Source organism: Rhizobium mongolense subsp. loessense (assembly GCF_900099775.1).
Classification (GTDB): Bacteria; Pseudomonadota; Alphaproteobacteria; order Rhizobiales; family Rhizobiaceae; genus Rhizobium; species Rhizobium loessense.
In genome coordinates, this window is record NZ_FMTM01000002.1 from 572,239 (window position 1) to 686,663 (window position 114,425).

102 protein-coding genes and 6 pseudogenes (2 of these 108 only partly in view) are annotated in these 114,425 nt (G+C 60.0%); 59 read left to right on the forward strand and 49 right to left on the reverse strand.

Annotated elements, in window-relative coordinates; translation table 11 throughout:
• The 6 genes from BLP23_RS10320 to BLP23_RS10345 all read right to left on the reverse strand — a co-directional run.
• Positions 1 to 698 carry the 5' portion of a sugar phosphate isomerase/epimerase family protein gene (locus BLP23_RS10320; RefSeq protein ID WP_092584964.1) on the reverse strand. Its footprint begins 244 nt before the window's first position, so only the first 698 of its 942 coding nucleotides appear in the window; its start codon is at positions 696 to 698; the stop codon falls past the left edge of the window.
• 80 nt (positions 699 to 778) lie between these two features.
• Positions 779 to 1,951 carry a Gfo/Idh/MocA family protein gene (locus BLP23_RS10325; protein ID WP_092584775.1) on the reverse strand — a complete coding sequence of 391 codons (1,173 nt, stop codon included), beginning with the start codon at positions 1,949 to 1,951 and terminating at the stop codon, positions 779 to 781.
• Between the two features lie 132 nt (positions 1,952 to 2,083).
• A complete protein-coding gene (locus BLP23_RS10330; protein WP_092584776.1) occupies positions 2,084 to 2,986 on the reverse strand; it encodes a sugar phosphate isomerase/epimerase family protein in 903 nt (300 codons plus the stop codon).
• A 95-nt stretch (positions 2,987 to 3,081) separates the two neighbouring features.
• A complete protein-coding gene (locus tag BLP23_RS10335) occupies positions 3,082 to 3,894 on the reverse strand; it encodes an ATP-binding cassette domain-containing protein (protein WP_092584777.1) in 813 nt (270 codons plus the stop codon).
• Positions 3,895 to 3,903: 9 nt separating this feature from the next.
• Positions 3,904 to 4,899 (reverse strand): ABC transporter permease, encoded by a 996-nt coding sequence (locus BLP23_RS10340; RefSeq protein ID WP_092584778.1) that lies wholly within the window; start codon positions 4,897 to 4,899, stop codon positions 3,904 to 3,906.
• 85 nt (positions 4,900 to 4,984) lie between these two features.
• Positions 4,985 to 5,950 (reverse strand): substrate-binding domain-containing protein, encoded by a 966-nt coding sequence (locus tag BLP23_RS10345; RefSeq protein ID WP_407691784.1) that lies wholly within the window; start codon positions 5,948 to 5,950, stop codon positions 4,985 to 4,987.
• A gap of 169 nt (positions 5,951 to 6,119) precedes the next feature.
• Between BLP23_RS10345 and BLP23_RS10350 the strand changes: the two genes are divergently transcribed.
• On the forward strand, positions 6,120 to 7,160 hold the full coding sequence (locus tag BLP23_RS10350; RefSeq protein WP_092584780.1) for a LacI family DNA-binding transcriptional regulator: 1,041 nt from the start codon (positions 6,120 to 6,122) through the stop codon (positions 7,158 to 7,160).
• A gap of 372 nt (positions 7,161 to 7,532) precedes the next feature.
• Here BLP23_RS10350 and BLP23_RS10360 read toward each other — a convergent pair whose 3' ends face one another.
• The 8 genes and pseudogenes from BLP23_RS10360 to BLP23_RS10400 form a co-directional block, all read right to left on the reverse strand.
• Positions 7,533 to 8,072 carry a P-loop NTPase family protein gene (locus tag BLP23_RS10360; protein ID WP_092584782.1) on the reverse strand — a complete coding sequence of 180 codons (540 nt, stop codon included), beginning with the start codon at positions 8,070 to 8,072 and terminating at the stop codon, positions 7,533 to 7,535.
• A 288-nt stretch (positions 8,073 to 8,360) separates the two neighbouring features.
• The gene (locus BLP23_RS10370) at positions 8,361 to 10,631 is read right to left on the reverse strand and encodes a xanthine dehydrogenase family protein molybdopterin-binding subunit (RefSeq protein WP_092584783.1); all 2,271 of its coding nucleotides are present in this window, start codon (positions 10,629 to 10,631) and stop codon (positions 8,361 to 8,363) included.
• Positions 10,632 to 10,638: 7 nt separating this feature from the next.
• Positions 10,639 to 11,625 (reverse strand): FAD binding domain-containing protein, encoded by a 987-nt coding sequence (locus tag BLP23_RS10375; protein WP_092584784.1) that lies wholly within the window; start codon positions 11,623 to 11,625, stop codon positions 10,639 to 10,641.
• Positions 11,626 to 11,628: 3 nt separating this feature from the next.
• Complete coding sequence (locus BLP23_RS10380) at positions 11,629 to 12,285, reverse strand: 2Fe-2S iron-sulfur cluster-binding protein (protein ID WP_407691785.1); 657 nt, start codon at positions 12,283 to 12,285, stop codon at positions 11,629 to 11,631.
• Between the two features lie 119 nt (positions 12,286 to 12,404).
• On the reverse strand, positions 12,405 to 13,289 hold the full coding sequence (locus tag BLP23_RS10385) for a helix-turn-helix transcriptional regulator (RefSeq protein ID WP_092584786.1): 885 nt from the start codon (positions 13,287 to 13,289) through the stop codon (positions 12,405 to 12,407).
• 387 nt (positions 13,290 to 13,676) lie between these two features.
• Positions 13,677 to 14,108 (reverse strand): 4'-phosphopantetheinyl transferase superfamily protein, encoded by a 432-nt coding sequence (locus tag BLP23_RS10390; protein WP_324613731.1) that lies wholly within the window; start codon positions 14,106 to 14,108, stop codon positions 13,677 to 13,679.
• Positions 14,085 to 14,426: pseudogene (locus BLP23_RS35075) on the reverse strand (hypothetical protein); the annotation flags it as partial. The gene BLP23_RS10390 and the pseudogene BLP23_RS35075, both read right to left, overlap by 24 nt.
• 225 nt (positions 14,427 to 14,651) lie before the next feature.
• On the reverse strand, positions 14,652 to 14,993 hold the full coding sequence (locus BLP23_RS10400; protein WP_208603137.1) for a hypothetical protein: 342 nt from the start codon (positions 14,991 to 14,993) through the stop codon (positions 14,652 to 14,654).
• Between the two features lie 460 nt (positions 14,994 to 15,453).
• Between BLP23_RS10400 and BLP23_RS10410 the strand changes: the two genes are divergently transcribed.
• Positions 15,454 to 15,759 (forward strand): hypothetical protein, encoded by a 306-nt coding sequence (locus tag BLP23_RS10410; protein ID WP_092584790.1) that lies wholly within the window; start codon positions 15,454 to 15,456, stop codon positions 15,757 to 15,759.
• A 303-nt stretch (positions 15,760 to 16,062) separates the two neighbouring features.
• Here the strand turns inward: BLP23_RS10410 and BLP23_RS10415 are convergent, their stop codons facing one another.
• Positions 16,063 to 16,854 (reverse strand): IclR family transcriptional regulator, encoded by a 792-nt coding sequence (locus BLP23_RS10415; RefSeq protein WP_092584965.1) that lies wholly within the window; start codon positions 16,852 to 16,854, stop codon positions 16,063 to 16,065.
• Between the two features lie 219 nt (positions 16,855 to 17,073).
• Between BLP23_RS10415 and BLP23_RS10420 the strand changes: the two genes are divergently transcribed.
• The 8 genes from BLP23_RS10420 to BLP23_RS10455 are packed head-to-tail and all read left to right on the forward strand — an operon-like array spanning position 17,074 to position 25,260.
• The gene (locus BLP23_RS10420; RefSeq protein WP_092584967.1) at positions 17,074 to 18,144 is read left to right on the forward strand and encodes an ABC transporter substrate-binding protein; all 1,071 of its coding nucleotides are present in this window, start codon (positions 17,074 to 17,076) and stop codon (positions 18,142 to 18,144) included.
• A gap of 21 nt (positions 18,145 to 18,165) precedes the next feature.
• Entirely contained in the window at positions 18,166 to 19,680 is a 1,515-nt protein-coding gene (locus tag BLP23_RS10425; protein WP_092584791.1) for a sugar ABC transporter ATP-binding protein, read from the forward strand.
• Entirely contained in the window at positions 19,677 to 20,639 is a 963-nt protein-coding gene (locus tag BLP23_RS10430; RefSeq protein WP_092584792.1) for an ABC transporter permease, read from the forward strand. Before BLP23_RS10425 ends, BLP23_RS10430 begins: the two co-directional genes overlap by 4 nt.
• Complete coding sequence (locus tag BLP23_RS10435) at positions 20,636 to 21,577, forward strand: ABC transporter permease (RefSeq protein WP_092584966.1); 942 nt, start codon at positions 20,636 to 20,638, stop codon at positions 21,575 to 21,577. The genes BLP23_RS10430 and BLP23_RS10435 overlap by 4 nt, the downstream gene beginning before the upstream one ends.
• Positions 21,574 to 22,530, forward strand: a complete 957-nt coding sequence (locus BLP23_RS10440; RefSeq protein ID WP_092584793.1) for an amidohydrolase family protein — start codon at positions 21,574 to 21,576, stop codon at positions 22,528 to 22,530. Before BLP23_RS10435 ends, BLP23_RS10440 begins: the two co-directional genes overlap by 4 nt.
• Positions 22,523 to 23,833 (forward strand): alanine racemase, encoded by a 1,311-nt coding sequence (locus BLP23_RS10445; RefSeq protein WP_092584794.1) that lies wholly within the window; start codon positions 22,523 to 22,525, stop codon positions 23,831 to 23,833. Before BLP23_RS10440 ends, BLP23_RS10445 begins: the two co-directional genes overlap by 8 nt.
• 37 nt (positions 23,834 to 23,870) lie before the next feature.
• Positions 23,871 to 24,158 carry a Rid family hydrolase gene (locus BLP23_RS10450; RefSeq protein ID WP_267890076.1) on the forward strand — a complete coding sequence of 96 codons (288 nt, stop codon included), beginning with the start codon at positions 23,871 to 23,873 and terminating at the stop codon, positions 24,156 to 24,158.
• On the forward strand, positions 24,097 to 25,260 hold the full coding sequence (locus tag BLP23_RS10455; protein WP_267890077.1) for a succinylglutamate desuccinylase/aspartoacylase domain-containing protein: 1,164 nt from the start codon (positions 24,097 to 24,099) through the stop codon (positions 25,258 to 25,260). Before BLP23_RS10450 ends, BLP23_RS10455 begins: the two co-directional genes overlap by 62 nt.
• 26 nt (positions 25,261 to 25,286) lie before the next feature.
• Here the strand turns inward: BLP23_RS10455 and BLP23_RS10460 are convergent, their stop codons facing one another.
• The 7 genes from BLP23_RS10460 to BLP23_RS10495 all read right to left on the reverse strand — a co-directional run bounded on the left by BLP23_RS10460 (position 25,287) and on the right by BLP23_RS10495 (position 33,061).
• Entirely contained in the window at positions 25,287 to 26,471 is a 1,185-nt protein-coding gene (locus BLP23_RS10460) for a hypothetical protein (protein WP_092584795.1), read from the reverse strand.
• A 376-nt stretch (positions 26,472 to 26,847) separates the two neighbouring features.
• On the reverse strand, positions 26,848 to 27,777 hold the full coding sequence (rbsK, locus tag BLP23_RS10470; protein WP_092584796.1) for a ribokinase: 930 nt from the start codon (positions 27,775 to 27,777) through the stop codon (positions 26,848 to 26,850).
• Positions 27,774 to 28,235 carry an RbsD/FucU family protein gene (locus BLP23_RS10475; RefSeq protein ID WP_022713827.1) on the reverse strand — a complete coding sequence of 154 codons (462 nt, stop codon included), beginning with the start codon at positions 28,233 to 28,235 and terminating at the stop codon, positions 27,774 to 27,776. Before BLP23_RS10475 ends, rbsK begins: the two co-directional genes overlap by 4 nt.
• A gap of 44 nt (positions 28,236 to 28,279) precedes the next feature.
• Positions 28,280 to 29,308, reverse strand: a complete 1,029-nt coding sequence (locus BLP23_RS10480) for a LacI family DNA-binding transcriptional regulator (RefSeq protein WP_092584797.1) — start codon at positions 29,306 to 29,308, stop codon at positions 28,280 to 28,282.
• Positions 29,309 to 29,325: 17 nt separating this feature from the next.
• Complete coding sequence (locus BLP23_RS10485) at positions 29,326 to 30,237, reverse strand: carbohydrate ABC transporter permease (RefSeq protein ID WP_092584798.1); 912 nt, start codon at positions 30,235 to 30,237, stop codon at positions 29,326 to 29,328.
• Complete coding sequence (locus BLP23_RS10490; RefSeq protein WP_092584799.1) at positions 30,237 to 31,355, reverse strand: carbohydrate ABC transporter permease; 1,119 nt, start codon at positions 31,353 to 31,355, stop codon at positions 30,237 to 30,239. Before BLP23_RS10490 ends, BLP23_RS10485 begins: the two co-directional genes overlap by 1 nt.
• 65 nt (positions 31,356 to 31,420) lie before the next feature.
• Entirely contained in the window at positions 31,421 to 33,061 is a 1,641-nt protein-coding gene (locus tag BLP23_RS10495; protein ID WP_092584800.1) for an extracellular solute-binding protein, read from the reverse strand.
• A gap of 341 nt (positions 33,062 to 33,402) precedes the next feature.
• On the opposite strand from BLP23_RS10495, the gene BLP23_RS10500 reads away from it, so the two are divergent.
• From BLP23_RS10500 to BLP23_RS10525, 5 genes are all read left to right on the forward strand, one after another.
• Positions 33,403 to 34,470: an ABC transporter ATP-binding protein gene (locus BLP23_RS10500; RefSeq protein WP_092584801.1), complete on the forward strand. Its 1,068-nt coding sequence runs from the start codon at positions 33,403 to 33,405 to the stop codon at positions 34,468 to 34,470.
• Positions 34,471 to 35,253: 783 nt separating this feature from the next.
• Positions 35,254 to 36,204, forward strand: coding sequence for a helix-turn-helix domain-containing protein (locus BLP23_RS10510; protein ID WP_092584969.1), 951 nt, complete (start codon positions 35,254 to 35,256; stop codon positions 36,202 to 36,204).
• Between the two features lie 64 nt (positions 36,205 to 36,268).
• Positions 36,269 to 36,400: a hypothetical protein gene (locus tag BLP23_RS34935; RefSeq protein ID WP_267890078.1), complete on the forward strand. Its 132-nt coding sequence runs from the start codon at positions 36,269 to 36,271 to the stop codon at positions 36,398 to 36,400.
• 232 nt (positions 36,401 to 36,632) lie between these two features.
• Complete coding sequence (locus BLP23_RS10520; protein WP_092584803.1) at positions 36,633 to 37,463, forward strand: alpha/beta fold hydrolase; 831 nt, start codon at positions 36,633 to 36,635, stop codon at positions 37,461 to 37,463.
• 113 nt (positions 37,464 to 37,576) lie between these two features.
• The gene (locus BLP23_RS10525; protein ID WP_092584804.1) at positions 37,577 to 38,782 is read left to right on the forward strand and encodes an NAD(P)/FAD-dependent oxidoreductase; all 1,206 of its coding nucleotides are present in this window, start codon (positions 37,577 to 37,579) and stop codon (positions 38,780 to 38,782) included.
• 746 nt (positions 38,783 to 39,528) lie between these two features.
• On the opposite strand, the gene BLP23_RS10535 is transcribed toward BLP23_RS10525, so the two are convergent.
• The 5 genes and pseudogenes from BLP23_RS10535 to BLP23_RS35230 all read right to left on the reverse strand — a co-directional run.
• Positions 39,529 to 40,539: a mechanosensitive ion channel family protein gene (locus BLP23_RS10535; RefSeq protein ID WP_092584806.1), complete on the reverse strand. Its 1,011-nt coding sequence runs from the start codon at positions 40,537 to 40,539 to the stop codon at positions 39,529 to 39,531.
• A 74-nt stretch (positions 40,540 to 40,613) separates the two neighbouring features.
• Positions 40,614 to 41,039 carry a cupin domain-containing protein gene (locus BLP23_RS10540; RefSeq protein WP_092584807.1) on the reverse strand — a complete coding sequence of 142 codons (426 nt, stop codon included), beginning with the start codon at positions 41,037 to 41,039 and terminating at the stop codon, positions 40,614 to 40,616.
• Positions 41,040 to 41,101: 62 nt separating this feature from the next.
• Positions 41,102 to 41,854 carry an SDR family oxidoreductase gene (locus BLP23_RS10545; protein ID WP_092584808.1) on the reverse strand — a complete coding sequence of 251 codons (753 nt, stop codon included), beginning with the start codon at positions 41,852 to 41,854 and terminating at the stop codon, positions 41,102 to 41,104.
• 144 nt (positions 41,855 to 41,998) lie between these two features.
• Entirely contained in the window at positions 41,999 to 42,952 is a 954-nt protein-coding gene (locus BLP23_RS10550; RefSeq protein ID WP_167363868.1) for an MBL fold metallo-hydrolase, read from the reverse strand.
• Positions 42,953 to 43,149: 197 nt separating this feature from the next.
• A pseudogene (locus tag BLP23_RS35230) lies at positions 43,150 to 43,287 on the reverse strand (DUF1612 domain-containing protein); the annotation flags it as partial.
• A 115-nt stretch (positions 43,288 to 43,402) separates the two neighbouring features.
• On the opposite strand from BLP23_RS35230, the pseudogene BLP23_RS10560 reads away from it, so the two are divergent.
• Positions 43,403 to 43,699 (forward strand): annotated as a pseudogene (locus tag BLP23_RS10560) (hypothetical protein).
• Positions 43,700 to 44,213: 514 nt separating this feature from the next.
• Here the strand turns inward: BLP23_RS10560 and BLP23_RS10570 are convergent.
• Positions 44,214 to 45,113 carry a LysR family transcriptional regulator gene (locus BLP23_RS10570; protein WP_092584809.1) on the reverse strand — a complete coding sequence of 300 codons (900 nt, stop codon included), beginning with the start codon at positions 45,111 to 45,113 and terminating at the stop codon, positions 44,214 to 44,216.
• Positions 45,114 to 45,234: 121 nt separating this feature from the next.
• Between BLP23_RS10570 and BLP23_RS10575 the strand changes: the two genes are divergently transcribed.
• The 7 genes from BLP23_RS10575 to BLP23_RS10605 all read left to right on the forward strand — a co-directional run bounded on the left by BLP23_RS10575 (position 45,235) and on the right by BLP23_RS10605 (position 52,692).
• Positions 45,235 to 46,167, forward strand: a complete 933-nt coding sequence (locus BLP23_RS10575) for a VOC family protein (RefSeq protein WP_092584810.1) — start codon at positions 45,235 to 45,237, stop codon at positions 46,165 to 46,167.
• 106 nt (positions 46,168 to 46,273) lie between these two features.
• Positions 46,274 to 46,963, forward strand: a complete 690-nt coding sequence (locus BLP23_RS10580; protein ID WP_092584811.1) for a hydrolase — start codon at positions 46,274 to 46,276, stop codon at positions 46,961 to 46,963.
• A gap of 69 nt (positions 46,964 to 47,032) precedes the next feature.
• Positions 47,033 to 47,323 (forward strand): XapX domain-containing protein, encoded by a 291-nt coding sequence (locus tag BLP23_RS10585; RefSeq protein WP_092584812.1) that lies wholly within the window; start codon positions 47,033 to 47,035, stop codon positions 47,321 to 47,323.
• A complete protein-coding gene (locus tag BLP23_RS10590) occupies positions 47,323 to 49,305 on the forward strand; it encodes an amidohydrolase (protein ID WP_092584813.1) in 1,983 nt (660 codons plus the stop codon). The genes BLP23_RS10585 and BLP23_RS10590 overlap by 1 nt, the downstream gene beginning before the upstream one ends.
• A 210-nt stretch (positions 49,306 to 49,515) precedes the next feature.
• Positions 49,516 to 49,959: a DoxX family protein gene (locus BLP23_RS10595; RefSeq protein WP_092584814.1), complete on the forward strand. Its 444-nt coding sequence runs from the start codon at positions 49,516 to 49,518 to the stop codon at positions 49,957 to 49,959.
• Positions 49,956 to 51,554: an MFS transporter gene (locus BLP23_RS10600; RefSeq protein WP_092584815.1), complete on the forward strand. Its 1,599-nt coding sequence runs from the start codon at positions 49,956 to 49,958 to the stop codon at positions 51,552 to 51,554. Before BLP23_RS10595 ends, BLP23_RS10600 begins: the two co-directional genes overlap by 4 nt.
• Before the next feature lie 301 nt (positions 51,555 to 51,855).
• Positions 51,856 to 52,692 (forward strand): alpha/beta fold hydrolase, encoded by an 837-nt coding sequence (locus tag BLP23_RS10605; RefSeq protein ID WP_324613732.1) that lies wholly within the window; start codon positions 51,856 to 51,858, stop codon positions 52,690 to 52,692.
• Positions 52,693 to 52,845: 153 nt separating this feature from the next.
• Here BLP23_RS10605 and BLP23_RS10610 read toward each other — a convergent pair whose 3' ends face one another.
• On the reverse strand, positions 52,846 to 53,751 hold the full coding sequence (locus BLP23_RS10610) for a helix-turn-helix transcriptional regulator (RefSeq protein ID WP_233426667.1): 906 nt from the start codon (positions 53,749 to 53,751) through the stop codon (positions 52,846 to 52,848).
• Positions 53,752 to 54,035: 284 nt separating this feature from the next.
• Between BLP23_RS10610 and BLP23_RS10615 the strand changes: the two genes are divergently transcribed.
• Positions 54,036 to 54,869, forward strand: coding sequence for a helix-turn-helix domain-containing protein (locus tag BLP23_RS10615; RefSeq protein ID WP_092584818.1), 834 nt, complete (start codon positions 54,036 to 54,038; stop codon positions 54,867 to 54,869).
• A 422-nt stretch (positions 54,870 to 55,291) separates the two neighbouring features.
• On the opposite strand, the gene BLP23_RS10620 is transcribed toward BLP23_RS10615, so the two are convergent.
• The 6 genes and pseudogenes from BLP23_RS10620 to BLP23_RS10640 all read right to left on the reverse strand — a co-directional run bounded on the left by BLP23_RS10620 (position 55,292) and on the right by BLP23_RS10640 (position 61,312).
• Positions 55,292 to 56,125, reverse strand: a complete 834-nt coding sequence (locus tag BLP23_RS10620) for an SDR family NAD(P)-dependent oxidoreductase (protein ID WP_092584819.1) — start codon at positions 56,123 to 56,125, stop codon at positions 55,292 to 55,294.
• Positions 56,126 to 56,226: 101 nt separating this feature from the next.
• On the reverse strand, positions 56,227 to 56,436 hold the full coding sequence (locus BLP23_RS10625) for a hypothetical protein (protein ID WP_092584820.1): 210 nt from the start codon (positions 56,434 to 56,436) through the stop codon (positions 56,227 to 56,229).
• Positions 56,437 to 56,465: 29 nt separating this feature from the next.
• Entirely contained in the window at positions 56,466 to 56,855 is a 390-nt protein-coding gene (locus tag BLP23_RS34425; protein ID WP_233426679.1) for a TetR/AcrR family transcriptional regulator, read from the reverse strand.
• A gap of 48 nt (positions 56,856 to 56,903) precedes the next feature.
• Positions 56,904 to 57,011, reverse strand: a pseudogene (locus BLP23_RS34940) (TetR/AcrR family transcriptional regulator); the annotation flags it as partial.
• An 81-nt stretch (positions 57,012 to 57,092) separates the two neighbouring features.
• The gene (locus BLP23_RS10635) at positions 57,093 to 60,203 is read right to left on the reverse strand and encodes an efflux RND transporter permease subunit (RefSeq protein WP_092584822.1); all 3,111 of its coding nucleotides are present in this window, start codon (positions 60,201 to 60,203) and stop codon (positions 57,093 to 57,095) included.
• On the reverse strand, positions 60,200 to 61,312 hold the full coding sequence (locus tag BLP23_RS10640; RefSeq protein WP_092584823.1) for an efflux RND transporter periplasmic adaptor subunit: 1,113 nt from the start codon (positions 61,310 to 61,312) through the stop codon (positions 60,200 to 60,202). Before BLP23_RS10640 ends, BLP23_RS10635 begins: the two co-directional genes overlap by 4 nt.
• A gap of 98 nt (positions 61,313 to 61,410) precedes the next feature.
• On the opposite strand from BLP23_RS10640, the gene BLP23_RS10645 reads away from it, so the two are divergent.
• The 8 genes from BLP23_RS10645 (at position 61,411) to BLP23_RS10680 (ending at position 71,516) form a co-directional block, all read left to right on the forward strand.
• Complete coding sequence (locus BLP23_RS10645) at positions 61,411 to 61,995, forward strand: TetR/AcrR family transcriptional regulator (RefSeq protein ID WP_092584824.1); 585 nt, start codon at positions 61,411 to 61,413, stop codon at positions 61,993 to 61,995.
• Positions 61,996 to 62,182: 187 nt separating this feature from the next.
• The gene (fabF, locus tag BLP23_RS10650; RefSeq protein WP_092584825.1) at positions 62,183 to 63,481 is read left to right on the forward strand and encodes a beta-ketoacyl-ACP synthase II; all 1,299 of its coding nucleotides are present in this window, start codon (positions 62,183 to 62,185) and stop codon (positions 63,479 to 63,481) included.
• 805 nt (positions 63,482 to 64,286) lie between these two features.
• Positions 64,287 to 65,270, forward strand: coding sequence for a BMP family protein (locus BLP23_RS10655; RefSeq protein ID WP_092584826.1), 984 nt, complete (start codon positions 64,287 to 64,289; stop codon positions 65,268 to 65,270).
• Between the two features lie 8 nt (positions 65,271 to 65,278).
• The gene (locus tag BLP23_RS10660; protein ID WP_092584827.1) at positions 65,279 to 66,691 is read left to right on the forward strand and encodes an amidase; all 1,413 of its coding nucleotides are present in this window, start codon (positions 65,279 to 65,281) and stop codon (positions 66,689 to 66,691) included.
• Positions 66,688 to 68,220, forward strand: coding sequence for an ABC transporter ATP-binding protein (locus BLP23_RS10665; protein ID WP_092584828.1), 1,533 nt, complete (start codon positions 66,688 to 66,690; stop codon positions 68,218 to 68,220). Before BLP23_RS10660 ends, BLP23_RS10665 begins: the two co-directional genes overlap by 4 nt.
• Positions 68,210 to 69,259 carry an ABC transporter permease gene (locus tag BLP23_RS10670; protein WP_092584829.1) on the forward strand — a complete coding sequence of 350 codons (1,050 nt, stop codon included), beginning with the start codon at positions 68,210 to 68,212 and terminating at the stop codon, positions 69,257 to 69,259. Before BLP23_RS10665 ends, BLP23_RS10670 begins: the two co-directional genes overlap by 11 nt.
• The gene (locus tag BLP23_RS10675) at positions 69,256 to 70,200 is read left to right on the forward strand and encodes an ABC transporter permease (protein WP_092584830.1); all 945 of its coding nucleotides are present in this window, start codon (positions 69,256 to 69,258) and stop codon (positions 70,198 to 70,200) included. Before BLP23_RS10670 ends, BLP23_RS10675 begins: the two co-directional genes overlap by 4 nt.
• 26 nt (positions 70,201 to 70,226) lie before the next feature.
• Positions 70,227 to 71,516 (forward strand): amidohydrolase family protein, encoded by a 1,290-nt coding sequence (locus BLP23_RS10680; RefSeq protein ID WP_092584831.1) that lies wholly within the window; start codon positions 70,227 to 70,229, stop codon positions 71,514 to 71,516.
• Positions 71,517 to 71,964: 448 nt separating this feature from the next.
• Here BLP23_RS10680 and BLP23_RS10690 read toward each other — a convergent pair whose 3' ends face one another.
• Positions 71,965 to 72,729 carry an IclR family transcriptional regulator gene (locus BLP23_RS10690; RefSeq protein ID WP_092584832.1) on the reverse strand — a complete coding sequence of 255 codons (765 nt, stop codon included), beginning with the start codon at positions 72,727 to 72,729 and terminating at the stop codon, positions 71,965 to 71,967.
• 193 nt (positions 72,730 to 72,922) lie between these two features.
• On the opposite strand from BLP23_RS10690, the gene BLP23_RS10695 reads away from it, so the two are divergent.
• The 9 genes from BLP23_RS10695 (at position 72,923) to BLP23_RS10735 (ending at position 82,894) form a co-directional block, all read left to right on the forward strand.
• A complete protein-coding gene (locus BLP23_RS10695; RefSeq protein WP_092584833.1) occupies positions 72,923 to 74,497 on the forward strand; it encodes an ABC transporter substrate-binding protein in 1,575 nt (524 codons plus the stop codon).
• A gap of 60 nt (positions 74,498 to 74,557) precedes the next feature.
• Positions 74,558 to 75,412, forward strand: coding sequence for a hydrolase (locus BLP23_RS10700; protein ID WP_092584834.1), 855 nt, complete (start codon positions 74,558 to 74,560; stop codon positions 75,410 to 75,412).
• Complete coding sequence (gene ggt / locus BLP23_RS10705; RefSeq protein WP_092584835.1) at positions 75,409 to 77,019, forward strand: gamma-glutamyltransferase; 1,611 nt, start codon at positions 75,409 to 75,411, stop codon at positions 77,017 to 77,019. Before BLP23_RS10700 ends, ggt begins: the two co-directional genes overlap by 4 nt.
• 11 nt (positions 77,020 to 77,030) lie before the next feature.
• A complete protein-coding gene (locus tag BLP23_RS10710; protein WP_092584836.1) occupies positions 77,031 to 78,005 on the forward strand; it encodes an ABC transporter permease in 975 nt (324 codons plus the stop codon).
• Between the two features lie 4 nt (positions 78,006 to 78,009).
• Positions 78,010 to 78,924, forward strand: a complete 915-nt coding sequence (locus BLP23_RS10715) for an ABC transporter permease (protein ID WP_092584837.1) — start codon at positions 78,010 to 78,012, stop codon at positions 78,922 to 78,924.
• Positions 78,921 to 79,910, forward strand: a complete 990-nt coding sequence (locus BLP23_RS10720) for an ABC transporter ATP-binding protein (protein ID WP_092584838.1) — start codon at positions 78,921 to 78,923, stop codon at positions 79,908 to 79,910. The genes BLP23_RS10715 and BLP23_RS10720 overlap by 4 nt, the downstream gene beginning before the upstream one ends.
• Positions 79,897 to 80,901, forward strand: a complete 1,005-nt coding sequence (locus BLP23_RS10725) for an ABC transporter ATP-binding protein (RefSeq protein ID WP_092584972.1) — start codon at positions 79,897 to 79,899, stop codon at positions 80,899 to 80,901. The genes BLP23_RS10720 and BLP23_RS10725 overlap by 14 nt, the downstream gene beginning before the upstream one ends.
• Before the next feature lie 471 nt (positions 80,902 to 81,372).
• Entirely contained in the window at positions 81,373 to 81,960 is a 588-nt protein-coding gene (locus BLP23_RS10730; protein ID WP_092584839.1) for a DUF6088 family protein, read from the forward strand.
• A complete protein-coding gene (locus BLP23_RS10735; RefSeq protein ID WP_092584840.1) occupies positions 81,950 to 82,894 on the forward strand; it encodes a nucleotidyl transferase AbiEii/AbiGii toxin family protein in 945 nt (314 codons plus the stop codon). Before BLP23_RS10730 ends, BLP23_RS10735 begins: the two co-directional genes overlap by 11 nt.
• 74 nt (positions 82,895 to 82,968) lie before the next feature.
• On the opposite strand, the pseudogene BLP23_RS10740 reads toward BLP23_RS10735, so the two are convergent.
• Together BLP23_RS10740 and BLP23_RS33080 are read right to left on the reverse strand one after the other, a co-directional pair.
• Positions 82,969 to 83,924, reverse strand: a pseudogene (locus tag BLP23_RS10740) (amidohydrolase); the annotation flags it as partial.
• A gap of 662 nt (positions 83,925 to 84,586) precedes the next feature.
• Positions 84,587 to 84,820, reverse strand: coding sequence for a helix-turn-helix domain-containing protein (locus BLP23_RS33080; protein ID WP_139187051.1), 234 nt, complete (start codon positions 84,818 to 84,820; stop codon positions 84,587 to 84,589).
• Between the two features lie 561 nt (positions 84,821 to 85,381).
• Here BLP23_RS33080 and BLP23_RS10750 point away from each other — a divergent pair.
• Positions 85,382 to 86,371, forward strand: coding sequence for a carbon-nitrogen hydrolase family protein (locus tag BLP23_RS10750; protein ID WP_092584842.1), 990 nt, complete (start codon positions 85,382 to 85,384; stop codon positions 86,369 to 86,371).
• A gap of 853 nt (positions 86,372 to 87,224) precedes the next feature.
• On the opposite strand, the gene BLP23_RS34945 is transcribed toward BLP23_RS10750, so the two are convergent.
• Entirely contained in the window at positions 87,225 to 87,533 is a 309-nt protein-coding gene (locus BLP23_RS34945) for a DUF1515 family protein (protein WP_267890079.1), read from the reverse strand.
• Here BLP23_RS34945 and BLP23_RS10760 point away from each other — a divergent pair.
• Positions 87,464 to 87,994, forward strand: a complete 531-nt coding sequence (locus BLP23_RS10760; RefSeq protein WP_092584844.1) for a c-type cytochrome — start codon at positions 87,464 to 87,466, stop codon at positions 87,992 to 87,994. The two genes, BLP23_RS34945 and BLP23_RS10760, sit on opposite strands and share 70 nt — an antisense overlap.
• Before the next feature lie 387 nt (positions 87,995 to 88,381).
• Here the strand turns inward: BLP23_RS10760 and BLP23_RS10770 are convergent, their stop codons facing one another.
• Positions 88,382 to 89,074 carry a GntR family transcriptional regulator gene (locus tag BLP23_RS10770; RefSeq protein ID WP_092584973.1) on the reverse strand — a complete coding sequence of 231 codons (693 nt, stop codon included), beginning with the start codon at positions 89,072 to 89,074 and terminating at the stop codon, positions 88,382 to 88,384.
• A gap of 340 nt (positions 89,075 to 89,414) precedes the next feature.
• Here BLP23_RS10770 and BLP23_RS10775 point away from each other — a divergent pair, with 340 nt between their 5' ends.
• From BLP23_RS10775 to atzF, 9 genes are read left to right on the forward strand one after another with little or no spacing between them, the layout of a single operon-like run.
• Positions 89,415 to 90,542: a BMP family ABC transporter substrate-binding protein gene (locus tag BLP23_RS10775; RefSeq protein WP_092584846.1), complete on the forward strand. Its 1,128-nt coding sequence runs from the start codon at positions 89,415 to 89,417 to the stop codon at positions 90,540 to 90,542.
• 21 nt (positions 90,543 to 90,563) lie between these two features.
• The gene (locus BLP23_RS10780; RefSeq protein WP_092584847.1) at positions 90,564 to 91,694 is read left to right on the forward strand and encodes an ABC transporter permease; all 1,131 of its coding nucleotides are present in this window, start codon (positions 90,564 to 90,566) and stop codon (positions 91,692 to 91,694) included.
• Positions 91,694 to 92,620, forward strand: a complete 927-nt coding sequence (locus tag BLP23_RS10785) for an ABC transporter permease (protein ID WP_092584848.1) — start codon at positions 91,694 to 91,696, stop codon at positions 92,618 to 92,620. The genes BLP23_RS10780 and BLP23_RS10785 overlap by 1 nt, the downstream gene beginning before the upstream one ends.
• A gap of 12 nt (positions 92,621 to 92,632) precedes the next feature.
• A complete protein-coding gene (locus tag BLP23_RS10790; RefSeq protein WP_092584849.1) occupies positions 92,633 to 93,649 on the forward strand; it encodes a formamidase in 1,017 nt (338 codons plus the stop codon).
• 11 nt (positions 93,650 to 93,660) lie between these two features.
• Positions 93,661 to 94,362, forward strand: coding sequence for a biuret amidohydrolase (gene biuH / locus BLP23_RS10795; RefSeq protein WP_092584850.1), 702 nt, complete (start codon positions 93,661 to 93,663; stop codon positions 94,360 to 94,362).
• Positions 94,359 to 95,909: an ABC transporter ATP-binding protein gene (locus tag BLP23_RS10800; RefSeq protein WP_092584851.1), complete on the forward strand. Its 1,551-nt coding sequence runs from the start codon at positions 94,359 to 94,361 to the stop codon at positions 95,907 to 95,909. The genes biuH and BLP23_RS10800 overlap by 4 nt, the downstream gene beginning before the upstream one ends.
• Positions 95,909 to 96,577, forward strand: a complete 669-nt coding sequence (locus tag BLP23_RS10805; RefSeq protein ID WP_092584852.1) for a cysteine hydrolase family protein — start codon at positions 95,909 to 95,911, stop codon at positions 96,575 to 96,577. Before BLP23_RS10800 ends, BLP23_RS10805 begins: the two co-directional genes overlap by 1 nt.
• Positions 96,570 to 96,923, forward strand: coding sequence for a cupin domain-containing protein (locus BLP23_RS10810; protein WP_092584853.1), 354 nt, complete (start codon positions 96,570 to 96,572; stop codon positions 96,921 to 96,923). Before BLP23_RS10805 ends, BLP23_RS10810 begins: the two co-directional genes overlap by 8 nt.
• Positions 96,920 to 98,752, forward strand: a complete 1,833-nt coding sequence (gene atzF / locus BLP23_RS10815; protein WP_092584854.1) for an allophanate hydrolase — start codon at positions 96,920 to 96,922, stop codon at positions 98,750 to 98,752. The genes BLP23_RS10810 and atzF overlap by 4 nt, the downstream gene beginning before the upstream one ends.
• A 516-nt stretch (positions 98,753 to 99,268) precedes the next feature.
• Here atzF and BLP23_RS10820 read toward each other — a convergent pair.
• The 7 genes from BLP23_RS10820 to BLP23_RS10850 all read right to left on the reverse strand — a co-directional run bounded on the left by BLP23_RS10820 (position 99,269) and on the right by BLP23_RS10850 (position 106,709).
• Positions 99,269 to 99,685: a DUF3830 family protein gene (locus tag BLP23_RS10820; RefSeq protein WP_092584855.1), complete on the reverse strand. Its 417-nt coding sequence runs from the start codon at positions 99,683 to 99,685 to the stop codon at positions 99,269 to 99,271.
• A gap of 108 nt (positions 99,686 to 99,793) precedes the next feature.
• Entirely contained in the window at positions 99,794 to 100,522 is a 729-nt protein-coding gene (locus tag BLP23_RS10825) for an amino acid ABC transporter ATP-binding protein (protein WP_092584856.1), read from the reverse strand.
• Positions 100,519 to 103,440, reverse strand: a complete 2,922-nt coding sequence (locus BLP23_RS10830) for an FAD-dependent oxidoreductase (RefSeq protein ID WP_092584857.1) — start codon at positions 103,438 to 103,440, stop codon at positions 100,519 to 100,521. Before BLP23_RS10830 ends, BLP23_RS10825 begins: the two co-directional genes overlap by 4 nt.
• Before the next feature lie 10 nt (positions 103,441 to 103,450).
• Positions 103,451 to 104,338, reverse strand: coding sequence for a dihydrodipicolinate synthase family protein (locus BLP23_RS10835; RefSeq protein ID WP_092584858.1), 888 nt, complete (start codon positions 104,336 to 104,338; stop codon positions 103,451 to 103,453).
• 16 nt (positions 104,339 to 104,354) lie between these two features.
• Positions 104,355 to 105,047: an amino acid ABC transporter permease gene (locus BLP23_RS10840; RefSeq protein ID WP_092584859.1), complete on the reverse strand. Its 693-nt coding sequence runs from the start codon at positions 105,045 to 105,047 to the stop codon at positions 104,355 to 104,357.
• A gap of 72 nt (positions 105,048 to 105,119) precedes the next feature.
• The gene (locus BLP23_RS10845) at positions 105,120 to 105,956 is read right to left on the reverse strand and encodes an ABC transporter substrate-binding protein (protein ID WP_092584860.1); all 837 of its coding nucleotides are present in this window, start codon (positions 105,954 to 105,956) and stop codon (positions 105,120 to 105,122) included.
• 105 nt (positions 105,957 to 106,061) lie between these two features.
• Positions 106,062 to 106,709 carry a GntR family transcriptional regulator gene (locus tag BLP23_RS10850; RefSeq protein ID WP_092584861.1) on the reverse strand — a complete coding sequence of 216 codons (648 nt, stop codon included), beginning with the start codon at positions 106,707 to 106,709 and terminating at the stop codon, positions 106,062 to 106,064.
• 126 nt (positions 106,710 to 106,835) lie between these two features.
• On the opposite strand from BLP23_RS10850, the gene BLP23_RS10855 reads away from it, so the two are divergent.
• On the forward strand, positions 106,836 to 107,501 hold the full coding sequence (locus BLP23_RS10855; protein ID WP_092584974.1) for a GntR family transcriptional regulator: 666 nt from the start codon (positions 106,836 to 106,838) through the stop codon (positions 107,499 to 107,501).
• A 572-nt stretch (positions 107,502 to 108,073) separates the two neighbouring features.
• Positions 108,074 to 108,643 (forward strand): nucleoside 2-deoxyribosyltransferase, encoded by a 570-nt coding sequence (locus tag BLP23_RS10860; RefSeq protein ID WP_092584862.1) that lies wholly within the window; start codon positions 108,074 to 108,076, stop codon positions 108,641 to 108,643.
• Between the two features lie 88 nt (positions 108,644 to 108,731).
• On the opposite strand, the pseudogene BLP23_RS33090 reads toward BLP23_RS10860, so the two are convergent.
• Positions 108,732 to 108,887: pseudogene (locus BLP23_RS33090) on the reverse strand (IS481 family transposase); the annotation flags it as partial.
• A gap of 648 nt (positions 108,888 to 109,535) precedes the next feature.
• Here BLP23_RS33090 and BLP23_RS34055 point away from each other — a divergent pair.
• Positions 109,536 to 109,763 carry a hypothetical protein gene (locus tag BLP23_RS34055; protein WP_208603139.1) on the forward strand — a complete coding sequence of 76 codons (228 nt, stop codon included), beginning with the start codon at positions 109,536 to 109,538 and terminating at the stop codon, positions 109,761 to 109,763.
• A gap of 50 nt (positions 109,764 to 109,813) precedes the next feature.
• Here BLP23_RS34055 and BLP23_RS10870 read toward each other — a convergent pair whose 3' ends face one another.
• Positions 109,814 to 110,893, reverse strand: a complete 1,080-nt coding sequence (locus BLP23_RS10870; protein WP_092584863.1) for a LacI family DNA-binding transcriptional regulator — start codon at positions 110,891 to 110,893, stop codon at positions 109,814 to 109,816.
• Between the two features lie 222 nt (positions 110,894 to 111,115).
• Here BLP23_RS10870 and BLP23_RS10875 point away from each other — a divergent pair, with 222 nt between their 5' ends.
• The 4 genes from BLP23_RS10875 to BLP23_RS10890 all read left to right on the forward strand — a co-directional run.
• Complete coding sequence (locus tag BLP23_RS10875; RefSeq protein WP_092584864.1) at positions 111,116 to 112,069, forward strand: sugar phosphate isomerase/epimerase family protein; 954 nt, start codon at positions 111,116 to 111,118, stop codon at positions 112,067 to 112,069.
• A gap of 58 nt (positions 112,070 to 112,127) precedes the next feature.
• Positions 112,128 to 113,360, forward strand: a complete 1,233-nt coding sequence (locus BLP23_RS10880) for an ABC transporter substrate-binding protein (RefSeq protein ID WP_092584865.1) — start codon at positions 112,128 to 112,130, stop codon at positions 113,358 to 113,360.
• 71 nt (positions 113,361 to 113,431) lie between these two features.
• Entirely contained in the window at positions 113,432 to 114,310 is an 879-nt protein-coding gene (locus BLP23_RS10885; RefSeq protein ID WP_092584866.1) for a carbohydrate ABC transporter permease, read from the forward strand.
• An 8-nt stretch (positions 114,311 to 114,318) separates the two neighbouring features.
• Positions 114,319 to 114,425, forward strand: partial view of a carbohydrate ABC transporter permease gene (locus BLP23_RS10890; protein ID WP_092584867.1) — the 5' portion only. Its footprint extends 778 nt past the window's final position; the window shows 107 of its 885 coding nt (coding positions 1–107); its start codon is at positions 114,319 to 114,321; its stop codon lies off the right edge, out of view.

Consider the following 114,425-nt stretch of genomic DNA (forward strand, 5'->3'; position numbering starts at 1 on the left):
CGCTCGATGCGCGTGTCCTTGCCATGGCAGTGGTGGATCGCATTGCCCAGCGCGCGGGCGGAAGCGATCGGATCGGCGCCCATCCACATCAAATGCGACGGGTCGAGGTTCATGCCGACCGTCGGACCGACTTCGTTTCGCAGGCGGAAAAGCGTCTCGGGATTCCAGACCAGCATGGCCGAGAAATTTTCGAGCGCGTATTTTTCGACGCCGGCCTCCTTGGCCAGCTTCACCAGATCGTGCCACAGCGGAAAAGCCCGGTCCTCCCACTGATACCGGTCGCGCTCCGGCATCTCATTTGGCCAGCTCTTGGTATAGACAAGCCAGTTCGGAACCGTATCGCCAGGGGCTGCTTCGGGCAGACCGGACATGGTGACGATCGTCTTCACGCCGATTTCGCCGGCAAGACGGATGGTGTCTTCCATTTCCTTGCGGTGACGCTTGCCCATTTCGCCTGGATCAAGCGGGTTGGCGGAGCAATTCAGGGCGGCGATTTCCAACCCGCGGGCTTCGATTTCCTTGAGCTTGGACTTGAGAAGGCCCGTGTCGGCCAGGAGCTCGTCGGCGCGGAAGTGAGGTCCGCGCGACCATCCCCCGCCAGTCACCTCGATGCCCTCGACACCGAGTTTCACGCATTTGTCGAGCATATCAGTGAAGGAGAGACCGCCCATCACGTCCGTGCAGATCGAAAGTTTCATCATTTTATCTTTCCATAAAAGGGGTGTTGGGGACGCGCTTGGGAGGAAGATGGAGGAGATCCAGCGCGCCCCCAGTCCGGTCACTTGAAGTCGACCCAGGCCGAACCTGCGTCAGCAGAGCGAACGCAGTTCTCCAACCAGCGCACGCCTTCAGTGCCGGCTTCGATGCCGGGATAGTGATGGCTCTTGAGGAACGAGTTGTCGCAACGGCGCTTTGCATCGATTGCTTGCGCGATCCAGAGATAGATGTTCGACCAGCTATCGCCGAGACCTTCGGTGTGCAGCGCGCCCATGCGATCACAGGCAAGGCTTTCCTCTTCGAGGTAGGGCATGCCGTGGTGCAGGGTGCGGTTCGGTTCGCCCTGAACTTCATAGATCAGTTGGTCAGGGTGGGAGTCGGACCATTCGATTGAGGCCTTGGAGCCGACGAAGCGATAGCGCTGTGATCCCATATTGCCCGCGTTCACAGAAGACACCCAGAGGCGGCCCCGCGCGCCGTTGTCATAGTGCATCAGAACGGTCGCGTGATCTTCGAGTGGCGCGCGGGTTGGAATGAAGGCCTTCCGATCGCAAAGCAGCTTTTCGATTTTCATATGCGGCAGCACGACTTCTGACAGGTAGTAGAGATGCGTGCCGATATCGCCCAAGACAAAGGTGGGGCCTGCGGTTTTGGGATTCGTGCGCCATTTTACGGCCTCGCCTGCACCGACATCGTCGCCCGCGTTGAAGCCGTGGGTGTACTGCAGGTCGACGATGCGAATATCGCCCAGCATGCCTTTTTTGACCATGGCGGCCATCTGATGCACCAGCGGATGGCCGGTGAACCCATAGGTCACACCGACGATCAGGCCCTTCTCCTCAGCCAGCCTGGCGACTTCGTCGCATTCAGCGACGGTGAAGAACAGCGGCTTTTCGCAGATGACATGCAGCCCCGCCTCAAGGCAGGCCTTGGTGATCTCGAAATGGGTGAAGTTCGGCGTTGCGATCGAGACGACCTCGACCCCATCCTCACGTGCCCTTTCCTTGGCGATCAGCTCCTTGTAGTCCGCGTAGCAGCGATCTTCGGCCACTCCCAGCTTGGTGCCGAAATCGCGTCCGCGCTCTGCATCGAGATCGAAAGCACCGGCAAGCAGCCGGTAAGTGCCGTCCCTGAGTGCGCCCGTGCGGTGCTTGTAGCCCACCTGGCCAGTGCGGCCGCCGCCGACCATGCCCCAGCGCAAGGGGCAAGTTATGGTTCTTTCTCCGTTTATCATGCTCGTTTCTCCTCCGGCACCGTGCCGGTTAAGCAAAGCTCCGCCCCGCGGCGGGAACCCCGTCGCCTGCGTCGTTCTTTTGTTGAAGTGTCCGTACCCTAGTTCATGCAGGCTTCTTCAGCCTGACGGGTCCTATTTCTTCCAATACCTGTCCACGTAACGCTGCATCTCGGAGCGCATGAAGCGCCCGGATTCGTCAGCCTTGTCCTCCCAGGCAAAGACGCAGGCCGTCATGATCCCGTCGAAGCCCGCTTCGGCCAGGGTTCCGAAGAATTCATCCCACGGAACTTCGCCCTGGCCGATGTTCAGATGCTGGTGAATGCGGGCATTGGTGCCGGGAGGATTCAGAATGTAACGGAGACCCGATGATGCCTTGTGATTGAAGGTATCGCCGACGTGGACGTGGGCGAGAACGTCCTTCGCCTCGCGCAGCATCGCCTTGGTGTCGTCGCCGAAGTAGAACGTATGCGGCGCGCAATAGAGGAACTTGACGTTCTTGGAGTTGACCGTCCGGATGATGTCGAGGGCCGGCTGCAGCGTCTCGCACCAGTCTTCCGGATGCGGCTCGACATGGAGGTTGATGCCTTCGCGTTCAAAGATCGGAACGAGTTCCTCCATCGATCGCCACCAGGCGTCCTCGCATGCCTCGATCATCGATCCGGTGTGGCAGCAGTAGCAGGAGCCCTTGTCCGGATGCGGTCCTCGACCGAATTCGGAGTTCATCGTGTCGACGCCGAGTTCGACGCAGATCTCGACGGCACGCTTCCAGTGTTTAACTGCGGCCTGCCGCTCTGACTCGTCGTTGGACGCCCAGCGATACATGGGCAGAAGAGACGCGATGCCGACATTGGCGTCCGAAAGCGCCTTCCTGAAAGCCTTGACCCGCGACGGGAAAACACGCGGCGCCTTGAACCATTCAAGGAAATCGGCCCGCGGGCTGAGTTCGATCCACTCATAGCCGAGTTCGGCGACTTTCGAGGGGAGCTGCTCGAGGGAAAGGTGGCGATGCATAAAGGGGTCGAGCGCGATTTTCATGACTTATCACCCAGAAGGATTGTTGCACTTGGAGGCCCCACCCGCCGTGGCGGATGAGCCGATGTCGTTGTCTTGTCGTGACCGGCCGGCGCCGGTCAGACCGCTATGGGTTGTCCGCTATTGGCGGAGGAGTGAGCTTCGATCTCAGCCTCAAGTTCGGCCATCGCCTCGCCGCCAGCCATGAGGTCGGTGATCTCCTCTCGGGTCTTCTCGCCTTTGCGGAAATCAGCAGCTTTCTCGCCCTTGATCAGAACGGCGAAGTGGTCACCGACGGTCATTGCATGGATGACGTTGTGGGTGATGAAGATCACTGCGAGGCCGCGACGCCGCGCCTCGAGCACAATGCGCAGAACGTGCGCGGCCTCCTTGACGCCGAGCGCCGCCGTCGGCTCGTCGAGAATGAGCACCCTCGCCCCGAAATGGACCGCGCGTGCGATGGCCAGCGATTGTCGTTCACCGCCAGACAACCCTCCAATCAGGCGGTCTCCGTCGTCGATGCGCGTGATGCCGAATTCCCGGACGGCCTTCACCGCGATCTCGTTGGCCTTCCTGCGATCGTAGATCTTGAAGGGGCCGATGCCCTTGGTCGGCTCCCGGCCGACGAAGAATGAACGGCCGATGCTCATGAGGGGGAAGGTACCGCCGAACTGGTGGACTGTGGCGATGCCCATGTCGGCGGCTTCGCGCGGATTGTTGAACGCAACGGCCTTTCCTTCGAACTTCACCGTGCCGCTCGTCGGCTTGTAAACGCCGGCGAAGGTCTTGATGAGCGTGGACTTGCCTGCACCGTTATCGCCGAGCAGACATAGGACTTCGCCTGGATGAACCCTCAGCGTGATGTTGTGCAGCACGTCGATCGGACCGAAGGACTTATTGACGTTCTCAAGCTCGAGAATTGGCGTTTTCATATCTCGTCCTCACTTCTTCTTCGGCGAGTAGGTCAGGGCCATGTGACGGAACGTGTTGTTCATCAATACGGCAATCAGAAGCATCACGCCGATGATCAAGCTCGACCAGTTGCGGTCGAAGGTGGTGAAGTAGATGCCCTGATTCACGACCGCGAAGGTGATCGTGCCGAAGAAGATGCCGATTATGGATCCAAAGCCTCCGGTCAGCAGCACACCACCCACGACCACCGAGATGATTGCGTTGAAGATGAACGTCATCCCGCCGGAGACCTGCGCCGAGTTGAAGAGGATCGCCTGACACATTCCAACGAACGACGCGCTCGTGGAGGAGAGAACGAAAAGGATGACCGTGAGCCCCGCTGTCGGAATGCCGGCGTTACGGGCGCTGACCCTGTCGCCGCCCATCGCGAAGATCCAGTTCCCATAGGGAGACAGATGGATGAAGAAAACGAAGAGGGCGGTAATTGCAATCCACCAAATGATGATCACCTGGAAGGAGCCGGACAGGAACTGACCAAAGAGGAACTTTGCCCATGGATCCGCCGTCAAGGGAACGCTAGTGGTTCCTGTTACGAGGACCGATACGCCGAGCATCAGGCCCTGGACCGCGAACAGCGTGCCGAGCGTGACAATCAGTGAGGGAACTGCGGTTCGTACGACAAGATAGCCATTCACTAGGCCCACTATGAGCCCTATGCCGATCGAGCCGAGCATACCAACCCAGATCGGGAAGCCATAGAAGCCGGAGATGATTGCGATGGTCATCGATCCTGCGGGGATCATGGCCCCGATCGAAATGTCGAGGTCCCCCGCGATCATCAACAGTCCAATCGGCAGGGCGACAATGCCGAGATTGGCGGCGACGTTCAACCAGCTCGCTGCTCCGGCCGGTTCGAGAAACTTGGTGCTTCCAAAGATGATGAAGAACGCAAGCACCCCGACGAGCCCGAGGAACGCGCCCGCCTCGGGGCGCCGCAAGAGGTTGCCTACTGACAGAGTGTTCATGTGCAAAATCCTAACAAGGCTTCGAACCGAAGCGCCGTCGTCCTCGACCCGCAGCGTCCTGCGGGGCGAGCTTGACGAGAACCGATTATCGGGCGCCGCTTTTGACGCCGGCCATGGTCGCATCGATGTTGGATGCGTCGACGATTCCTGGGCCGGTGAGGACCGGCGCCGTCGGAAGATTCGTTCCATAATCGAGATGCGACGCCAGCAGCGTCACACTGAGGATCGACTGCAGATACGGCTGCTGATCGATGGCGAAGGTCTGCGTGCCATCCTTGATGCGGGCCAAGCCCGAAGCGTTAAGATCGAAGGTGCCGTGCGATACCTTGCCGACCTTTCCCGCCTGGTTGATCCCACTTGCGGCTGCATCGGCATCTGTCGCGCTTACGTTGATGATACCGTCAATGCTGTCGTCCTGGATAAGCGTGGCCTTCACCGCCTCCGCGATGGCGGTCTGATCCCCGAAGCTCGTCGCAGGAAGGGGAAGCTGCTTGCCCTGTCCACCTTTCGCAGTGATGCCGTCGATCACGCCCTTGCAGCGGGCTTCCTGATTGGCGGCGCCGGGAACCGTGTTGACGCAAATGACATTTTTTGCGCCTTTCGATCCGAGATATTCACCGCCTGCCTTGCCTGCCACGTACTCATCGGAGCCAACATAGTTGATCGCGCCTAGCTCACGCGCCTTTTCAATGTTGCCGGCATTCATAAGAATGACTTTGATGCCCGCCTGGACCGCAGCCTTGATCGCCTCGTCCTCAGCTTCCGGAACCCAGTCCGGCACAACGATACCGGTCACGCCCTGGCTCATTGCAGTGCGAACGAGCTGCGCGGCGTCAGGACCAAGATTGTCGTAGGTTTGAAGCTGCAGGTAGCTGACCGAGCCGCCGTTCTTTTCGACAACCAGACGAGCGTCATCCACGCCCTTCTTGATCCGGCTCCAGAACTCATCGTCTGTCTTCCCGCCGACGACTGCGATGTTTGCGGCTTCGACGCAAGTCGCACCAAGCATGATTGTGGACGTCGCAAGAACTGCGGCGGCAATGTGCTTCATTCGTTTCATGTCATTCCTCCCATTTGCATCACCGCTCTGCGACAATGCATCAACCAATGCGCCATAATTTGTAGCGCTTGAAATGCCAATGCAAAACGATAATAGTTCGCAGTAAGACATTTCCTGCCAATAACGGCATTCCATAAATGAAACAAAGAGCGAGCCTTCGATGAGCAAGCCCACGATAGCCCAACTCGCCCAGACCGCAGGTCTGAGCGTTTCTACAGTCAACCGGCTCCTACATGGCACAGGCACCGTTAGACCTGAGACGATCGAGCGCGTTCTGGATGCGGCAGGCGAGATCGGATTTTACGGCCTTGGAGCCCTGCGCGAACGCAAGCGGGAAAATCTGACACATAGAAAGCTCGGCTTCCTCATGCAGCAGTCGCATAGGCCGCTCTACAAGATGTGGGCAGACGCGATTGTTGCGGCCTCATCACGGCGGGCGGATGTTGTCATTGAGCCAGACGTGGTCTTCGAGGACGACCTTTCGCCCGAGGCAGTCGCTGCCAATCTCCGCAGGATGGGCGAAACGAGCGATGCCATTGCGGTTATCACTGCCGACCACCCGGTGGTCAGTCAGGCGATCGATGAGCTGCGGTCGCGCGGTGTTCCGGTGATTGCTTATGTCACGGATCTATCAGCTGCCAGTCGCGCAGGCTTTGTCGGCACCGACAATTGGAAGCGGGGTCGTACCGCTGCCTGGTTCATCAGCCAGACGGCGACGGGACCAGGCAAAGTCATTCCCTTGATCGGAAGCAACCGTTATCAGTGTCAGGATATTTCAGATGCAAGCTTCCGCTCTTACATGAGAGAATACGCACCGGACTTCCACGTCAGCGAAACCTTTTTGACCCATGAGGAACCTGAGAATGCCTATGCGATCGTCCGCAAGCTGATCACTGAGGAGCCGGATCTCAAGGGAATATTCGTCAACGGAGGCGGAATTTCGGGTGTCCTGCGGGCCGTGCGAGAGCAATCCCCGGAACGCCAGCGCGAGGTCCGTATCGTATGTAGCGACGTCGGACCGGAAACGCGCAGAGGTTTGACCGAAGGGCTCATAACCGCATCGCTGTGCCATCCGCTGGACAGAATGCCAGAAGAACTGCTCGATGTTATGCTGCGGTTGATCGAGCGCAAAGATACACTGTCAGTCGAGCAACGGATCGTGCCGTTTGAGATTCTTACACCTGAAAGCATTTGGACCTGAGGGGCCGCGCCTCACCTTTGCCGACGGCCACCGCTTCCAGAGAGGCCGCTGGCCCGGAAAGATCGCCAACTCACGCAGGGAGGCGCTTTGTTGACGCGTTTCAATGCGACCGGAAAAGAGGCTTTCCGGGAGGCCAGTACATCATTGTCTTACCCGAGCTTGATCTCGTCGTAGTTCACAGATCAGCTCTCCCATTGAAGGTCGGCAACGGCGTAAGCCATGCTCGAATGGATGAAATTTTACGCCTTGCCCTCATGGCTTTGCCGAGACAACGGTAGCGTCGAGCGATCTTAAGAGGCCGAGTTGGGTGCATTGCAGCGTCCCGACTTGGATCGCGTCATACGCGGACGTCGCGGAATTTTTCCGGGGTTCCTACTGGCGGACCGGCAAATCCCAAACGCGGTAGAGCTTATTGAGCGCATTCGCCGTGTCGCATTCGACAGTTGGCAAACCGGATTCCCGAAGAACCTTCGCATAGTTGATGCCGCTGTTACGGGTCTTTACAAGAATCCAGTGAACCATCTCCCATTTTATGCTGTCTTTGGCACCTTCGAGATGTCCTGCGCGATCCGAACGGTTGATAAGCGTGCGCTTGAAATAGCGGGAAAATCGTAGCCAGTGATTTGAGGTGATGAGAATAGCGCCAGTTGCGCGGGTTAAACGCTGCGGCATCAGCCGGGAATAGTTACCTTCCATAACCCATCGCTCTCCGAGAATCGCCGCATCGTGGAGTTTGGCGAATTCTGCTTCCGGACGTGGCTGCCAATCCGTGTCAGGCAGATGATGAAGTTGGTCGAGATGCACGGTCGGAAAACCGAGCTTCGTGGAGAGGGCGACCGCCAACGTCGACTTGCCCGCGTTAGAAGGCCCGAGGATGACGATGCGCTCGCCAAGGGAGTGCAAAGGCAGCATAAGGGCACCTGCCGGAAATTTTAGGATTGCTTCCCTTGGCCGGAGTCAGGAGCAGCTTCGAGCCAATCAGGCTCAAATCCGCCTTAACGAACTCGATCCCGGAAACGCCGCCGTCACGAAACGTCTGGCCGACAACGAGAACGCTTGCTCCGCGCGAGGCCAGCTTCCGGCTGAATGCGCGGCCAATGCCGCCCGTCCCGCCGATGCGCCGTCCGCCGCGCCGACGCCGACGGCGCTTTGCGAGATCTGTCCCTATGCCAACGACGGCAACCTTGTGTCGCGACGACGTCAGGCCAGTCCGGACAGGAGCTTGTCGAGCGTGATGGGGAATTCGCGGACCCGAACGCCAGTGGCATTGTAGACCGCGTTGGCGACGGCCGCGCTTGCACCGCAGACGCCGAGCTCCCCGAGGCCCTTACTGCCGAGGACATTTGCCCTCTCGTCGTGTTCCTCCAGAAACACGACGTCGAGCGGCGGGACGTCTGCATTCACCGGCAGATGATATTCGGCCAGGTCGTGATTGACGAAGTGTCCGTAGCGCGAATCAAGAACGCTTTCCTCCATCAAGGCCGCACCAATCCCCCATGCCATTCCACCGATGATCTGCGAACGGGCCGTCTTCGGATTGAGTATCCGGCCGGCTCCAATCGTGGTCAGCATGCGGCGCATCCTGATCTCGCCGGAATCCCTGTCGACGCCGATTTCCACAAAGTGAGCGCCATAGGAGTGTTGGGAGAAATCGCGGAACTCCGCCCCGGCTCGCTCGACCCCGCCTTCCGCCTCAACGCCGAAGGACGAGAGCTTGCCGACCAGGCGCGCGAGTGTCTCTGTCCTTCCCCCAAACCGGATCTCGCCATCGGTGAAAACCACGTCTTTCTCTGTAAGGTCTTGAAGAGTTGCATCCCGTCGCCGCGCCTCGGCGACGATCCTCTCGCGCAGTGCGAGGCATGCGTTGTGCACCGCCGAGCCGGCACTGGCGGCTCCCCAGGAGCCACCGGAACCGGCGGTGCGGGGAAAATTGGTGTCGCCGAGTTCGACCTTTACGGACGAGAGCGGCAGGCCGGTTGCATCGGCGGCGATCTGCGTCAGGATCGTGTAGGTGCCGGTCCCGATATCGGTCATGTCGAGCTGCACGGTCAATTGTCCGTTTCCACCAAGATGCACCCGTGCGCGCGTGGCGCCGATATAATTCGGACGGATTGCAGCCGCCATGCCGTAACCGACGAGGAACCGGCCGTCGCGCATGGCGCGCGGTTTAGCGCTTCGACGCGCCCAGCCAAACCGCGTCGCGCCTTCCTCCATGCAGGCGACCAGGTTGCGGGTCGAGAACGGCACGTTGCGCTCCGGATCACGTTGGGGCTCATTGCGAATACGAAACTCTATCGGATCGAGCCCGAGTTGTTCGGCCATCTCGTCCATCGCGCATTCGAAGGCGAACATTCCGGGCGCTTCGCCAGGAGAACGCATCCATTCACCCCGGTTGGTGTCCAGCCCCACCAGGCGATGTCGCGTCAGCCGGTTGTCGGCCGCATAAAGCGAGCGACCAAAAACCGCCGTTTGCTCGCAGAATTCCTCAAAATCCGAGGTTGCGGACAAAACGTCGTGTGAAAGCGCCACGAGCTTGCCGTCCCTGTCGGCGCCCAGGCGGACATCATGCTTCATTTTGGCGCGATGTCCGGCATTGGCGAACATCTGCTGGCGCGTCAGCGCGAACTTGACTGGCCGTCGCACGACCCGCGCAGCCAAGGCGGCAAGGACGGTATCGGCATGAATGATCAGCTTTGCGCCGAAGCCGCCGCCCGTGAAGGGACTTACGATGCGCACGCGCTCCGGCGCCATCTGCAGTGTGTTTGCCATGCCGACGCGAAAGTTGGCGAGCGTCTGCGCACCGGTGTAGATGGTGAGGTCGTCACCGGACCAGACGGCAGTGGTCGCGTGCGGCTCCATCGGGTTGTGGTGCTGATAGGGCGTTATATAGGATACGTCCAATTTCACCTCGGCGGCATCGAATGCGCCCTCGAAGTCCCCGACGCTGCTGTCGGTCTCGAAGCCGGCATTGGTTCTTTGCGGCGCATAGGCCTCGGGAAGATGCGATTCCATATCGTATCTGCCCACCTCTGCCTCGTAGCGGACCTCAATGAGGGCCGCCGCCGATCGTGCCGCCTCGAATGTCTCTGCCACGACCAAAGCCACCGGCTCATCGTAGAAGCGGACGCGGTCGCTCGAAAGCATCGGCCGGGCACGGGTAAACACCTCCGGTACCGTGGGTGTAGTGGGGGGGCCGAAGTCCGGCTGGGCCGGTGCATTCCGGTGGGTCATCACATGCAGCACGCCCGGAGCCCTTTCTGCCTCCGTGGTGTCGATGACGGCGATCCGGCCCTTGGCAATCGCCGCGCCCAGGATATATCCATGGGCAATGTTCGGGATATCAACGTGTTCGTAGGCATAGGTTGCGCGACCCGTTACCTTCAGGGAGCCGTCCACCCGGTCGAGGGGTCGTCCCACGTGCCGCAGCGCTCCTTCGCTCGATAAAGATGGATTTGCTCGATTGTCCGACATCGTCGCCTCACGCGGTTTGGGTGGCGGCCGAAAGGGTGGCGCGGAGCGTTCGTCTGGCCAGCAGGATCTTGAAATCGTTCGCGCCGGCGCCTTGGGCCCCGGCAAGAGCTGCCTCGGCGGCGCGCTCCAGAACGTCATCGGAGACCTGTCCTCCACTCAAGACCTGCTCGGCCCCGGATGTCCGCCAGGGTTTCGGCGCGACCCCCCCCATGGCGACACGCGCGCTCGAAATTCTGCCCTGTCGCACATCGACCACTACCGCAACGGAAACCAGCGCGAAGGCATAGGAAGCGCGATCGCGCACCTTGCGATAAATCTGACGTCCTGCAGGCGGCGGTGGCAGGACGACAGCCGTAATCATCTCGCCGTGGCTAAGCGACGTTTCCACATCCGGCATCTCACCGGGCAGCCTGTGAAGGTCCCCGATCGGGATCGTCCGAGTGTCGCCGGAAGCAGAAACGGTCTCGATGCGCGCGTCGAGCGCTGTCATGGCAACCGCCATGTCGGAGGGATGGACCGCGATGCAGGATTGGCTGGCGCCGAAAATGGCGTGCATTCGGTTGAAGCCGCTGAGCGCTGCACAGCCCGAGCCGGGACTGCGCTTGTTGCAGGGCATGTTGCGATCATAGAAGAAATAACAGCGCGTGCGCTGCAGGAGGTTGCCGGCAGTCGACGCCTTGTTCCTGATCTGTGCGGAAGCGCCGGAAAGCAGCGCTTGCGTCAACGCCGGGTAACGGGAACGCACGCGAATGTCGGCTGCAAGATCGCTGTTGCGCACCTCGGCGCCGATCCGCAAGCCGCCATCCGGGGTGTCTTCGATCGCGGCAAGCGGTAGCCGGCTGACATCGACCAGATGCACCGGCTGCTCGATGCCGAGTTTCATCAGATCGAGAAGATTGGTACCGCCGCCAATGAACTTGGCGCCCGGGTTCGCCGCGACGGCGGCAGCTGCTTCTCCTGCGCTCGTCGCGCGTTGAAAGGTGAAGGGTCTCATATCCTATGCCTCCTCGCTGACGTCGCGGATCGCGGCGACGATGTTGGCATAGGCGGCGCAACGACAGATATTGCCGCTCATGCGTTCGCGAATTTCCGCATCGGTGAGACCGAAGGTTTCGGCTGCGATATCCTCGCTCACATGGCTTGGCCAACCCGTCGCAGCCTCCTGCAGCATGCCGACGGCCGAGCAGATCTGGCCGGGTGTGCAATAGCCGCACTGGAAGCCATCTTTTGCGATGAATGCGGCCTGCATCGGGTGCAGTTCGTCCTCTGTCGCCAGCCCCTCGATCGTGGTGATCTCGTCGCCCTCATGCATAACGGCGAGCGTCAGGCAGGAATTGATCCGCCGTCCGTTGACGAGCACAGTACAGGCGCCGCACTGGCCGTGATCACAGCCCTTCTTCGAGCCGGTCAGCCCTAGGCTGTTGCGGAATGTGTCCAAAAGCGTCGTCCTCGGGTCGAGATCGACGGTGAAATCCCGGTTGTTAATACGCAGGGTCAACGGAACTGTTTCGATCGCCGCCGGAGCCGCAGGCGGCACGGCAGCAGCCGGTTGCGGCTGGCTGCTCGCCGGCAACCCCGTTACGAGGAAAAATCCCGTTGCGGCTCCCGTCTCGAGAACGGCACGCCTGGTGAGGCCAGCCCTGGTGTCATCTATCATCGGATCGCCTCCGTTATCGGCACGCCGGTTCGATCCGCCGGCTGCGCTGTCCTTCAGAACGATCCCTAGTATGGGGCCTTGACTGGCTGGCTTCTTCCGGGATTGCGGTGAAACTGTCAGGATCCGGGAAGAAATTCGGTGCGATAGGCTTTCGGCGTCGTTCCCCTCAAACGTCGAAAGGTCGACGTGAAATGGCTCTGGCTTGCGAAACCAAGAGCAAGCGCAAGATTGCCAAGCGGCAATGACGTGGTTCTCAGCAAGGTTTCCGCACGGGTAATGCGCCGTTCGAGCACATAGGCATAAGGCGCCATTCCGGCGGCCGCCTTGAAGCGTCGAGCGAAGGTATCGACCGGCATGTTGGCGACAGCAGCAAGATCGCGCAGCGATATGTCGCTCTGTAGCTGCGCATCAATGAATGCGTCCACGCGACCGAGCGTCCGTCGGTTGAGCGGGCTGAGGCGATAGACAGACGAAACATGTCCGTCGAGGAATGCGACGCGCATGGCCAAGAGCCCGACGAGGTGCTCGATATAGGCCGAATCCGGTCGCATGCCCCGCACCATATCGGCGCAAAGCGACGAGACGAGCGTGGCCATGACCGGATCGTTCCCGTTCACCATGGTTGGCATCCGCGCCAGACCATCGCAGCCTGGAATATCCGCCTTGGGATCAATCCACAAAGCGGAATAACTAAGGTCGGCTTCGCGGTAGACGCCGTATCGCTCCGCTTCGGCCGGCACGAAGGTAATTGCGCCCGCGCGGTCCTGCCCGTCATAAACGAGGCCGCTGTCGGAGGAAACGCGCGTTTGCTCGGTTCGCCCCCTCTCGGTCAGAACAATAACGTGCCGCGGTGCGGTCCAGCGCAACTCGATGTCCTTGCAGACCCAGCGCCGGTGATCGAAAGTGACGGCGGTGTCAAGCCAGGATGCTCGATGAAGCGGCTCGGAGCGATCGTCGCGCGCACGGATTTTGCCTGCGCCGAAAAGCGGTTCACTCGACATTGATAAAAAACCCTATGACGGAACTTCGCTGGAATCGACACACTATAAGGGAGTTCGCGCTCGCTACCGGTAATATCCGTGTGTGATCGCAACACATCGGATCAACTGGTCGTGAAAAACGAAGCGCGAGGCGCAAAGACTTTGGCGCGAATCTGAAGGGCGGAGCGCTTCACAGCCTTCGGCAGCATATCCTCCACCGTACCCCGATTAGAACATCGTTCTCATCGAACATGACTGACGCGGTGCTCGATCGCTACGTCGATTACTTCATGAAGGTCGGCTTCTTTCCGGTTGTAGACGCGCAGCGCCGATCCGCCGTCTTTAACCGCTGAGGCCCATCGAAGCCCAAGCTCCTGTGCCGCCAGCATGTGCCGGTGGCGCGCGATCTCAGCGAAGAGAATGCAGCGTATCGCGCTCGAGTATCGCCCAGGTTCTAACAAATTCCCCGTCAATCTCGAACTGAATCAAGATCTCATTATCGCGAGGAATGGAATCATGCAGCGAGCGCACAATCGATAAAGACAGAATATTGTCGCCGCAGATACCGTTGAACATGGCTGCATCCAATCCGAAAAATTCCAGGACTACGGGATATAGCGCCTTGTACAGAGTTTCCTTGGCGGAAAAAATCAGCGTTGCGAGTATGGCGGCATCAAACGTCGTTTGCTGAAAAACCCGATCTCGCTCGCCAGCGTCCAGAGCTTCGCGCAGGATTGCCTCCAAGGCGGCACCGGTCGGCACCTTTTCGACATCGATGCCAACCAGTCTTGCGTCGTCAGCAACGACGAGGCAGACACATTTCCCATACGAGTGGCTAATCGAGCCGGATATTCCCCTTGGCCATATGGGAGAACCTCACTTGCCGATGGATATCGAAGCACTCGGTTGATGCAATCTTTCCAGTGCGACGCGAGAAAGAATACGACCCGCAAGAAATTCGCTTTGGCGTTTTGGAACCGCGTTGATCAGCGTCGGAGGGACGTCGATATCGTATGTCTCGAAGAGCGATGGCATATATGCATGAACGTCGTACTGTGCTTCCACGGCGACGAGCTTATCCGACTTCTCGCTCAATATGACGATGTCACCTAGGAAGTCGCCTGACCGTTTGTGCAGATGAGAGAGATAGCTATCCATATCCGATCCAAGACAGCGGATGATTCAACGCCACGAACAGGCCGAAACGATTGAAGGCATCACTGGTCGGAACCCTGTGGAGGCAAGCATCTGAGTAACAACCTCTCAGCTCACGGCATACTCCATCCGGGGTTACGCAGTCATGTGAATGCAATGACGACTTCGAAACAGGTTTCACGCTTTTGACTTCAGCTGCGGGTGCGACCTATCGACCTCGATGAGGTACTAAGTCTTCTTCCCGTTCAATCTTATGAGCCAATCCCAGGTCCTGCGAAAGTGTGCTTCGACTTCTCGGCGCGAGTCAAACTCGCTGCTGCCCGTCATTGCCGCGGTCGTCGGCAACGCGACCAGACAGTGGATCAAATGATTGGCGATCGCACTTGCATCTCCCTCGACAATTGTCCCAGCCTCTTGTGCCTCGCTGACCGCCTCTATCAACTTTTCCATGATTGGATCGGGTTCTGGTGGTATCGGTCCATGCCTCTCGAAAACGACAGCTTCGCTGAACGTGATACGCTTTAACGCAATCAGTTCCGGCTCCATGTTGACATGCAGGAGCTCGAGCATGAGTGACCGCAGTTGATGAATTACCGCCTTCCTGCCCCGCCGGTGTATCGATCCGCTGGCTGCATCGCAACGGCGCCGGTGCCGGGACGACTACCTTGCTCGAGGATGCCCTGCGTGCGTGCAATGGCCTAAAAACCCTGACAAGACCCTCTTCTGGGGCGGATGCGAGCACAAGGCGTTCAGTGCCTTAGCGAAGACGAAATCATCGCCAGTGGAGCAGAGGCTTATCTGCCGCAGTGAAGGAAGCGGGTCAGCCCCTGGCTGCGGTGAAGCTGACGAACAGGCTGCCGTAAAATGGCAGGTGTTCGCGGCCCATGATCTGGCCAAGGTCCTGACCGGTCGGCTTGCGCCAGTCGGCCTGCAGTTCGGCACCAACGGCAATCGTTGCGCAAAGTTTGAGTTGACCGCTTTTAATGGCGAGGCGACATTCTGAACCTGTAGCAAGCCAGGAGGAAAAACGATGGACGAGCCAGACCGTTGGCGCCATATGGCAAGCGCACCGAAAGACGGCAGTCGAATACTCGTCACGATCCGACCGTCCGAACAGGGTCCGGCGGAAGTTGACCTCGCCTATTGGTCGAATGGCGATCAGTTTGGCGGAGAAGGTTGGCGTGCGTCTGATTCCTCGCCCGGGCAGATCATCGGATATGCCGAACCGGAATTGAAGTGTTGGATGCCGATGCCCTCGGCCAACCTCAATCGCACCTCGATGCCCTTGCCCTGGGAAGGCGACGATGACGAGAACTTCGACGGGTCAGGGATTTGAAAATTCGCGCCGGAATCAATGGTTCGTCGCGTCGCAATTAGCGGGGCTGCAGGTATCAGCGCTTTCAAGCTGCGGCATCGAAACAGAGATATGCTATCCGCTTTGCGGCAATGGCCTACGGCGAGCGAGCAGGCCGCCGGGAAAGTAGCAAGGACCGGGCGGGCCTGAGCGCGCTCCCAGTCGTCATCTCTGCTTCGGGTGGATTTGCGCCACCTCGCGCGCCGACGGTCCGCTAGTCTGTCATACCAGCGGAAGGAATGAACTTTCCTTGGTGAAAAACCCACGCCTTCGCGCCATCGAGTTCTACGGCCAGCTTCGTTTTGGTCGCATCGGGGATTGATCTAGGCTCGCGGCGGCCTTCTTCAGGCAGTCGAGATAATGGTCCCGGTTCGCAAGGCCGTCGTCGCGCGGCGTGACGAGGCAGAGCGTTGCGGCTGCATGACCTTCTTCGCCCCGCACCGGTACGGCAAAACAGTGGGTGAAGCTGTCGACGATGCTGTTGAAGGTGAAGAGACCTTCACGCTCGGCCTGGCGCACCTCGGCGATGAAGGTTTGCGGATCGAGCCACTCGCCCGTCGGCAGGCGGAAATCCTGCGGCGGAATGAAGTTCAGGATTTCCTGGTCAGACAGGTGCGCGACGAGCAGGCGGCCCGACGCCGTCCACGGTATCGGCACCGACTGCCCGACATCCGTAGAAATGCGGAATGGGCGTGCGCCTTCGCGCATGCGAACGACCGTGTATTTGTTTCCATCCAGCATGCAGAACTGCGCCGTCTCCCGCGTCTCGTCGGCAAGCTGTTCCAACGCCGCCTCGCATTCGCGGGTGAAATCGAAATGGTTCTCATAGGCGGCGCCGAGGAAATACAGCTTGCGGCCGAGATAGACACGCCCTTCGCCGCCCGTGGATTCCAGAATGCCATTCTGCAGCAGCAGGTTGACGAGCTCGTAAACCGATGAGCGCGGCGCGCCGATCTGCGTGGCGATTTCATTCGGCTTGAGGGCCTGCCGCTTCCGCCGCAGGAACTCGAGGATCTCGAAGGCGCGGTCGAGGCCTCGGGCGCGCTTGCCGGCTGCTTCGTCCTGAACTGCATCCATTGCTAGTCGATCCTTTTTTGTCCGGCCGAGCTTTTCAAGCCGTCTGCCGCATCTGTCAATCGATCCCGTCATTCATCGCGAATGAAATTTTCCCACCCCTCTTGCGAGGTAGAAAAATCGGCATAAGATCACCTCGTCCGGTATATAGATCACATGTACGGTATATTGGACATCGATGGCAAGCCGTCAACGCTGCCGCACACAAAAAAGGGGATCGACATGAAGAATCTTGAAAATGGCATTTGCGCTTCGCGACGCCGCCGCCTGCTTGCGGGTGCCGCCGCCGCAGCAGCGCTCCTCGTCTTTTCGGCCGGCACGGCCTCAGCCGCCGCCAATTGCATGAAGGGTGACAGGAAGGCGCCCTATACGATCGGCTGGGCGAACATCTATTCGGTGCCGACCTGGATGAAGCAGACCGAAGGCACCATCACGGCTGAAGTGGAGGAGCTGAAGAAGGCTGGCCTCGTGAAGGACCTGATGATTACGGACGCGCAGGGCAACGCCCAGACGCAGATCCAGCATATCCAGTCGATGATCGATGCCAATGTCGACGCCATCGTCGTGATCGCCGGTTCCTCCAACGCGCTCGACCGCGTCATTTCCGATGCCTGCGACAAGGGCATCGCCGTCGTGAATTTCGACAGCCTCGTCAACACCGACAAGGTGACTGCGAAAATCAACACCGATTCCAACGAATGGGGCGCGACCGCTGCCAAGTGGATGGTCAGCCAGCTCGGCGGCAAGGGCAAGATCATCATCATGAACGGCCCGGCCGGCATTTCGGTGAGCGACGATCGCCGCAAGGGTGCCCAGCCGGTCCTCGATGCCAATCCCGGTCTCCAGGTGATCACCGAGACGAACACGGAATATAACGTCGCGCCGGCACAGGAAGCGATGACCAGCCTGCTCTTCGCCAATCCCGAAATCGACGGCGTGCTGTCGCTCGGCGGCGCGCTATCGGCCGGCTCCGTCCTCGCCTTCGACCGCCAGGGCCGCGACCAGGTGCCGACAACAGGCGAAAACGCCCGGCAGTTCCTGGAGCTCTGGAAGGAGAAGGGACTGAAGAGCTGGGCGACCATGCAGCCCAACTGGCTCGGCGCACTTTCCGTTTACACGGCTGTACAGGCGCTGGAAGGCAAGGACGTTCCGGCATTCGTCAAGGTGCCGCTGCCTGTCATCGACGATAGCACGATCGGCAGCTACCTCGCACGGGCCGACAAGTTCCCGGCTGACGGCTATATCTACTCGGACTACGACAAGGCGCTCTTCGACAAGCTGCTTGCCAAGTAATCCGCCTTGAGGGAAGCCGTCATGACGGAAGAAAGACCCCTGCTGGAAGCCCGGCAGGTGTTCAGGGGATTTTTCGGCAATCCCGTTTTGAAGGGCGTCGATATCGCCCTTCTGCCGGGCAGGGTTCACGCCCTGCTCGGCGAAAACGGCGCCGGCAAGTCCACGCTGATCAATCTCCTGTCCGGTGCACTCCAGCCGGACGGTGGTTCAATCCTTGTCAACGGCAAGTCCGTCGGGCGCTTCAGCCCGGCGGCTGCGCGCGCGGCGGGTATCGCCGTGGTACAGCAGGAGCTGAGCCTCACGGCCAGTCTCTCGATTGCCGAAAACATCGGGCTCGGCGCGTTTCCGCGCCGATTCGGTCTCATCGATTACAGAGCACTCCATCGCGGCGTCCGGGATGTCTGCGACATGGTGGGGCTCACCGAGCCGCTCGACATGCCGGTCGCCGATCTCGCGCTTGGCCGCCGTCAGATGGTGGAAATCGCCAAGGCGCTGTTCCGGAAGCCACGCGTGCTTATTCTGGACGAGCCGACTTCGTCGCTCTCCGCCCACGAAGCCGGCATCCTTGCCCGTCTGATCGAGACGCTGAGGGACCGCGGCACGGCACTTCTTTATATTTCCCACCGCCTCAATGAGGTGCAGGCGCTCTGCTCGCATGTCACGGTGCTGAAGGACGGCTTGGTCACCGCGGACCAGTCGCTGTCCGGCATCGACGGCGAAGGCCTGGTGCGCCTCATGGTCGGCCGCGAGACCGGCGACCTGTTCCCGCCGCGCCTGGCCGCAGCACCCGGCGCGATGCGCATCAGCGTCGAAGGCTTTTCCGCCGGCATGGTGCGTGACGCAGGCTTCTGCGCCCGCGCCGGCGAGATCGTCGGCATCGGCGGGCTCGTGGGACAAGGGCAGGAAGACCTCCTGCTTGGTCTCTACGGCGCGATTCCAGCCGCGGCTTCCAGAGCAGAGGTCTCAGGCAAATCCGGCCTGCCCGCCCATGTCGGCGAGGCGAATGGCGCGGGCATCGTCTATGTCCCGGCCGACCGCAAGCACGAGGGGCTGGTGCTGCCCCATTCCATCGCGTCCAATCTCATCCTGCCCTCGCTTGGACGGCTCGCCGGCAAGGGGCTGCGCGACCGGCATGCGGAAAGCGGCCTGGTCGCCGATCTCGCGCGTCGGCTGACCATCAAGGGCGATACGGCCCGTCCGGTGCAGGCGCTTTCCGGCGGCAATCAACAGAAGGTGGCGCTCGCCAAATGGCTGCCGCTCGATCCCTCCGTTCTGCTCCTCAACGATCCGACGCGCGGCGTCGACATCGAGACCAAGCGGGAAATCTATCTCATGCTGCGTGCCTTCGCCGCCGAGGGGCGGCTCGTCATTCTGGCCAGTTCCGATACGCCCGAGCTCGTGCATCTCTGCGATCGTGTCGTGGTTCTGCGCGAGGGGCGCGTTGCAGCGGTGCTGTCGCAAGATGAAATCAGCGAAGGAGCGATCGTCGGCGCGGCCATGGGCATCACCACCACGACGCAGGGAGCAGCGGCATGAGCACAAGTTCGTCATCCCGGCTCTACGGCTCGATCCAGCTTCGCCGCAACCGCGGCCTTGCCGGCCTCTATCTGGTTGTCGCCGCCTTTCTCATCCTCTATGCGCTGCTCTTTCCCGGCATCCTTTCCATCGGCGGCTTCTCGAAGTTCACGCAGAACTGGTTCCCGCTCGCGCTCGTTACCATGGCGCAGGCGCTTCTCATGCTGAACGGTGGCATTACCCTGGCGATCGGCCCACTCGTCAGCCTTGGAGCCGTGATTGCCGCAACGACGATGGAAGGAGCGCTCGGCGTGCCGGGCGGCATTCTTGCCGTCGCACTCGCCGGTCTTTCGATCGGCGCCGTCATCGGCGCCATCGTGACGCATCTGAGGCTGCCTTCGATCATCGTCACGCTCGCCGGCTCCTTCATCATCGGCGGGGTCGCACTCATCCTGCTGCCGCGGCCGGGCGGGTTCATTCCCGATTGGCTGTCGACGACGCTGGCCGGCCACACACCCGTCGCTTTCGTGCTGTTCGTCGTCATCCTGGCGCTCTGGAAGGCCTTTCTCGCAACGCCGCTCGGCCTCGGCATCTACGCGGCTGGCGACAATCCGGTCGGCGCATTCCGCTCCGGCGTCCCGGTCGAACGGGTAAAAGTCGTCGCCTTCGCGCTGTCGGGTCTTCTCGCAGCACTGAGCGGTCTCTTCGTCGCTGCCCAGACCGGCTCGGGTGATCCTGTTATCGGTACGCCTTTCACGCTGAACTCGATCGCCGCCGCCGTGCTCGGCGGAGTGGGCTTCCTTGGCGGCAAGGGCACGATGCGCGGCGCGATCTGCGGCAGCCTGCTGCTCTCGGTCATGATCAACGTCATGTTCTTCATGGGCTTCCCGCCGGTTGCGCAATATGTCGCGCAGGGCCTGATCATCGTCGGTGCGGTCGCCGTTCCGGAACTTCTCGCGCAATGGAGGGCAAGGCGATGAACCCGATCAGGTCCGCGCTCCGCAATCCGCCGCTCCTCACTTTCCTTCTGGTCGCACTCGTCTGGATCGTCGCAAGCTTCACGCTGCGTGGTTTCGGCGCCTATGGCCACCTGCGCTACCTGCTCGAACTCGCCGCGGTGATCGGCATTGCGGCTGCCGGGCAGACGCTCGTCATCCTTATGGGCGGCATCGATCTTTCCGTCGGCGCGGTCATCACCGTCACGGCGATCCTGCTGCCGCTTATTTCGCCGGCCTGGGACCCGACCGGCCTCGTCGGCATCGCTGCGGCCCTCGTCATCGCCACCAGCATCGGTCTCATGAACGGCGCGGGTGCTGCCTATCTTCGCGTGCCACCGATCATCATGACGCTTGCCATGGCGACCTTCCTGCAGGGCTTGCTCGTCATTGTCGCCGGCGGCAGCGCGGTCACCGTCAGCAACCCGGCGGTCATTCTGCTCGGGCAGGCGCGGCCGCTCGGCATTCCGGCTGGCATCATTCTGTGGCTCGTCGTCTCGATCGTCGTCCTCCTGCTCGTCCATCGCATGCCGATCGGCGCGCGTTTCCTGGCGCTTGGGGCAAATCCGCTGGCTGCCCGGCTTTCCGGCGTCAGCGTCATCCGCAACACACTGATCGTCCATACTCTGTCGGGTTTTTTCGCAGGGCTTGCGGGCATTCTCGTGCTGGGTATGAACCGGCAAGGCTATGTCGGCATCGGCGACCCCTATCTGCTGACGTCGATTGCCGCCGTCGTGCTCGGCGGCACCTCCATCCTTGGCGGCCGCGGCACCTATGCCGGGACCATTCCGGGGGCAATCCTGCTCGTCACGACGACGGCGCTGATCACTGTGGTCAATGCCTCGCCCGGCTGGCGGTCGATCATGTTCGGCACGCTGATCCTTGCCCTTCTGCTCGTTTCCGGCCGCGAGGCGCGCAGATGACGAGGCGCTACGACGGGCCGGTGATCGACCCGCACCATCATCTCTGGGACCTTGGGCTGCAACGTCATCCCTGGCTCCAGAAGGCGCGGGCTTCCGGCGAGGAGATGGTCTTCGGAAACTTCGCGCCGATCCTGCGCGACTACGGCATCGACGACTATCGCGCCGACGCCGCGCGCCAGAACGTCGTTGCAACGGTCCATGTGGAGGCCGGCTGGTCGGATGCGCACCCTCTGGAAGAAAGCCGCTGGCTGGATGGCCTCGACCGCAGCTCCGGCGTCGCCCATCGCTATATCGCGCGCGTTCCTCTCGACGGGCCGGATGCCATACGCTTGCTCGAGGCGGAAGCTGCAAACCCGAATGTCGTCGGCATCCGTGATATCGTCAGCTGGCATCCGGAAGCGGTAAAGAGTTTTGCTCCGCGCCCGAACCGCATGGGCGATCCCGCCTGGCGGGCCGGGCTTGCCGAGACAACGCGGCTCGGGCTGGTCTTCGATCTAATGCTTTATCCCTGGCAGATGAGCGAGGCGCTTGAGCTCGTACAGGCTTTTCCCGAAACGCTTTTCGTGCTCAACCACGGCGGAAGCCCCGCTGATCGGACGGAGGACGGCATGGCGCTCTGGCGCCGCGGCCTGCGGGCGCTCGGCAGCGAGCCGAACGTGCGCCTGAAGATTTCCGACCTCGTCGCCTACGACAACGAATGGACGCCCGAAAGCCTGCGGCCGGTGATCGAGCATTGCCTTTATTGTTTCGGCCCGGCGCGCTCCATGTTCGCGAGCGACTTTCCGGTCGCGGGACTGCACGCCTCTTTCGATGAGGTTTATCAGGTTTTCCGCACAGTCGCCTCGCAGCTGTCTCTCGAGGAGCAGCGCGCCCTGTTCTTTGCCACTGCCAATGACACCTATCGCCTCGGCATCGCCGACCCGGTCGAGATCAGGAGGGACTGCCATGTCTGACCTTCATACCGCGACGGAAAACGTCTTGATCGACGAGCGGGTGCGCGGCTTTCCGCCAGGCAATCGGCCGCTCCCGCTTGCTGCAATCGGCAACCAGGGATGGAAACCCTATGACGGCAGGATGGCCCTGCCGCTGATCTCGCTCGACCGGCAGGCCTTCTCCTGTAATGTCGAACTGATGATGGCCTATGTGAAGAGCCACGGTGCCGAGATCGCTCCGCACGCCAAGACGCCGATGTCGACTGCGCTGTCGGCGGCGCTTCTGGCGGCAGGCGCCTGGGGCACAACCGTCGCCGACATCCGCCAGGCCGCCGTCCTGCTCAAGGCGGGACAGCGCCGCCTGATCCTTGCCAACGAGATCGGCGGGACCGCTGCCGCCCGCCGGCTTGCGGTCCTGCTCGCCGATTATCCCGACGCGGAACTGCATGTCTTCGTGGATTCGACAGCGCTCGTCGATGCCCTTCACTCAGCCTGGCAGCAGCGTGCAGATCTGCCGCCCCTTGGTTTGCTGGTGGAGTTCGGCGCCGGGCGCGCCGGTGTTCGCAGCGCCGCCGTCGCCGAGGCAATCCTCGACGCGATCCTTGCGGTGGAGACGCCGACCTTCCGGCTGACCGGCATCGCCGCCTATGAGGGTGCGGCCTCGACCGCCGATGCAGAAGAGACGATGCTTCGCATCGACGCGCTGATGGCGGTGATGGCGGATTTTCTGCCGAAGGTGCGCGCCCAAACAGGCGACGCGCGGCCGCTCCTCGTCACGGCTGGCGGCTCGGTCTTTTTCGACATGGTGGTTGCGCGGCTTGCAGCCGCCGTTGCGGCCGATCCCGCCTGCCGGCTCGTGCTGCGTAGCGGCGCGATCTTCTTCCACGATCACGGCATCTACGAGCGTGGCCTTGCCGGCCTCGATGCGCGCGGCGGTTTGCGCATCGGCGGCGAGACGGTTTCGGCAGCCGCAGGTTTCCGTCCGGCGCTGCGGGTCTGGGCCGAGGTCTTGTCGCGGCCGGAAGCGCAGCTTGCGATCTGCGGCATGGGCATGCGCGACGTGGCGATGGACCAGGGCCTGCCGCGGCCGCTGGCGCTCTATCGCAATGGTGCGTATCTCGCCGATCTCAGGGGCGCCGAGGTTTTTCGCCTCAACGATCAGCATGCCTTCGTCGCCCTTGCCGACGATAGCGACGTCGCCGTGGGCGACGTCATCGAGTACGGCATCTCGCATCCCTGCACCTGCTTTGACCGGCATGCCATCCTCTACGGCCTCGACCCGGACCATTCGGTGACGGCGGCCTATCTGACCAGTTTCGGCTGACCTCTCCCTCCAAAAGCAAGAAACGGAAAGACCGCCCATGATCCAACGTTATAAGAAGGGTTCGCGTATGAGCCAAGCCGTCAGCTACGGCGGTCTCGTCTATATTGCCGGCCAGGTCGCAGAAAATCGCAAGGCGGGCATTGAGGACCAGACCCGCGATGTGCTCGGCAAGATCGATGTCCTCTTGAAGGAAGCAGGTATCGACCGCTCGCGGCCTCATCGCCGTCGAGGTCTTCCTGCCGGCGATCGACGATTTCGATGCGATGAACAGCGTCTATCATGGCTGGATCGACGTCGAAAACCCGCCGGCCCGCGCCTGCCTTAAGGCACGCCTCGCCGATCCTGATCTGCGCGTCGAAATGACCGCGCCTGCCGCCTCTGACTGCACCGCAACCGTCCGCACTGGAGACATCATGCACAGTGGCCTCGTCAATCCGATCGACTTTTCGCGCCAGGGCCGGCAGGCCGGCCACCTCGCCATTCCCTATTCGATCGACCGTTCGCCCTATTACCAGATCCGCATTCCGGTCCTTCGCCTGAAGAATGGCGAGGGGCCGTCTTTGCTGCTGATGGCCGGCAATCACGGCGACGAGTATGAGGGCGAACTCCAGCTCGGCCGGTTGATGCGCCTGCTGGAGGTAACGAAAATCCGTGGCGCCGTCACCGTCCTGCCGATGGCGAACCTGCCGGCGGTGATGGCGGGCAAGCGCTGCTCGCCCTTTGACGGCGGCAACCTCAATCGGGCGTTTCCTGGCGATCCCACCGGGTCACCGACGGCGCGCCTCGCTTATTTCCTCGAACACGAACTCTTTCCGCGCCATGACGCGGTTCTCGACCTGCATTCGGGCGGTACGTCCATGGCGCACCTGCCCTGCACGTTGATCGAGCGGCAGGCGGATGGCGCGCGCTTCGAGCGGTCCATCTCGCTGATGCGGGCGATCGGCGCATCGCATGCCTTCATTGCCGATAACGGGCCGACCGCACCGACATCGATGGGGGCTGCAGGGCGGGCGGGGACCGTCGGTCTTTCCGGCGAGTTCGGCGGCGGCGGAACCGTGACTCCTGAGACAATGGCCTTCACGGCGGCGGCGATCGATCGGCTGCTCGTGACACTCGGCATCGTCGAGCGTCCGGTCTTGTCGCGCGTGCCACTCCCCGAGCCTGGGCCGTTGCAGTTGCTTTCACTGTCCCGGCACAGCCAGGGCATCTATGCGAACCGCAGAGGCTGGTTCGAGCCGGCCGTCGCACTTGGCGCCAACGTTGCCGCTGGCGAACTTGCCGGATGGTATCATGACCTGGAACGCTTGGAGCAGCCGGAGGAAGAGCTGCGCTTCGCCGAGAGCGGCATTGTCATTTCGCATAGGCTGCATTGCGACAGCCAGGCCGGCGACTGCCTGATCCAGGTCGCTGAACCCATCGCATCCTGAGGAGCGCGCCATGAGCGCCAATCCGCTTACGTGATGACGTCGACCGCTGCATTGACCCAGTCGAGACGCTTTGCCGGTATGAGGCCGTAGTTGTAGAAGTTCACGCCGTCAGCGCCGGCATCGACGGCGGCCTTGGCGCGTGCAGCCAGGACTGCAGGCTCGCCGACCTCGGGATAGAAGACGCGCAGGCCCGCCCCGAGGAACTTTCCCGCTCCGATTGCCGCCCGCCCAGTCCGAATGACATTTCCGACGACACCCGGCGCCATGTCGTAGCAGCAGAGGATCACCCCGTCGCAGAGCTTGCCGACTGCCGCGAGATCGACGCCGCCGAGCCAGCCGTCCTTCAGGTCGATGAGCACGATGCGTGTCGCCGCATCGGCGGCCGCCTTGATTTCACCGATCAGGCTGGTCACCGGTTCGGTGCGCCAGGCAAGATAGCCGTGCAGATCAGCATGGTCGCGAAAGGCATCGATGCCGGCTGCCGGGAAGTCGGGAAACTGCCGTTCCGGAACAGCCCGTTCGCAAAGTTCCGCGATGAAGCGAACGACCGACCTGCGCGCGCCTTCGACCGGCACGCCGGCCTTCGTGGCGCGCGCCGTGCAATGGTCGCAGAAGCAGAGCGACAGAAGGAAATCGTCTTCGGCGTTCAAGCCGACACCGTCTTTCTCGTGATGGTATTCGTGCGCGAATCCCATGAAGTTCGGGCTTTCAAGTTCCACCATATCGGGCTGGTAGTTCGTCGTGATGTCACGCACCAGGGTGACAACATAGGCGCGCGCCGCCGGGCTGGAGGGGCAAAGGTTGTAATAGTTGGGATTGCCAAAGGCGTTCCGCGTCACGTGATCGGGATGCAGCATACCGAGACGGGTATTGTGGAGGCAGACCGTCCAGCAGGAGACCTTGAGACCCGTCGTGTCGCGTCCCCTGACGAGCGCTTCCAGCATGTCGCCACGCTCGTCCACGTTCCTGGCCATCAGCGGCCGGATCACCTTGTCCTGCCATAGGCTTTCATCCGGCCGGAAGTAGACCGTCCCGTCCTCGGGGAAATAGGCCTTTTGCCGCGGGCTGCGCGGCTGAAGGAACCGGCCCGCATGATAGGAGGTCGCCAGGCTGACCGTTGTGAGGCCCGCACGGCCGCGAAGGTCGGCGGCAAGCGCTGCGAGCCCCTGGTCCTGGATATCCCAGGGGTAAGCCCACATGGAAAGATGCATCGCGTATTTCCTTCAATCTGTCCATTTTATAGAACACGCGTCCATAATAGTGTCCAGGCTTGATCCTGACTTGCGGGGGCACGGCCGGTCCAAGGTGGGATATATTGCGCGAGCTGATTTGAAGCCGGCATCACCAGGCTCTTGCAGAGCCCGAACCAGTTCACATTCGGGGACGAAAGCGCAGATGCGATTTTCATGCGCATGAAGCCGAAATGCCGCCTGCTAATGGCTAAAGCTTTCCGTATCGCACTCGCCGGCGACAGTCGCCTGACGAGCGGCACGTTGCCGTTCCCACGTCACGCCGATGCACACCGGCCCTTCTCTCGCTCCGCGCATCCAACAGCCGGTTGATCTAGATTTCCCTTGCGATGTTCAATCATGATGAGCGCAGCAAGGCGTTGATGTCGGCGCGCGAAGGCATGGCGGGGGCCGTGCCCGGCCGTGTCACGGCAATCGCGGCGGTCGCGCAACCGAAGCGGACCGCCTCGACCGGCGCAAATCCTTCGGAAACTGCCGTCGCGAAGGCACCAAGGAAGGCATCCCCGGCTCCGGTTGTGTCGATGACATTGCCCGCCGAAAACGCGGGTATGAATTCGCTCTGCCCGGTCGTGTGATAGTAGGCGCCACGTGCGCCGAGCGTGATGATCACCGCTTGCGCCCCTCGATCAAGCAAGGCGCAGGCCGCCGCACGTGCCTGTTCATCGGTTTCGATCGGGTGGCCCACCAATTCCGCTGCTTCGACTTCATTCGGGACGATGAAATCGCACAAGCCGTAGATGCTGTCCGGAATGGCGTGGGCAGGCGCGGGATTGAAGATCGTCGTCGCTCCTGCTTTTTTCGCCATCGATAGGCCATGCATGGCCGCTTCGAGCGGCTGTTCGAGTTGGGTCATGAAAATGGCAGCGTTTTCGATCTCCACCCGGTTCGCGTCGACATCGTCGATGCCGATAAGGCCTGCGGCACCCGGTGCGACGATGATGGCATTGTCGCCGCTTACTTCGTCGACGAAGATGAAGGCCGCGCCCGTGGATACGCCTTCCATCTTCATCACATTGGCTTTGACGCCCGCCGCCGCATAGGCCGCAAGCGCCATCTCGCCGAACGGGTCGTTGCCGACCCTTGAGATAAAAGTCACCTTGCCGCCTGCTTTTGCCGCGGCAATTGCCTGGTTGGAGCCCTTGCCTCCCGGCCCAAGCGTAAAGCCCGACCCCATCAGCGTCTCGGCAATATGGGGCAGGCGCTTGGCCTTGTAGGCGGTGTCGGCGGCAAAAATGCCCAAAATGACGATCCCGCTTTTCCCGCTCATCTGACGGCCTCCGCCGCCGGAATGACACCCTTGGTCAGAAGGAAACATCCGTAGAACCGCAGTTCCCCGGTTGCGATCACACAATAGGCCTTGCTGGCGATATCATAGAACGCCATCCGTTCGACGGGATACATCGGCGATGGCTTGCCTTCGGCACGGTCGACAATGGCCTGGACTTCCTGTTGAATCGCCGGAATTTCGTCGGGCTTGCCGATCACTTCCATGCGGCCCACCGAAGGCTGGATCGGTGTGTCCAGCGGGAAGACGGAAAGGACTGCGTCTATCGCCTGCGGCGCGGGGATGTTTTCCATAGTCAGCAGCTTACCCAGACGCGTCTGGCGGGCGATCGAATCCGACGGAAAGTTCATGTCGGAAATGACGAGATAGTCGCCGTGTCCCATGTTGCAAAGTGCTTGAAGAATGTCGCCGTTGAGTTCGGCCCTAATTCCCTTGAGCATTGGTCCTTCCATCCCTTCCTAGTGGCCGCAGTGCCGGCCTTGCTTCAGTATTTATGCCCAGCGATATCCGCCTTAGGTTGCGCGGGCGGGCCGCTCGAACCACGTACGATCAGCGACCCGTCAACCATCTCGTCTCCCCTGCCCGATGGTTCCTCAAGGAGAAGGCCGACCGCGCGCCGTGCCAGCGTGTCGGCCGGCTGGCGTATGGTCGTCAGCCGAGGCACGACGAGATTGGCGAGCGAAATGTCGTCGAAACCCGTCACTGACAGTTTGCGCGGCACGTCGATCTTGAGGTCGCGCGCAGCGCGCAGCGCACCGATGGCCTGCTGGTCGCTGGCAGCTGCAACCGCCGTAGGCCGGTCCTGCGGCGGACGCGAAAGCAGGTCACGGGCAATTCTTTCACCGGACTCGTAGTCGAATCTGCCGTAGGCAATTTCGAGTTCAACGGGTTCGCCGGTCTTGCCGAACCGGTCGATTTGGCTGACGAAGCCCTCCTCGCGCATGCGCCCGGCCTCCGTGTCGAGCGGCCCGGCGATATAGGCGATATGGCGGTGCCCCAGCCCATAGAGATGGTCCGCAATCAGCGCGGCCGCTTGCGCATGGTTGGTCGACACCAGGGGAAAGGTGCCGAAGCGCCGGTCCAGGGATATGATCGGAACCGCTGCCTCGAGGTGGAGCCCCGAACCGTCGCTCGAAGCAACCACGATGATGCCGCGCACCGACCGGTCAAGAAATGCAGAAACGAGGCTCTGCTCGGCCGCGCGATCGTTATGCGAGCTCGCCAGCATGAGGCTATGCCCGCATTCGAGCGCCGCACGCTCGACGCTTGCGGCAAGTTGCGCGAAGAAAGGATTGGTGATGTCGGGAACGACGAGGCCTATGACATCGGTTCTGCTGGTGCGCAGCGCTCTCGCGGTCACGTTCGGACGATAACCGAGCGCAGAAATGGCGCCGTTGACCTTCTCGCGCAGCATAGGTTTGACCGCGGCTTCGCCCGACAGCACGCGCGAAACGGTGCCCACGGATACGCCCGCATATTCGGCTACATCCTTGACTGTGGGCATCTTTGACATTTTCGAACGTTCCGCAGCTACTTTACTGCTCCTGCGGTCATCCCGGCGATGATGTGCTTTTCCAGCACGACGCCAACGATGACCAGCGGAAGGATACCGGCGGTGGAAAGGGCGGCCATCGACCACCAGTTGATGCCCTGGCTGCCCGTCTGGCTGGCAATCATTACCGGCAGGGTGTTGGTATTGGTGGAGGTGAGCAGTGCGGCGAAGAAATATTCGTTCCAGCACAGGATCAGCGCCAGGAGGAAGGCGGCAACCATGCCCGGAAGAACGAGCGGCACGATAATGCGGGCAAACGCGCCCCAGACAGACAGCCCATCGACGAGCGCGGCCTCTTCGAGCTCTACTGGCACCGTGGCGAACTGGTCGCGCATGATCCAGACGACGATCGGCAAGACCATCAGCGTGTAGACGGCGATCATGCCCACATAAGTGTCCAGCAGCGCCAACTCCTTGTAGAGAACCAGGAACGGCAGGGCGAGGACGACGGGGGGCATAATGAGCTGCGACAAGAAGAAGAAGGAAATGTCGGAGTTGCGCATATGACCGAACTTATAGGAAAAGCGGCTGAGGCCATAGGCCGCGAGCGATCCGAGCACGACCGCAAGGGCGGACGCCGTGACCGAGATGATGACGCTGTTCCAGAGCCTGCGCATGAACTCGTCGCGCACCGTCGATATCTGGAAAATCGTATCCGGGGAAAGCCCGAGCGAGCGCCAGCCAAGCCAGCTGGGCGAAAAGTTGAACCAGGGGATCAGATTGCCCCGCATGACATCGGCGGCAGTCTTGAACGAGGTCGAGACCGTCCAGAACAGCGGGAAGACGCATACAAATGCCCATACGACGAGCAGGCCGTAGACGGCGAAACGCATGGCCCACCAGCGAATGCGCTGGCCACGCGCGTATTTTTCGAAATCGATCCGAACCATCAGAGCCTTCCTGTCATACGCTTCACAATGCGGTCGGAGAACTTCATCAGCACCGTCATACCGAAGACGATGATCACCAGATAGACGAGTGCGAGAAGGGTACCGTATCCGACATTCGAACGGTCGCGGTATTCGCGATAAATGAAACTGGTGACGGAATCGGTCGCCCCGCCGGGACCTCCTGATGTCACCGTGATGATGATGTCGGCGAGCTTGAGCTTGAAGATGATGCGGATCATCACCGCCGTTACCGAAACCGGCAGCATGAGCGGGAAAATGACCTTCCAAAAGCGTTGCCACTTGGTGGCACCATCAACTTCGGCCGCCTCCAGCACCTCCCGCGACAAGGCCTGCAACCCGGCGAGCAGCATGATCATCATGAAGGGAATGAAGGTCCAGGCGTCCATGATCATGATCGAAAGCCGCGCTGTCAGCGGGTCGCCGAAGAAGGATGGATTTTCCCATCCGAGCCAGCGGGCAAGCCGCGCGACCGGGCCGAAACGGGTCTCCATCATCGACTTGCCGACCATCCAACTCACCGCGACCGGCGACAGCATCAAGGGCACCAGGAAGGTTACGCGCCAGAACTTGCGTGCGATGATTTCCTGGTTGAGGAGCAAGGCCAGACCGAACGCGATTGCATATTCGACCGCAATCGCCAGGCAATAAAGGATCATATTGAGCAAGGCGTTGGTATAAAACGGATCCGCGATCATCCGGCGCACATTGTCGAGCCCGTTGAAGCGGCGCCCGGTTGAAGAGGCGAGATTCCAATCAGAAAAGCCGATCCAGAGCGCAAAGATCAGCGGGAAGACGACCATCGACACAACGAAAAGCGCTGCCGGCAGAACAAAAAGCGCCTTCTTGCCTGCCTCGCCGTAAATGACGACGCGAGTGACGCAGAGAACGGCGGCCCAGAGAAAATAGGCGTAGAGAACCGGGCGCCAGTTCGCGAATCCCCAATCGGTCCAGCCCAACTCATGGGCACCCTGTAATAGAAACGATGCTACGAACCATATGGCGCTCAGCCACAGAACCGTGCGGCCCCAGAAGCGACGGCTCGCGGAAATGGAGCCGGCTTCGACCGTGTGGAGCAGGTCGCCTTCGACTGTCGACATGATATTCCTCGCGAATGGGCGCTGGCGAAATCGCTCTTGATCCGCCAGCGCGTCTAGTCAATCGGTCAGAGCCCGAGGCTCGCCCGATAGAGTTTCAGCTGGCTATCGCGGCCGATCTGGTCGGTGATCTTCTCCCAGGCGCCTGCAATCGCATCCGCGGTTTCCTGTGCCGACTTGTACTGTCCGGCAAAACCCTTCGCCAGTTCGTCCTCGGCGACAGAGTAATATTGGAAGATACCGGGGATGCGCGGTTCGATGGCCGCGTTCGGGTGGTTGTAGCTGTCGGCGTTCGAACCCAGGTAGTCCTCGATATAGGCGCGGTCGTAACCTGCCTTTTCCCATTCATCATAGTTGAAGTTGGACTGACGGTAGGGCTGGAAGCCGGAGGGGTAGGCCGACGTCCACAGGGACAGATCCTTGCCGCCGAGATGGGCAGCAGCAGACCAAGCCGCCTTGCGCTTCTTCTCGTCGCTGGAGACCCGCTTGGTGACGTAGATACCCCAGCCGAGATAGGCCATGTTCGGCGCTTCGTTATACTTGTCTTCCCATTGCCCGGTCTTGCGGTTGAAGACGCGGTTGGAGCCCCGGTTGATGCCGAAGCCGACCACGTCGCCCACAACTGAGGTGTCCGAGGTGCGCGCGCCGGAGCCGACATCGCCCCACCACATCAGCATTGCGCCGGTGCCTGCAAGGAACTGCGAGAAGGCTGTGGTGCCAGGATCAGCATTGATCTGATCGGCCGGATAGGCCTTAGCCGCGATCAGATCCAAGACGTCCTGGATCGCCTGAACCCACGCGGGGTTATTGACCAGCGGCTTCATGTTTTCAGGATCGAACAGCCAAGCCGGGTCGCCCGGATACTTGGCATAGGCCGTCGCGCGGTTCTCGATGAAGTAGAAGCCGAAACCGCCCCAGCCCTTGAGCGGGTCGAGATAACCGTAGGCTGGCTGGCCGGTCAGCGGATCGGTCTTGCCGATCAGCGCCTTGGAAGCTTCGTTGACTTCCTGCCAGGTCTTCGGCGGCTCGGCCATGCCGCTGATCGAGCCTTCGCCGAAGTAATCCTTGCGATAGGCGAAGGTGTGGCAGTCGCCGTCAATCGTCACGCGGTAGGTCTTGCTGTCCCAGGTGCCGACCGGTGGCTTCAGGTAGCTCACCAGGTCGTCGGCATCGATCTGCTTTCCAACCCAGTCGGGCATCTCGTCTAGAAGCCCGCGTCCGGCGGTATCGCCTTCGAAGGGTGCGCCCATTTCAAGGATGTCGAAGTCGACCGTGCCGGTTGCAATCGACTGTTGAAGTCGGGCGTTGTAGTCGGCCTGGGCAAGGTCGATCCAGTTGATCTTGGCTCCCGTATAGGCTTCCCACGGCTTCAGGAAACCGCGAAACAGGAAATTGTGGAGATTCTGATTGTTGAGCCCCATGAAGGTCAGCTCGACACCGGCGAACTCGCCTTGCTTGACATTCGCCTTGGTCGGACCCAGGCAGAGCTCGCCCACCTTCTGCCAGTCTGCGTCCGTAGGCGAGCCCTTGCCGACACCCGGAATTTGCAGGATTTGGGCGCGCAAATCATCCGCGGCAAATGCGGTGCCGGCAATTCCGCCCATCGCGCCCGACAGGCCGAGCAGAGCCGCGGCACTTGCCGTTCCGCGCAAAACGTCGCGGCGACTTGCCTGACGGCGCATTAATGCATCGTATATTTCGACTTTCATGTCTTCCTCCTCCACGTTTCGTTGTGCTGCCGCCAACCGGTGTTGCCAAGCTGGCTCCAGTCCCATTTTAAGACTGGCCTCGTGCAGAACTATCTGGTAAACAAGAAAATGAAACGTTTCATATCTTGCTTGAAACCGCTCCTCCCGGTCTCGACAACGAGCATTAGACGGCAGGCGGAAAAAGTCAATGAAAAATGAAACGTTTCATGGAGGAGGTCTGGCGGGTACTTTTTAGTAGGGCGGAGGGCGGTTTCGCGCCGCCCGGATGCCTGGGAATATCTGCCAAGAGATGCATAACCCCTGGGGCTGCCCAGGGTCGCCGGAAAGCGAGTGGGAGGCATATGGCTGAGGTCAATATTTCGGGGGCGCAGAAGGCCTACGGCGCCTTAAATGTCCTGCATGGTGTAGATATAGAAATTCGCGACGGCGAGTTTGTCGTGCTCGTCGGCCCGTCCGGTTGCGGGAAATCGACCCTGTTGCGGATGGTCGCAGGGCTCGAAAGCATCACGGGCGGCACCATCTCAATCGGCGGAAAGGTCGTCAACAATCTGCCGCCCAAGGACCGCGATATTGCGATGGTCTTCCAGAGCTATGCGCTTTATCCGCACAAAACCGTTGCCGAAAACATGGTCTTTGCGCTGCGCCTACAGAAGCAGCCAGCGGACGTCATCAAACAGCGCCTTCAGGCGGCGGCCGAAACGCTCGATCTCGTACCCTATCTGGACCGTTATCCGCGTCAGCTTTCGGGCGGCCAGCGGCAGCGTGTGGCGATGGGTCGAGCCATCGTCAGGTCGCCACAAGTATTTCTGTTCGACGAGCCTTTGTCGAACCTGGATGCCAAGCTGCGCGTGCAGATGCGCAAGGAGATCAAGGAACTGCACCAGCGGCTGAAAACCACGACCGTCTATGTCACTCATGACCAGGTCGAAGCGATGACCATGGCCGACAAGATCGTGGTGATGCAGAGCGGCAAGGTCGAACAGATCGGCACGCCGCTGGAACTCTACGACCGTCCCAGCAACACGTTCGTGGCAACCTTCATCGGTTCGCCGTCCATGAATCTCCTCAAAGGCCGGTACAAGGCCGATGGTGCAATCTTCGTCACGGAGAGCGCAGACGAGATCTCGCTCGGCTTCACGCCGGAAGCGTCTGACGGGCAGCCTGTCCTCCTGGGCGTGCGGCCTGAACATCTGTCGCTGGCCGAAAGCGGTCTCACGGCGACTGTCAACGTCACCGAACCCACCGGCCATGAAACGATGGTGTTCCTGCGCTACGGGCCGGGCGAGCTTGTTGCGGTATTTTCGGAACGCCACGATTTTGAGCCAGGGCAGGTCGTGACGGTAGCCTCTCGTACCGGAAAGCTCCATCTATTCGATGCGGGATCGGGCAAGACATTGCGGCCGGATTGAGCCTCGGACTTTCCGCCAACTGAAGCTTTAGCCATCGTCCTGGCGGAAGGCGGGATCAGCCAGGCGCCGCAGGAAGAATTCGGCTCGAAGCCGGAGATGTTTCTCGACTTGCGTGCCGGACCAGATCGCTATTTTGGGCAACCGAGTTTCGCGGCCGCCGAACGAACCGCGTCGCGACGCTAGGCCGAGACACTGCGGCGGCATACGAACCTGAATGCGTCAGGTTTGCCGCTCACCGCGTTCACGCTGCAGCCATATTCTTCTCCGGCTTCGCTTGGGTCAGACTACCGCGATTGACGCATTGAATGACAGTGCGCTCGTCCGGTTGGTCGCCGAACGGTCGTGTGCCGATGATGTCGCGCCCTCGGTCGCTTCCCGTTTGGCCATACACCGCAAATACGCGGGCATATCGCGTGAAAGCTGGGATATCGTGATGGAGCAACGATCGTCATCGGCAGCTCCTGGCGTGAATTGGCCCAATGCCTTACATCGGCCCCTCAGGCTGGCGGCGCATACATCGCGCGACGCTCTCGCGTGATTGAGAACGAGGTCCAGTCGCGAGCGCAACCTGTCCTGGAGCATAGGTTTTCGCCCTCGAAAACTCTTGATATCCTCGCCACACCTGGCAACGCGCGGATGACCGGAAGCACAGCGCAATTGCTCACGACAGGAGGATGTCATGCGTAATAAGACTGACAGGGTTGGCCACTATGGGCGGGCGCTCAACGAGCTGGCAATTGTTGCAAGGATCGCATGCAAGCGCCAATCGACGAGCGCGCAACCATGAGCGTGTCTTGCTCCAGCAATCCTCGCGAGGGCTCGTCGGCTGAGACAATCGGTGCGAGCCGGGACGAAACGAGGGCCGCCGATCAGACCCCTGCTAACGAGATGTCACGTGTTCTCAGAACTGCGCCAATTCATCTTGCGGCGGACCCCTCGGGCGGTGCAATCGCCCACTGGAATCACGACCCCTTACATGATGTCGTCGAGCCCATGACCGACCACGTCATCATGGCTTACAACGGCGCGATACAGCGCATGGAACGACGGACAGGAAGATCGATCGAGAGCGGAACGTTTCGTCGCGGGGTTGTGATCATCATCCCGGCTGGATCAAGCTCGCGATGGGATATTCCAAAACCGGTTGATGTCGTTCAGCTCTATCTTCCCCACACGACACTGACGCGCATTGCCGACGAAACCGACACTTTCACGCCGACCGATCTCTTGGAGCGAACGGCGCATCCGGACCTCATTACATCCCGATTGCTCCTGAGCGCAGCCGATGTCCTGGAAGGCAATACGGCACTGGATGCACTGTTCAGGCAGCAGTTGACTGACCTTTTGGCCACGCGCCTGCTGGCTGCGCACACCGGCAAGGCACCGAGCTATCAGCCGGCGCTGGGCGGCCTCGCGCCCAGCGTGCTGCGCCGGGCCATCGAACGATTGCGGTCGGACGCCGACGCGGACGTCTCCCTCGGGGCTCTCGCTGCCGATTCCGGGCTGTCGCGTTTTCATTTCTGTCGCGCCTTCAAGGAGAGTACGGGGCTTTCGCCTCACAACTGGCTCCGTCAATATCGGCTCGAGCAGGCCATAAACATGCTACGTGATCCTCAAAATTCGATCGCGTTGGTCGCAGCCTCCCTCGGTTATGCCTCGCAAACAGCATTTGCAGCTGCATTCCGAAAATTGACCGGTGAAACACCGACCGATTGGCGGCGGCGCCACGGCTGACCAATCTCCTTTCGCCTCGCCTCAGATTCCGGACTGTCGCGTCCTGGCTTGAGCAGCGACGGCCATGCAGCGCGATTCCACTGGCATGGCGTTGGTCGAAGCCTCACTCGACTGCGCCTCGCAAACAGCCTTGGCCGCCACATTTCGAAATCTGACCGATAAAACGCCGGGCGATGCGCGGCGGCGCATCCGCTAACCGCAATTGCTCTGCAATGGCGCCAATCCCTCTGGCGCAGCCGCAGACCTGTTTCGCTAAACCACCATTGCGCCCATACCAATGGATACTGCGGAGACAAAGGATGGTCTGGGCACCGATTACGGGTCAATCAACGAAGCGACCCTTAGCGGCTTGCATACGCGATCTTACCAGCTGTCCGTCCGATTCGATGACGGGCGCCGAAACAAATACTCTATAAAGGATCAGCACAATGACCTCCATTACAACCAGCGACGGTGTTCAACTTTTCTACAAGGACTGGGGCCCGAAGTCCGCTCAGCCGATCGTCTTTCACCACGGCTGGCCGCTCAGCTCCGACGATTGGGATAATCAAATGCTCTTCTTCCTCGGCAAGGGCTTTCGCGTCATCGCTCATGATCGCCGCGGTCATGGTCGATCGAGCCAGGTGGGCGACGGTCATGACATGGATCACTACGCCTCCGATGTTGCCGCAATGATCGACTACCTCGATCTTCGCAACGCAATCCATGTCGGCCACTCTACCGGCGGCGGTGAAGCCGCGCGCTATGTCGCGCGCTACGGCAAGGGTCGCGTTGCCAAACTGATCCTGATTGCGGCCGTGCCGCCATTGATGTTGAAGACGGCCGCCAATCCCGGCGGTTTGCCGATCGAGGCATTCGACGGATTGCGCAGGCAGCTGGCAGCCAACCGTTCGCAGTTCTATCGCGATTTTCCGAGCGGCCCCTTCTACGGCTACAACCGCCCGGGTTCCGAGCCTTCGCAGGCGGTCATCTCAAATTGGTGGCGTCAGGGAATGATGGGCGGCGCGAAAGCGCATTACGACGGCATCAAGGCATTCTCGGAGACGGATTTCACCGGGGACCTGAAGAGCATCACTGTGCCGACGCTGGTGTTGCATGGCGATGACGACCAGATCGTTCCCATCGGTGCCGCCGCTCCGTTGTCGGCGAAGCTCCTGCAGGCCGGCACGCTGAAAATCTACGAGAAACTGCCGCATGGGCTGTGCACGACCCATGCAGATGTCGTCAATGCCGACATGCTGGCCTTCATCACCGTCTAAGCGACGTCGCTTCACCGATCCGCGCGCCATCGTTACCGACCATCTCGCCGCCCATCGCGAGCGGCAACGGTGACGCGCGGCCCTTTGAAAGTAAAAACCTCGGAGTGAGTAACATGAGACTTGTGATTGTAGGCGCCGGTTTCGCCGGCATGTACGCCGCCCTGTCCGCAGCCCGCCTGCGCGATATCGAAGGCGTTTCGCCCGAAGAGCTCGAAATCGCGCTGGTGTCCCCGGAACCGACGCTCGTCATCCGCCCCCGGCTTTACGAGCCGAAACCCGAGACCCTGACGGCACCTCTGCAGGATGTATTTGACGCCGTCGATGTCGCCTACGTGCAGGGCAGCGTGGAAGCGATCGACACGAAGGCCTGCACCGTAGAAGTCGTCAATGCCAGGGGCGAACGAAAGTCCCTTCAGTATCATCGCATTGTGCTCGCCACCGGCAGCCGGCTGTTCCGCCCGAATATTCCCGGCCTCGCCGAATACGCCTTCAGCATCGACAATATCGATGACGCCATTGCCCTCGATCGCCACCTCCACGAGCTTGCGAAGATGCCGGCTTCGGCCGCGCGCGACACCATCGTTGTTGCCGGCGCCGGTTTCACAGGGATCGAGGCGGCGACCGAAATGCCTTCGCGGCTGCGGACCCTGTTCGACAAAACCGTCAATCCCCGTGTCATTATCATCGATCGCAGCAGCGCGGTCGCCCCCGACATGGGCGAAGGTCCTCGCCCGATCATCGAGGAAGCACTGCGCAAGCTCGGCGTGGAAACGCGGCTCAACGCCGGGGTTTCATCACTCGATAAGTCCGGCGTTACGCTGAGTACCGGCGAGCATATCGAAACCATGACCGTGATCTGGGCGGCAGGCATGCGGGCTAATCCCCTGACCACCAAAATTCCCGGCGAGCGTGACAAGTTCGACCGGCTGCTGGTCGACGGCTGCCTGCGCGTTCCGGCCGTGCGCGGCGTCTTCGCCACCGGGGATGCGGCGCGCGTCGCATGCGACGACTGCGGCAACTACGCACTGATGTCGTGCCAGCACGCCACACGCATGGGCGCCTTCGCGGGCAACAATGCCGCCGCCGAACTGTTGGGTGTGCCGGCACGGCAATATCATCAGGAAGCTTATGTCACCTGCCTTGACCTCGGCGATGCCGGAGCCCTCTTCACCCGAGGCTGGGAGCGCAAGGTGGAGATGGTCGGGGAGAAAGCGAAGGCGACCAAACAGGAAATCAACACCGTCTGGATCTATCCGCCGCAGCCCGAGCGCGCCGCTGCGCTGGCTTGCGCCGATCCGGAGCGTGTGACGGACCTCTGATCGCATCACGACACGAGCTGCGCTCTGTGCAAGTGTGCAGCTCGTTATATTTCAGCCCGCTCGTAAGGCGCCCCAATTCATCGAGCGTTTTCTCCTGCCGGTCACCACATAGAGCTTGGCGTCTAGGCCTGCCTTGGAACGGGCTCAGACTTTCGGCATCAGGCCCCCCTTTTTTGCCTGCGTGCGCCACTGGCATGCTGATGAGCGCGAACGACCGTGGCATGCAGAAATTGCCATCGTGGATAAGACTGTCGAAGAGATCCTGCAGTACTCCCTGCTCCACCCAGACAATAGTGGCGCCGCTTGACAGTGCGGTAATCGCCAAATCGCTTCAGCAGGTCGCGCCAGCGCCCGCCGCAACGGGCCATCCAGAAGATCGCATCAATTCCAGAAGATCGCATCAATAAGGCGTCCGTTATCGGCTCGAGGGCCGCGCTTGCCGCGGCAGCCACCGGGCATCAAGAGCGCAAGAAAGTTCCATTGGGCTTCATCAACGGGATCGCACTCTTCATACATGGCTGATCTCTCCTCGAAATCTATCTTGAATCCGATTTGCCCCATTCAGGGTCAATCGTCCCATCTTCAGCTCGCGGCTTTACGAATAACGAAACGCTGTTGGACGACTTTCAATAACTCCAATGCCTAGTTGCCATCGCAAAGCGATATGGCGCATGCCACGACAACTTCCTCGCATCCACCCAGCTTGCCTCAATTCGTATCTGGCTTCGATCTTATGGGACGGTGACCTAGACCGGCCGGGATTCGGCAGGATACTGCTTCCTGATCGGTGCCGGCAGGAAAGCGAGGCTTTCGGCCGGCATGGCCAGCGAAAGCCCGCTTGCTCTGCATTGGTCATGAAGCAGGTCGACGATCTCGTTCTTGGCGGGCGTTCGAATGGCGACGCTGTCGACGCGGAACTGCAGCTCGACTTCGATTGCGATCGCGTCGACGGCCGTCAGGGCAACGACCGGCGGCGGGTTCTTGACGATCCGGACGCTGGCCCGCAGCACAGATCGCATGACTTCCTCGACAATACGTGGTCTTTGCGTTGCAGCGATGCGCACACGCAACGCGATCAGGTGGGTTTCGTCAGGGCGGCTAAGATTTGTCACGCCCTGCTTTGCCAGGATGCTGTTCGGTAGCACGACGACATTGTTCGTAACGGTCAGCAGGTTGGTGGAGCGCCAGGTGGTTTCGATGACGCGACCCTCGGTTCCGTCGTTCAACTGGACCCAGTCGCCTATTGCATAGGCCCTGCCGAGTGTCAGCGCGATGCCGGAAAAGACATCGCCCAGCGTATTCTGTAACGCGAGGCCGAAGATGACGGCGATGACGCCCGATGTTGCAACCAAGGTGCCGACCGGCATGCCGAAGACGAAACCGATGACGGAAAGCGCCACGCCGAGATAGATGACGGCAATGGCCATATCCTGGATGAGATGTGCTTCCCGTGGCTTGCGGTTCAGTCTGACGTAGATCTGGATGAAGCCGATGATCGTCCAGGCGAGATGGGTCCACCACAGGATTTTGGCCGATTTGGAAAGCAGCGCGGCAAGACCTTGCGTGTAGATACCGTCGGGCCGATGCGGAGCGATACCTCCCAGATAGAGCACGAGGCTCATGTTGGTGAAGAACAGGATCTGGACGATCAAGCGGCCCGTCGGACGGTTGCCGCCCTGGATGTGCCACACGACGATGCCGGCAAGTCCCAGAAGGTTGATCAGAACAAGCGGCACGAAAGTGTCATTACCAAACATGGTAGCAATCACCGATTTTTGGTTGCGTCAAAGAGCGGCCGGGCACCAGCACTGCGGGCCCCCGGCCTGATCGGCTATTTCTTGATCGGGAATGTCAGTTCTTGCTCGGCGCTATCAACGACGAAGACTGCAAGCAGCCTTGCCGGTTTGGTCTTGCTAGCGTTTTCGCTGACACCGTGGCGATCGCCCGGCAATTCCGAAAAGCTGTCCCCGGCTTCATAGACCTTGACGGGCCCGTCGTTGACCTGGCTGCGGATCGCCCCTTCGAGGACGGTCGCGTAAATGAAGGCGGAGGCTGGGTGTGTGTGGCCCTCCGAGAAACCGCCTGGAGCATATTCGACGAGAACGCCCTTCATGCTCTTACCGGGAACGTTCGGCAGTTTGTGGTCATAGACCAGCGTAACCTTTGCGCCCTCCCCGCCACCGGGCGCATCGTGCGCAAGAGCCGAACCTGACAGGAGAGCCGTCAACGCGACGGCAAAATGCAATGACTTGATCATGTCTATCGTCCTTTCGTGACTGAGGCATCGGGGCGCCTATAAGATGGCCCGTATGCAAGTCGTTACTTTCTGGGCGTTGTCGCAAACCAATCGTCGAAACCGATGCGGCCGATGCGAGGATGATTGTCGGAAACGAGTGAGCCGTCTTCCAGTTTGGTGCCGAAATAGCGGGCATCCGGATCCGCGACAACGGTGCGAGAATCTCCGATCGCCTTGAGGTAGCGCGCGGCGAAATCGCAGAGACGTGCGCGCTCGGGGCCGCAGATTTCGACGATGCCGTTAGCCGGCGCAGCAAGGGCCGCGTCCGTTACGAAATCGGCGACGTCGTCGGACGCGATCGGCTGCAGGAAACCCGTCGACAAGCGGGCCGTGTCGCCGACCGTGCCCTCTTGGGCGATGCCGCCGAGAAATTCCATGAACTGTGTGGAACGCACGATCGTATAGGGAATGCCGGCTGCCCGGATGATCTTTTCCTGGGCGACCTTGGCTCGAAGATAGCCGCTATCCGGCAACCGATCCGTGCCGACGATCGAAAGCGCGACGTGGTGTTTCACACCGGCCTCGATTTCCGCTGCCATCAGGTTCTTGCCCGCCGTCTGAAAGAATTCGAGCACGGCCTTATCCTCGAAGGATGGCGAGTTCGCGAGGTCGATCACCACCTCGGTATTCTTCAGTGCTTCCGCCAAGCCCTCTCCGGTGAGGGTATTGACGCCGGTTTTCGGGGCAGCAGCAATGACCTCATGCCCCTTCTTGCGCAGGCGCTCTGCAGTCTTGGAACCGATCAGGCCGGTTCCGCCGATAATCACGATTTTCATAAGATGCTCCATTTGCTGCGCGCCCAAGCGGTGCGCGTGGTTCAATAGGTGGATAGGTGAAGGCCTTGTTGAAGCTCGGGCTTGAAGGCCGAGCTGGACACAGCCTTCAAGGATGACGCTCTGGTTCGGCCTCAAATCATGCGGTCAGTAGTCCCAGAAGACCGGCACCCAACGAAAGGCGTTGCCCTCGACCGCGACATGGCCAACCGAAGGAAACGGCATATGAGTTGCCACCAGCAGTTCTCCGGTCGCTGCCAGTTCCTGCAAAAGCCGGACGCGAACGCGGGCAGCCTCCTCGGGGTCATGTTCGAAACCGTTGTGCCAGTCTGGGTGGTCGAACCCTACCGCGAACACGGCGTCGCCGGCAAACATCAGCCGGTCGTTGCCTGAGGCCACGCGGACCACGCTGTGCCCGGGGGTGTGGCCGCCGGTCCGAGAGACGACCACGCCCGGCGCCACCTCATGCTCATCCTCGAACAACCGCAGCTGGCTCTGGTACTCTTTGCTGAACCGCTTGGCGGCCGCCCGAAGCGCGTCCGGGAAGCCCGCCGGCATCGAGACGTGGGAGAAATCGGGCGACTCCCAAAATTTGACCTCGGCAGCGGCCACATGGATCCGCAGGTCCGGATTGAGCCGTTCCTTCACCCCGTCGACGAGCAGCCCGCCAACGTGGTCCATGTGCATGTGGGTGAGCACCACGTCGGTCACAGATGCAAGATCAATGCCGGCGGACTCCAGTCGCTTCATCAACTGCCCGGCCCGCGGCAGGTTCAAGTCCGGGTCCAACCCTAGCCCAGCGTCGATGAGTATGGTCTGCTCGCCGCTACGCACCACGACCACGTTCAGCGCCCAGTCGAAGGCGTCCGGCGGCAGGAACATGTCGCCCAGCCAGGCGGCCCGGGCGGCCGGGTCGGCGTTGTGGCCCAACATCGCGGTCGGGAGCGGTAGCACCCCATCGCTGACCACCAGCACGTCAATCTCGCCGATCCGCACCGCGTAGCGCGACGGAACCAGCTCTTCGGGTCCCGGTCTGCCGGGATGTGCGGTGTTGTCCAGTTTCATGCTTGCCTCCTGAGTGTTGTTGACCATCTGGTTCATCTTTGAAAACTCCTTTGTTCTAGCTTGCTGCTAGATCCTGGGTGGCTTACGCTTCCTGGATGGGAAGCGCCGTCATGCTGGTGAAGTCTTTAGCGATCGGCGACACACTCATTGCTGGCGTGTCCTCTGATGATCTATCGAAAGTGATTTGCCGCTGCGCCAGAACGATTGCTGCCGCTGTAGAGCAATTGCTGTTGACTCATACGCAGGATCGAGGCGGCCAGTAGCCAGCCGACCCATGGCGCGCGCTGCAGCACGCCCAGCTCATTCCAGGCATCGAGGGCGACGATGACCTGCAGCACCGGCGGCAGATTCTCCGCCTGCCGCAGCGCGCCGTTCCTTGAGCGACTTTCCAGCCGAATACACAGGATGGGTCGTGTAAAAGTGTGAGTTGACCGCTTTCGGTGGCGAGGCGACACTTGCAGCCTGCAGCAAGGCAGGAGGAAAACGATGGATGAGCCAGACCGCTGGCGCCACATGACAACCGCGCCGAAAAACGGCAGCAGGATGCTCGTCACGACCCGTCCGTCCGAACGGGGGCCGGCAGAAGTTGACCTCGCGTATTGGTCGAATGGCGATCAGTGAGGCTGGCGCGCCTCTGATTCCTCGCCCGGCCGCATCATCGAATACGCCGAGCCGGAATTGAAGTGCTGGATGCCGATGCTCTCTGCCAATCTCAATCGCACCTCCATGTCCTCACCCTGGGAGGGCGACAACGCCCAGCAGCTCGACGGGTCAGGGATTTAAGGACTCGATACCGGGAGCGACACTATTGGCTAGGCCTCGAGCGCACTTGGCTCATTGGCACGCGCAATATAGAAGAGGAAGTCATCGATCGAGCGGCGGGTGGCATCGGAAACGACTCAGATAATCGTGATTCCTGCGCGCTTACCGTAGCCTCTCAACTCCAGAAGAAGATTGGGGTTTGTGGCAACATCGATACAATCCAAAACATCGAAGCTGCTCTCTCGGACACGATCTCCAAAAGATGAGGCAGCTCGCTGGATCGCACTAGCGGGACGTCCAAATAAGGCCTTTGAAATCGGCAAATGCCGTATGCAGGGCCTGCGCCCACAGCTCGGTTTTTAGATAGCTCGACTTCGGTGTTTCGATCAAATTCGTGCGGGCAATCTTCCAGGCTTTGAGTCCGGCGAAAGTGATGGGATGCGGCTAAAACCTTCATCCAAAACCCGGCATCCAGGATGCTGTAATATTGCCTTAAACGCTTCTGCAGAACGGAGTCCACTTATCACTGCGAAGGTCATTCCATCGCCGTCATAAACGCCGGAACTTGTTGTTCGAAGAATTTCGAGAACGAGGCAATGCGCGGTGGCAGCGCCTGGTATGGAGGGTAATATAGGGTCAGCCACAAGTCCGGCGGCGACCAGTTCCGCAGGACATGGACCAGCCTTCCCGTGCGCAGATGCTCGACCACGTGAAACCTCGGAAGCATGGCAACCCCGGCCCCTTCAGCTGCCATATCGGCCAGAACACCTCCATTGTTGGCGCTGAACGCGCGGCCCGCCGATATCGTCGTACTGCCGCCGCCGTCCGACAAGGACCAAGTCTCCCGTTTGCTTTCGCCACTGTAGGCAAGGCAATCGTCGAGTGTCAGCTCATTGGGATGTTCCATTTCTTCAAATCGACTTCCTGGCGCAGCAACGAGAATGCGGCGCACGACGCTGATCTTCCGCCAGATCGTGAACTTGTCCGACGGAGCAGCAGAGATGCGGATCGCGAGATCGTAGTTGTCATCGATGATGTTTACGAGACCGTCCGTGAGGGAGATTTCGAAAGTGATCTTCGGATAGCGCTCCCTGAAGCCCGACAAGATAGGTGGCAGGATTTGCTGCCCGAACCAGGTCGGCGCACTGATCCGAAGCCGACCGTGATCGGCCTTGTGGGTGTTCATCACATCTTTGCGGGCATTTTCGAGCGCCTGCACCGCCGGTTGTATCTGGGCAGCAAAAATCGCGCCGTCGGTCGTGAGCGAGACCTGCCGCGTCGTCCGGACAAAGAGCTGTACGCCGAGGTCTTCTTCCAGAGCGGCGATTGCACGCGTGACAGCTGCGGGTGTCATGTCCAGTTCGCGCGCGACCTGCGCAAAGTTCCGCTTTTCGGCAGCCAGCAGAAACGTTCGGAGGGCCTTGTAGTCGTTCATTCTATTATTTCACCCAGCGCAATTCATTCGTAAGTTTTATTGCAATTCTGAGTGCTGATCAACTGGGGTAGTTTTCTAATCACACCAGACAAACGAAGTCAGCCACCGAAGGGCAAACATCATGATCAAGGAAATCAACGGACTGCATCACATCACGTCGATGGCATCTGACGCCCGTCAGAACAACACGTTTTTCACGGACACGCTTGGGCTACGCCGCGTGAAGAAGACCGTGAACTTCGACGATCCGAACGTCTACCACCTCTACTACGGCGACGAGGCTGGTACCCCCGGCACTGTCATGACCTACTTCCCATTCCCCGACGTGATGCGCGGCAGACCAGGCGTTGGCGAAGTGGGCGAGACGCAGTTCGCAGTCCCGAAAGGCTCCCTCTCCTTCTGGCAGGATCGTCTGACCGCTAAGGGAGCCGGTCTTCTCGAAGCCGACACCACCTTCGGTGCCAACCGCCTGCGGTTCAACGGTCCGGACGGTGAAGGTCTTGCCCTGATCGAAACGGCAGACGACGCCCGCACTGCGTGGAACGGATCCGGCATCGCCGACAGCGTCGCCATCCGTGGCTTCTCCGGCGCGCGTTTCCGCCTGCACGACACAGCCGCCACCGCTGAACTGCTCGGGTTCATGGGCTACCAGCGCGCCGAGAGGGAAGGTGATGTCACCCGCTTTATTATCCCAGGAGGAAACGGCGCCGACACGATCGATCTCGAGGCGCTTTCCCACACTCCTTTTGCACGACAGGGAGCAGGCTCGGTCCACCACATCGCCTTTGCCGTCGAGAACCGCGCCAAGCAGCTCGAAGTCAGAAAGGCGCTGATGGACACCGGCTACCAGGTCACTCCTGTGATTGACCGCGACTACTTCTGGGCGATCTACTTCCGTACCCCGGGAGGCGTGCTGTTCGAAATCGCCACCAACGAACCCGGTTTCGATCGCGACGAAGACACCGCGCACCTTGGCGAGGTTCTGAAATTGCCGGCCCGCTACGAGCCTTACCGTGCCCAGATCGAGGCTGGGCTTACGCCACTTGCAGCCTAATATTCCAACCAGGTCGCTTTCCGACAATCCAGCGTCCCAACGTTCAAGACGCGGAGCGATCCATGCCCCATTGCCTATCTTCAATCCAACGAAAAGGAAACACGAGATGTCTAACAAGCTTCAGGTCCTGACCCCCCAAAACAGCCAGATCATCTTCATCGACCAGCAGCCGCAGATGGCCTTCGGTGTCCAGTCGATCGACCGCCAGACCCTGAAAAACAACGTTGTGGGTCTTGCCAAAGCGGCAAAAATTTTCAACATCCCGACCACGATCACGACCGTCGAGACGGACTCTTTTTCTGGCAACACCTTCCCTGAACTGCTCGCCGTCGTCCCCGACAACGACATTCTCGAGCGCACCTCGATGAACTCCTGGGATGATCAGAACGTCCGCGATGCACTTGCCAAGAACGCCGCAAACGGCCGCAAGAAGATCGTCGTCGCTGGCCTGTGGACCGAGGTCTGCAACACCACCTTCGCACTCTCCTGCATGAACGACACCGACTATGAGATATACATGGTCGCAGACGCTTCCGGCGGCACCTCGATCGATGCACACAAATACGCCATGGACCGCATGGTTCAGGCAGGCGTCGTTCCGGTCACCTGGCAGCAGGTTCTGCTCGAATGGCAGCGCGACTGGGCACGCAAAGAAACCTACGACGCGGTCACCGCACTGGTGAAGGAGCATTCCGGTGCCTACGGCATGGGCATCGACTACGCCGTCACGCACGTTCACGGCGGCTCCGAGCGGGTCAGCCATGGCAAGCGGATCGGGCCGAACCCCGCGAAGTAAAGCCTGCATCGCTCCGGCAGGACGCCACCTGCCGGAGCGAATTGCTTCCCCCAAGCGAAGGTCTCCTCCATGAAAATCTATCTCCTGTCACTCGGTGCCGGCCTGCTGGTGGGCGTGATCTACAGCCTGCTCAATGTCCGCTCGCCTGCCCCGCCGGTCGTCGCCCTCATCGGGCTGCTCGGGATCCTTGTCGGCGAGCAGCTCCTGCCGCTGGCAAAAAGCATCTGGGCTCGCGAGCCTGCTGCCCTTTCATGGTATCATCAGGTAAAACCGCACATGTTCGGTCACCTCCCAAAAGGCGGGCTGAACGTCGTGGAAGTGACGCCTTCCCGGGAAGATCCGACATCGGAGAAAAGCTGATGACGACACGCCGCACATTCCTGGGCGCAGCTTCGAGCCTCGCCTTTTCACATCTGTTTTCACCGGCCAATGCCGCCGATCCCATCAAGACCGGAGCCGCTTCCATGCACGCAGACATCGTTCTTCACAACGGATTGATCACCACGCTTGATCGCGCAAATCCGAACGCCACTGCGATCGCCGTCAAGGACGGTCTCTTCATGGACGTGGGCACCGACAGCGAAGTCATGACACTCGCTGGACCTGACACGAAGATCGTCGATCTCAAGGGCAAGCGCGTCCTGCCTGGTTTGATCGACAACCACACCCACGTCGTGCGCGGCGGCCTTAACTTCAACATGGAGCTCCGCTGGGACGGCGTCCGCTCGCTCGCCGACGCGATGGACATGCTGAGGCGACAAGTGGCCATCACGCCCGCCCCGCAATGGGTGCGCGTCGTCGGCGGATTCACCGAACACCAGTTCGCCGAGAAGCGCCTGCCAACGATCGACGAGATCAATGCGATCGCACCCGATACGCCCGTCTTCCTGTTGCACCTGTACGACCGCGCATTGCTGAACGGCGCTGCTCTTCGCGCTGTCGGCTATACGAAGGACACCCCGAACCCTCACGGCGGCGAGATCACCCGCGATGCCAACGGCAATCCGACGGGGTTGCTGCTCGCCAAGCCGAATGCGGGCATTCTTTATTCGACTCTCTCCAAGGGGCCGAAGCTTCCTTTCGATTATCAGGTCAATTCCACCCGCCACTTTATGCGGGAGCTCAACCGGCTGGGCGTCACCGGGGTTATCGACGCGGGCGGCGGCTTCCAGAACTATCCGGACGACTACGCCGTCATCCAGAAACTCTCGGACGAAAATCAGCTCACGGTACGCCTGGCCTACAACCTGTTCACGCAGAAGCCGAAGGAAGAGAAGCAGGACTTCCTCAACTGGACACAGTCGGTCAAATACAAGCAGGGCAACGACTACTTCCGCCACAATGGCGCGGGCGAAATGCTCGTGTTTTCCGCCGCGGACTTCGAAGACTTCCGTCAACCGCGGCCCGAGATGGCTCCGGAGATGGAAGGCGAGCTTGAAGAGGTGGTTCGAGTGCTTGCCGAAAACCGCTGGCCCTGGCGCATGCATGCCACCTACGACGAAACCATCAGCCGATCCCTCGACGTCTTCGAGAAGGTCAACAAGGATATCCCGCTCGAGGGTCTGAACTGGTTTTTCGACCACGCCGAAACAATTTCGGACCGTTCGATCGACCGGATCGCAGCGCTCGGCGGTGGCATCGCGACCCAGCATCGCATGGCTTATCAGGGCGAATATTTTGTCGAGCGTTATGGTCATGGCGTTGCCGAGGCGACGCCGCCGATCAAGCGCATGCTTGAGAAGGGCGTCAACGTCTCCGCTGGCACAGATGCGACCCGTGTTGCCTCCTACAATCCTTGGGTCTCGCTTTCCTGGATGGTGACTGGCAAGACCGTCGGCGGCATGCAGCTATATCCCCGCGCCAATTGCCTCGACCGTGAAACGGCACTGCGCATGTGGACCGAAAAGGTTACCTGGTTCTCCAATGAGGAAGGCAAGAAGGGCCGGATCGAGAAGGGCCAGTTCGCCGATCTCGTCGTGCCGGATAAGGACTTTTTCTCTTGCTCGGAAGACGAGATTTCATTCCTGACGTCGGACCTTACCATGGTCGGCGGCAAGATCGTCTACGGTGCCGGCGACTTCAAGCCGCTCGACGAAAACGATGTGCCCCGTGCCATGCCTGACTGGTCGCCGGTGCGCAACTTCGGCGGCTATGCCGCCTGGGGCGAGCCGGAAGGGGCCGGCAAACGTTCACTTCGCCGCACGGCGATATCGGCATGCGGCTGCGCCAGCGATTGCGGCGTGCATGGCCACGACCACGCCCACGCCTGGACCTCGAAACTGCCGATCGCTGACCTTAAGGGCTTCTTCGGTGCGCTTGGTTGCTCGTGCTGGGCGGTGTGAAGGCAGGCCGCATCGTGCCCAGCGAATGGAATGGGCAGCGGGCAACCGCTGCCCCCGTTTCGACCTGCGCCAAGGCATTTTATTGCGATAATCGCAATTAAATCGAAAGTATTGATGCAATTGTTGGCGGCAATCTTTCCGGCCAGTATCGCTCCATCAGCCGCAATCAACGCCGATCGGCTTAATCGGGCAAAAATTACAGGAGCAGACATGATTGACCATTCTCCATCCACAAATCGCAACAGCGGTGCTCTTGCGGGAATCGTTGCCGCGCCTGCGACGCGGGTCGTCGCGCTTCTCGCGCTCTGTGCGGCCTATATCCAGGGACCGCTCGACAAGATCTTCGATTTCGACGGCGCACTGGCCGAGATGGAGCATTTCGGCCTGCATCCGGCCGGGTTCTTCGCGGTGGCAGTCATCACCTTCGAACTTGCCGCCTCGGCCATGGTCGTGTCGGGCTTGCTGCGTTGGATCGGGGCGCTGGCTTTGGCAATCTTCACGGTGCTCGCAACCTTCATCGCTCTCCGGTTCTGGGAAATGCCTGATGGCATGGACCGTATGATGGCCACCAATGCCTTCTTCGAACATCTCGGCCTCGCCGGCGCCTTCATCATCGTCGCAGCAATGGATCTGACCAAGGAAGCACGCAAATGAGCGCCGCAAAATTCTCCGGGGGCAGCTTCGCTCCCCTTGCACAGCCGGTCTTTGCAGTCCTCTGGGCCGCCACCGTCCTCGGAAATACCGGAAGCTTCATGCGCGACGTCGCAAGTTCCTGGCTGATGACTGATCTGTCCGCCGCGCCGGCGGCGGTCGCGTTGGTTCAGGCTGCCGGAACCCTGCCGATCTTCCTCCTGGCCATACCGGCGGGCGTCCTCACCGACATTCTCGATCGTCGCAAGTTTTTGATCGCGGTTCAGGTGCTGCTCGCCTGCGTCAGTATCACACTGATGGTTCTTGCCCACACAGGAATGCTCTCTGTCAGCGCCCTGATCGGCCTGACCTTCCTCGGCGGCATCGGTGCGGCGCTGATGGGACCGACATGGCAGGCGATCGTGCCTGAACTGGTTCAGCGCCAGGACGTCAAAAGCGCGGTCGCGCTCAACTCCCTTGGCATCAACATTGCCCGGTCGATCGGACCGGCGGCCGGCGGCCTGCTGCTTGCCGCGTTCGGTGCGGCAGTTACCTACGCCGCCGATGTCGCGAGCTATCTCGTGGTCATTGCCGCCTTGATGTGGTGGCCACGGGCGAAGAACGCCAATGACGCGCTTGCCGAAGGTTTCTTCGGCGCCTTCCGCGCCGGTCTTCGCTACACCCGTGCCAGCCGTCCGTTGCATGTGGTGCTGCTGCGTGCCGCCATCTTCTTCGCTTTTGCAAGTGCGGTATGGGCTCTGCTGCCGCTTGTCGCCCGGCAAATGCTCGGTGGCGACGCAAGCTTCTACGGCATCCTGCTCGGCGCAGTCGGTGCCGGAGCGATCGGCGGCGCCCTGGTGATGCCGAGGCTTCGCGAGCGCTTCGACGCCAACGGTCTGCTTTTGGGGTCCGCCATCGTGACTGCACTGGTCATGGGCGCACTGTCGCTTGCTCCACCGCAATCCCTCGCGGTCGTCATCCTTCTTTTCCTTGGCGGCGCGTGGATCACGGCGCTGACGACCCTGAACGGCGCGGCGCAGTCCATCCTTCCAAACTGGGTCCGTGGGCGCGGTCTGGCGGTGTATCTGACCGTATTCAACGGCGCCATGACTGCCGGCAGCATCGGCTGGGGTGCGGTCGGCGAGGCCGTGGGCGTCCGTATGACGCTTCTGATCGGCGCTGTCGGATTGCTGGTTGCAGGGTTCATCTTGCACCGCCTGAAACTGCCGGCCGGCGATACGGACCTGGTGCCGTCCAACCACTGGCCGGAGCCGCTGGTTGCCGAACAGGTTGCCCATGATCGCGGGCCGGTCCTGATCCTCATCGAATACAATGTCGAAAAACATCATCGCATCGCCTTCCTGCATGCGCTCGATGAGATGTCCCACGAAAGGCGGCGTGACGGAGCCTACGGGTGGGGCGTCACGGAAGACTCTGCCGATCCGCAGAAGATCGTGGAATGGTTCATGGTGGAGTCCTGGGCGGAACATCTTCGCCAGCACAAGCGGGTGTCGAAGGCCGACGCCGATCTTCAAGGCCAGATCCTTGCCTATCACTCAGGACCGGACAAGCCCGTCGTCCGGCATTTCCTGACAATCAACCGGCCCGGCACCGCATAAAGCAACCGCGAGAGGGCGGCCGCCGCTGCCTTCATTGTTGCAGAAATCGCAATTAAATCGAAACTATTGATGCAATTGCCGTGCATTGCCTTTGGCGGCAATGTATCTCCATCAGACGAACAGAGCGTCGCCTGAGGGCAAAACGACAGGATAGCAGGACGCTGAAATGAGCAGCAATTTCCATTCCACGCGCCGCGGCGCATTGCTTTCCGGCGCTGCCGCTGCGTTCGCACTTCCCACATCGTTTGGCTTTGCGGCCAACGCTGCCTCCACCACCACCCCAATCGAAGGAGATAATACGATGGGCTACATCACTACCAAGGACGGCGTGGAAATCTTTTACAAGGATTGGGGGTCGAAGGATGCCCAGCCGATTGTCTTTCACCACGGCTGGCCGCTCTCGTCGGATGACTGGGACGCACAGATGCTGTTCTTTCTCTCCAAGGGCTATCGTGTCGTCGCCCATGACCGCCGTGGTCACGGCCGCTCCGCGCAGGTCTCTGATGGTCACGACATGGACCACTACGCCGCCGATGCCTTTGCCGTCGTCGAAGCGCTGGACCTGCAAAATGCCGTCCATATCGGCCACTCGACGGGCGGTGGCGAGGTTGCACGTTATGTAGCCAAGCACGGCGAACCGACAGGCCGTGTCGCCAAGGCGGTCCTGGTTTCCGCAGTACCGCCTTTGATGCTGAAGACTGCTGCCAATCCGGAAGGCTTGCCGATCGAAGTCTTCGACGGCTTCCGTTCCGCGCTGGCAGCCAACCGCGCGCAGTTCTTCCGCGACGTCCCCGCTGGCCCGTTCTACGGCTTCAACCGCGAAGGCGCGACCGTAAACGAAGGCGTGATTCAAAATTGGTGGCGGCAGGGCATGATGGGCGGCGCAAAGGCGCACTACGACGGCATCAAAGCCTTTTCGGAAACCGACCAGACCGGCGACCTGCAGGCGATCACTGTGCCAACGCTGGTTCTGCATGGTGAGGACGACCAGATCGTGCCGATCGCAGATACTGCATACAAGGCCATCAAGCTCCTGAAGACCGGCACGCTGAAGACCTATCCCGGCTTCTCGCACGGGATGTTGACCGTCAATGCCGATATCCTGAACGCCGACCTCCTCGCCTTCGTCAAAGGCTAAACCTGTCAATCCGGGTGCGGCGTGTTGCCAGCCGCATCCGGACGACGTTGAAGCTACCATCCAATGGATTCCGGGAAAAAGCAGCCAAAGCTGAGATCGACGGCAAATGGCCGTGTGAGAGATGGCATCGCCACTGCTTAACCATGGAGCGTGTTAGTGTCGGTTGCGTGAGCGCCACTCGAACGGAGTGACCCCTACGGCCCTCGTAAAGTCTTCCACGAAAGTCTTCTCGTCCAAAAAACCGCACGTTTCGGCCACTCGGGCGATGGCTTCACCGGTCCTGCTCAGTTGTGATTTGGCCCTGCTGATGCGACATGCCGAAATCCATTCGAGGACAGATTGCCCAGTCGTCTTCACAAAGCCGAAATTGAGTTCATCCACCGCAAAACCGGTCGCTTCGGCAATATCATCGATCGATTTGTCGCCCGATAAGTTTGCAGCTATGTACATCTTGATGCGCTTTTCCTGCGTGGGAGATAGCCGGCCGGTAGTCGAAAGACGCTGGGCAGGCGACCGTCCGTAACGATGCGCGAGATGAGCGTTGAACGCCAGCCCGACATGCGGAAGCAGCGTGTCCCTCACCTCGTCCGGCATGTCGAACATCGGCATCAGAGCTGACCCAAGATTGCGGATGACCTGATCGTCAATCCCGCGACAGGTCGTCAGGTCATCAACATAGGGTTCTGCTGCTTCCTCCGCGAGCTCGACAAGATGCGCGCGCGGGATATGGAAGACGAGCGCTTCGAAATAACCGCGAACCGAAATTGCGGCACCATCTTTCATACTGATCAGGCAGATCGAGCCCTTCGGATACCTCTTCAAAGGTGCCGGAGGTCGGTCCGGCCAGATGTCGGAATGGTAGACATCGACGAGATAGAGCATGACCAGAAAGGCATCGTCCGGCGGAAGCAAGACCGGATGGTCTCCATTTTCATAAAAATGGCCAAGATGGACGACAGAGAGCGTCGCCTCGCGAAGAGGTCTGATCACCAGCGCCCTTGCTGCCTCGATACCAAAACATGCCGCAATTCTCTCGCTGGCCGTCAACGCTTCACTCACATTTGTCTCGATCGTCTTCGGTAGGGACTGTTCAGTTGTTCCGCAGAGATCCCGCGTTTTCTGGGTTTCTATACGTCTTTCGAACGTCTATCTTGTAGAAAAGCATCCTCGTCGAGGAGATTCGGCCGATTACCAGAACGCTGAGCGGGAGCTACCACGGTGGCCATATCCGGCATCCAGCGCCTTCGAGATGAAAGCAGTACGTCTTGGTCCTTGTTTCCACCAGTCAAAATCGATCTTCCGCTGGACACGTGACCGACGGGTTCGGGTGCCCTTTGAAGCAGTTGTCGATCAACCAGACCCTGATAGGCTCGGATATCGCGATCTTCCGCAAGGGAACGAGCGACATGCAGCTCGATCAGGTCGAGGCATCGCCAAGCGATCGAGGTTTTGTGGTCGGCGTATCTTCGCTCGGTGGCCACACGCGGCGCATCTTCCACGAACATCGTGCGACGATCCACGACTTCGCTGAGAACTCGATCTATATTCGCGATCTGTCGGAAAGCTACAAAGCAGATTTCAGCAATCCTTTCGATTTCGTGCTGTTCGAAATTTCGCCTGCGTCTCTCACCAGGATCGCCGATGAGGCGGAGCTGTCCGGCGTGACGTCGTTGTCAGCCGAAACCGCATCAAAGGATATTGTGCTTGCCAACCTCGCTCGCGCGCTGATCCCCGCACTCGAAAGACCGGAGGAAGCAAGCGCGCTGTTCGTCGATCAGATGGCGACAGCGATCTGCACCTACGTGGTCCAACGCTACGGCGGCCGGCCGGCTGTGACCGACAGCAGAACACGACTCCTTTCACGCTCGCATGAGGAACTGGCGAAAAGCATCCTTCTCGAGAACCTCGAAGGTGACATCTCGATCCTGGAAGTTGCGCAGGCTTGCGATCTGTCTCGCGGGTATTTCATTCGCGCATTTCGGGAAACAACCGGGATGACACCATATCAGTGGCTTCTTAGCGAACGGATAAATCGCGCCCGAGAATTGCTTCGAGCCTCGAACGCACCGCTTGCCGAGGTCGCTATCGCCTGCGGCTTTGCGGATCAAAGCCATTTCACCCGCGTTTTCTCAAATATCGTCGGCGTGACACCTGGCAACTGGCGCCGAAACTCCTAGTGCAATATGTCTGTTCAAATGCGATGCAGTTGCCCTGTCGGTTGAACGCGCCTGACAGAATTCGCTTACTCCTTATAAGACAAATTGAGCACTTCGCCTGCCACCCACACTTCGGACCGTCATTGTTTCGCTTCTGATGTCCTAACGCCTTGGAGGGAAACGAACGAGCGACACGCTCATCGACCTGCCCGGCGTAACATACTTATGGAACTTTCCGTCAGCCGTACAGCGGTCACTGGCACGGATAGCAACCACTCTCATCGTGTCGATACCATTGATCATCCCTCGGTGTTCAGGATGCTGTAAGCGACTGAAGGGACCGTTCGCGGCGGTAGATTGCCATTGTCGATGACGCATTGCACGCTGTCCGATTGGAAACCGGCCTGCCCGGATATCGGTATGGGGCGGCAACAATGATCATTCTATGGCCCCAGAATTCTTTTCATGGTGGCTCGCTGCATCGAACGTGGCGTCAAGCGATTTGAAAAGGCAACGACGTTATTCATGAACCCGGCGATCACGGACGCTTTCCCCTGAGAGAGCGCTCGCAGGCCGCTTTCGGCGACTGGACGGGGCTTCATTGTCAAAAGGCGGAGCATGGGTGAGACAGGAGCGCCGGCAGCTGTATCGAACCCCGTTTCGGTGTGCCCTGGGCAAAGGCTGGTGACGACCACGCCTTGCCGACGGAGCTCTTCATACAGGGCTTCTCCAAACGCCAGTACATAAGACTTCGTCGCCGCGTAAGCAGCAAAGGTGGGAACGGGCTGGAACGCCAAGAGACTCGCAATAAGAAGGATCTGGCCGGATCCTCGGGTTGCCATGTCACGCCCGAAAGCATAGCTCAGCTCGGTGAGCGCGGTGATGTTGAGCTGAATCATATCGGTGGTGCGCTCGATCGGCGTTTGCAGAAAATCGCCATGCAGTCCGTATCCGGCATTGTTCACCAGGATGTCGATCTGTATCGACCTCTCGTCCAAGCTGCTTTTTAAACGGGCAGCAGCACCAGGCGCGGCAAGATCGATTGGCTCCACAACGATATCGACGCCATGTTTGCGGCGAAGTGCGGCGGCGAGCTTTTCCATTGGCTCCCGTCGCCGGGCCGCGAGTACGAGATTGACCTTCTGCGCCGCGAGCAGTTCAGCAAATTCGAGGCCAAGGCCACTTGACGCACCAGTGATCAGGGCACGTTTTCCGGGGGCGCCATCAAATTTTTCCACAACGGAGATTTGCGTACCCGTATCAGCAGTGTGTTGCATTTGTTTTCCTGTCAATTAACTGGACCTTACCCCGATGTTTGATCGCCTTGGGGGTTGATGGCGAGTGGAGATATTCGAGCGGTTTCACCGCAGCACGACATTCAAAATGCGCTCGGCCAACTTTCCGAATGGCGGGCGCAGACGGCCGCCTCGATGGCCTCGCGCCGGCTGATCAGCGCCTTTCTCAGTTCAGCGAGATCGGCGCGACGACGGGCAAGTGACGGAGAACCGTCGCGCAGGAATGCGGCGCGCTGTGCCTCGAGAAGCGTCGTGAGCCGCGCGGCATCGGCAATTTTTGGGATGGCATTCATGATCGACTCTATGTCTAGGGTGGTCCTCTTCACGCACCGATTGCTTTCAGAATAAAGTGGATCTGATCACGCAGACCTTCTTCGGTATCTTCGCCGTCTCGGACCCCCTCCGCTATAAGAACAGGGTGGTAGAATGGCATGAGGGCGTTCATCAGAGATCGGGCGGCTTTCGCCGCATCAACACGAAACGCGCCTGTGTCGATCCCGTCATTTACGATCGTCTCGATGATCGCCACGAGATGCTTATTATGCGCACCGATGATCGCCCAGTTCTGTGCCGTTGCGGCGACAATCAGATCATGGACCGACTTCTCGTGGAGGAAGGTGTTTTTCCGTTCCTTGTGAAGCTGATCGAAAAGTTTTACGAGCTTCTCGTGAGGCGGCCCCTCCATCTGTGCAATCGAATCTGCGGACTGCATTGTTTGTCCGATGATGCGACCGCAAATCGCCGTGTTGATCGCCGCCCTTGAAGGAAAAAAGCGATATATATAGGCGCTGCTCATCCCGAGGTGGGATGCTATGTCGGCTACCGATGTCTTTTGGTAACCGATGCGGCGAAAGTGTTCTTCCGCCACATCGAGGATGCGCTCCCGCCAGAGATCGTTGTGAGTTTCTGTACGGGTGCGGGGGGCTCGTCGTCTTGGGCACAAGATTCCCTACTCCGCAGCCACTGCTATCGGCGGTTCGAGACGCTCAATCGCTTTCTCGTGGCTCTCTTCTTTCGTTGGCTTGATACGGAACCACACCGCGTAAAGGGCTGGAAGGAAGAGCAGTACCATCACGGTGCCTGCAGCCGTTCCGCCAATCAGTGTGTAGGCCATCGACCCCCAGAACACTGAATGGGTCAAAGGTATGAAGGCAAGGATCGCTGCAAGCGCGGTCAGGATAACAGGGCGTGTCCGCTGCACGGTCGCTTCAATGACAGCGTGGTAGTCGTCTAGACCCGCGGCCTGGTTTTCCTTGATTTGCTCTGTCAGGATCAGCGTGTTACGCATGAGGATGCCTGCCAGTCCGATCAACCCGAGAATGGCGTTGAATCCAAAAGGTTGATTGAACAGAAGCAACGTCGGGACCACGCCTGCAAGTCCAAGGGGCGCGGTCAACATGACCATCGTCATCGTCGACAGGCTGCGCACCTGGAGGATGATGACGATCAACATGGCCGCGACCATAAGCGGGAAGACCTGGACCAGTGCGACATTGGCCTTGAGCGATTCTTCGATGTTGCCGCCCATCTCAATGCGATATCCAACAGGAAGCGATGCGATGAGCGGTTGAAGCGCCTTCATGACCTGTTGCGAAACCTCCGGGGGTTGCGTCGCCTCGTTGATATCGGAGCGTATCGTGATCACCGGTGTGCGGTCGCGACGTTTCAGGATCGGTTCCTCGAACCGGATCTCGGAATGGCCGATCTGGTCAAGTGGAACCTGCCGGCCATCCCTGCTCATCAGCGAGAAATCACCAAGCTTTGAAGGATCAAGCCGGTTGTCACCTGCGCTTCGTGCGACAACAGGCACGTTACGGATGTTGTCGCGCACCTGCGTAACGGGAATTCCGCTCAGCAGCAACTGCATTTGCTGGGCCGCCTCCGAAGGTGAAAGACCGATCAGATTGAGCCGATCCTGATCGGGGATAAACCGCAGCACAGGCGTTCGGTTGCCCCAATCCCGGTTGGCCTGCCGGACATCAGGCACACCTTTCATAATTGCCAGGGCCTGCTCAGAAATCTTGTAGAGTTCATCCGGATCCGGTCCCGTGATCCGAAACTCGACCGGGAACGGCGTGTAGGGCCCGAATACAAGCTGCGTTACGCGCACAGACGCCTCAGGAACAAGCCCTTCCGAAACGGCGTCTCGGAGGCGGTGCTTCAAAGCCTCGCGTGCGTGAGCATCCGGAGTGAGCACAACGACCTTGGCGAAGGCGGGGTCGGGCAATTCGGGCGCCATGGCAAAGAAGAAGCGGGGCGCGCCCTGCCCTATATAGCTGGTGACAATTTTTGCCTCGGGCTGGTTTTGCAGCCAGCTTTCAACTTTCTCGACCGCAGCTGTCGTCGTCTCGATGCTCGTACCCTCGGGCATGCGAACTTCGACCAATACCTCAGGGCGATCCGATGTCGGGAAGAACTGCTGTTTGACGCCTCCCATCCCAACGACCGAGACAGCCATCATGATGCCGACCACGGCGCAGGTCATGAATTTGTGACGAACCGCAAACTCGATGAGCGAGCGCAGGCGGCGGTAGTTCGGCGTATCATAGATGGCGTGGTGTCCACCTTCGACCGGTTTGATGTCAGGCAACATCTTCACGCCTAGGTAGGGCGTAAAAGTCACCGCGACGATCCAGGAAACGATCAGTGCAAAACCCACGACCCAGAAGATGTTGCCGGCATATTCACCTGCGGTCGACTTGGCGAAACCAACAGGCATCAGTCCGATGATTGTGACGAGTGTGCCGGACAGCATCGGCGCCGCCGTGTGGCTCCAGGCATAAGCGGCCGCCTTGATGCGGTCCATGCCCTCCTCCATCTTCACCACCATGACCTCAATGGCGATGATGGCATCATCCACGAGAAGGCCCAGCGCAAGGATCAAAGCTCCGAGCGTGATGCGATCGAAGAACCGGCCGGTTTCCAGCATGATGAGGAAGACGACAGCAAGCGTCAGCGGCACAGCGAGCGCGACAACGATGCCGACGCGCCAGCCGAGCGCGACCAGACTGACGAACAGCACGACGCCAAGCGCCATGGCGAACTTGAGCATGAATTCACTGACCGCCTCCTCGATGTTGACGGCCTGATCGCTGACTTTGGTGAGCGTCATGCCAAGCGGCAATGTCTGGGCAATCTCGGAGGACCGCGCCTCAAGCGCCTTTCCGAGATCAAGACCATTGTAGCCCTGCTGCATCACGGCACCCAGCATGACTGTCGGCTCACCTTCATGGCGGATGATGTAGGTCGCGGGATCCTGATAACCGCGCCGCACATCGGCTAGATCGGAGAGCTTCAGCGTCCGTCCGGCCGCTACGATCGGCGTATCGGCAATCGCCTCCACGCTATTGTAGGCTCCGTCGAAACGGATGAAGACCTGTGGCCCACGCGTGTCGATCGAGCCGGCGGGCGTGACTGTGTTCTGTCTTTGCAAAGCTGCAGCGATATCCTGGGCGGAAATTCCGAGTGTCGCGAGCTTGGCATAGGAAAATTCGACGAAGATCTGTTCGGGGCGCTCTCCGAGAATGTTGATTTTCTTGACGCCCGGAACGTGCAGGAGATCCTGACGGATGACCTCCGCCTGCCGAACGAGGTCGCGCATCGGCATCCCCTTCGCCTTCAGGGCATAAAGGCCGAAGCTCACGTCGGAATATTCATCATTGACAAAGGGACCAATGACTCCAGGCGGAAGATTTCGGGCTTCGTCGCCAAGCTTCTTGCGAGCCTGATAGAACTCTTCTGCGACCGCGCTTGCCGGAGTATTGTCCTTCAGTGTCACCGTGAGGTAGGCGTAGCCTGGCCGTGTCGTCGTTTCCACACGGTCATACCAGGTGAGTTCCTGAATGCGCTTCTCAAGGGGCTCGGCGACAAGGTCCTGCATTTCGCGCGCGGTGGCACCTGGCCAAACGCTGGTCACTGTCAGTGTCTTGATGGTGAACGAGGGGTCTTCGGCGCGCCCTAACTTGACGAAGGCGTAGGCTCCTGCGGCGGCCAACAGAACGATGAAGAATAACGTGATGGCGCGTTCGCGAACGGCAATGGCGGAAAGATTAAAACTCATTTTTTCACCTCTTGCTGAGAGGCAATCCTGACAGCCGCGCCATTTTCGAGAAGATGCGCGCCCAGCGCTACAACCTGCTCACCAATACCAATGCCGGTAACAAACGCCGTCTCCTCGCCGATCTGCTTGATTTCGACCCGGGTGAACTTCACGGTGGAGGTACCGCTGTCGACAACCCACACACCTGTCCGGCTACCGTCATCCAGGATAGAGCCTACGGGAACACCGACCTCCGACTGCCTGTCCGCGTCCAGAATCTTAATCGTCACCGTCGAACCGAGCGGGGCAGAGGCGGCAGCACCATCGAGAACGTAGCGTGCCTCGTAAGTACGGGTCTGGGGATCGGCAGCATCCGAAATCTGCCGCAGGCGGGCTTTCCCGCTGAGCCCGTCGCCTCCGTAGACACTGGCCTCCGCCTCGGACCCTACTCGGGGGCGTAAAGTCTCAGGGAGCCAAACAACGGCTTCCCGCGGTCCAGCCTGCGCGAGTTGAACCACCGTCTGGCCTGCAGCCACGACTTGCCCAGGATCTCCAAGCGTATTGACGACAGTTCCGTCAGAGTCTGCAAATAGGACCGTATAGGCTGCTGCATTTTCTGCGACTTCAGCGTCGGCTTCAGCTGCGGCAAGCTGTGCAGAGGCCGTGTCTAGAGCTGCCTTTGCCTGTTCGTAACGCTGCGGAGTGGCAGCCAATCCATTTTTCACCAGAGCCGCATAGCGTTTCTCGTCTGCCTGTGCCTGGATCAGGACAGCACGCGCTGCGGTAACCGTATTGCGCTTCGCTGTCAGCGCGAGCTGGAGATCGGTTTCGTCGATCCGCATCAGGGCCTGCCCCTGTCTCACCTGCTGACCCGCATCCACCATGCGCTGGACGATTTTGCCCGGAACCCGAAAGCCGAGGTCGCTCTGTACACGCGAAGCGACCGTGCCGGTAAACGAGCGTTCCGCCGTTTCAGTCTTCTTTGCTTCCGCTACCCGAACCAGTGGTGATGCAGTCCTTGGGTCTGCAGCCTCAGCCTGGCGTTCGGGCGTTTCGAAAACCACGAAAAAGGATGCGGCCCCCGCCGCTGCCACGAGACCCACGAAAGTCAGGATATGTTTGCGTTTCATTTTAAGTTCTCTTCTTGACCAGCGACGTGGATGAATTAGATTGCGATCTAACTCTATTTGCGCTATAGATGTCAAATGAAATCTAATCGGAGATCGATATGAGAGTGAGCCGCGCACAGGCCGAGGAAAATCGGGAGACCGTGATCAACGTCGCCAGCCGTCTCTTTCGAGAGCACGGCTTCGATGGGATTGGCCTCAAGGATCTGATGAAGGGTGCCGGCCTTACACAAGGTGGGTTCTACAAGCAGTTCTCGTCGAAGGACGATCTTGCAGCTCAGGCCTCCAGGCGCGCGATGGAGAGCGCTACCCGCAGATGGTCGACGGCTGCAAGAAGCCCCAGTCCGCTTGAAGCAGTTATAGGTTTCTACCTCTCCGCGGGCCATCGTGGAGAAATGGCCGAAGGTTGCCCTGTGGTGGCGTTGGGATCAGACGCCGCCCGTCAAAGCGAAGAGGTAAGGCGTCCATTCGAGGATGGGATCCGGGCTCACTTCGAGGTGCTGGATGAACTGATGGGTGACGCCAGGAGTTCCAATCCCAGCGCCAAGTCGATGGCGATACTGTCGCTGATGGTGGGTGCCGTCACGCTATCCCGTATCATGGGGGATGAGAATTTGTCCCAAGGCATCCTCGACGCAGCCGCTGGCGAAGTCAGACGCATTGCACGCGGTGAAAGTGACGCCTGAAGAGCTGGCTGTCGCCCTGAAGCTTATCGGTGGATTCGATTATCCGGCCCAAACCACAAGGCCCGAGCTCTTCTGTAGACCGGATGTAGGGCAAACAACTGCATGCTTTGAGAACTGGTACCGGCTGCGTCGCCGGCCGCCAGTCTGGAGGCGTGCCTAATTTCAAAGAAACACAGGTGGAAAACCTATGCGCCGTATCGTTGTAACAGGAATGGGAGCTGTAAGCCCCCTTGGAGCGAATGTGGGTATCTCCTGGTCGCGCCTTCTTAAAGGTCAGAGCGGGATTCGGCGACTGGGTGACGATATCGTCGGGGATCTTCCGTCCAAGATAGGCGGAGTAGTCCCCTCAATCGCTGAAGATCCCGAAGGAGGCTTCGACCCGGACAGGGTGATGGCTTCGAAGGATCAACGCAAGGTCGACCGATTTATAATCTTCGCACTGGCGGCCGCTGAAGAGGCGCTCACCCAGGCGAGGTGGAAGCCAATTTCCAACGATGACCGGTTGCGTACCGCGACGATCATCGCTTCGGGCATCGGGGGTTTCCCTGCGATCACTGAAGCGGTCCGCACCGTCGATCAACGCGGTGCACGTCGTCTTTCGCCTTTCACCGTGCCGTCGTTTCTCGTCAACCTCGCCGCGGGACAAGCTTCGATTCGTTTCGGCTTCAAAGGTCCCATTGGCGCGCCAGTGACAGCGTGCGCGGCCGGTGTCCAGGCGATCGGTGATGCCGCGAGAATGATCCGGGCAAATGAAGCCGACATTGCCTTGTGCGGCGGGACGGAAGCCTGCATGAACATCGTCAGTCTCGGGGGTTTTGCTGCCGCGAGATCGCTGTCCACGGGCTTCAACGAGGCTCCCGTTCGTGCATCTCGTCCCTTTGATACGTCACGCGACGGTTTCGTCATGGGCGAAGGCGCCGGCATGCTGGTCATTGAAGCTTTAAGCCATGCGCTTGCTCGCGGCGCCACGCCGATCGCCGAACTCGTCGGATACGGCACGACGGCCGACGCCCACCATATCACCTCCGGTCCCGAGGACGGCAATGGTGCGCGCAGAGCCATGGAGATCGCCATTGCGCAGGCCGAAATAAACCCGCGTGAAATCGGCCATCTGAACGCGCACGCGACCTCGACACCGGTCGGCGATCTCGGCGAAATCAGGGCCATCAAGAGCGTTTTCGGTTCCAACAATGCCATTGCTGTCAGCGGGACGAAATCAGCGACAGGACATCTGCTTGGTGCGGCCGGTGGGCTGGAAGCAATCTTCACAATCATGGCACTCAGGAACCAGATCGCGCCGCCGACCCTGAACCTGAATGCTCCGGACACGGAAGCCGACGGTATCGATTTCGTCGCGCACGAAGCGCGGCGGGTAGAGATGAAATACGCGATCTCAAATGGCTTCGGCTTTGGCGGGGTCAATGCCAGCGCCGTATTCGGGCGCTGGCCGGAAGGGAGCATCGGCCGGTCACCCTTCGTTAGTTGATGCGAATTCTCGCCGCGATAATGATGTTAAGCCGCGTCGACGGGATCAAATGTAAGGACAGTTGCGCATGCTGAAACAGTTTTGAGATAAATGGCGGCATTGGCTCTTCTTGTCATCGATGACTTGCACGGAGATTATCTGACCCGGCTGGAGACGCGATTAGCCGGCTGGAAACTGTCGTAGCCGAACTGGCCGACTTCCATCCAAGGGGAGTTGACGAAAAGACGCCGGAGTGGCGAGTGATGGCATTTGCCAGCCATCGTCCACCTCGGTGTAACAGCAACGCGGGCGCGGGGCGGCTAGCGTACTGAACGCGTGCTGTAGTCAGCGCACTCAGTGCATGACAAACGGCGTGAACATTATGTTTCCCCCCAACCAGTTCTGCCAGTGCGTCTTCAAGTTCCTGAAGGTGTATGAGCGCCATCTTGAGCCGCGTGCTCCCTGCGTCGGTAAGCAGAAGTCTGCGTGCTCTACTATCTTTAGGATCCGCCGAACACGATCACCCAGTTCCGTCTCACCAGTGGTGTGAGGTTCGCTGCAATCGTGGAGGGGGCGCGAGGCCAAGCATTCGCGAGAGATCTGCTGCTCGTGGCGAGCCCGCGTCGGCAATTGCTGCGAGCATCGCCGTGGTGCCGGGTTTCGGGCGGTACAAGATCGAGCCGCTGGCCAATGGCGAAAAAATCGTCGAGCTAGCAATGACAAAGGGTCGAACAGCCTGATTTTTAAGCCAATTTGGCGCTTGACACTTTTTTAGGCGCTCCCTATGTTTTTTTGAACCAAATGGTAAAAAAAGGGGAGCTAATCAATGACCAAAGACATCTTGATTTCACGCCGTGCGGTGATCGCATCGGGCATTGCCCTGGGGGTCAGCTCGTTCGCGCCGCTGGCAAGAGCGGCCCCGATGAAGGTTGCGGGCATTCATGCCTCGCCGGTCGAGAACGCTTGGAATTCCTGTCTGCATAAAGCCTTGCAGGATGCAGCCAAGGAAGGTGTCATCGAATATGTTTTCTCCGAAGGAGTTTCCGGCACCGACTATCCGCGCGCCATGCGCGAATATGCCGAACAGGGCAACAAGTTGATCATCGGCGAGGCCTATGCCGTCGAAAAAGAAGCGCGGCAGGTGGCCGCCGACTATCCGGACACGGCTTTTGTGCTGGGTTCGAGCGGCGCTGAGGCCGGCGGCAATTTCGGCGTCTTCGGAACCTGGAACCATGACGGCGCCTATCTTGCCGGCATGCTGGCCGGCAAGATGACCAAATCCAATATCGTCGGTTCGGTAGGCGCGATTCCGATCCCCGAAGTCAACATGCTGATCAATGCCTTCGCGGAAGGCGTCAGGGCCGTCAATCCTGATGCAAAGCATCTGGTTTCTTTCATCGGCACCTTCTTCGATCCGCCGAAGGCCCGCGAAGCCGGCCTTGCCCAGATCGACGCCGGCGCCGACATTCTTTTCGGCGAGCGCATCGGCACAGCGGACGCTGCGAAGGAACGCGGCATCAAATCGGTGGGCTCGCTGATCGACTATACGCCGCGCTATCCGGACACCGTGTTCGCCAATGCCATGTGGTACTTCCGCCCGATCCTCAATGCGGCAATCGCCGATGTCGCAGCCGGAAAGCCGGTCGGCAAGAACTACACCCTTTATGGCCTGATGAAGGAAGGCGGCAGCGATATTGTCTTCGTCAAGGGGGTGGCACCGGCCGACGCCGAAGCTGCGATGGAAGCCAAGCGGGCGGAAATAAAGGCTGGCACCTTCGAAGTCCCGAAGATGATGGACGAGCCTAAGTAGTTCGACCGATGCGCCGTGACGCGACCGACCTGGCACAGGCGATCAGGAATGGCAGCCTGACCTCTGTCGAAGCGATGCAGGCCTCGCTTGCCTCGGCGGGAAACCATAAAGCCCTCGGAACTATTGCTCATCTCGACGAAGCGGTGGGCATGGCGTCGGCCGAAGCCATGGATCAAGAACGGCGCTCGGAGCCGGGCCGCTTTGCTTCCCGGCCGTTTGCCGGCGTGCCGACGCTGGCGAAGGATCTGGGCGGGCCTTTTGAAGGCTTGCCGGTAACGGCCGGGTCCCGTCTCTTCGAAAGAGCCGGCAGCGAGCCGGATTCGGATCTCGCCAGCCGCTTCCGCGAAGCGGGTTTCTGTCTGTTCGGGGTGACGACAAGCCCGGAATTCGGCCTTTCGCTGGCGAGCGAACCGGCGGCTGGGCCGATCTGCCGCAACCCGCTCGATCCGGCGCGCACGCCCGGCGGTTCCTCCGGCGGCGCCGCGGCGGCGGTCGCAGCCGGCATTGTAGCGATTGCCCACGCAACGGATGCCGGCGGTTCCATCCGCGTGCCTGCGGCGTGCTGCGGCCTTGTCGGCCTGAAGCCAAGCCGCGGCGCCATGCCCGCCGGCCCATCCTTCGGCAATCATCTCGGCGGCATCGCCAGCGAACTTGCCGTCTGTCGCTCGGTGCGCGATACAAAGCTGATTTTCGATAGGCTGCGTGGCAAGGCAAAGGGACCGTTCCCCGATCCGGAGACCGTGGCGGATAGAGGCGGCCGGTTGCGGGTCGGCCTGCTTTCAGAGACCGGCTCAAAATATCCGACGGATGGTCAGCGGCTCGAAGCAATCAAGGATGCTGCGCGCACGCTGGAGGCGGATGGACATCAGATCGTCTCGCTCGGCTGGGCCAAATTCGAGCAAAGCGTCGATGCCAGCGCTCGCGCGCTCGGCGACATCATCGCAGTCAATCTCGCTTCCTTCATCGATACGCTCGAACTCGATACTTCACGCGCAGAGCCTTTGACCCAGGCATTCATTGAACGCGGGCAAGCGCTCACGGGACAGACACTCTGGGCTTCGCTGAATGGCGCCGTGCACACCAGCCGCGCGCTTTGGATCATCTTCGACAGGGTCGATTGCCTTTTGATGCCGATGCTTACGAAGGCGCCCCTTGCGATCGGGTCATTTCCGTTCGATCATGGCGATACCGAGCTGCAGCTCGAGCGGATGGCTGCCTTTGCTCCACTTGCCTCTCTCGCCAATATTTCAGGATTTCCGGCCTTGACCCTGCCCTTTGGAACCGATGCGGACGGCTTGCCACTGCCGGTCCAGATCATGGCTCCGATGGGCCACGAGCCGCTTTTGCTGTCGCTCGCTGCACGATTGGAGGCCGAGGACCGCTGGCAGCATCGCTTTCCGGTGGCAGGGCTTGCAGCATGACAATTCCGGTTCTCGAAATCCAAGGCGTCAGCAAGCGCTTCGGCACCAATCTGGCCAATGACGACATCTCGCTGACGCTTGCCCAGGGCGAAATCGTAGCCCTGCTTGGCGAAAACGGCGCGGGAAAGACCACGCTCATGAGCATCCTCTTCGGTCATTATATGCCCGATGCCGGTCGGATTCTGATCGACGGTGCCGAACTCCCGCAGGGCAAGCCCCGCGCCGCGATCCGCGCCGGCGTCGGCATGGTCCACCAGCATTTCTCGCTGGCGCCCAATCTGACCGTTCTCGAAAACGTCATGACCGGTACGGAAAATCTCTGGTTCTGGCGTTCGGGCACATCGGCCGCGCGCAAAAAGCTTCTCGCCATATCTGAGCGCTTCGGCCTCAGGGTCGATCCGGACGCGCGTCTTGGAGACCTGTCGGTCGGCGAGCAGCAGCGCGTCGAGATACTCAAGGCGCTTTATAGCGACGCCCGCATCCTGATCCTGGATGAGCCAACGGCGGTACTGACCAATATCGAGGCCGAAAAGTTATTCACGACGCTGAAGGAAATGGCCCGCCAAGGCCTGTCGCTGATCTTCATCTCCCACAAGCTCGATGAGGTGATGGCTGCGGCCGACCGTATCGTCGTCTTGCGCAGCGGCAGGATGGTTGCCGAACGCAGGGCTTCAGAAACCAGCAAGGCCGAACTCGCCGAGCTGATGGTCGGCCGCCGCGTAATGCGGCCGGTACGCGAGCCATCGACGCCCGGCACGGTTGCGCTGGAGGCCGCCGATGTCACGGTGAAGATCGACGGCGTCGAGCGGCTGAAGGCCGTCAGCTTCCGTCTGCGCGAAGGCGAGATCCTCGGCATCATCGGTGTCTCGGGCAATGGCCAGGCGGCGCTGGCGCATCTTCTCTCCGGCACGATCTCGCGTTCATCCGGCGACCTCCTGCTTTTCGGGGAACCTATCGGCAATCTCGGCGTCGGCGATGTCGTCGATGCGGGCATTGGCCGCATCCCGGAAGACCGCAACGAGGAAGGCGTGATCGGCGAAATGGCGATCTGGGAAAATGCCGTGCTGGAGCGCATTTCCTCGCCGGCGTTTTCGCAACGTGGATTTGTGAACCGCAGGGCAGGCATGGCCTTCGCCAAGGAGATCATCGACCAGTTCGACGTCCGCGGCGGCAGCCCTGCAAGCCGCGCGCGGCTGCTTTCGGGCGGCAATATGCAAAAGCTTATCCTCGGGCGCAATCTGCATCGGCGCCCGCGCATCTTAATCGCCGCCCAGCCGGCGCGCGGCCTCGATGAAGGTGCGGTGGCAGCCGTACATGCGCGTCTTCTGGAGGCCCGCCGGCAAGGGACCGCTGTGCTTTTGATCTCGGAGGATTTGGACGAGGTGATCGCGCTTGCCGATCGCATCCAGGCGATCGTGGGCGGCAGGCTTTCGCCACCGGTCGAAGCGGACGTCGCGGATGCACGCGAACTCGGACTGATGATGGCCGGCGAATGGCAGCAATCCCCAGAGGCCGGTCATGCGGTTTGAGCGTCGCGAGCATCGTCCACTTTATCTCCTCGTCCTGACGCCGCTGCTCGCCGTGGTCGCAGCGCTGGCACTCTCCGGCATTTTGATCGCGATTGCCGGTGCACCGGTATTCGAGGCCTATTGGCGCATCCTGACGGGCGCCTTCGGCTCGCGGCTTTCGGCAACCGAGACATTGACGCGGGCCACGCCGCTGATGCTAACCGGGCTTGCCGCCGCCGTCGCCTTCCGGGCAAGACTCTGGAACATCGGCGCCGAAGGTCAGTTTTATCTCGGTGCCATCGCGGTTGCCGCAGCGAGTGCCAAGCTGTTTGGCAATCTCCCGGCTCCGGCTCTTATTCCCTTGCTGCTGCTTGTCGGTGCCGTTGCAGGCATGGTCCTGATCCTCATTCCGCTATGGCTGCGCCTGCGCTTTTCGGTCGATGAGGTCGTGACCAGTCTGCTCATGAACTTCGTCGCCCTGCTCTTCGTCTCGATGCTGATCGACGGGGTGCTCAAGGATCCGCTGGCTTTCGGCTGGCCGCAGTCGCAATCGGTCAGCGATCACGCCATGCTGCCGAAGCTGATTGCCCGCTCCCGCCTGCATATCGGCCTTGCGATCGCGATTGCGCTGGCGATCAGCGTCCATTTCATCCAATCGCGTACCGTGTTCGGCATGCAATCGCGCGCCGCCGGGCTCAATCCGGCCGGCGCTGTTTTCGCCGGCGTTCCGCTTGGCAGAACGCTGGTGAAGGTCGCCTGCCTGTCGGGTGGGCTTGCGGGTCTGGCGGGAGCGATCGAGGTCATGGGCGTCAAGGGTTATGTGACGACCGACCTGTCGCCCGGTTTCGGCTATTCCGGCATCGTTGTCGCGATGCTTGCCAACCTCAATCCACTCGGCGTCGTCTTCGCCGCCATTTTCACGGCTATGATGTTCGTGGGCGCGGATGGCATGAGCCGTGGTCTCGGCATCCCGACCTATATCGCCGATGTCACGGTGGCGCTGTCGCTGCTGACGATGCTGATCGCATTGTTCTTTACACAATACAGGATCCGGCGATGATGCAACTGTTCGACATCATCGCTTCCGCCGGGCTCTGGGCGGCAATCTTGCGGATCGCCACGCCGCTGATTTTTGGCACGCTCGGCGCACTGCTGTGTGAACGGGCTGGCGTGCTCAATCTCGGCATCGAAGGCATCATGACCATCGGCGCGATGATCGGCTGGCTTTCCGTCTATCACGGCGCCGATCTGTGGACCGGCCTGCTGATCGCTGCGGTGGTCGGCGGGGTCTTCGGCCTGCTGCATGCGGGCCTGACGGTATCGCTGGGCCTGTCCCAGCATGTCTCCGGTCTTGGCGTCACGCTGTTTGCCTCCAGCTTCAGCTATTATGTCTTTCGGCTGATCGTGCCGCTTGCCAATACCCCACCCACCGTCGTGCCGTTCCAGCCGATCGCCATTCCTGGCCTCTCGACGCTGCCCTTCATCGGGCCGGCCCTCTTCACGCAGACGGCGCCGACCTATCTCGCGATCGCCATTGCCCTGCTGATGGCCTACATCATCTTCCGCACACCCGTAGGGCTTGCGATCCGCATGACCGGCGAAAATCCGCATGCGGCGGAAGCACAGGGTGTCAATCCGATGAAGGTACGCTACGGCGCAGTGGTTGCTGGAAGCGCGCTGATGGGAATGGGCGGTGCCTTCCTGACGTTGTCGGCGTTCAACAGCTTCTTTCCCACCATGGTGCAGGGACGAGGCTGGATCTGCATCGCGCTCGTTGTCTTCGCCTCCTGGCGGCCGGGCCGCGCGCTGTTCGGTGCCCTGCTCTTTGCCTTTTTCGATGCCTTCCAGCTTCGGCTGCAAACCGCGCTGAGCGGGCTCGTGCCCTATCAGCTTTTTCTGATGACTCCCTATATTCTTTCCATCGCCGCGCTTGCCGTCATGGCCCGCCGTGCCCGCGTCCCGCAGGCGCTGATGCAACCCTATCGCCGCGGCGAACGTTGAAACCGCTCGCATCCAATGAGGCTCCGATGTTCGATCTGATCGTCAGAAATGCAAATCTCGCCGATGGCCGAACGAGCATCGATATCGGCATCCAGGGCGGCAGGATCATCGCTCTCGAGCGCAGTCTTCAGGCGCAAGCGGGCGAAGAAATCGACGCGACCGGCCGGCTGGTCAGTCCTCCTTTCGTCGACCCGCATTTCCACATGGACGCCACCCTGTCGCTCGGACTGCCGCGCATGAACGTATCCGGCACCCTGCTCGAGGGCATCGCGCTCTGGGGAGAGTTGCGCCCGATCGTGACGAGGGAGGAACTGGTCGATCGTGCGCTGCGCTATTGCGATCTGGCAGTGACGCAGGGGCTGCTCTTCATCCGCAGTCATGTCGATACTAGCGATCCCAGACTTGTTACCGTCGAGGCGATGATCGAGGTTCGCGAAAAGGTCGCGCCCTATATCGATCTGCAGCTGGTCGCCTTCCCCCAGGACGGCTATTACCGCTCGCCGGGCGCGATCGACGCGCTCAACCGTGCCCTCGACATGGGAGTCGATATCGTCGGCGGCATCCCCCACTTCGAACGGACGATGGGCGAAGGTACGGCTTCGGTCCAAGCGCTGTGCCGCATCGCCGCTAATCGCGGCCTGCCGGTCGACATGCATTGCGACGAAACCGACGATCCGCTCTCACGCCATATCGAGACGCTGGCCGCCGAAACCATCCGCTTCGGCCTGCAGGGACGCGTCGCCGGCTCGCATCTGACCTCGATGCACTCGATGGACAACTACTACGTCTCCAAGCTGATCCCGCTGATGGCGGAGGCGCAGATCAACGTGATCCCCAACCCCTTGATCAACATCATGCTGCAAGGCCGGCACGACACCTATCCGAAGCGCCGCGGCATGACCCGCGTGCGCGAATTGATGGATGCCGGCCTCAATGTCTCCTTCGGGCACGATTGCGTCATGGATCCCTGGTACTCGATGGGATCGGGCGACATGCTGGAGGTCGGCCACATGGCGATCCACGTCGCGCAGATGGCCGGCATCGAGGACAAGAAGAAGATCTTCCATGCGCTGACGGTCAACTCGGCAAAGACGATGGGCCTTGAGGGCTATGGCCTGGAAATCGGCTGCAACGCAGACCTCGTCATCCTCCAGGCGCAGGATGCGCTGGAAGCGCTGCGGCTGAAGCCGAACCGGCTCGCGGTCATCCGGCGCGGCAAGGTCATCGCCCGTTCGGCGCCGCGCATCGGCGAGCTTTTCCTCGATGGACGCCCTGCAAGGGTCGATGGCGGCCTGGATTACGCACCTCGCCATTGAGATGCTGGCCTGCACAATACAGAAGGCGCGCCTGTTGCCCCAGAGCAGGTCGTGCAATTGGCCTCAGCCACCGCTCCGTTACCTTGTCGCCCGGCCAGAGATTCGGTCCATGGGGGCGTCGATATCGAGCCTTGCATCACCGTCATCGGGTGGCGACGGGTGTGATTGCCCAGACTGGAGATGGACAGGAACGGACCGACTCGCGGAAGTGGTTCGGGACCTCCTGAAGCATCGGGCTGGCAAGATGACAGCCGGAGATGTGGTGCTGCTTACGACCGAGCTCGAAATCGGTCGAACAACAGTACCGTCTTATCAAGCTGTTTCGGGCCGGTGGGACGTCATGTCGCTGGCGTAACGCTAACACATTCATCCGAGATCGCCGCCTTGAGGCGGAGTTGAACCGGCAACTACCTCTTTACGAGGTCCCCTATGGCGCGAAAGCAAAACCCTACCACCCCAGCCGGGCTGATATCTTGCTTGCAGCATCTCTCAGCAGAACAATGTAGCGATCAACATCGCTCTTTTGCGTACGGAATGCAGGAGCACCTACATTCACCGCCGCGATCACCGACCCGTCGAACGCCAGAACCGGCACGGAGACGGAAACCAGTTGCTCGCTCACTTCGCCGTAGCTCACACAAAATCCCTGGCGGCGGATCTTTTCCAATTCGGCGATCAGCTTGTTGCGATCCGTGATCGTGCGCTTGGTCAGACGCGGCAAGGCTTCCGGGATCATTTGCAACTGCACCTGGGGATGGAGAAACGCGAGGAGGACCTTGTACGAGCCGGCAGTCAGGGGCCGTCGGCGACCGATCATCGCCTGAACGCGCAGATCTCGCATCGGCTCGAACTTGGCGATGCACAGGGATTCCCCATTGTCGATGATACGCAGTTGGGTCGTTTCGTTCGCCTTCTGGCCGACCTCTTCCAAAATCGGATTGGCGATGCGAACCAGATCGACCTGCGTCGATGCAGCAGTCCCGAGCACGATTGCTGTCGTGCCCAAGCGATAGGTGCCCGTTTCGCTCTTCCTGACGAGGCCCCGCCGTTCCATTGTGCGTAACATCCGCAATATTCTTGGCTTGGTCTCCCCTATATTCTGCGCAATCTCCGTCAGCCTGACATCCGGATTCTTGGCGACGTTCAACAGGACGTCGATGCAGACATCAACGGCTTGTACTATATCACTTTTTGCCGTAGATCCGTCGTCCATCGAGCCTCTATTCCTTCCAAACTTCGGGCGCCATAGAGGCTCAAAATCCTCATTACGTCTACCGTAACACGCTCGTTTTCCATTTGACAGTCCCCTTTCACGCCCTTTACCAATTTGGGCCAAGAGTGGACGGGAACCCACTCATTCCGACCGATACGGGGGTCGGCATCAAACAGTAACTGGGATTGGAACGATGACCGCAAAGACATTGAAGCGTGCAGCGATTACGCTGTTCGGCATGATTGCTGCTCCTGCCATGGTCGCTGCGCAGGAGACGCCGTTGACGATCGGCATGTCGACCACGCCGACGACACTCGATCCCCATGAGGATAGCTCCGCACCCAACAATGCAACCTCCCGGCACATCTGGGATAGCCTGATCAACCTCACAGGCACGTCGGCAAACAAGCCGGAACTAGCAATCGAGTGGAAGACTGTCGATCCGACGCATTGGGAGTTCAAGCTGCGCGAAGGTGTCAAATTCCATGACGGCAGCGAGTTCAACGCCGACGACGTCATCGCGTCGCTTCTGCGTGCCCGCGACAAGTCGAGCCAAGGCTTTGCCTCCTATACCCGCAACATTGCGAACGTGACGGCCAAGGATCCCTATACCGTCGTCGTCGAAACAAAGGTTCCAGATCCGATCCTCCTCAATTCCGTCAGCCGAATTCGCATCATCAGCGCCGACTGCAAGGATGCGCCGGTCCAGGACTTCGACAACGGAAAGTGTGCGATCGGAACGGGCGCTTATTCGTTCGTTTCCTATTCCCCGGGCAGCAATCTCATGCTGAAGCGCAATGACAGCTACTTCGCCGGCCCTTCGCATTGGTCAAATGTGACACTGCGCTTCCTGCCCGATGACGGCGCGCGTCTGGCATCGCTTCTCTCCAACGAGATTGACATTATCGAAACCCTTCCTGCCGATGGGATGGCTCGCGTGGAAGCGACCAAAGACCTGCAGATCATCAGCGGCCAGTCCTCCCGCTTCGTTTACCTTGGCCTGGATGTCGGCCGTGATGTCTCGCCTTTCGTGAAAGCTGCGGATGGTTCCGATCTCGACAAGAACCCGCTCAAGGATGAACGAGTGCGCCGCGCGATGCTGATGTCGATCAACCGACCTGCGATCGTCGACCGCGTTATGCAGAAGAACGGGACGGTCGCCGCCCAGTTCGTGGCCGAGGATTATGCGGGCAATTCCAAGAAGGTCGAGAAAGTGAGCTACGATGCTGCCGCAGCCAAGGCGATACTGGCCGAAGCCGGTTACCCTGACGGCTTCAGCCTGACCCTGCATGGCCCGTCCGGCCGTTATGTCAAGGACGCCGAAGTACTGCAGGCCGTCGGTCAGATGTTCACGCGCATCGGGATCAAGTCGAAAGTCGAGGTCCTGCCTTGGGCGATGTATTCGGAAGCTTATTCAAAAGGCACCTATAGCACCTATCTCGGCTCCTGGGGTGTGAACACCGGTGAAACCACCAATCCCACAGTCGCGCTCGTTGCGACGCGCGATGAGAAAAAGGGAACCGGCCGATATAATGGCGGCGGCGTGTCTGATCCCAGGATCGACGAGGTGCTGGCCAAGGCGAGCTCTACGCTCGACGACGCCGAACGCGCTCCCCTTCTCGAGGAACTGTCGGCCCTAACTTTTAACAACCTCTGGCTCCTCCCGATGCATTTCGAAAACGTCGTGCTGGGAGCGAAGAAGTCCGTGTCCTATACGCCGCGTGGCGACAAATATACGCTCGCTTACGAAGTGAAGCCGGCGAACTAAAAGTCCCAGCAGCATGGGCTGCAACACAGCAGCCCCCTTTTTATCTCCCAGGAGCCATTTATGCAGGAACTTGGAACGGGCGAGGCCGTCGCCCGGGCGAAGGCCATCTATGACTATGGCCAGACAGCCATCTTCGCATCTCACGTCGATCCCCGCCTTCACATGGTGCTGTATGTTCCGCCGACAGCCGCAGACGGCCGCAAGCTCGACCTGCTTGTCGCCGTTCATGGTACCGGCCGCACCTCGGCGATCGATTTTCGGGACGGCTTTGCCGAATTCGGGCTCTACAACGATTGCGCCATCCTTTGCCCGATCTTCCCCGTGGGCGTGCTGGGCGACGGTGCGCGCTCCGGCTACAAGTTCCTCGAAGAAGGCAATATCCGTTATGACCGCGTCGTCATCGCCATGGTCGAGGAGATGGCCGAAAAGTACCGACAGGACTGGTCCAAGTTCGCTATGTTCGGCTTTTCCGGCGGCGGTCATTTCACCCATCGTTTTGCCATCCTGCATCCGGACAAACTCTGGGCGGCGTCCATTGGCGCTCCAGGTTCGGTGACCCTTCTCGATCCGACACGCGACTGGTGGGTAGGCATCCGAGATCTGGAGGTCCGCTTCGGCAAGTCGTTCCAGCCAGAGGAACTGGCCAAGGTTCCCGTGCAGATGGTCGTGGGCGACGCCGATCTCGAGACCTGGGAAATCACCCATAAGCCGGGCGGCAAATATTACATGGAGGGCGCAAACGATGCCGGCACTACTCGCCCCCAGCGCCTTGCCACCCTTGCCCAATCGTTCCGCGATGCAGGCGTCGACGTGACCTTCGATCGCATTCCGGGCGTCTCCCATGACCGGATCAAGGTTCTTGGCTACGTCAAGACCTTCCTGGCAAAGGTGCAGAAGGACCGGCGCGCGAAATGAAGAATGCAACAGTTGTAGCCCCACAGCCGGAAGCGGTCGAAGCCGGAGCGGAAGTTCTCGAGCGTGGCGGCAATGCGATCGACGCGGCGCTCGCCTGCGCCTTCGTCCAGGGCGTGGTCGATCCGCAGATGGCCGGAATCGGGGGCTTCGGCTCCATGCACGTCTACATGCCGAAAAAGGGCGTGCACGAGGTCCTCGAATTCTATGCCCGCGCGCCCCTGAAGGCGAGGCCGGACATGTGGGTGGACAAGATAAAGCATCAAAGCCGCGACGGCTTCGGCTACGTGCTCGACGGCAATATTTCGGATATCGGCTATCTCGCAGTCTGCACGCCGGGCTCGCTCAAGGGCTACGAGACAGCTCTCAGGGACTACGGCACATTCGACTGGGCCGACCTGATCAAACCGGCCGTCCGCCTTGCCCGCGAAGGCTTCATGATCCGAAACCACATGCACTGGTACTGGACCAAGGACCAGTCGGATGACGGTTTTGCCAACACGATCGACAAGCTGTGTTTTTCGGATACCGGCCGACGGGTCTATTTCCACGAGGACGGATCGTTGAAGAATGTCGGCGAACTTCTCGTCAACAAGGACATGGCGGACACGCTTGAGCAGATCGCAAGAAGCGGTGGATCCGACATCTTCTATCACGGCGAACTGGCCGAGAAGATCGCGGCTGATTTCAAGGCCAACGGCGGACTGATCGATCAGGAAGATCTGGCGAGGTATGAGTTGTCGCGGGTGGTGCCTGTCTGGGGCGAGTATCGGGGCAACCGAATTGCGACCTCCCCTCCTCCCGGCTCGGGCTTTCCGATGCTGGAACTGCTACACATCATGGAACAGTTCGACGTCGGCTCCATGCAGCACAGCAGCGCCGAGCATGTCCGCATCCTCTTTGAGGCCATGAAGAGAATGACGCTCGACAAGGACGCGCACATGGGGGACCCGACCTACGTCGATGTTCCCTATGAGAGGCTGCTTTCGAGGGAGCATGCACAGGCGCATGCTCTTGCGATCAAGGCGGGCGAGATCGCTCGTGTTGACCGCCTCGACCGCTCGCAGCGCGACACTACGCACATCTCTGTCATCGACAAGGACGGCAACGCCGCCGCGATGACCCACACGCTCGGCAGTCCCTCTGGCGCCATCACCGCCGGCCTGGGCTTCATGTACAATGGCACGATGAGCCGCTTCAATCCGGTCCCCGGCAAGCCGGGCTCCATCGCGCCCGGCAAGCGCCGTCCCAGTTCTGCAGCACCGACAATCGTCTTCAAGGACGGCAAACCGAGCATCGTTATCGGCGCTCCCGGCGGCAGCTACATCGCACCCGCGGTTGCGCAGTGCCTGATGAATATGATTGACTTCGACATGTCCGTCCTCGAAGCCGTTTCGGCACCACGGATTGTTGGCGTGTCGAACACGATCGACATCTGCAACCGCATTCGACACTCTGTCGAAAGCGACCTGCAAGCGCAGGGCTACAAGGTGGCACGATCACCGCAGACATATGCATTCGCCGCGGTCCATGCGATCAAGATCGAAGACGGTGTCTCCAAGGGCGCCGCCGATCCGCAGCGAGACGGGATGGCGATCTCCGTCGTCTAAGGAGAGATTCAATGGTCACTTCGATCACCAGGCGGTTGATACAGGCACTGTTCGTCATCGTGGCAATGACGATCATCGTCTTTGCCGGCGTCAACGTGATTGGCAATCCGGTCGACATCCTGATCAATCCGGATGCGAATCAGGTGGAGCGCGCGCGCCTCATCTCCCATTACGGCCTCGATCAACCGCCCTGGAAGCAGTATCTGTTGTTCCTCGGGGGATTGCTGCACGGGGATTTCGGCAACAGTTTCGTCTACGGCCGCCCCGCTCTCGGGCTCATCGTGGAACGTCTGCCGGCAACGCTCGAGCTGGCAATCACGGCACTTGGAATTGCGATCGTCGTCGGCCTGCCACTCGGGCTTTATGCCGGGCTTTACCCACACCGGATCTCGTCCAAGCTGATCATGTCAGGCTCGATCCTGGGCTTCTCGCTGCCGACATTCTGGGTCGGGCTCATGTTGATCATGGTGTTCTCGGTCGAACTCGGCTGGCTGCCGACGAACGGCCGCGGCCCGACTGCGGAACTGTTCGGCGCACAATGGTCTTTCCTGACCGGGGAAGGCCTCAGACACCTTCTCCTGCCCGCCTTCAATCTGGCTCTGTTCAAGACGTCACTCATTCTCCGACTGACACGCGCCGGCGTGCAGGAAGTCCTGCCCCAGGACTACGTCAAGTTCGCTCGTGCCAAGGGATTGCGAGAGCGGCGGGTCATCACCGTGCATGTCCTGAAGAACCTGATGATCCCGGTGGTGACCATCATCGGCCTGGAGTTCGGATCACTGATTGCCTTTTCGGTCGTGACCGAAAGCATCTTCGCATGGCCGGGCATGGGCAAGCTCATCATCGATTCGATCAATCTTCTCGATCGTCCGGTCATCGTCGCCTACCTGATGATGATGGTCCTGCTCTTCGTCGTCCTGAACTTCATCATCGACGTCTGTTACACCATCCTGGATCCGCGGGTCCGGCTGGACACAAAGGCTTAGACCCATGGCTGAACCAAACGTGCAAGATAAAAGCGTTCCGGACGCCGGGCCTGGCCGGCTGGCCCGGGGAATTTCGGAGTTCCTTCGATCCCCCGGGGCCGCGATCGGCTTCATCACGCTGGTGATCATCTGTTGCCTGGCGCTATTGGCGCCCTGGATTTCCCCCCAGAATCCGTATGATTTGATGCAGCTCGACATCATGGATGGACGACTGCCGCCGGGGTCGGAATCAATGACGGGGCTTGTCTACCACCTCGGGACGGACAGCCAGGGCCGCGATATCCTGTCCGGGATTCTTTACGGCCTGCGGACATCGCTTCTCGTAGGTGTCTTGTCGGCCTTCGCTGCTGCGATTATCGGCACGACTACGGGCCTGTTTGCTGCCTATATGGGCCGGCGCACCGAAACCGTGATCATGCGGCTGGTCGATCTGCAGCTCTCATTCCCCACCATTTTGATGGCCCTCATGATGCTGGCCGTCCTTGGCAAGGGCGTCATCAACGTCGTCATCGCGCTTATCATCGCTGAATGGGCGACCTATGCCCGCACCGTGCGCGGCACGGCCCTGGTCGAGCGCGAGAAGGAATATATCGAGGCAGCCCGCATGCTCCGGCTGCCCGGATGGCGCATCCTCTTCAAGCATCTGCTTCCGAACTGTATTGCGCCGGTGATCGTGATTGCAACCATGCAGGTGGCGAGAGCCATTGGGCTGGAGGCGACGCTTTCCTTCCTTGGTCTGGGCGCTTCGGTCACCGAGCCGTCTCTCGGCATGCTGATCGCGACGGGCTACCAGTATCTTCTGACCGGCCTCTACTGGATCAGCTTCTTCCCTGGCATTGCGCTCCTCGTAACGATCGTGGCAATCAACCTCGTCGGCGACCGGCTTCGCGATGTGCTCAATCCGAGGAACGTGTCATGACCGCGTTGCTGAAGGTAAGCAATCTCGTGACCGAATTCGGCCCCGGCAAAGGTCAGCCAGGCTTGAAGGTCGTCAATGACGTGTCGTTCACCGTCGCGCGCGGCAAGGTCCTCGGCCTTGTCGGGGAATCCGGATCAGGCAAGTCGGTGACCGGCTTCTCGATCATGCGGCTCCTCGAAAAACCCGGCAGGATCGCAGGGGGACAGATCGTCTTCGACGGCACCGACATTGCAAACTGTTCCGACGAGGAGATGCGGCAGCTGCGCGGCAAGCGCATCGCGATGGTCTTCCAGGATCCGACGATGACCCTCAATCCGGTCCTGACCATCGGTACGCAGATGGTCGAGGCCGTACGGGCACATGAAAAAGTGTCCAAGCATGCCGCCCGGCAGCGGTCGCGGGATGCCTTGGGTCTCGTCGGCATCCCAAGCCCCGAGGAGAGATTGTCCGCCTACCCACATCAGTTTTCCGGGGGGATGCGCCAGAGGGTGGCGATCGCGATCGCACTTCTCCACAAGCCGGATCTCATCATCGCCGACGAACCGACAACGGCATTGGACGTGACAATCCAGAGCCAAATCATTTCGGAATTCCAGAAGCTGACCGAAGAGGCCAACACGGCCGTCATCTGGATTACCCACGACCTAGCCATCGTTTCGAGGCTCGCAGATGATATCGCGGTCATGTATGCTGGCCGCCTCGTCGAGACCGGCCCGGTTGCCAAGGTGCTGACCGATCCGTACCATCCTTATACCGCAGGTCTGATCGCATCCGTTCCTTCACAGAACAAGCGCGGCGAAGCGCTGCGTCAGATCAGGGGCATGACGCCGGCGATCAACAGCCTGCCGCAAGGCTGCAGCTTCCGTACGCGCTGCGACCGGGCGACGAACGCCTGTCTGGTGATGCCTGGCCTTGTGCCGGCTGACGACCGCTCCTTCCGCTGCATCCATCCCGTAATGAGAGGACTGCATGATGCTTGCGACTGACGCGCCCATGATCGAAGCAAGAAACATTTCGCAGCGCTTCGGCCCGAAGCCCGATCTTGCTGCCAAGATTACGTTGAAACTCAAACTGGCAAAGCCTGCGTCAATCGTGCACGCCCTTGATGACGTCAGCCTGAGCATCCGTGCCGGCGAGGTCATCGGCCTCGTCGGTGAAAGCGGTTGCGGAAAGTCAACGCTTGGCCGCGTGATTGCGGGGATAACGTCTCCGAGCGACGGCAATATTTTGTGGAAGGGCGTGGATCGGGATTCCATGTCTGCGAGCCAGCGGCACGAACTCGGCCTGGCCACCCAGATGATCTTTCAAAATCCGATGGCTGCGCTCAACCCGCGCATGACCGTCGAAGAACTCATCTGGGAAGCGCCGCGGACCCACGCGCTCGCCCGTTCGAGGGAGCGCGACACCTATGTCGACAAGTATCTGACACTGGCCGGCTTCGACCCGGCGATGAAAAAACGATACCCGCACCAGTTTTCAGGCGGTCAGCGGCAACGCGTCAACATCGCGCGGGCGCTTGCCGTCCAGCCCAAATTCATCGTCTGCGACGAAAGCGTGGCTGCTCTCGACGTCTCCATTCAGGCACAGGTCATCAACCTGTTTATGGAATTGCGAGACAAGCTCGACCTCACCTATCTCTTCGTCAGCCACGATCTCGGCGTCGTCGAGCATATTTCCGACCGTGTCGCGATCATGTATCTTGGCCGGATTGTGGAGGAAGCACCGGTCGAGGAAGTCTTCAGGCGAGCGAACCACCCCTACACGCAAGCGCTTCTGGCCGAAGTGCCGCGCATCGAGCCCGGCAAGCGCCGCTTCAAGCCCGTGGAAGGCGAACTCCCCAGCCCACTCGATCCTCCGAAGGGCTGTCACTTCCATCCCCGATGCCCGTTCGCAATGGACCGTTGTCGCGTCGAAGTGCCGATTAAGAAGGAAGTTGCGCCGGGGCACCTATCAGCGTGCCACCTAAATGACGACTAGCCTCGAACAACAGTACTCTCGACCTGTCTCGCTATTTCGAGACCGCTCGACCGGTGCAGCTGCGCCGGGGTTCCAACGTTGGGATCGCATCCGCCGATCTGCAGACCTTCACGTTCGACGCTCCAAAGGGCTTGAGTTCGATCGGTTGAATCTGCCATCTATCCTACGCGCGATATGGTGTCGTGGGTAAAAGATCGCGATGTGTTTTAGAAGCTGAGAAACTCGCGCCAAATTTTACGTCGCCTTGACACATGCTCGGCATGTGGTTGCCGTCGTCCGTGATCTAACTGAGGGTCATGAAATTTCCCTGGATTTTCCGTGTATAAGTGACGGAAAATCGCGGAAAAATGTGCTGTAAATATTTGTAATTTCGCCTAATTATATCAATCGTATCGAATTTAATTTGCATGAAATTTGGAAAAAATTGCATACACCCTCATTTTTTGGTATGGTGAGTGCAGGAGTTATCCCATGACGAAGTTACAGCAACTGAAAAGACATCTGCGATCCGGCAAGGTCTACCGTCGGGAGGACCTCGCCCAATGGTCGTCATCGGTCGATCGGCACCTGCAGCAGCTCCTCGCTGAAGGATACCTGACCAAATTGTCGACCGGTATCTATCACCGGCCGAAGCAGACGGCGTTCGGTAAGGCGCCGGCCGAAGATAATGCCCTCGTCGAGGCTTTCCTGAAGGACGACCGTTATCTGGTCACCTCGCCCAATGCCTATAACAGCCTGGGTGTCGGAGCGACACAGCTCTATAACAAGACTGTCGTCTACAACCACAAGCGCCACGGCAACTTCACACTTGGTGGGCGGGAATTCGAGTTCCGCAAGAAACCGACCTTTCCTAAAACCCTGACCAAAGAGTTTTTGCTGATCGACCTGGTCAACAATCTCGACCATCTGGCCGAGGATCGTGAACAGGTGCTGGCCCGCGTGAAGGAGCGTGCGCTACAGGGCAACCGCAACGCCCTCAACCGCGCCGCCAAGGAGTACGGCATGGTGCGCACAAGGAAGTTCTTCAACGGACTGACAGTGGATAGGCATGCCGGCTGATTTCCTGCATAACCACAAGGATTTCGCATCTCTGCTGCGTATCGTCGCCGAGGAGATGAAGGTGCAGCCCATGTTGGTCGAGAAAGACTACTGGATCATGCACTGCCTTTATGGCTTGCAACAATTGGGAATGAAGTTCGAGCTGAAAGGGGGCACATCGCTCTCGAAGGGCTACCGGATCATCAATCGCTTCTCAGAAGATATCGACATCCGTATCGAGCCTCCTGCCGAGATGAATGTCAAAGCCGGCCCCAATCACGATAAGCCAGCCCACCGGGAAAGCCGCAGGGCATTCTATGACTGGCTGGCGGCGACGATTAAAATCGATGGCATTCAAAGCATCGAGCGCGATAGCGAATTCGACAACGAGAGCTATCGAAGCGGCGGTATCCGTCTTTATTATCCCGAGACGACCAGCACCAAGTCGGTGCTGAAAGACGGCGTGCTGCTAGAGGCCGGATTCGATACAGTGGCCCCGAATATCGACAAAGACATCAGTTCCTGGGCTTACGATTTTGGCTCATCGCGAGTTGAGCTGATTGATAATCGCGCGCTGGCCGTGCCCTGCTACGAGCCCGGCTACACCCTTGTAGAGAAGCTTCAGACCATTTCCACTAAATACCGCAAGCAGCAGGAAACCGGACAGTTCCCGGCCAATTTCCTTCGGCACTATTACGACGTTTACTGTCTGCTGGACCACCCGGACGTGCAGGCTTTTATCGGTACGGAAGCATATCTAGCCCACAAACAACGGCGCTTTCCAAAACTCGACAATCCGGATATTAGCAGCAATCCCGCGTTCAGCCTTTCCCACCCCAAAATACTCGCGTTCTACGAAAGTGCTTATGAGCGGACCGCGCCGCTTTATTATCATGGCAGGCCCAGCCTGAAAGAGATCCTCACTCGCATCGGGTCTTGCGTAGATCGCCTCTAGCGCAAATGTTTCACGACCGTCACAGCGGCAAGCGGGTACGATGCAGGTCGCTGTCACAGTGACGGAGACGGGAATTACCGGCTTTGAGCCGCATCGTCGGGGATCGGACATATATAGTCTTTGCCGCTGGTCTTTCTCGCCACTCGGCCGTCGCGGCTGCCAGCAGGTCGGATGACAACATCAATGCGAGACCCGTCGCGGCCGGGCTTTTTCCCTGCGACGACCTGCCAGGTATGGGGATTGGTGCCGATCGCCCAGGCTGGTGCCCAGCATTGCGCGGTCGGCGTCACCCAGCTGACGTCGCCGACATCGGTCGATCCCGCCCGGAAATGCGATTGTCCTTCGAAGTCGCCCAGACCGGTGTGCAAGGGCGTCGAGCCATCGACCTTGGCATTGGAGAACACATCGGCCTTGATCTGATAGAGGCGGATGCAGCTCCTGATCGCTTCCTCTGTGAAGGTATCCTGGATTTTCCTGGCGAAGGCGATGTCGGCCTCGTCGAAGGCTATCGGGCCGAGCGCGACCATGTTCTCGTGCATTGCCGTCTCAAATGTGATGTTGGGAAGAAGGTTCGTCGAGGCGGTGTCGAACAGGATCTCGACCTCGGTTTCGGTCATTATCGCGGCACCTCGTGCCACTTTCTCGACGCGCCCGGCAAGCTCAAGCGCCTGGGGCATGTCAGGCGCCCTGATCAGATAGAGAACCTCGGCGCTGGCCTGCATGACATTGGCGGCCCTGCCGCCGGTATCGGTGATCGCGTAGTGAATGCGACAATCCTGCGGCATGTGTTCACGCAGGAAATTGACGCCGACATTTCATGAGTTCGACCGCATCGAGCGCTGAACGGCCGAGATGGGCGCTGTTGGCAGCATGTGCCGCGCCCCCCCCTGAAGCGATAGTAATATTCGAGAACGGCAAGATTGTTCGTTGAATGAACTCCGTTGAACGGAGCCGGATGCCAGGTCAGGGCGGCATCGACGTCATCGAATGCGCCGGCGCGAACCATGAAGGTCTTGCCGGAACCGCCCTCCACGATGAAATTGCCCGAGTGGGAAACGTTATGGCGAACTGGAGGAAGCCATAAATAGCGCAAAAGAAAACCAGAACAGTCCGTTCGTCATCCAGGGTTGTCGTGCCTCAGCGGTCGATCCCCGATAATGCGAACTGGAAAGCAAATTAGATGGGCCGTTGTCGCAAATTGTCTGGGTCTTCAGTACTTGCTGGACCTGTATCCAAGGCGGTTGTCCGGAGGACAACGGCAAAGGCTGCAGGGAAGAATTTCATTGTGAGAACGCAACGCATCTAAGTTTCGCGACCGTAGAAGCAGGAACTCCAAGGCCTGTCAGCAGACATCTTGAGCGGCAAAACAGCAAAGCATCGGTGCGGCCACTGTTCCACCTCTCAGGTGGACTCTAGACTGGCCGAAGTCACACACTTCAAATGGAGATGATGCCTTTAGAGTCGGCTATTTAACTTAATTCGTAAGCTTATAAGGAAATCGTCGCCCTCGCGGACAGTGCAAATGGCGGTGAAAGCCTGCCAAGCGGAGACCGCCCTTGAGATTCTCAAGGGCCAATGGTTGGGAGTCTCCGCGCCTCGCCAAACCCGGGTGAGGCAATGGGAGGCGTCAATTCCTCGCTTTGGTTGACATGCTCATCACTCGATCCCGACGGCGCACCTTTTCCCGCCCGCTTATGCCCCCGCAGCGCGCTCGACGAACCGAAATACCCTTACTACGCTTGCGCGGCTCAATCCAAGCTCTTCGGCGATGCAGTCCGCCGACTTTCCCGCGGCCTCCAGCCGCAACACCTCTTCCGCCTTGTGTGTCCACTTGTCCATCGATGTGACCTTTCCCGGGACGACGTCGCTGAACGGGGCACGATCTGTGATGGAGGTTCTGGCGCATTCGACACTTGCGGAAGTCATCACATGCTCCATCGCATCATTGAGTGATACAATCAATGAGATCAAGCATGTCGAAAGTAAATTCCAATTTAAGAGGTACCGGAGGCACGTCGTTATTGGTAGACCTCTTGGTTTTATTCTCCGTAGCGGCAACGGCGATCTTCCGCACCAGTTCCCCTCCCTCTTCAAATCAACACTCTGGATTGGGCATTACGAGTTCGTGACTATCTACGGTCCGCGGGCCGGTCTGAGCCAGCTGTCTGTCGCCGCGCCGAAAACATTGAAACGGCTGACAGGAAGTAAGGGCAAGGAGATCATGTTTGATCACCGATTTTTCCAAGTTTTGATAGGTCGCGAAAGTCGGCATCAATTGCAGAAAATCGGGAGTTTAGCGACAGATTGACGAATCGGGATTTGATCGACATTCTGAATCTTGGCGTGGCCTGCGCCCAACCTCCCAGACCTTCCCCAGCATGGTCTTGAACGGAGGCAAAGGGACTTCTGTCTCGGGCCGCTCGTCTTGGTCCGACCGTGTCGGGCGGGTTGCTGGGGAACTGCGTCCGAGACGTGAAAGGCCAGATAATGACCCAAAACGGAAATCTTAAACGCCGTGTACGCGCACGCGCAGCCAAAACCGACGAATCTTATACCGCAGCTCTCCAACATATTCGCCAGCCACCGCACGAGCCCGCGATCCGTTCAATACGGATGGCTGTGGCGCAAACATCGCTGTTCAACGATCCCCAAGATATTGCGGCGCTTCATGCCAGCGGAAAAGAGATGCGCCGTCTCATGCGTGAGGCCCGTAGTGCCGGGGTTCGTCTCTTACATTTCCCGGAAGGAACAACCTGCTGGCCACACAAACTAATCATGTCCGAAATCGGGCCTAGAGAAATCGGACCTTCCGATTGGACACGCTTCGAATGGGGTGCTTTGCGCGAGGAACTGGAAGCGACCAGAAGACTTGCGAGCGAGCTTAGGCTTTGGACGATATTCGGTTCCGTCCATCAGCTCACCTCGCCGCACCGGCCGCACAACAGCCTGTATGTGATCTCTGACCGTGGGGAGCTGGTGACACGCTATGATGAGCGCCTGCTATCGAACACGAAAATCTCGTTCATGTACTCGCCGGGGAAGACCCCTGTAACTTTTGAAGTGGATGGCCTCCGTTTCGGCTGCGCGGTCGGCATGGAAGCGCACTATCCGGAAATATTCATCGAATACGAGAAGCTCAATGTCGATTGCGTGCTGTTCTCGACAGCAGGAGATAGCCCTTCTAATGCTCCGGCATTTGCAGCTGAGGTGTTGGGGCATGCAGCAAGCAATACTTATTGGGTCAGCTATTCAACCCTTGCACCCCAGAGCCCGGCCGTTCCCTCGGGAATCGCCGCGCCAGATGGTCAGTGGGCAGTACACTGCCCTACGAACGGTTTACCCGCCATCGCTGTCGCGGACATCAGAGCTAATCCAGAGAATCCTGCGCGGCCGTGGCGGCGAAAGGCTCGTAGCGATCTTTATACCTCTCATCAGATAAACAGCGATCCGAGGAGCGACGACCGCAACCTGTTCTGACAATAATATTGTTCAGCGGGGCTTTTTTGCCCCGCTGACAACCCGGCGCGCAGCAAGGAAGATTGCATGATTGCGAGACTGACAGAGGTCGTCATCGCCACACGGCCACGGCCGCTCACTATCGGAGCGTTACCCCGGCTCCCTGCGCCGCGGTTACCAGCCGTTCGCCGGCGCACGGTGATGATGGATGCGCCGGACTCTGAAGATATTCGTAGAATTGTCGTAGATTTTCGCAGGAGAGGATTTTTCTCCTTGGATCGCAGGGAACCTTTCCTTCTGCTGGGTGTTTTATCTAGACCACGCGTTTCGGCTTCCACAGCTATTGAAACTGCGTGATCCCAAGTGCCATGGGGTGATCCCCTTGGCACTCATGGCTTGGGCTCGCCTCTGACCTGTCTTAGACGAGTCCTTGCTGTGAAGCCGCTTTAACCCCGCTTCCGGCGGGGTTTTTGTTTGCTCCTGAGAAACCAGCCATAAGCCGTTTTAGCTAGTTTGCCCCCTTTGGAGGGTCTGTCATCCTGCAGGTGCGTGGCGGGGATAAGGACTGCCCGTTCGCCCTGTCACGCGGTGAAGAGGCTCGCGTTGAATCGATGGCCAGCGCGAGCCTTCTCTTTCAGGAGCGCGTACCTATGATCAGCTCTCGCCCCTCTTAGCTTATCTGCTCGTCAGCATTATTCGCGAGGACATTCAAGTGCTCGAAGACGAAATTGCTGATCAGGAGCTTGAAGCGGACGATTGGGAACATTCAACCGCCTCGGATGTTCAGCGAAATGGATCGCGCGGCCAAATTCTCCTGTGACCGTGCTTTAGCCCTTGCACGTGGCTGTGCGGTCCGCCTCAATTCTTCGCAGCGTCACGTCGTAAAGCCCATCGCCATGGCGCCGATACCGATGACGGCAAGCGCTCCAATCCCCATCAGCTTCCAACGCTGACGATCATCGGTGACCTTTCGCATTTCCAGAAGATCCTCCTGAAGGGCCGTGACGGCTACCTGAATTGGCGGACCTCTTGCGCGCCGTCGATAATTCCAAATGACTAATATATAGAGCAGGTTCGTCGTGATATTCAGTGAGTTAGGCCACGGAGGGTAAGATGCTTCGATTGAGCGCTCGGTTCGCGTTTTTAGCCGCCTCTGTATTGGGTCTGCAGCCGTCCATAGCACCGGCTGCCGACGATACGCTAATTGCGCGCGGCGAATATCTCGTCACGATCGGCGGCTGCAACGACTGCCACACACCGGGATATTTCTTCGGAAAACCGGACAGCTCGCGATTTCTCGGCGGCTCGGAAGTCGGTTTTGAAATCCCGGGGGAAGGTGTTTTCGTCGGCAGCAACATTACGCCTGATAAGGAGACCGGGATCGGCAGCTGGACCAGGGAGCAGATCGTGACTGCGATTCAGACCGGGCAACGGCCCGACGGTCGCGCCCTGGCGCCAATCATGCCATGGCATGCATTCGCGAAGCTCACCGAAGAAGACGTGACATCGATTGCGGCATTCCTTCAAAGCCTGAAACCGGTAAGCCATCAAGTGCCTGGTCCTTTCAAGCCAGGGGAGAAGGTTTCAACCTTCATGTTCCGGATCTTGCCGCCGGGCGAAGCCGCAGCCGCCGCGCCAAACTAGGGGTAAACTGGAAAGTCGAACGCGGAAAACGTCAGCGCGCTCTGATCAACATTTAAGGGCGCCGGGGTAGGTGAGTTGCGGTAATTAATTCCATTGCGAATTCGCCAGACAACTGCCACGGTCGCCCCGGACTAGATTGCAAACGAATTTCAGCACATTTTTCTCCTACCCCTCGATATGAAGTTCGAGGATTTCCACTTTCAGGAAAACAAGTGCATCTGGCGGATCAATATAGCCATCGATTTTCAGGAGATGGCGACGAACTCAGCCAAAGCCACAAGACCGGCTAAATACCCCGCAGGTTCCTTGCCCGTTGCCATGGCAACTTCGCGTGTTTTTGGTCGTTTTGGCTTTTCGTCTTTGTAGCGGGTCTGACGGCGCCTTATTTTACGCGTCGCGCGCTCTGCGTTTTCCGGCTGTTGCAAAGACCGCGCTGGCATCACTGACAATTTCCACATGGGAATATGCCGCCTGCCCCGCGGCCGCAGCATCTGCTCGCATGATCGCGGTCACGATCCGACCGTGCTCTTCATAGGATTTCGCCAGACGTCCGGGCAGACGGAACTGCGCCCGCCGAAAAGGCGCAAGCCGCGCCCGCGTCCAGGTTACCATTTCGAAGACATGATCGTTATGCGCGCCGCGATAAAGCCGGGTGTGGAATTCGGTGTTGTAAGCCGAATATTCCTCTTGCGCGCCGGCATGTACCAGCCTCATCGATCCTCGATGCATCAACTCAAGCGCGCGCCGCTCATCGACCGTCATACGCTCGGCCGAGAGCTTGGCGCAGATCGCTTCGAGTTCCGCCATCGCCTCGAACATCGAATGCAGATAAGCCTCGGTGACATTGGTAACGACGGCACTGCGGTTTGGCTCGCGTACGACCAATCCCATGGCACCCAGCTCACGCAAAGCCTCTCGTACCGGTGTGCGCGAAACGTCGAAACGGACCGCGAGCGACACCTCGTCCAGCTTCGCGCCCGGCAGGAGTGCACCCGTGACGATCATATCGGAAATCGCCCGCACCATCTGCTCGACGGTGGTTCCAGCGCGGATGATTTCTCTGCGTCTAGCCTGCTTCACCATGCGAATCTACTTACTTCACCGTTTTGCATACAGATGCCGCTCGGGACTCCATAAGTCAAATTGTGCAGCGAAGATATTGTTAAATTTTCACTTTCTGATGAAGAAGACGCGCCAGAACAACCGGTGTGATGCTGTCGGGCGCAGTCATAATGAACAATAAATAGGTATTGACTATTTTTTATGCGGTAACGCGACCAATCTGTATGCACTTTGCATGTCGCAATTCTTTGTTTCATGAATATTGTTTAATAATCAGTGCATTAGTTTCTGGCACGCACATTGCATGCACTTTTCTGTACCCGTTCGTAACCGGCCCTGCGCCGCAAGGAGCATTCCGATGACCAAACTCCTTTCCATGAACCGCCGCAATTTCCTCCAGGCTTCCGCTGCCGGTGTGCTCGCCGGTACCATGCCGGGCCTGATTAACTCCCCTGCCGCAGCCCAAACCGCACTTACCGTCGGCTTCATCTACGTCGGCCCCAAGGACGACTACGGCTACAACCAAGCCCATGCGGAAGGCGCCGCAGTCATCAAGGCTATGCCGGGCGTGACGCTGGTCGAAGAAGAGAACGTTCCGGAGACCGTCGACGTCCAGAAGACGATGGAATCCATGATAAATCTGGACGGCGCGACCCTGCTCTTCCCGACCTCCTTCGGCTACTTCGATCCCCACATGCAGGCCATGGCCGCTAAATATCCCGACATCCAGTTCCGCCACTGCGGCGGGCTTTGGCAGGAAGGCAAGAACCCCGCCAATACCGGCTCCTATTTCGGCTATATCTTCCAAGGCCAGTATCTAAACGGCATCGCCGCCGGCCATGCGACAAAAAGCAAGAAGATAGGCTTCATCGCCGCAAAGCCGATCCCGCAGGTTCTGCAGAATATCAACGCGTTCCTGCTAGGTGCGCGCACAGTCGATCCGACCATCACCTGCCAGGTGATCTTCACCGGCGAATGGTCGCTCGCCGTCAAGGAAGCCGAAGCCACCAACGCGCTGGCCGACCAGGGCGCCGACGTCATCACCTGCCACGTCGACAGCCCGAAGGTCGTCGTAGAAACCGGCGCCGGCCGAGGCGCCTTCATCTGCGGTTATCACGCCAATCAGAGCCCGCTCGCCCCCGAAAAATATCTTACCGGCGCTGAATGGGCCTGGGGCAACGTCTACAGCGACTTCGTCAAGAAGGCGCAGGCCGGCGAAAAGCTCGGCAACTTCGTGCGCGGCGGCCTGAAGGACGGCTTCGTGAAGATGAGCGCGCTCGGCCCCGGCGTATCCGAGGCGGGCCGCAAGGCCTTCGAAGCCACGCAGGCTGACATGATGAAGGGCGGCTTCTCGGTCTTCAAGGGACCGTTGAAGGACAACAAGGGCGATACCGTCGTGGCTGCCGACAAGAGCTACGCCGAAGACGCGATCGAGCTCGAAAGCATGAATTACCTGGTCGAGGGCGTCGTCGGGTCCACAGCGTAAAGCGCGAAGGGAAGAAGCGCCATGACCATCGAGGCCAATGATCCCGCAATATCCATCGCCTCCGAAAAACCGGCTTCTCTGCGCCCCGTCCTCGAATGGATTTCGCGGCGAGCCGAGCCGATCGTCATCGGCCTTGCGGCCATCCTGATCGGTCTTTCGCTCTTCTCCCTCTTCATCCTGGTGGTCGGCAAGTCGCCGGCCACCCTCTTCCAACTGATGTATACCGGCGGCTTCGGCAGCTGGTTTTCGGTGCAAAACAGCCTCAGCCGCGCCGCACCCCTTCTCCTGACGGCGCTCTGCGTCGCCCTGCCCGCCCGCCTCGGCCTCGTCATCATCGGCGGGGAAGGAGCGGTCGTGCTGGGCGGCGTTGCTGCCGCGGCCATGGCCCTGCCGCTCGCCGGCACCGCGCCTGTTTTCCTCAGCCTCATTTTAATGGCGATCGCTGCCATGGTGGTCGGCGGTATCTGGATCGGCCTTGCCGGTTTCCTGCGCCACTCCCGTGGCGTCAACGAAACCATCTCGTCGCTGCTGCTCTCCTATATCGCCATCGCTCTGATGAACCAATTTGTCGAAGGACCGCTGCGCGATCCCGCAAGCCTCAACAAGCCGTCGACCAAGCCGCTGCCGGCGGAATACATGCTGGGCAATATTCCCGGCATGGATGTGCACTGGGGTCTGGTCGTCGGCATTCTCGCCTGCATCATTTCCTGGGTGCTGATCGAAGCGACCAGCTACGGATTTGCGGCCCGCATCGCCGGCGGCAACGTGCGCGCCGCGCAGATCCAGGGTTTGGCCGTCGGCAAGCTGATCGTCGGATTTACCGCGCTTGCCGGCGGTTTCGCCGGTCTGGCGGGCATGATCGAAGTGGCGGCGGTACAGGGGAGTGCCAACGCCTCGCTGGCGGCCGGCTACGGCTATACCGGCATCCTCGTCGCCTTCCTCGCCCGTCACAACCCGCTGGCGATCATCCCCGTCGCCATCCTGCTCGGCGGCATTGATGCTTCGGGTGGCCTCATCCAGCGGCGCATGGGTCTGCCGGATGCGACGGTGCTGGTGCTGCAGGGGACGCTCTTCATCGTCATTCTCGTCTGCGAGACATTCTACGGACGGTTCAAGGTCTTCAATCCCGACCTTTGGAAGAGGAGCCTGTGATGGAGGAAACAGCGATCGGCATCTGGGGCGTTCCACTGGCGATTTTCGCCGGCGCCATCCGTGTCTCGACCCCATTCATCTTCGTGAGCCTCGGCGAGACGATTACCGAACGCTCCGGACGCATCAACCTGGGGCTCGAAGGGACCCTCGTCTTCGGCGCCATGACAGCCTATGCTGTGGCGGTGATCACCGGTTCGCCGGCCCTCGGTGTGCTCGCCGCCATGATGGCAGGCGCGATCTTCGGACTGATCCATGGCTGGATCTGCAAGTTCCCCAAGGTCAACGACATCGCCATCGGCATCGCCATGATGCAGTTCGGGCTTGGGCTCGCCTTCTTCCTCGGCAAGTCCTTCATACAGCCGGTGGCGCCGAAACTGCCCTCGATTCCGCTCGGCGGCTGGGCAACCTCTCCGCAGATCCAGGCTGCACTCAACATCAATGTGCTGTTCTTCCTCGGCGCAGCGCTGGCACTCTTCCTCTTCTGGGGGTTCAAGAACACTCGCATCGGCCTGATCCTGCGCGTCGTCGGCGACAGCACGGACGCGGCCCGGGCCATGGGCATCCACCCGGACCAGGTTCGCTTGCTGGCGACGGCCACAGGCGGTGCGCTGGCGGCGATCGGCGGTGCCTACCTCTCGCTCTACTATCCCGGCTCGTGGAATGAAGGCATCTCGTCAGGCCAGGGCCTGATGGCGGTCGCACTTGTCATATTCGCGCGCTGGAACCCGATCGGCTGCTTCCTGGCCGCGCTTCTTTTCGGCGGTGCCGGCGCGCTCGGCCCGGCGCTGCAATCGGTCGGCGTTACACAGGGCTACTATCTCTTCTACGCCGCGCCCTACGTGCTCACCCTCATCATCCTGATTGCCACGTCCTCGCCCACCCGATCGCTCGCCGGTGCGCCGGGCGCGTTGTCGCTCACGAAATAACGGAGCTTTCCGATGAACGGACTTGGCGGCCTCAACAAATCCGAACACGGCGTCGGCATCGGCCTCGTGCAGCTTCAGTTGCCGGTGACGGTCACCAAGGCCGATCTTGCGCGCCAGACGCAAGTGATCGTCGATCTGGTCGCCAAGGCGCGGCGCAACCAGCCTGGCATGGATCTGGTTGTCTTTCCCGAATACGCTCTGCACGGCCTCTCCATGGACATCAATCCGGAGATTATGTGCACGCTCGACGGGCCGGAGGTCGCGGCTTTCAAGAAGGCCTGCAGGGACAACGCAATCTGGGGGTGCTTCTCGATCATGGAGCTCAATCCCGGTGGCATGCCCTACAATTCCGGTATCGTCATCGACGACCAGGGCGAGCTCAAGCTCTATTACCGCAAGATGCATCCCTGGGTACCGGTTGAGCCTTGGGAGCCCGGTAATTTCGGCATTCCCGTCATCGATGGGCCGAACGGTGCCAAGCTCGCGCTCATCATCTGCCATGACGGTATGTTCCCGGAGATGGCGCGCGAATGCGCCTACAAGGGCGCCGAAATCATGATCCGCACGGCCGGCTACACGGCGCCGATCCGCGAAGCCTGGCGTTTTACCAACCAGGCCAACGCCTTCTGCAACCTCATGGTCACCGCGAATGTCTGCATGTGCGGCTCGGACGGCACGTTCGATTCCATGGGCGAAGGCATGATCTGCAATTTCGACGGCACGATCATCGCCCACGGAACCTCCGGCCGGCCCAACGAGATCATCACCGCCGAGGTGCGTCCTGACCTGGTGCGCGAGGCCCGGCTCGGCTGGGGCGTGGAGAACAATATCTATCAGTTCGGCCATCGCGGTTATGTCGCTGTCGCCGGCGGCGCGCAGGATGCGCCCTACACCTACATGCACGACCTCGTCGCGGGCAAATACCGCCTGCCATGGGAAGACGAGATAAAGGTCAAGGACGGCACGTCCTGCGGATTTGACAAGCCTATGCGCCGCTACGGCGAACCCCTCAAACCTGCCGCGCAATAGGAGAGAGAATGATGGACGCGATGGTCGACACCAAAGGGCATTTCATCGACGCCGATCCGTATCCGTGGCCTTATAACGGCGCTTTGAGGCCTGACAATACCGCCATCATCATCATCGACATGCAGACGGATTTCTGCGGCAAGGGCGGCTATGTCGACCATATGGGCTACGATCTGTCGCTGGTGCAGGCGCCGATCGAACCCATCAAACGCGTGCTTGCCGCCATGCGGGCCAAGGGTTACCACATCATCCACACCCGCGAGGGCCATCGCCCCGACCTCGCCGATCTGCCGGCCAACAAACGCTGGCGCTCGCAGCGGATCGGTGCCGGCATCGGCGATCCCGGCCCCTGCGGCCGTATCCTGACGCGTGGCGAACCCGGCTGGGACATCATCCCGGAACTCTACCCGATCGAAGGCGAGACGATTATCGACAAGCCCGGCAAGGGCTCGTTTTGCGCCACCGACCTCGAACTCATCCTCAATCAGAAGCGCATCGAGAACATTATCCTCACGGGAATCACCACCGATGTCTGCGTCTCGACGACGATGCGCGAGGCGAACGATCGCGGCTACGAATGTTTGCTTCTGGAGGACTGCTGCGGTGCGACCGACTACGGAAACCACCTCGCCGCGATCAAGATGGTGAAGATGCAGGGCGGCGTCTTCGGCTCCGTCTCCAGTTCCGAAACGTTTGTGAGCCAGCTGCCATGAGCATCGTTCGCGACACACCCCTTCCCAAGGCCGGCAAGGCGGTCGGCATCGATACTCTCGGCATGACCATGCGTTTCGGCTCGTTCACCGCGCTCGACAACGTTTCGATCGCCGTTCCGGCCGGCTCTTTTCACGCGCTTCTCGGCGAAAACGGGGCCGGCAAGTCGACGCTCGTCAAATGCATCATGGGGTTCTATCACGCGACATCCGGCTCGCTGTCGGTCGACGGCCACGAGGTGGCAATCGCCTCACCCAAGGATGCCGCAACCTTCGGGCTCGGCATGGTCTACCAGCATTTCACACTGGTTCCGTCTCTGACCGGCGCTGAAAACCTGGTTATCAGCCGCACCGAAGTACCTGCGGTGATCAACTGGGGCAGGGAACGCAAGGATCTGGCGGCCTTCATGGAGCGCATGCCGTTCAAGATTGCGCTCGACAGGCCGGTAAGCGAGCTTGCCGCCGGCGAAAAACAGAAACTCGAAATCGTCAAGCAGCTCTATCTCGGCCGCTCCTTCCTCGTCCTCGACGAACCGACCTCCGTGCTGACTCCTGCCGAAGCCGACGAGATGCTCGGCATCGTGCGCGGCATGACCGAGCGCGGCGAGCTCACCGTGCTGATGATTTCCCACAAGTTCCACGAGGTGACGAAATTCGCCGATGCCTGCTCGATCTTGCGTCGCGGCAAGCTGGTCGGCACCGGCAAGGTCGGCGAGCTCTCCACCGCCGAGATGGCGGCGATGATGATCGGCGACGTCAAGCTCGCCGAGCTCGACAGCCGTCTGCCGGTGGCAGAAGCGGCAAGGCCGGTGCTGAGAGTGAGCCAGGTGAAAGCCCCGGATCGCTCCGGCCTGAAGACGATCGAGATCGACGAGCTTACGGTCCGCTCCGGCGAGATTGTCGGCATTGCTGGCATTTCCGGCAATGGCCAGAAGGAGCTGACGGAAATTCTCGCTGGCCAGCGCCCGACCGATGCCGGCCGCATCATGGTCAACGGCGAGGCTTACGGTGCCACCCGCGAGGAGACCCGCAAGAACAAGGTACGTTTCATCCCCGAAGAGCCGTTGCAGAACGCCTGCGCGCCGAAAATGACCGTCAGCGAGAACCTAGCCTTCCGCACCTTCGACTTGAAGCCGGACGGCAAGGACGCGATCTGGCTGAACAGGGGCAGCATGAAGGAGCGTGCGTCGGCGCTGATCTCCGACTTCAAGGTCAAGACCGCCTCTTCCGCCTCGCCGATCGCAGCGCTTTCGGGCGGCAACGTGCAGCGTGCCGTGCTGGCCCGCGAACTGACCGGCGATGTCGATTTGCTGATCGTCTCCAATCCCTGTTTCGGCCTTGATTTCTCAGCCGTCGCCGAAATCCGTGCGCGCATCATGAAGGCTCGCAATGCCGGAGCCGCGGTCCTTCTTCTTTCGGAGGATCTCGACGAGCTCCTTGAGATGTCCGACCGCATCATGGTGATCTCAGAGGGCAAGCTCGTCTACGAGACGCTGGCGCGTACGGCCGATATCGGCGTCGTCGGGGCGCATATGGCAGGGCATTACTGATGGTTGCAATCAAGGCAGAACCCTTTCCCTTTGCCGTGAAATCCGGCGCGCTGGCGCTGATCGTCATCGACATGCAGCGCGATTTCGCCGAGCCTGGCGGTTTCGGCGCGTGCCTCGGCAATGATGTCAGCCGCATCACCAAGATCGTGCCGGACGTGAAACGTCTGATCGAAGGTTTTCGCGCTGCCGGCCTGCCGGTCATCCATACGATGGAATGCCACCGGCCGGACCTCTCCGACCTGCCGCCCGCCAAACGCGACCGGGGCAGTCCTTCGCTTAAGATCGGTGACGAAGGCCCTATGGGCCGCATCCTGATCTCGGGCGAACCCGGCACGGCAATTCTTCCGGAAGTGGCACCCGTCGACGGGGAAGTGGTGATCGAAAAGCCCGGCAAGGGCGCCTTCTATGCCACGGGGCTCGGCGACGTGCTGAAGCAAGGCGGCATCAAGCAGCTCGTGTTTGCTGGCGTCACGACGGAAGTCTGCGTCCAGACGACCATGCGCGAGGCAAACGACCGTGGCTATGAATGTCTGCTCGCCGAGGAGGCGACGGAGAGCTATTTTCCCGAATTCAAGGCCGCGGCAATGGCGATGATCCGCGCCCAGGGCGCGATCGTCGGCTGGACTGCCCATGTCGACGACATTCTGGAAAGCATCGCCCATGCCTGAAACGACCCGCGAACTGCTCACATCGGGTGGGTGGAAGGATCTGGAATTCGTCCGCTTCCGCGATGAAGTCACCATTCACTGGATTAGACCTTTTGAAGGCGACCAGCCGGGCGTGGCTCTCCTGAAATACGAGCCAGGCGCCTCTGTACCGCGCCACCGGCATGAGGGGCTTGAAACCATCCTGGTGCTCGATGGGGTACAATCCGACGAGACCGGCGACTACGGCCGTGGCAGCTATATCGTCAACGCGCCGGACACCGAACACTCCGTCTGGAGCGAGAGCGGCTGCGTCGTCCTGATCCAATGGGATCGGCCCGTAAGAATACTGGAAGAGGAAAGGGTATGAACGCGACGACACCGGCCTTCGATATCACCTCGCTGCACGCGTTCTATGGGGATGGCGGCAGTGTCGTCGACGTTGTCGAAGCGGTCTTTGCCCGCATCATCGAAGTTAGCGATCCCGGGATCTTCATTCACCTGGTCGAAAAGGACACCGTTTTGGCCGAGGCGGCGAAACTCGGAGCGTTCGATCCGGCAAAACCGCTTTTCGGCATTCCTTTCGCAGTGAAGGATAATATCGACGTTGCCGGCATGCCGACCACCGCCGCCTGCCCGGACTATGCCTACCTGCCGGAAAACGACGCGACCGTCGTCCGCCTGCTGAAAGAGGCCGGCGCTCTGGTGATCGGCAAGACCAACCTCGACCAGTTCGCAACCGGCCTCGTCGGCGTCCGCTCGCCCTACCCGATCCCGCGCAACGCTATCGATCCCAAGCTGGTGCCTGGCGGTTCATCGTCCGGTTCGGCGGTGGCGACCGCCCAAGGCATCGTCAGCTTTGCGCTCGGCACGGATACGGCCGGCTCGGGCCGTATCCCTGCCGGGCTCAACAATATCGTCGGCCTAAAACCAAGTGTTGGCGCGTTTTCGACGAGTGGCGTTGTTCCCGCCTGTCGCACGCTGGACTGCGTTTCGGTCTTCGCGCTCACGGTCGATGATGCCTGGAAAGTGTTTTCCGTCGCCGCAAAATATGACGAGACGGATCCCTATTCGAAATTCGTTTCCGCACCCCGATTAGGCCCGGCCCAGCCGGTGCTCACGATAGGAGTGCCGTCTAGAGCCGATCTCGAGTTCTTCGGCGACACGACGATGGAGGCTGCCTATTTCGATGCGCTATCCATGCTCGGAGAGCTCGGCCACAATCTGGTCGAAGTGCCGTTCGGCAATTTCTATAAGGTCGCCAATCTGCTCTACGAAGGCGCTTGGGTGGCCGAACGCTACGCAGCGATCAAGCCCTTTTTCGACGACAAAAAGCAGAGCCTCCATCCGGTGACGCGCCAGATTTACACTGCCGCCAAGTCGCTGTCGGCCGCCGACGCCTTTAACGGCTTTTATGCGCTGCAAGCCTTGAGGAAAGAGGTCGCGCCGCTCATCGCTTCCGTCGATCTGTTCTGCGTGCCGACCGCCCCAACCCATTATACGGTGGGCGACCTGGAGGCGGAACCCATCCGGGAGAACGCGCGCCTCGGCACCTATACGAACTTCGTCAACTTGCTCGACATGTGCGGCATCGCCGTGCCCACAGGCACACGCTTTGATGGCCAACCGGCGAGCGTGACACTGCTTGCCGCATCTGGCCGGGACGGGATGACGGCAACGCTTGCCCGCGATCTCCATCAGGCAAGCGGCCTGACGCTCGGTGCGACGGGCTGGTCACAGCCCCGGCTCACTCCTTCCATTTCGGCCCCCGCGGATGAGGACCTGATCGATATCGCCGTCGTCGGCGCACATCTTTCCGGCATGCCGCTGAACCATCAGTTGATCGATCTCGGCGCAAAATTCTCTCGTGTCGCATACACCTCCGGCGCCTACAGGCTATTCGCGCTCCCCGCAACCGTGCCGCCCAAACCGGGCATGATCGGCGTCGGCGAGGGAGAAGGCAGCGAAATCGAAGTGGAAATCTGGAAACTCTCACATGCAGCTTTCGGGCTGTTCGTGGCGGCTATCCCTGCTCCCTTGACCATCGGTACGGTCGCACTTTCGGATGGTACTTCGGCAAAGGGTTTTCTCGCCGAACCGCTGGCGCTTAAGGGAGCCTCGGACATAACGAACTATGGCGGCTGGCGAGCTTATCTCAGGGAGATTTCGCCACCTCAGCGGGTCAGCAACGCCGGTTAAGCAGCCGACCAAGCAAGGACATGCTGCTCCGCGTTTTTTTTCTCTCTCTCTCTCTCTCTCTCTCTCTCAGCAGAGGTCGAAGGATCCGTCGAGCTTACGGTTCGGCGGTGAGATAACCTTGAAGAAAGCATTCCGGGAAGCAGATCAAGCCGGTTTAGGGGAACGTCAACGTCAATCACGGCCTTCGACTTTCCGGGAAAGCAACCGATTCGTCGCAACGCCGAATTCAGGGCTCACGGCCGCGTTTCAAAGAGGCCAACCGCGAATGTATCGCCGATTGCAGCTCCTGGAACAGCCGATCGAGTTTTGGCGGCTGAGAGAAAGCGAGATCGGTCTCTTTCGCGGCCCTTTTTGCAAGTTCGAAATCTAAATCGGGCGACACTTCGGAATGTTCTCCTGGAATCGGGAAGACTGCTTGTCAGTGAGACAGGCAAGCCGTATGCCAGGTTAGCGCACCTCCCGACGATCAATTTCCCTGCCTGGAAGTTCGGCTGCGCTCAAGAATTTTTTGGCGCTTCAGGCGTCAGCCATTTCAAATCGAATCTGCTGCGCCCCTTCCCACAATGTCAGTTGGCCGAGTTCGGGAAGCTTGTCGCGATTAGACGCGATGGTGATGAAATGATTGCCAGCGAGCTGGCCCATTTTCGATGAGAAATCAACTCCGCCATAGGCAAGGAGGATTTCTGTCTCGCTGATGCCGCCCGGATAAAGGAGAATATGCCCTGGTGCGGGATGGCTCGTGTGGTTTTCATATCCGACGCCGAAATCACGGTCTCCCAGTGGAATCCAGACGCCCTCGCCCGACCAGCGAACATGGACGATCTTACCTTCGAAAGGCATCTGCCGCAGAAAGGCCTCACATGTCTTGGGAGCCTTCGCCGTTTCAAGAACGGCACTGAATTCAAAAGGGCCGGCGGTAATCTTCAGTTTCATCGATGTGTTCCTTGCGTTGAAATTCTCGTTCGCCAATCTGCTTTGCAGAGCGGCTCTTAGGGTGTTGGCACCTGCCTAGAGATGTCGGAGGTGGTCGCGAATTGCATTTCAGTGTTGCAGGATCTTGCCGAGGAACGCTTCGGTTCTGGAGCTGTGCTTCCCCGTGAAGAATTCCTCGCTTGGACGGTCCTCGACGATCTCGCCTTGATCGATGAAGATCACACGGGACGCCACGCGGCGCGCGAAGCCCATCTCATGGGTGACGACGATCATCGTCATGCCGTCCTTCGCAAGGCTGGTCATGACATCGAGCACCTCGGCAATCATCTCCGGATCAAGTGCGGAGGTCGGTTCATCGAACAGCATGGCGAGCGGATCCATGGCGAGCGCCCGGGCGATGGCGACACGCTGTTGCTGGCCGCCGGAGAGCTGGCTCGGAAATTTCCTGGCATGGTCGGCAAGGTCGACGCGATCGAGAAGCTGCATCGCCTTTGCCTTGGCCATCGCTTCGCTGCGCCCAAGCACGATCCTCTGCGCCAGCATGATATTGTCGAGAATGGTCAGATGCGCGAACAGCTCGAAATTCTGGAAGACCATACCGACGCGGGTGCGCAGGTTTGGGAGATCCGTCCTCGGATCGCCCACTTCGATCCCGTGGACGCGGATCGAGCCCTTTTGAAAGGGCTCCAGCCCGTTCACGCAATTGATCAGAGTCGATTTGCCCGAGCCCGACGGCCCGCACACCACGACAACCTCGCCGCGCTCGACCTTGGCCGTGCAGTTCCTCAGGACTTCGAACTTGCCGTAATATTTGCTGACGCCACTGATCTCGATCATGAGCGGCCTTTCCCGAAACGAGTGATGGAAAATGGTTGCAGCGCCCTGCCAGTTTCCCGGCCAAGAACGAGTTGTGCCGTGATCTGACCGACGATCGGCCCGAGCGTATAACCGTTGGATGTCACGGCACTAAAATAGCCAGGCTGCGATGGATGTTCACCGAGGATGGGGGCGCCGTCGATGTTGATGTTCATGGCTGCCCAGCTACGGATGACGTGAAGCTTGCGCAATGCCGGAACCACATGCTGGGCAATCCAGAGATTGCCCTCGAGGCTCGACAGCAGCGGCCTTGGATGCTGATGCACCGGATCGAGACCCGCGGTCCAGCCGCCGCCGATGATGAAATTGCCGTTAGCTGCTTGTTTGAGCGTCAGGTGGCGATCGGCATGGGCAACAAGGCGGGAAATCAGCGGAGCGGCGGCTTCGGTCACCACCATCTGCAGAGGAGCACCGAAAACGGGTATATCCAGCCCGAGCATGGAACCAATGCGCGACGAAAAGGCGCCAGCGGCATTGACGACCCGCTTTGCCTTGATAGTGCCGCGCGATGTGGTGACCTCAAAGCCGGCCGGACCGGATGCGATACCGACGACCTCACATGTATCGAAGACACGCACGCCTTTGGCGCGCGCCGCCTCAAGAATGTGCTGGGTGGCGACCAGCGGGTTGATCTTGCCTTCCTGCGAACAATAGGCTGCACCCACGAACAGAGGCGACAGGGCCGGCTCCATCGCCTGCAATTCCTCCTGACCGATCAGTCGGCAATCGATGCCGGCACGTTGTTCGACGCTGACTTTTTCGGCAAGGGAGCGCATGTGAGCTTCGGTCTCGGCAACCATCAGGCCGCCCGTCACCTTCATTTCGAAATCGCGACCCAGTTCATCCTGCAACGCGCCCCAGAGAGCGATGGAATCACGCTGCAACGGCAATGTTTGCGCAGCCGGGCCACCGCCACCTTCGGCGCGGGCGCCGTGATCGAAGGAAAGAAGCTGCGCGTGCAGGCTGCCTGCATTGCCGCCGGAAGCAAGCGAATTTGGAAAGGCGCGCTCCAATACGGTGACCTCCTCGCCTTCACGGGCAAGAAAGAGCGCCGTCGAAAGCCCGGCGATCCCTGCGCCGATGACGAGCGTCGACGTCTGCGGCAACGGCAACGGTTCGCGGTTTTCCAAAGGTGGCTTCTGCGGCAATAGCGCCCGCTTATGACCGCCCCATTCCGGCTTCTCGACCGCAAGTGCTGCGAGCGGCACGGGACGCAGCGGCATTTGGGGCGCCAGAAAGCCGCGCGTCTCTCCCGATGTGCGGGCTTCGCCGGCGATGCTTGCTGTTGCATGGCCGCAATAGCGGCTCTGGCAACGCCCCATTCCGGAGCGGGACAGGCGCTTCAATGTCGCGATGTCTTTGGAGCCATGTTCACCGAGCGCCTTCAATGTCCCATAGGTAAGGCCTTCGCAACGACAGATGATCGTGTGATCCGGCGGCGCATCGCCGCCATCCGGACGCGCCGGACGGAATACCGTCCAGAGTGCGGACTGAAAGGCTCGATGGCGAGCAAGCCGGCGCCCGCTATCCGGCACGGCTGCGGTCTCGAAACCGAGCTTGCGCGCTACGGCAAGACCGGCAAGCCTGCCCTGCAGCATGGCGATATGCGCTCCACCGAATTGCGCAGCCTCTCCGATGACATGAATATGAGGGATTGTCGTTTCCCCATCGTCCTTCTGGATAACGGCGAGACTTTCGCCAATGACCTCATGGCCACAGCCGAGCAATCGCGACAATTCGTTCGCAGAGACGAAATTGCCGCCAATGAGAATGGCGTCGGCCTGGATCCTGGTTTTGCCCTCTCTCCCGGTGACAACGACTGTCTCGACGCCAGCCGTTCCTTCTATGGACGCCACCCTGCTTTCCCAAAGGATCGGAATGCCGGCAGCACGCAAGGCAGCGACCTGCTTTGCCCCATGCAAGGCAAGTCCTTTGTCGAGGGCCAGAAGGTGCAATGCCGCCTGCGGCTGCCCCCAGGGCGCCTGTGCCGCCTCCACCAGCGCAGTCACCGTACCGCCGGCCTTGCGGATTTCATTGGCAACCTGAATGTTGAGAGGACCATTGCCGGCGATAACAATCCGTCCTCCAGGTACCGTACCGTAGCTTCTGAGCAGCGTCTGTGCCGCTCCCGTGGTCATCACGCCCGGTTTCGTCCAACCGGGAATGGCCGGCGGGCACTCGTAAGCGCCGGTCGCGATCACGACCATCCGGGGCTTGCAGTAGAAGGCTCCCTGCGGGCCGTGGCAGGCGATTGTTGTCCCGTTGCCGGTATTCTCGGCGCCCCAGACCAGCGTTCCGCCGATCGACGAGACGCCGGCATTTTGTGCACGACGGATCAGATCGGCGCCAGACCGCGCCTGTTCGTCGCTGGCTAGACGCATTGCAGCCTTCGATGTCGAAGGCTGCTTGAAATACTGGCCTCCGGCAGCGCCGCGCTCGTCGATCAGGGTCACACTCGCACCGGCATTGGCGGCTGCCTCGGCGGTCGCCAGGCCGCCCGGCCCGGCCCCGATTACCAGGACGTCCATGTCGATGCTGGGAATGGAGGCGGGAACCGGGCAAAGATCGGCAAGGTCGCCCGACACCAGAGCCGGCCTCGGGGATGGCCTATGCACTTGCATGCCTTCCTCAACGGTGCTCATGCAGGCGCGCTGACTGATCTTTCCATCAACGGTGACGAGACAATCGTGACAGGCACCCATGCCGCAGAAAAGACCGCGTGCTTCGCCCTTCAGGCCTCGCGAGAAATCATGGCATCCGCTCGCCTCCATCGCCGCGGCGATCGTCATTCCACGATCGGCCTTTAGAGCAGCACCGTCGACGAAGAATCCGACGCGCGTTTCCAATCCGGAATGCTGGATGGCAAGAGAGGCGGGCATCGATCAATCCTCAACCGAATGTCAGACCGAAGTCCAGCACCAGCTTCTTCATGGCGGCATCCTGCGCAGGCGGCAGCGGCAGTCGCGGCGGCCGCGGAACACCGGCGCCAAAGCCCATATGCGTCAGCAGCGACTTCGACCCGGCGACATAGGCCTGTCCGCCGACCGCCTGGATGATCGGCAGCCACTTCAGATAGAGCGCACGGGCCTCATCGATCTTCTTCTCATCCGTGACGAGTTTGAAAATACGGGCCATCGGCCCCGGCGCGACATTCGATGCGACGGCGACCCAGCCTTGTGCTCCCATCACGAAGGATTCAAAGCCGAGAATGCCGCCGAAGACCGTCATATTGTCTCCCGCCAAACGAACAATGTCACGCACCCGCGTGACCTCGAGTGTCGACTCCTTGATGTAATCGCAACCTTCGATCTCGGCGATGCGCTTCACCAGTTCCGGCTTCAGATCCACATTGGCTGTTGCCGGATTGTTGTAGACCATGATCGGAATGGAAATTGCGGAAGCGACGGCGCGGTAGTGTTGCACGAGCTCGTCATCCGTCGGCGTGGAATAAAAAGGCGGAATGATCATGACACCGTCGGCACCCATGGCTTCAGCCTTGCGGCTGAGACGGACACATTCGCGCGTATCCTCGGCGCCACTGCCGATTAGGACGGGGACGCGGCCGGCAACGGTTTCGACCACCGTCCGTGCGACACCATCGCGCTCATCCTCGCTGAGCGACAGGAATTCTCCCGTCGATCCTAACGGGATGAGGCCATGGATGCCTTCGCGCACCTGCCAGTCGGTGAATGCCGCCAGGGCCTTCAGATCCACGGCGCCATATGAATCCAGCGGCGTGATCATCACGGTATAGACACCGCGAAATCTCCTAGTCATGTCGATTATCCTGGTTCTAGCCCCTGTCTGTCACTGACAGGCGGGAGTCGGCCTGGCCGAAACGCTTCTCTATATGGCTCTGGAAGAGATCCCAGAGCGTGGTCAAAAGGAGGTAATAGATGGCCGCAACCGCAAAGAGTTCCAACACCATGAAGCGCTCCTGGATGAGAACTTGGGTGCGCCGCAGCAGTTCCTCCATCGAAATAACCGAGGTCACGGAGGTCGTCTTCAACAAGCCGTTGACGGAGTTTCCAAGCGGCGGAATGATTACTTTGAAAGCCTGCGGCATCACTATGTAGCCCATGATCTGCCGTTCCGTCATGCCGAGCGCCCTGGCTGCCCGGGCCTGACCTTCCGGAACGGCTTCGATGCCGGCGCGAATGATCTCCGCAAGATAGGCTGCCTCGTTGAGAGCAAGCCCCAGCAGGGCCGCCTCGATCACGGAGAAGCGGATGCCGAATTGCGGCAGCGCCGTGTAGATGGCAATGAGTTGGACCAAAAGCGGCGTGCCGCGGAACAGCCAGATATAGGCCTTGGCGACGATCTGAACCGGGCGGAGCGACGACCGCCGCATCAAGGCCAGGGCAAAGCCCAGGATCAAACCGGCAATCAGCGATACGGCGGTCAGCCAGATAGTCGTGAAGACCCCACCGAGGATGAAGGGATTGAACAGGTATCCGAAGAAACCCGACCAGCTCCAAAGCGACATGGACGTAACTTTCTGCTCAAGGCGAGCGCTGAAAATCCGCGCCTCGCGATTCGGATGGATCGATCGATCCGATCAGCGGCCAGGACCCTTCACGGAGTAATCACTGGCTACCATCGGCAATCCATATTTATCGAACAGCGCCTTCAACGATCCGTCCGCCTTCATCTCCTTCAGCGTCGCCGATACGGCATCGGCAAGCGCCGGGCTCTTGAACGCGACAGAGACCGGCGCGGGAAAAAGACCGCTCAACGCCCGCTTGAAGTCGCCGCGTGCATCATACTCCTTGGCGACGGCATCGATCGAGACGACACCTTCGACCTGTCCGGCGCGAAGGGCCTGATAGGCAAGTGCGAAATTGTCGAAGGTCCGGATCGTCAGGCCTTCCTTGCCGGCATCGCGTAATTCCTTGTCGAGCAGGCGGGTTTTCGTTTCCTCGAAGCCGCCGATCTCGACACCGATCGTCATGCCGGCGAGATCGTCCTTGCCAGCGATCGTCTTATCGGAACTGGGCGCGAGCGAGACGCTGATTGCCTGATCCTCATAGGGGATCATCTGCATGATCTTGGCGCGCTCCTCGGTGAAGAAGATGCCGGTATTGATCATGTCCCAGCGGGCAGACTGCAAGCCAGGCACCATCGCGGAAAACTCGATGCGGACATATTCCGGCTCGAGGCAAAGACGCTTGGCGATCTCCTTGCCGAGTTCGATGCGCATGCCCTTCAGCTCGCCGCTTGAATCGATGAACTGCAGGGGTGGCAGCGTCGGGTTGGTCGACATGACAAGTTTGCCGGGTGTGATCAGATCACCGACAGCGACCTTCGGCGTGCAGGGTTGCGCCGAAGCGAATGATGTCGACAGAGAAAAAAGCGATGCGGCGAGCAGGCCGCGGGACAATGAGAATCGAAGCATACTGACCTCTGGAGTTATTTTTGTCGGCATCCCAGATTTGCATTCATATGGGATCCCACTTTTATACAAATTTTTACCGACGGTGCAAGCGCCTTGGAATGGCGGTCAGTAATTTGCCAGAACGCCCTGTCGAACCGCGTCGAGATGACGGACCATCGCCTGACGCGCCGCCTCAGGATCACGCTCCGACAGCGCCGCCAGGATCGCACGATGCTCGGCGACACCCGGCTTTGCCCGAACGACGGGCATCTGCCTCTCGAAGATCGTGGTATAACGACGCATTTCGCCGATCGTGGCCGCCATGAAGGAATTGCCGCTCCCGCTCGCGATCGACATATGCAGAGCATCGTCGAATCGCCATACAAGTTCTGGATCGGGATCCGGCTCAGCCTCGATCCCATCGAGGACAACCGAAAGCGCTTTCAATTCTTCAGCCGAGATGTTGGCAACAGCCGCCGCTGCCGCGCTTGGCTCCAACAGCATCCTCATCGACAGGCTGTCGAGATAGTCTTTTAACGTGATGATCCGGACGCACAGCGCCCCCTTCTCGTTGCGAACGAGCAGGCCCTCCCCTTCGAGGCGGCTGAGCGCATGCCGCATCGGTGAGCGGGACACCGCACGCTGGCTCGCAAGCCGCCTCTGCTGCACCACCGATCCGCCGGCAAGCCGGGCCGAAAGAATGTCAGCCAGCAGCAACCGATAGGTCTCTTCCGCAAGACTTTCGTTTTCCGCATCATTCATCCGATCGTCCATGTTCCCTCTTTTCCGTCCTTTGGGAGATCGGGTATCATATGTAACACCTGCTTGCGCGCAAAGTGCATCGCCGCGGATTGCGCCGGCAACAGGAAAGACGAGGGACAGGTGGTAGATATTTCGATCATGCCGGACACGCAGCCCCTGGCGGGCGGGCAGCACAATCTCGCCTCGCTGACCTACAAGGCCGTTTCCGACATGATTCGCCATCGCCGGCTGAAAGGCGGACAGGTCATTGTGGAGGCCAGGCTCGCCGAGGCCCTCGGTATTTCCCGCACCCCCCTGCGAGAGGCCCTGCAGCGGCTGGAGGGCGAAGGCCTGGTGCGCAAGGGCGACGGCCGCAATTATACCGTGCGCCAAGTGGATATCGGCGAATATCTACAGAGCCTGAGACTGCGGTTGCTGATCGAGCCGGAAGCCGCCGTGCTGGCGATCTCCAACATTCCGCGCCGGCAATTGATCGCCGTCAGGCGCGAGATACATGATCTGCTTGACGCAACCGCCTACCACACGGACTCGCATTGGATCTCGGACGACAATCTTCACAACATGATCATCGATCACTGCGGCAATGCGGTCATGGCAAAGGTGCTGCGAGAGCTGCGCGCCACAACGCGCCTATTTGAGATCGATCGGCTAAAAGATCGGTTGAAGCCGGATTCCACCGAGCACCTCGTCATCATCGAGGCATTGGAGCGCGGCGATCCGGAGGAGACCCGTGCAGCCGTCGCCCTCCATATACAAAGCCTGATCGCTTTCGCTCGGCAGCACCTAGGTGTCGCGGGCCGATGATCGAGTGCAACTTGGAATCGTTACGCATCACTGTGGGGATGCTCTCCGCGCAAGAGCAGAGCGTTTCGGCAGGTTGATCGCAGAGGATCTGGTTGTCGTCCTTATGCGCCGGATTCACATCGGACGCCCCTTTTACCTTCGAAATGACCCACTCGATTTTGAAGCATAATATGGACATCGAATCTCGCCTCCTCGAGTTGGGGCTCTATCAGCCGCGGGATATCGCTGAAGCTGCGCGCTTACGCCTGCGATCGCCCATGGCAATCTGGCCTACTCAACGGCCAACTGCCCCCGCGGGGCAACGCTATATACGCCGTGGGTGGAACTCGCAGGTCGCCGCGATCAGCCAGAGGGTTGGCATCAGGGGAGCACCGCAAGCTTAACGTCACGGCTGTGGTGCCCAGGCTGCATTGACCATAAGGTCCGAGCGCGACGCCGTTGCGCGATCCAAACGCGCACTCGTACACGCCGCGGCGTGGGCTGCTTTCGCCCACTGGATTGTGATCCTTCTTCGCTGTAGAGCGAGGAAGGAATTTTTTGTTGCCGAGCCCCTCCCTTTCAGGTGCAATTTTATGACAAGAAAAGTTTATCTGGCCGGTCCGGAGGTCTTTCTTCCCAACGCCCGCGAAATCCTTGACCGGAAGGCAGCACTCGTCCGTGAAGCGGGACTTCTCCCGCTCTCGCCCGGCGATCTGGAAATCCCGCACACGAACTCGAGGCGCGAGCGGGCCGCGGCGATAAACGCAGTGGACGAGAAGATGATGATTCAGGCGGACGCGATCATCGCCAATCTGACGCCCTTTCGTGGCATTGCCGCCGATACCGGGACGGCCTTCGAACTCGGTTTTATGTGCGCAAGCGGTAAGCCTGTATTCGCTTACACGAACGTGGCCCGCGATCACAGCGGACGAGTGAGCGATCTTTATGGCGGGGCCGTCGCGTATGATGCTGAAGGTCGACTGCGAGACCCGAACGGGATTGCGGTCGAGGATTTCGGCCTGGCCGACAATCTCATGCTGCACGCCGGAATTGAGCGGCGCGGCGGCGTTCTCATCATCGGAGACGCGCCGCGGGATGCGCTTTATACACACCTTGACGCGTTCAAGACGTGTCTTGCCGTCGCCGTTGAGAAGCTGCGCTAAAGTGTTCAGTCGGGGCATTTGATGGATGGGTTTGGGGTGAACCTTTCGGGGTCTATTGTCCATGATTTACAGATGAGTTGATTTCGGCTCCTTCGACCCGGTCGGTAACCGATGTGCGTTTCTTCCAATTCGCAACAGTCTTCTGGTTGATCCCGTAGCGCTTCGAAAGCGCTCTCCGGCTCTCTTCACTACTTTGTATTGCTCGACGGATTGCCTCCGTGGTCGTGGCGCTCCCGTGTAAAATCTGGCGCGTTCAGCATCGCCGTCATCCTCTCGCATCGACGATGGTACCATTCAGACCTTCGGCGACGACGCGCAGCCCAGCTTGGCGGAGCGATGGCAAGAGCTCCGGAGCGAGGCGGAAGCGGTGATTATATCGAAGGAGCAGGGCAGTCGGCAGCGCCGCCGCAAGCCGCGACTTTGGCAGGACCCGGGTGACCTGCTCTCCTATACGGGCTCGGGCAGCGGAGTGCCTTTTCCGTCTCGATGTCCGACCATGGCAGTGAATGTCTTGATCTCGGCGGACGGATCGGCCTTTGCCGGATTAGCCCGTTCGCGTCCGAAAGCCTGCCATGCTAGAGCTGTGAGCGCTTGGCTCGGACGTGCCCGTCGTCTTCCAGGACTTTCCGCAGCAACGGGTGTTCCCGTTTCCGCGCGAACGATTCTGAAACTCACGCGCGACCTGCCGCAGATCGCGATGTTGAAACACGAAGATTGCCCCGGTCTCACCAAGATCTCCACGCTGAGAGCGGCAGAGGAAAAGGGAGCACCGCGCCTTCGATCCTCTGTGGCAATGGTGGGCTCTATCTGCCGCAAGAGCTTGCACGTGGTGCCGACGGTGCCATGACTGGCTTTGCTTATCCGGAAGCCTTGGTGAACACAGTGCGACTGCATGCAGCCGGCGAACCGGACAAGGCCGAGGATCTTTTCGACTGTTACCACCTATTCTCAGGCGTGGCAGCAGCCGGGCTTCGGGCTCGCGCTGCGCAAAATGATCCTGATGAAGCGCGCCGTCGCTTCTGCCTTTACCCGCGCGCCAGGACCGACGCTGTCGGCTACTGACATTGCCGAGCTCAACCGATTGATGGCCCGCACTGAAGAAAAACTGAAGGATTTCTGACGATTGATTTCGGACTGACCGGCAAGAAAGCTATCGTGCTCGCCTCTGCCTCACCACCGCCGCAGCGCTGGCGCAGCCATGCTCTCACGCTGAATAAGTCGGCTGCGGATGACATTTCGTATTTTTGGCTGTTGCCCGGACCGATCAATTGCCGCCAGCAGGAGCGCGACTGCCGTCTGCCCCATCTCCTCAACTGGCTGCTCGATCGTAGAAAGCGGCGGCGAGCAGAATGCGCAAACGGGCGAACCGTCGAAGGCGACGATCGAGAGGTCGTCCGGGATCGTCAAACCCATACTTTGCATCCGGCTCATGAAAGAAATTGCCATGTCGTCGCTGGTCGCGATGACCGCGGTAGGTTTATCCGCAAGCGCAGCAAAGTCATCAGCCGCTTGCACGCCGATTTCAAAACCTTGCTGATAGTCCAAATTACCGCCCGAGCGGACAACGGCAGATTCTGGCCGTCCTGCTTGCTGCAGCGCCTCAATGACGCCACCATACCGCTCGATGTCGTGATAGTTGTCCTCTGGGCCGGCAAGGTAGAAGAAACGGCGATGCCCAAGACGGATAAGATCGGCGGTCACGTCCCGCACTGCCTCCCGGTCGTTGGTCACCACGCTCGGCAGACCTGCATCACTCATGTCCAGCAGCATGGAGACGATCGGCAGGCCGGCATTGGCGAGAGATCGCCCGTCCACCTCTGGCAGGTTCGAGGACAGGATGATGGCACCGCGAACTGTACCCCCAAAAGCCAGATCGAGAATGTGCCTTTCCGATGCTTCGTCACGGTCCAGATTGGCAATCATCAGATTATAGCCGTTCTGGATCAGGGCTCTGTTGATACTTTGCAGAATCTGCGGAATGATCTGGGAAACTCCATAGTAGAGCGATCCCGGCAGGATGATCATGATGATGTTGGACTTGCCGACCCTGAGGCTGCGGGCCATCGCATTTGGCGTGTAGCCCAGCTGCTTTGCGGCGGCATCGATCTTGGTGCGTGTCTTCTCGTTCACGCGACCGGGATTTGCGAGCGCGCGGCTGACGGTCGAGATGGCTACCCCTGCCAAGCGAGCGACATCCGCCATCAACGGTCCCGATGGGCCATCCCCCGATACATCTTTGTTTTTTTTCATTTTTTTCTTCCTCCCCCGAATGCCTGCCGCGTCGGATGCTACGGTACTCGCGGCCATTTAGCAAACGATTGCCAAAAAACGCTTGCATAAAAAACCGACTTGTCTAATATCTAGGCATGGCAAACGATTGCCAATAGCAGTGCATTGAAATCATTGTGATTATTTGTGGCGGCGACCTCAACCCCGCAATCGATCCACTACGCCCGGAGAACCGATAGCGTCATGACTTCAACCGAACGGCTTCGCTTTGGCGTCGATCTCGTCACTTTTTTCCATACCGATTTCTGGGGCGTGAAGGACTATGACGGCATCGTCGCATTGGCCCGCAACGAGCCGCGCGCCTTCTGGGATAAAATTCTTGACGCCGTGCAGGCCTCGGGCGTCACGGGTGTGGAACTGACCTTCTCACCTTTCAACTGGCAGGATGCGACGAAGACTTATGGTTCCGTCGAAGCTTTCGCCGCTGAGCTTTCCAGGCGTGGGCTGACGCTGGCGAGCGGCTTTTTCGCCGAACTCGAAGCGGCCGGTGATTTCACGGAGGCCAACGCACAGGCCGCCATCATCGAGAAGGCCGAAAAATACGCCGAATTCCTCAAGGCCTGCGGCAGTGACATCATGGTTATCGGCGCGCCGTTGCGCCAGACGCTGGGCGCCCAGCCGGTGCGGTTTTATGATTTCGAGCAGGCGCGCAAGATCGCCGATTTCCTCAATCGCCTCGGCGCCATTCTCTACGCAAGGGGCGTTCGGCTGGCGCTCCACACCGAGGCCCATTCGATCTTTGCCGCCGCGCGCGACGTCGATCTGTTGATGCTGCTGACAGACCCGGCCTATGTGCATATGTGCCCGGACACGGCGCATATCATTGTTGCCGGTTCCGATCCGCTGCAGGTTGTCGAGCGTCATCATGAGCGCGTCATTATAGCCCATTGGAAGGATGCCCTCGGTCCCATGCCGGCCGACACACCGATCGACCAGCATATTCATGATCGCCACCGTCCCTATTTCTGCGGCTTGGGGCTCGGTCGCGTCGACTGGCCAGGCTGGATCAGGCTCCTGCGTGATCGCGGCTATGACGGCTGGGCCATTCTCGAGCTCGACGCCGCCGCCGATCCGGTCGGCGATATCGCAAATGGGCTCAAGCTCGTCCAGCAGGCACTTTTGCCGATCTATCGCTGATTTCCATGACCCGAAACCAATAGCCCCGCCAAGAGGGCTTTCTTAAAGAGGTGGAACGATGAAAAACACAATGAAACTGTTACTGGTGGGAGCCGCGCTCTCAGCAGCCGTCTCCTCGGCCCATGCCGAAGACAAGCCGAATGCAGAAGTGATGACCTCTTGGACCTCCGGCGGCGAAGCGGCAGCTTTGAACATCATCAAAAAGGAATTCGAAAAGCGCGGCGGCGTCTGGAAGGACTCTTCCATCGCCGGCTTCGGCGCTGCCGACGCCGCCTTCCAGAACCGCCTGGTCGCCGGCGATCCGCCGGCCGCCAAACAGGCGGTGATCGGCCTCGCCAATGCCGATTTCGTCAATCAGGGTCTCCTAAACCCGATCGACGATGTAGCAAAGGCCGGCAAATGGACAGACGCTCTGCCAAAATCGATCGCCGATCTCGTCTCCTACAACGGTCAGGTCTATCTCGCACCCACCGGCGCCCACGGCGAAAGCTGGGTGTTTTATTCCAAGGAGGCCTTCGCCAAGGCGGGCGTGAGCGAGGAGCCCAAGAGCTGGGACGAATTCTTCGCGGCCCTCGACAAGCTCAAGGCTGCCGGCGTTCAGCCAGTCGCCTGGGGCGGCCAATCCTGGCAGGAGACCAAAGTCTTCAATATGATCCTGCTCACCCAGGTGGGCATTGACGGCTTCCTCAAGATCTATGTCGACAAGGACAAGGGCGAGGCCTCCACCGAAGGCGTGAAGAAGACACTCGACATTCTCGCAAAGCTGCGTGCCTATGTCGATCAGGGCGCACCGGGCCGCAACTGGAACGACGCGACCGCCATGGTCATCACCGCCAAGGCCGGCGTCCAGTTCATGGGCGACTGGGCCAAGGGCGAGTTCATCGCCGCAGGCAAGGAGCTTGGTAAAGACTACGGCTGCATGCTCGCGCCGCAATCGCCGGGCATGGTCTATGTCGCCGACGCCTTCTCCTTCCCGAAGATTGCCGACGCTGCATCCCAGAAGGGCCAGACCTTGCTTGCCGAGGTGGCCATGGACCCTGCCGTACAGGTTGAGTTCGCGCTCAAGAAGGGTTCCGTGCCGATGCGCACGGATGTCGACCAGTCGAAGCTCGACATCTGCGCGAAGAAGGGACTGGAGCTGATGAGCGCCGGCAAGATCGTGCCGGACCAGGCGCTGATCCTCTCGCCGCAGCAGGCCGGCGCGCTCAACGACTTCGTTGATGAGTTCTGGACCAATCCTTCCGAGGATAGCACCTCTGGCGCCGAGAAGTTCTTCGCGATCTTCGAATAGGCCGTGCAGCAGGCCGATTGGAAAGAAGAAAGCCGGTCGGCCCTGCACATTCCGTTTGAGAAAGTTTGCTCATGCAAGCCAAGCGCAGACGTTCCTCTGCTGCGACCATCGCGCTCATGCCGACATGGATCGCAGCGATCTTCATCTATATCGGCACCATGGTCTGGTCCGTGAGGCTGTCATTCACGGATTCGACCATATTTCCTTCGTCCAACTATGTGGGCTTTGCTCAATATGCCAAGCTGTTCCGGACGTCGAGATGGCTCGCATCCCTCGAAAATGTCCTGATATTCGGTGTGCTCTATGTTGCTGGCTGTCTCGCCCTCGGCTTCGTTCTGGCGGCCTCGCTTGACCGCAAGGTGCGCTTCGAAGCCGTGTTCCGCACCATTTTCCTTTATCCCTATGCCATGTCCTTCGTGGTCACTGGCCTTATCTGGCAGTGGATACTGAACCCGACCCTCGGCATTCAGGCAAGCGTGCGGGCGCTGGGCTGGCAGAGCTTCGCTTTCGACTGGATCGTCAGTCGCGACATGGCGATCTATACCGTCGTCTTCGCTGGCGTCTGGCAGGGGGCAGGCCTCGTCATGGTGATCGCGCTTTCCGGCATGCGCGGCATCGGCGATGAACAATGGAAGGCGGCACAGATCGACGGCATCCCGATCTGGCGGATCTATCTGTCGATCATCCTGCCGCAGCTCGGACCAGCACTTGCCGCATCGGGAATGCTGCTCTCGATGGGCGTGATCAAGACCTATGACCTCGTCGTGGCGCTGACCGGCGGCGGACCAGGCAACGCGACCGAGGTGCCGGCTAAATTCATCATGGACAATCTGTTCGAACGCCAAAATCTCGGCCTGGCGAGCGCGGGCGCCACGGTGCTGGTGCTCTCCGTCGTCATGGCCGTCGTCCCGTTTCGTTATGCGCTTTCCATGCGCGCGAGAAGAAGGTGAGAGCACTGATGGCCCCTCTTCACGCCCGCGGCCCGAAACCTTCGCGGCTCACCATCGGCCGCATCGGGCTCTATGCCTTCCTGATCCTTGCGGTGCTGTTTTTCCTCCTGCCGCT

Coding starts and splice junctions, on each gene's coding strand:
- BLP23_RS10375 (WP_092584784.1), bottom strand. CDS start 11,625: ATGAGACCCTTCACCTTTCAACGCGCGACGAGCGCAGGAGAAGCAGCT.
- BLP23_RS10480 (WP_092584797.1), bottom strand. CDS start 29,308: ATGTCAAAGATGCCCACAGTCAAGGATGTAGCCGAATATGCGGGCGTA.
- BLP23_RS10495 (WP_092584800.1), bottom strand. CDS start 33,061: ATGAAAGTCGAAATATACGATGCATTAATGCGCCGTCAGGCAAGTCGC.
- BLP23_RS10720 (WP_092584838.1), top strand. CDS start 78,921: ATGACCGCGTTGCTGAAGGTAAGCAATCTCGTGACCGAATTCGGCCCC.
- BLP23_RS10760 (WP_092584844.1), top strand. CDS start 87,464: ATGCTTCGATTGAGCGCTCGGTTCGCGTTTTTAGCCGCCTCTGTATTG.
- BLP23_RS10445 (WP_092584794.1), top strand. CDS start 22,523: ATGTCTGACCTTCATACCGCGACGGAAAACGTCTTGATCGACGAGCGG.
- BLP23_RS10455 (WP_267890077.1), top strand. CDS start 24,097: ATGAACAGCGTCTATCATGGCTGGATCGACGTCGAAAACCCGCCGGCC.
- BLP23_RS10340 (WP_092584778.1), bottom strand. CDS start 4,899: ATGAACACTCTGTCAGTAGGCAACCTCTTGCGGCGCCCCGAGGCGGGC.
- BLP23_RS34055 (WP_208603139.1), top strand. CDS start 109,536: ATGCAGCCGGCGAACCGGACAAGGCCGAGGATCTTTTCGACTGTTACC.
- atzF (WP_092584854.1), top strand. CDS start 96,920: ATGAACGCGACGACACCGGCCTTCGATATCACCTCGCTGCACGCGTTC.
- BLP23_RS10575 (WP_092584810.1), top strand. CDS start 45,235: ATGATCAAGGAAATCAACGGACTGCATCACATCACGTCGATGGCATCT.
- BLP23_RS34425 (WP_233426679.1), bottom strand. CDS start 56,855: ATGCAGTCCGCAGATTCGATTGCACAGATGGAGGGGCCGCCTCACGAG.
- BLP23_RS10570 (WP_092584809.1), bottom strand. CDS start 45,113: ATGAACGACTACAAGGCCCTCCGAACGTTTCTGCTGGCTGCCGAAAAG.
- BLP23_RS10700 (WP_092584834.1), top strand. CDS start 74,558: ATGCAGGAACTTGGAACGGGCGAGGCCGTCGCCCGGGCGAAGGCCATC.
- BLP23_RS10330 (WP_092584776.1), bottom strand. CDS start 2,986: ATGAAAATCGCGCTCGACCCCTTTATGCATCGCCACCTTTCCCTCGAG.
- BLP23_RS10825 (WP_092584856.1), bottom strand. CDS start 100,522: ATGATCGAGATCAGTGGCGTCAGCAAATATTACGGCAAGTTCGAAGTC.
- rbsK (WP_092584796.1), bottom strand. CDS start 27,777: ATGAGCGGGAAAAGCGGGATCGTCATTTTGGGCATTTTTGCCGCCGAC.
- BLP23_RS10420 (WP_092584967.1), top strand. CDS start 17,074: ATGAAGAATCTTGAAAATGGCATTTGCGCTTCGCGACGCCGCCGCCTG.
- BLP23_RS10840 (WP_092584859.1), bottom strand. CDS start 105,047: ATGTCGCTTTGGAGCTGGTCGGGTTTCTTCGGATACCTGTTCAATCCC.
- BLP23_RS10785 (WP_092584848.1), top strand. CDS start 91,694: ATGGAGGAAACAGCGATCGGCATCTGGGGCGTTCCACTGGCGATTTTC.
- BLP23_RS10540 (WP_092584807.1), bottom strand. CDS start 41,039: ATGATCAAGTCATTGCATTTTGCCGTCGCGTTGACGGCTCTCCTGTCA.
- BLP23_RS10500 (WP_092584801.1), top strand. CDS start 33,403: ATGGCTGAGGTCAATATTTCGGGGGCGCAGAAGGCCTACGGCGCCTTA.
- BLP23_RS10370 (WP_092584783.1), bottom strand. CDS start 10,631: ATGTCGGACAATCGAGCAAATCCATCTTTATCGAGCGAAGGAGCGCTG.
- BLP23_RS10625 (WP_092584820.1), bottom strand. CDS start 56,436: ATGAATGCCATCCCAAAAATTGCCGATGCCGCGCGGCTCACGACGCTT.
- BLP23_RS10580 (WP_092584811.1), top strand. CDS start 46,274: ATGTCTAACAAGCTTCAGGTCCTGACCCCCCAAAACAGCCAGATCATC.
- BLP23_RS10550 (WP_167363868.1), bottom strand. CDS start 42,952: ATGAACCAGATGGTCAACAACACTCAGGAGGCAAGCATGAAACTGGAC.
- BLP23_RS10335 (WP_092584777.1), bottom strand. CDS start 3,894: ATGAAAACGCCAATTCTCGAGCTTGAGAACGTCAATAAGTCCTTCGGT.
- BLP23_RS10790 (WP_092584849.1), top strand. CDS start 92,633: ATGAACGGACTTGGCGGCCTCAACAAATCCGAACACGGCGTCGGCATC.
- BLP23_RS10850 (WP_092584861.1), bottom strand. CDS start 106,709: ATGGACGATCGGATGAATGATGCGGAAAACGAAAGTCTTGCGGAAGAG.
- BLP23_RS10880 (WP_092584865.1), top strand. CDS start 112,128: ATGAAAAACACAATGAAACTGTTACTGGTGGGAGCCGCGCTCTCAGCA.
- BLP23_RS10845 (WP_092584860.1), bottom strand. CDS start 105,956: ATGCTTCGATTCTCATTGTCCCGCGGCCTGCTCGCCGCATCGCTTTTT.
- BLP23_RS10675 (WP_092584830.1), top strand. CDS start 69,256: ATGATGCAACTGTTCGACATCATCGCTTCCGCCGGGCTCTGGGCGGCA.
- BLP23_RS10810 (WP_092584853.1), top strand. CDS start 96,570: ATGCCTGAAACGACCCGCGAACTGCTCACATCGGGTGGGTGGAAGGAT.
- BLP23_RS10750 (WP_092584842.1), top strand. CDS start 85,382: ATGACCCAAAACGGAAATCTTAAACGCCGTGTACGCGCACGCGCAGCC.
- BLP23_RS10360 (WP_092584782.1), bottom strand. CDS start 8,072: ATGCTGCCTTTGCACTCCCTTGGCGAGCGCATCGTCATCCTCGGGCCT.
- BLP23_RS10525 (WP_092584804.1), top strand. CDS start 37,577: ATGAGACTTGTGATTGTAGGCGCCGGTTTCGCCGGCATGTACGCCGCC.
- BLP23_RS33080 (WP_139187051.1), bottom strand. CDS start 84,820: ATGACTTCCGCAAGTGTCGAATGCGCCAGAACCTCCATCACAGATCGT.
- BLP23_RS10725 (WP_092584972.1), top strand. CDS start 79,897: ATGCTTGCGACTGACGCGCCCATGATCGAAGCAAGAAACATTTCGCAG.
- BLP23_RS10510 (WP_092584969.1), top strand. CDS start 35,254: ATGAGCGTGTCTTGCTCCAGCAATCCTCGCGAGGGCTCGTCGGCTGAG.
- BLP23_RS10545 (WP_092584808.1), bottom strand. CDS start 41,854: ATGAAAATCGTGATTATCGGCGGAACCGGCCTGATCGGTTCCAAGACT.
- BLP23_RS10490 (WP_092584799.1), bottom strand. CDS start 31,355: ATGTCGACAGTCGAAGGCGACCTGCTCCACACGGTCGAAGCCGGCTCC.
- BLP23_RS10475 (WP_022713827.1), bottom strand. CDS start 28,235: ATGCTCAAGGGAATTAGGGCCGAACTCAACGGCGACATTCTTCAAGCA.
- BLP23_RS10695 (WP_092584833.1), top strand. CDS start 72,923: ATGACCGCAAAGACATTGAAGCGTGCAGCGATTACGCTGTTCGGCATG.
- fabF (WP_092584825.1), top strand. CDS start 62,183: ATGCGCCGTATCGTTGTAACAGGAATGGGAGCTGTAAGCCCCCTTGGA.
- BLP23_RS10860 (WP_092584862.1), top strand. CDS start 108,074: ATGACAAGAAAAGTTTATCTGGCCGGTCCGGAGGTCTTTCTTCCCAAC.
- BLP23_RS10450 (WP_267890076.1), top strand. CDS start 23,871: ATGATCCAACGTTATAAGAAGGGTTCGCGTATGAGCCAAGCCGTCAGC.
- ggt (WP_092584835.1), top strand. CDS start 75,409: ATGAAGAATGCAACAGTTGTAGCCCCACAGCCGGAAGCGGTCGAAGCC.
- BLP23_RS10735 (WP_092584840.1), top strand. CDS start 81,950: ATGCCGGCTGATTTCCTGCATAACCACAAGGATTTCGCATCTCTGCTG.
- BLP23_RS10590 (WP_092584813.1), top strand. CDS start 47,323: ATGACGACACGCCGCACATTCCTGGGCGCAGCTTCGAGCCTCGCCTTT.
- BLP23_RS10600 (WP_092584815.1), top strand. CDS start 49,956: ATGAGCGCCGCAAAATTCTCCGGGGGCAGCTTCGCTCCCCTTGCACAG.
- BLP23_RS10385 (WP_092584786.1), bottom strand. CDS start 13,289: ATGTCGAGTGAACCGCTTTTCGGCGCAGGCAAAATCCGTGCGCGCGAC.
- BLP23_RS10535 (WP_092584806.1), bottom strand. CDS start 40,539: ATGTTTGGTAATGACACTTTCGTGCCGCTTGTTCTGATCAACCTTCTG.
- BLP23_RS10805 (WP_092584852.1), top strand. CDS start 95,909: ATGGTTGCAATCAAGGCAGAACCCTTTCCCTTTGCCGTGAAATCCGGC.
- BLP23_RS10665 (WP_092584828.1), top strand. CDS start 66,688: ATGACAATTCCGGTTCTCGAAATCCAAGGCGTCAGCAAGCGCTTCGGC.
- BLP23_RS10830 (WP_092584857.1), bottom strand. CDS start 103,440: ATGCCCGCCTCTCTTGCCATCCAGCATTCCGGATTGGAAACGCGCGTC.
- BLP23_RS10415 (WP_092584965.1), bottom strand. CDS start 16,854: ATGGATGCAGTTCAGGACGAAGCAGCCGGCAAGCGCGCCCGAGGCCTC.
- BLP23_RS10670 (WP_092584829.1), top strand. CDS start 68,210: ATGCGGTTTGAGCGTCGCGAGCATCGTCCACTTTATCTCCTCGTCCTG.
- BLP23_RS10605 (WP_324613732.1), top strand. CDS start 51,856: ATGGGCTACATCACTACCAAGGACGGCGTGGAAATCTTTTACAAGGAT.
- BLP23_RS10440 (WP_092584793.1), top strand. CDS start 21,574: ATGACGAGGCGCTACGACGGGCCGGTGATCGACCCGCACCATCATCTC.
- BLP23_RS10635 (WP_092584822.1), bottom strand. CDS start 60,203: ATGAGTTTTAATCTTTCCGCCATTGCCGTTCGCGAACGCGCCATCACG.
- BLP23_RS10620 (WP_092584819.1), bottom strand. CDS start 56,125: ATGCAACACACTGCTGATACGGGTACGCAAATCTCCGTTGTGGAAAAA.
- BLP23_RS10325 (WP_092584775.1), bottom strand. CDS start 1,951: ATGATAAACGGAGAAAGAACCATAACTTGCCCCTTGCGCTGGGGCATG.
- BLP23_RS10460 (WP_092584795.1), bottom strand. CDS start 26,471: ATGCATCTTTCCATGTGGGCTTACCCCTGGGATATCCAGGACCAGGGG.
- BLP23_RS10430 (WP_092584792.1), top strand. CDS start 19,677: ATGAGCACAAGTTCGTCATCCCGGCTCTACGGCTCGATCCAGCTTCGC.
- BLP23_RS10820 (WP_092584855.1), bottom strand. CDS start 99,685: ATGAAACTGAAGATTACCGCCGGCCCTTTTGAATTCAGTGCCGTTCTT.
- BLP23_RS10425 (WP_092584791.1), top strand. CDS start 18,166: ATGACGGAAGAAAGACCCCTGCTGGAAGCCCGGCAGGTGTTCAGGGGA.
- biuH (WP_092584850.1), top strand. CDS start 93,661: ATGGACGCGATGGTCGACACCAAAGGGCATTTCATCGACGCCGATCCG.
- BLP23_RS10870 (WP_092584863.1), bottom strand. CDS start 110,893: ATGAAAAAAAACAAAGATGTATCGGGGGATGGCCCATCGGGACCGTTG.
- BLP23_RS10435 (WP_092584966.1), top strand. CDS start 20,636: ATGAACCCGATCAGGTCCGCGCTCCGCAATCCGCCGCTCCTCACTTTC.
- BLP23_RS10485 (WP_092584798.1), bottom strand. CDS start 30,237: ATGGTTCGGATCGATTTCGAAAAATACGCGCGTGGCCAGCGCATTCGC.
- BLP23_RS10640 (WP_092584823.1), bottom strand. CDS start 61,312: ATGAAACGCAAACATATCCTGACTTTCGTGGGTCTCGTGGCAGCGGCG.
- BLP23_RS10660 (WP_092584827.1), top strand. CDS start 65,279: ATGCGCCGTGACGCGACCGACCTGGCACAGGCGATCAGGAATGGCAGC.
- BLP23_RS10800 (WP_092584851.1), top strand. CDS start 94,359: ATGAGCATCGTTCGCGACACACCCCTTCCCAAGGCCGGCAAGGCGGTC.
- BLP23_RS10520 (WP_092584803.1), top strand. CDS start 36,633: ATGACCTCCATTACAACCAGCGACGGTGTTCAACTTTTCTACAAGGAC.
- BLP23_RS10595 (WP_092584814.1), top strand. CDS start 49,516: ATGATTGACCATTCTCCATCCACAAATCGCAACAGCGGTGCTCTTGCG.
- BLP23_RS10585 (WP_092584812.1), top strand. CDS start 47,033: ATGAAAATCTATCTCCTGTCACTCGGTGCCGGCCTGCTGGTGGGCGTG.
- BLP23_RS10350 (WP_092584780.1), top strand. CDS start 6,120: ATGAGCAAGCCCACGATAGCCCAACTCGCCCAGACCGCAGGTCTGAGC.
- BLP23_RS10780 (WP_092584847.1), top strand. CDS start 90,564: ATGACCATCGAGGCCAATGATCCCGCAATATCCATCGCCTCCGAAAAA.
- BLP23_RS10690 (WP_092584832.1), bottom strand. CDS start 72,729: ATGGACGACGGATCTACGGCAAAAAGTGATATAGTACAAGCCGTTGAT.
- BLP23_RS10410 (WP_092584790.1), top strand. CDS start 15,454: ATGGACGAGCCAGACCGTTGGCGCCATATGGCAAGCGCACCGAAAGAC.
- BLP23_RS10680 (WP_092584831.1), top strand. CDS start 70,227: ATGTTCGATCTGATCGTCAGAAATGCAAATCTCGCCGATGGCCGAACG.
- BLP23_RS10645 (WP_092584824.1), top strand. CDS start 61,411: ATGAGAGTGAGCCGCGCACAGGCCGAGGAAAATCGGGAGACCGTGATC.
- BLP23_RS10710 (WP_092584836.1), top strand. CDS start 77,031: ATGGTCACTTCGATCACCAGGCGGTTGATACAGGCACTGTTCGTCATC.
- BLP23_RS10345 (WP_407691784.1), bottom strand. CDS start 5,950: ATGAAGCACATTGCCGCCGCAGTTCTTGCGACGTCCACAATCATGCTT.
- BLP23_RS10715 (WP_092584837.1), top strand. CDS start 78,010: ATGGCTGAACCAAACGTGCAAGATAAAAGCGTTCCGGACGCCGGGCCT.
- BLP23_RS10855 (WP_092584974.1), top strand. CDS start 106,836: ATGCCGGACACGCAGCCCCTGGCGGGCGGGCAGCACAATCTCGCCTCG.
- BLP23_RS10835 (WP_092584858.1), bottom strand. CDS start 104,338: ATGACTAGGAGATTTCGCGGTGTCTATACCGTGATGATCACGCCGCTG.
- BLP23_RS10400 (WP_208603137.1), bottom strand. CDS start 14,993: ATGCTCGAGCTCCTGCATGTCAACATGGAGCCGGAACTGATTGCGTTA.
- BLP23_RS10655 (WP_092584826.1), top strand. CDS start 64,287: ATGACCAAAGACATCTTGATTTCACGCCGTGCGGTGATCGCATCGGGC.
- BLP23_RS34935 (WP_267890078.1), top strand. CDS start 36,269: ATGCAGCGCGATTCCACTGGCATGGCGTTGGTCGAAGCCTCACTCGAC.
- BLP23_RS10775 (WP_092584846.1), top strand. CDS start 89,415: ATGACCAAACTCCTTTCCATGAACCGCCGCAATTTCCTCCAGGCTTCC.
- BLP23_RS10875 (WP_092584864.1), top strand. CDS start 111,116: ATGACTTCAACCGAACGGCTTCGCTTTGGCGTCGATCTCGTCACTTTT.
- BLP23_RS10730 (WP_092584839.1), top strand. CDS start 81,373: ATGACGAAGTTACAGCAACTGAAAAGACATCTGCGATCCGGCAAGGTC.
- BLP23_RS10885 (WP_092584866.1), top strand. CDS start 113,432: ATGCAAGCCAAGCGCAGACGTTCCTCTGCTGCGACCATCGCGCTCATG.